This window comes from Anabaena sp. CCY 9910, assembly GCF_963920875.1.
GTDB classification, from domain to species: domain Bacteria; phylum Cyanobacteriota; class Cyanobacteriia; order Cyanobacteriales; family Nostocaceae; genus Trichormus; species Trichormus variabilis.
This window is the reverse complement of record NZ_CAWUDJ010000018.1, coordinates 1-115,343: the sequence shown is the minus strand read 5'-3', so window position 1 is coordinate 115,343 and position 115,343 is coordinate 1. Positions and strand designations below refer to the sequence as shown.

Annotated in this window: 108 protein-coding genes, 2 pseudogenes and 5 CRISPR repeat arrays (1 of these 115 running past the window's edge); of the genes and pseudogenes, 51 read left to right on the top strand and 59 right to left on the bottom strand. The window is 40.6% G+C overall.

The window, feature by feature from the left end:
• Positions 1-572, bottom strand: partial view of a sedoheptulose 7-phosphate cyclase gene (locus ACM5QX_RS15430; RefSeq protein ID WP_414754320.1) — the 5' end (the start) only. It extends 661 nt beyond the left edge of the window; only the first 572 of its 1,233 coding nucleotides appear in the window; its start codon is at positions 570-572; the stop codon falls past the left edge of the window.
• 1,210 nt (positions 573-1,782) lie between these two features.
• Positions 1,783-3,696, bottom strand: coding sequence for a heavy metal translocating P-type ATPase (locus ACM5QX_RS15425; RefSeq protein WP_414754319.1), 1,914 nt, complete (start codon positions 3,694-3,696; stop codon positions 1,783-1,785).
• A 123-nt stretch (positions 3,697-3,819) separates the two neighbouring features.
• Here ACM5QX_RS15425 and ACM5QX_RS15420 point away from each other — a divergent pair, with 123 nt between their 5' ends.
• Positions 3,820-4,962, top strand: coding sequence for a precorrin-8X methylmutase (locus ACM5QX_RS15420; protein ID WP_414754318.1), 1,143 nt, complete (start codon positions 3,820-3,822; stop codon positions 4,960-4,962).
• 23 nt (positions 4,963-4,985) lie between these two features.
• Here ACM5QX_RS15420 and ACM5QX_RS15415 read toward each other — a convergent pair whose 3' ends face one another.
• Complete coding sequence (locus ACM5QX_RS15415; RefSeq protein ID WP_414754317.1) at positions 4,986-5,273, bottom strand: hypothetical protein; 288 nt, start codon at positions 5,271-5,273, stop codon at positions 4,986-4,988.
• 415 nt (positions 5,274-5,688) lie between these two features.
• Between ACM5QX_RS15415 and ACM5QX_RS15410 the strand changes: the two genes are divergently transcribed.
• A complete protein-coding gene (locus ACM5QX_RS15410) occupies positions 5,689-6,066 on the top strand; it encodes a sensory rhodopsin transducer (protein WP_011320559.1) in 378 nt (125 codons plus the stop codon).
• 149 nt (positions 6,067-6,215) lie between these two features.
• Here ACM5QX_RS15410 and ACM5QX_RS15405 read toward each other — a convergent pair whose 3' ends face one another.
• Positions 6,216-7,478, bottom strand: a complete 1,263-nt coding sequence (locus ACM5QX_RS15405; RefSeq protein WP_414754316.1) for a sensor histidine kinase — start codon at positions 7,476-7,478, stop codon at positions 6,216-6,218.
• A gap of 238 nt (positions 7,479-7,716) precedes the next feature.
• On the opposite strand from ACM5QX_RS15405, the gene ACM5QX_RS15400 reads away from it, so the two are divergent.
• A complete protein-coding gene (locus ACM5QX_RS15400; protein ID WP_011320561.1) occupies positions 7,717-8,016 on the top strand; it encodes a 30S ribosomal protein PSRP-3 in 300 nt (99 codons plus the stop codon).
• Between the two features lie 122 nt (positions 8,017-8,138).
• Here the strand turns inward: ACM5QX_RS15400 and ACM5QX_RS15395 are convergent, their stop codons facing one another.
• Positions 8,139-9,821 carry a protein kinase domain-containing protein gene (locus tag ACM5QX_RS15395; protein ID WP_414754328.1) on the bottom strand — a complete coding sequence of 561 codons (1,683 nt, stop codon included), beginning with the start codon at positions 9,819-9,821 and terminating at the stop codon, positions 8,139-8,141.
• A gap of 578 nt (positions 9,822-10,399) precedes the next feature.
• On the opposite strand from ACM5QX_RS15395, the gene ACM5QX_RS15390 reads away from it, so the two are divergent.
• Entirely contained in the window at positions 10,400-13,465 is a 3,066-nt protein-coding gene (locus tag ACM5QX_RS15390; protein ID WP_414754315.1) for an EAL domain-containing protein, read from the top strand.
• A gap of 321 nt (positions 13,466-13,786) precedes the next feature.
• Positions 13,787-16,086: direct repeats of the CRISPR family, unit length 37 nt; unit sequence GTTGCAACACCACATAATCCCTATTAGGGATTGAAAC.
• Between the two features lie 60 nt (positions 16,087-16,146).
• Here the strand turns inward: ACM5QX_RS15390 and ACM5QX_RS15385 are convergent.
• A complete protein-coding gene (locus tag ACM5QX_RS15385) occupies positions 16,147-16,440 on the bottom strand; it encodes a hypothetical protein (protein WP_414754313.1) in 294 nt (97 codons plus the stop codon).
• An 83-nt stretch (positions 16,441-16,523) separates the two neighbouring features.
• Positions 16,524-16,724: a hypothetical protein gene (locus ACM5QX_RS15380; protein WP_414754312.1), complete on the bottom strand. Its 201-nt coding sequence runs from the start codon at positions 16,722-16,724 to the stop codon at positions 16,524-16,526.
• A 144-nt stretch (positions 16,725-16,868) separates the two neighbouring features.
• On the opposite strand from ACM5QX_RS15380, the gene ACM5QX_RS15375 reads away from it, so the two are divergent.
• Positions 16,869-17,093 (top strand): hypothetical protein, encoded by a 225-nt coding sequence (locus ACM5QX_RS15375; RefSeq protein ID WP_414754311.1) that lies wholly within the window; start codon positions 16,869-16,871, stop codon positions 17,091-17,093.
• Between the two features lie 243 nt (positions 17,094-17,336).
• Here ACM5QX_RS15375 and ACM5QX_RS15370 read toward each other — a convergent pair whose 3' ends face one another.
• Entirely contained in the window at positions 17,337-18,248 is a 912-nt protein-coding gene (locus ACM5QX_RS15370) for an AraC family transcriptional regulator (protein ID WP_041456325.1), read from the bottom strand.
• A 188-nt stretch (positions 18,249-18,436) separates the two neighbouring features.
• Between ACM5QX_RS15370 and ACM5QX_RS15365 the strand changes: the two genes are divergently transcribed.
• On the top strand, positions 18,437-18,841 hold the full coding sequence (locus tag ACM5QX_RS15365) for a thiol-disulfide oxidoreductase DCC family protein (protein WP_414754327.1): 405 nt from the start codon (positions 18,437-18,439) through the stop codon (positions 18,839-18,841).
• 137 nt (positions 18,842-18,978) lie between these two features.
• Here ACM5QX_RS15365 and ACM5QX_RS15360 read toward each other — a convergent pair whose 3' ends face one another.
• Together ACM5QX_RS15360 and cobU are read right to left on the bottom strand one after the other, a co-directional pair.
• Positions 18,979-19,410, bottom strand: coding sequence for a hypothetical protein (locus ACM5QX_RS15360; RefSeq protein ID WP_414754310.1), 432 nt, complete (start codon positions 19,408-19,410; stop codon positions 18,979-18,981).
• A gap of 135 nt (positions 19,411-19,545) precedes the next feature.
• Complete coding sequence (gene cobU, locus ACM5QX_RS15355; protein WP_414754309.1) at positions 19,546-20,094, bottom strand: bifunctional adenosylcobinamide kinase/adenosylcobinamide-phosphate guanylyltransferase; 549 nt, start codon at positions 20,092-20,094, stop codon at positions 19,546-19,548.
• Positions 20,095-20,302: 208 nt separating this feature from the next.
• Between cobU and ACM5QX_RS15350 the strand changes: the two genes are divergently transcribed.
• The 4 genes from ACM5QX_RS15350 to hpsU all read left to right on the top strand — a co-directional run bounded on the left by ACM5QX_RS15350 (position 20,303) and on the right by hpsU (position 23,749).
• Positions 20,303-21,097, top strand: a complete 795-nt coding sequence (locus ACM5QX_RS15350; protein WP_414754308.1) for a hypothetical protein — start codon at positions 20,303-20,305, stop codon at positions 21,095-21,097.
• 149 nt (positions 21,098-21,246) lie between these two features.
• On the top strand, positions 21,247-22,188 hold the full coding sequence (locus tag ACM5QX_RS15345; RefSeq protein WP_414754307.1) for a glycosyltransferase: 942 nt from the start codon (positions 21,247-21,249) through the stop codon (positions 22,186-22,188).
• Positions 22,189-22,208: 20 nt separating this feature from the next.
• Entirely contained in the window at positions 22,209-23,150 is a 942-nt protein-coding gene (locus ACM5QX_RS15340; protein WP_414754306.1) for a glycosyltransferase family 2 protein, read from the top strand.
• A 35-nt stretch (positions 23,151-23,185) separates the two neighbouring features.
• Entirely contained in the window at positions 23,186-23,749 is a 564-nt protein-coding gene (hpsU, locus tag ACM5QX_RS15335) for a hormogonium polysaccharide biosynthesis acetyltransferase HpsU (RefSeq protein ID WP_414754305.1), read from the top strand.
• Between the two features lie 142 nt (positions 23,750-23,891).
• On the opposite strand, the gene ACM5QX_RS15330 is transcribed toward hpsU, so the two are convergent.
• The 3 genes from ACM5QX_RS15330 to ACM5QX_RS15320 form a co-directional block, all read right to left on the bottom strand.
• Positions 23,892-24,692, bottom strand: a complete 801-nt coding sequence (locus ACM5QX_RS15330; protein ID WP_414754326.1) for a DUF928 domain-containing protein — start codon at positions 24,690-24,692, stop codon at positions 23,892-23,894.
• Positions 24,693-24,777: 85 nt separating this feature from the next.
• Positions 24,778-27,120 (bottom strand): CHASE2 domain-containing protein, encoded by a 2,343-nt coding sequence (locus ACM5QX_RS15325; protein ID WP_414754304.1) that lies wholly within the window; start codon positions 27,118-27,120, stop codon positions 24,778-24,780.
• Between the two features lie 164 nt (positions 27,121-27,284).
• Entirely contained in the window at positions 27,285-28,253 is a 969-nt protein-coding gene (locus tag ACM5QX_RS15320; RefSeq protein ID WP_414754303.1) for a DUF1822 family protein, read from the bottom strand.
• A 313-nt stretch (positions 28,254-28,566) separates the two neighbouring features.
• On the opposite strand from ACM5QX_RS15320, the gene rsmG reads away from it, so the two are divergent.
• On the top strand, positions 28,567-29,304 hold the full coding sequence (rsmG, locus tag ACM5QX_RS15315) for a 16S rRNA (guanine(527)-N(7))-methyltransferase RsmG (RefSeq protein ID WP_414754302.1): 738 nt from the start codon (positions 28,567-28,569) through the stop codon (positions 29,302-29,304).
• An 88-nt stretch (positions 29,305-29,392) separates the two neighbouring features.
• Positions 29,393-29,854, top strand: coding sequence for a peroxiredoxin (locus tag ACM5QX_RS15310; protein WP_011320576.1), 462 nt, complete (start codon positions 29,393-29,395; stop codon positions 29,852-29,854).
• Between the two features lie 89 nt (positions 29,855-29,943).
• Here ACM5QX_RS15310 and hpf read toward each other — a convergent pair whose 3' ends face one another.
• Positions 29,944-30,585, bottom strand: coding sequence for a ribosome hibernation-promoting factor, HPF/YfiA family (hpf, locus tag ACM5QX_RS15305; protein ID WP_414754301.1), 642 nt, complete (start codon positions 30,583-30,585; stop codon positions 29,944-29,946).
• 586 nt (positions 30,586-31,171) lie between these two features.
• On the opposite strand from hpf, the gene lipB reads away from it, so the two are divergent.
• The gene (gene lipB / locus ACM5QX_RS15300; protein WP_414754300.1) at positions 31,172-31,837 is read left to right on the top strand and encodes a lipoyl(octanoyl) transferase LipB; all 666 of its coding nucleotides are present in this window, start codon (positions 31,172-31,174) and stop codon (positions 31,835-31,837) included.
• A 147-nt stretch (positions 31,838-31,984) separates the two neighbouring features.
• A complete protein-coding gene (locus ACM5QX_RS15295; RefSeq protein ID WP_414754299.1) occupies positions 31,985-32,185 on the top strand; it encodes a hypothetical protein in 201 nt (66 codons plus the stop codon).
• Here the strand turns inward: ACM5QX_RS15295 and ACM5QX_RS15290 are convergent.
• On the bottom strand, positions 32,182-32,661 hold the full coding sequence (locus ACM5QX_RS15290) for a hypothetical protein (RefSeq protein WP_414754298.1): 480 nt from the start codon (positions 32,659-32,661) through the stop codon (positions 32,182-32,184). The genes ACM5QX_RS15295 and ACM5QX_RS15290 overlap by 4 nt on opposite strands.
• A 52-nt stretch (positions 32,662-32,713) precedes the next feature.
• Between ACM5QX_RS15290 and ACM5QX_RS15285 the strand changes: the two genes are divergently transcribed.
• The 3 genes from ACM5QX_RS15285 (at position 32,714) to crtW (ending at position 36,457) form a co-directional block, all read left to right on the top strand.
• A complete protein-coding gene (locus tag ACM5QX_RS15285; protein ID WP_414754297.1) occupies positions 32,714-34,219 on the top strand; it encodes an ABC transporter permease subunit in 1,506 nt (501 codons plus the stop codon).
• A gap of 186 nt (positions 34,220-34,405) precedes the next feature.
• Entirely contained in the window at positions 34,406-35,194 is a 789-nt protein-coding gene (locus ACM5QX_RS15280; RefSeq protein ID WP_414754325.1) for an ADP-ribosylglycohydrolase family protein, read from the top strand.
• A gap of 486 nt (positions 35,195-35,680) precedes the next feature.
• A complete protein-coding gene (gene crtW / locus ACM5QX_RS15275; RefSeq protein WP_414754296.1) occupies positions 35,681-36,457 on the top strand; it encodes a beta-carotene ketolase CrtW in 777 nt (258 codons plus the stop codon).
• Positions 36,458-36,655: 198 nt separating this feature from the next.
• Here crtW and ACM5QX_RS15270 read toward each other — a convergent pair whose 3' ends face one another.
• The 5 genes from ACM5QX_RS15270 to ACM5QX_RS15250 form a co-directional block, all read right to left on the bottom strand.
• The gene (locus tag ACM5QX_RS15270; RefSeq protein WP_414754295.1) at positions 36,656-36,808 is read right to left on the bottom strand and encodes a PsaJ protein; all 153 of its coding nucleotides are present in this window, start codon (positions 36,806-36,808) and stop codon (positions 36,656-36,658) included.
• 588 nt (positions 36,809-37,396) lie between these two features.
• The gene (locus ACM5QX_RS15265; protein ID WP_414754294.1) at positions 37,397-37,921 is read right to left on the bottom strand and encodes a DUF937 domain-containing protein; all 525 of its coding nucleotides are present in this window, start codon (positions 37,919-37,921) and stop codon (positions 37,397-37,399) included.
• Positions 37,922-38,242: 321 nt separating this feature from the next.
• Positions 38,243-38,533 carry an Asp-tRNA(Asn)/Glu-tRNA(Gln) amidotransferase subunit GatC gene (gene gatC / locus ACM5QX_RS15260; protein WP_011320585.1) on the bottom strand — a complete coding sequence of 97 codons (291 nt, stop codon included), beginning with the start codon at positions 38,531-38,533 and terminating at the stop codon, positions 38,243-38,245.
• A 173-nt stretch (positions 38,534-38,706) separates the two neighbouring features.
• On the bottom strand, positions 38,707-39,228 hold the full coding sequence (locus tag ACM5QX_RS15255) for a photosystem I assembly protein Ycf3 (RefSeq protein ID WP_414754292.1): 522 nt from the start codon (positions 39,226-39,228) through the stop codon (positions 38,707-38,709).
• An 83-nt stretch (positions 39,229-39,311) separates the two neighbouring features.
• The gene (locus tag ACM5QX_RS15250; protein WP_011320587.1) at positions 39,312-40,013 is read right to left on the bottom strand and encodes an SOS response-associated peptidase; all 702 of its coding nucleotides are present in this window, start codon (positions 40,011-40,013) and stop codon (positions 39,312-39,314) included.
• 203 nt (positions 40,014-40,216) lie between these two features.
• Here ACM5QX_RS15250 and ACM5QX_RS15245 point away from each other — a divergent pair, with 203 nt between their 5' ends.
• Positions 40,217-40,849: a glutathione S-transferase family protein gene (locus ACM5QX_RS15245; protein ID WP_414754291.1), complete on the top strand. Its 633-nt coding sequence runs from the start codon at positions 40,217-40,219 to the stop codon at positions 40,847-40,849.
• A gap of 135 nt (positions 40,850-40,984) precedes the next feature.
• On the opposite strand, the gene ACM5QX_RS15240 is transcribed toward ACM5QX_RS15245, so the two are convergent.
• The 3 genes from ACM5QX_RS15240 to ACM5QX_RS15230 form a co-directional block, all read right to left on the bottom strand.
• Positions 40,985-41,212: a DUF167 domain-containing protein gene (locus ACM5QX_RS15240; RefSeq protein ID WP_414754290.1), complete on the bottom strand. Its 228-nt coding sequence runs from the start codon at positions 41,210-41,212 to the stop codon at positions 40,985-40,987.
• Between the two features lie 219 nt (positions 41,213-41,431).
• Positions 41,432-41,992, bottom strand: a complete 561-nt coding sequence (locus ACM5QX_RS15235) for a DUF2231 domain-containing protein (RefSeq protein ID WP_011320590.1) — start codon at positions 41,990-41,992, stop codon at positions 41,432-41,434.
• Positions 41,993-42,003: 11 nt separating this feature from the next.
• On the bottom strand, positions 42,004-42,750 hold the full coding sequence (locus ACM5QX_RS15230; protein WP_414754289.1) for a DUF2993 domain-containing protein: 747 nt from the start codon (positions 42,748-42,750) through the stop codon (positions 42,004-42,006).
• A 259-nt stretch (positions 42,751-43,009) separates the two neighbouring features.
• Between ACM5QX_RS15230 and ACM5QX_RS15225 the strand changes: the two genes are divergently transcribed.
• The 6 genes from ACM5QX_RS15225 to ACM5QX_RS15200 all read left to right on the top strand — a co-directional run bounded on the left by ACM5QX_RS15225 (position 43,010) and on the right by ACM5QX_RS15200 (position 47,777).
• On the top strand, positions 43,010-44,065 hold the full coding sequence (locus ACM5QX_RS15225) for a hemerythrin domain-containing protein (protein ID WP_414754288.1): 1,056 nt from the start codon (positions 43,010-43,012) through the stop codon (positions 44,063-44,065).
• 134 nt (positions 44,066-44,199) lie between these two features.
• Positions 44,200-44,805 (top strand): Uma2 family endonuclease, encoded by a 606-nt coding sequence (locus ACM5QX_RS15220; protein WP_414754287.1) that lies wholly within the window; start codon positions 44,200-44,202, stop codon positions 44,803-44,805.
• A gap of 119 nt (positions 44,806-44,924) precedes the next feature.
• Positions 44,925-45,611: a magnesium protoporphyrin IX methyltransferase gene (gene bchM, locus ACM5QX_RS15215; RefSeq protein ID WP_011320594.1), complete on the top strand. Its 687-nt coding sequence runs from the start codon at positions 44,925-44,927 to the stop codon at positions 45,609-45,611.
• Between the two features lie 142 nt (positions 45,612-45,753).
• Positions 45,754-46,680, top strand: coding sequence for a nucleoside hydrolase (locus ACM5QX_RS15210; RefSeq protein WP_414754286.1), 927 nt, complete (start codon positions 45,754-45,756; stop codon positions 46,678-46,680).
• A gap of 216 nt (positions 46,681-46,896) precedes the next feature.
• Entirely contained in the window at positions 46,897-47,385 is a 489-nt protein-coding gene (locus ACM5QX_RS15205; RefSeq protein WP_414754285.1) for a hypothetical protein, read from the top strand.
• 11 nt (positions 47,386-47,396) lie between these two features.
• Positions 47,397-47,777, top strand: a complete 381-nt coding sequence (locus ACM5QX_RS15200; RefSeq protein ID WP_414754284.1) for a DUF423 domain-containing protein — start codon at positions 47,397-47,399, stop codon at positions 47,775-47,777.
• Positions 47,778-47,859: 82 nt separating this feature from the next.
• Here the strand turns inward: ACM5QX_RS15200 and ACM5QX_RS15195 are convergent, their stop codons facing one another.
• The 8 genes and pseudogenes from ACM5QX_RS15195 to ACM5QX_RS15160 all read right to left on the bottom strand — a co-directional run bounded on the left by ACM5QX_RS15195 (position 47,860) and on the right by ACM5QX_RS15160 (position 55,245).
• Complete coding sequence (locus tag ACM5QX_RS15195; RefSeq protein WP_414754282.1) at positions 47,860-49,104, bottom strand: ribulose bisphosphate carboxylase small subunit; 1,245 nt, start codon at positions 49,102-49,104, stop codon at positions 47,860-47,862.
• Between the two features lie 194 nt (positions 49,105-49,298).
• Positions 49,299-49,463 (bottom strand): annotated as a pseudogene (locus tag ACM5QX_RS15190) (Uma2 family endonuclease); the annotation flags it as partial.
• A gap of 63 nt (positions 49,464-49,526) precedes the next feature.
• Entirely contained in the window at positions 49,527-50,147 is a 621-nt protein-coding gene (locus ACM5QX_RS15185; RefSeq protein ID WP_414754281.1) for a GDSL-type esterase/lipase family protein, read from the bottom strand.
• Positions 50,144-50,968: an aminoglycoside N(3)-acetyltransferase gene (locus tag ACM5QX_RS15180; RefSeq protein ID WP_414754280.1), complete on the bottom strand. Its 825-nt coding sequence runs from the start codon at positions 50,966-50,968 to the stop codon at positions 50,144-50,146. Before ACM5QX_RS15180 ends, ACM5QX_RS15185 begins: the two co-directional genes overlap by 4 nt.
• Before the next feature lie 78 nt (positions 50,969-51,046).
• Complete coding sequence (locus ACM5QX_RS15175) at positions 51,047-52,774, bottom strand: hypothetical protein (RefSeq protein ID WP_414754279.1); 1,728 nt, start codon at positions 52,772-52,774, stop codon at positions 51,047-51,049.
• Positions 52,775-52,935: 161 nt separating this feature from the next.
• Positions 52,936-53,265 carry a ribulose bisphosphate carboxylase small subunit gene (locus tag ACM5QX_RS15170; RefSeq protein WP_011320600.1) on the bottom strand — a complete coding sequence of 110 codons (330 nt, stop codon included), beginning with the start codon at positions 53,263-53,265 and terminating at the stop codon, positions 52,936-52,938.
• Between the two features lie 56 nt (positions 53,266-53,321).
• A complete protein-coding gene (rcbX, locus tag ACM5QX_RS15165) occupies positions 53,322-53,720 on the bottom strand; it encodes a RuBisCO chaperone RbcX (RefSeq protein WP_414754278.1) in 399 nt (132 codons plus the stop codon).
• 94 nt (positions 53,721-53,814) lie between these two features.
• Complete coding sequence (locus ACM5QX_RS15160) at positions 53,815-55,245, bottom strand: form I ribulose bisphosphate carboxylase large subunit (RefSeq protein ID WP_011320601.1); 1,431 nt, start codon at positions 55,243-55,245, stop codon at positions 53,815-53,817.
• Positions 55,246-56,073: 828 nt separating this feature from the next.
• Between ACM5QX_RS15160 and ACM5QX_RS15155 the strand changes: the two genes are divergently transcribed.
• Both ACM5QX_RS15155 and panB read left to right on the top strand, forming a co-directional pair.
• Positions 56,074-57,234, top strand: a complete 1,161-nt coding sequence (locus tag ACM5QX_RS15155; protein ID WP_414754277.1) for a two-component regulator propeller domain-containing protein — start codon at positions 56,074-56,076, stop codon at positions 57,232-57,234.
• A gap of 126 nt (positions 57,235-57,360) precedes the next feature.
• The gene (gene panB / locus ACM5QX_RS15150; RefSeq protein ID WP_414754276.1) at positions 57,361-58,134 is read left to right on the top strand and encodes a 3-methyl-2-oxobutanoate hydroxymethyltransferase; all 774 of its coding nucleotides are present in this window, start codon (positions 57,361-57,363) and stop codon (positions 58,132-58,134) included.
• Positions 58,135-58,167: 33 nt separating this feature from the next.
• Here the strand turns inward: panB and ACM5QX_RS15145 are convergent, their stop codons facing one another.
• On the bottom strand, positions 58,168-58,827 hold the full coding sequence (locus ACM5QX_RS15145) for a methyltransferase domain-containing protein (RefSeq protein ID WP_011320604.1): 660 nt from the start codon (positions 58,825-58,827) through the stop codon (positions 58,168-58,170).
• 26 nt (positions 58,828-58,853) lie between these two features.
• Positions 58,854-60,212, bottom strand: coding sequence for an APC family permease (locus tag ACM5QX_RS15140; RefSeq protein WP_414754275.1), 1,359 nt, complete (start codon positions 60,210-60,212; stop codon positions 58,854-58,856).
• Positions 60,213-61,698: 1,486 nt separating this feature from the next.
• Here ACM5QX_RS15140 and nifB point away from each other — a divergent pair.
• Positions 61,699-63,126 carry a nitrogenase cofactor biosynthesis protein NifB gene (gene nifB / locus ACM5QX_RS15135; RefSeq protein WP_190572910.1) on the top strand — a complete coding sequence of 476 codons (1,428 nt, stop codon included), beginning with the start codon at positions 61,699-61,701 and terminating at the stop codon, positions 63,124-63,126.
• 108 nt (positions 63,127-63,234) lie between these two features.
• Positions 63,235-63,534, top strand: coding sequence for a DUF362 domain-containing protein (locus tag ACM5QX_RS15130; protein ID WP_414754274.1), 300 nt, complete (start codon positions 63,235-63,237; stop codon positions 63,532-63,534).
• Positions 63,535-63,740: 206 nt separating this feature from the next.
• Here the strand turns inward: ACM5QX_RS15130 and ACM5QX_RS15125 are convergent, their stop codons facing one another.
• Positions 63,741-64,070, bottom strand: coding sequence for a hypothetical protein (locus ACM5QX_RS15125; RefSeq protein WP_414754273.1), 330 nt, complete (start codon positions 64,068-64,070; stop codon positions 63,741-63,743).
• Between the two features lie 223 nt (positions 64,071-64,293).
• On the opposite strand from ACM5QX_RS15125, the gene ACM5QX_RS15120 reads away from it, so the two are divergent.
• Complete coding sequence (locus tag ACM5QX_RS15120; RefSeq protein ID WP_414754272.1) at positions 64,294-64,779, top strand: hypothetical protein; 486 nt, start codon at positions 64,294-64,296, stop codon at positions 64,777-64,779.
• Positions 64,776-65,165 carry a hypothetical protein gene (locus ACM5QX_RS15115; RefSeq protein WP_414754271.1) on the top strand — a complete coding sequence of 130 codons (390 nt, stop codon included), beginning with the start codon at positions 64,776-64,778 and terminating at the stop codon, positions 65,163-65,165. The genes ACM5QX_RS15120 and ACM5QX_RS15115 overlap by 4 nt, the downstream gene beginning before the upstream one ends.
• A gap of 103 nt (positions 65,166-65,268) precedes the next feature.
• On the opposite strand, the gene ACM5QX_RS15110 is transcribed toward ACM5QX_RS15115, so the two are convergent.
• On the bottom strand, positions 65,269-65,544 hold the full coding sequence (locus ACM5QX_RS15110; protein ID WP_414754270.1) for a hypothetical protein: 276 nt from the start codon (positions 65,542-65,544) through the stop codon (positions 65,269-65,271).
• 13 nt (positions 65,545-65,557) lie between these two features.
• Positions 65,558-66,104: direct repeats of the CRISPR family, unit length 37 nt; unit sequence GTTTCAGTCCCCTTGCGGGGTAATAGGCTTTGGAAAC.
• Positions 66,105-66,332: 228 nt separating this feature from the next.
• The gene (gene cas6 / locus ACM5QX_RS15105; protein ID WP_414754269.1) at positions 66,333-67,517 is read right to left on the bottom strand and encodes a CRISPR-associated endoribonuclease Cas6; all 1,185 of its coding nucleotides are present in this window, start codon (positions 67,515-67,517) and stop codon (positions 66,333-66,335) included.
• A 21-nt stretch (positions 67,518-67,538) separates the two neighbouring features.
• On the opposite strand from cas6, the gene ACM5QX_RS15100 reads away from it, so the two are divergent.
• A complete protein-coding gene (locus ACM5QX_RS15100; RefSeq protein ID WP_414754268.1) occupies positions 67,539-67,691 on the top strand; it encodes a hypothetical protein in 153 nt (50 codons plus the stop codon).
• 237 nt (positions 67,692-67,928) lie between these two features.
• Here ACM5QX_RS15100 and ACM5QX_RS15095 read toward each other — a convergent pair.
• Positions 67,929-68,722 (bottom strand): IS5 family transposase gene (locus tag ACM5QX_RS15095; protein ID WP_414754267.1). Its coding sequence is split into 2 segments (ribosomal slippage): positions 67,929-68,383 and positions 68,383-68,722, totalling 795 coding nucleotides; the frame shifts between segments, so codons are not numbered across the junction.
• Between the two features lie 78 nt (positions 68,723-68,800).
• Positions 68,801-69,121 (bottom strand): hypothetical protein, encoded by a 321-nt coding sequence (locus ACM5QX_RS15090; RefSeq protein ID WP_414754266.1) that lies wholly within the window; start codon positions 69,119-69,121, stop codon positions 68,801-68,803.
• A gap of 363 nt (positions 69,122-69,484) precedes the next feature.
• Here ACM5QX_RS15090 and cas10 point away from each other — a divergent pair, with 363 nt between their 5' ends.
• From cas10 to ACM5QX_RS15045, 9 genes are read left to right on the top strand one after another with little or no spacing between them, the layout of a single operon-like run.
• The gene (gene cas10 / locus ACM5QX_RS15085) at positions 69,485-71,782 is read left to right on the top strand and encodes a type III-B CRISPR-associated protein Cas10/Cmr2 (protein WP_414754264.1); all 2,298 of its coding nucleotides are present in this window, start codon (positions 69,485-69,487) and stop codon (positions 71,780-71,782) included.
• Complete coding sequence (locus ACM5QX_RS15080; RefSeq protein WP_414754263.1) at positions 71,779-72,537, top strand: RAMP superfamily CRISPR-associated protein; 759 nt, start codon at positions 71,779-71,781, stop codon at positions 72,535-72,537. The genes cas10 and ACM5QX_RS15080 overlap by 4 nt, the downstream gene beginning before the upstream one ends.
• Positions 72,534-73,838 (top strand): CRISPR-associated RAMP protein Csx10, encoded by a 1,305-nt coding sequence (csx10, locus tag ACM5QX_RS15075; RefSeq protein WP_414754262.1) that lies wholly within the window; start codon positions 72,534-72,536, stop codon positions 73,836-73,838. Before ACM5QX_RS15080 ends, csx10 begins: the two co-directional genes overlap by 4 nt.
• Entirely contained in the window at positions 73,835-74,320 is a 486-nt protein-coding gene (locus ACM5QX_RS15070; RefSeq protein WP_414754261.1) for a hypothetical protein, read from the top strand. Before csx10 ends, ACM5QX_RS15070 begins: the two co-directional genes overlap by 4 nt.
• A gap of 18 nt (positions 74,321-74,338) precedes the next feature.
• Positions 74,339-75,265 (top strand): CRISPR-associated RAMP protein Csx7, encoded by a 927-nt coding sequence (gene csx7 / locus ACM5QX_RS15065; RefSeq protein ID WP_414754260.1) that lies wholly within the window; start codon positions 74,339-74,341, stop codon positions 75,263-75,265.
• A gap of 4 nt (positions 75,266-75,269) precedes the next feature.
• Positions 75,270-76,283 (top strand): RAMP superfamily CRISPR-associated protein, encoded by a 1,014-nt coding sequence (locus ACM5QX_RS15060; RefSeq protein ID WP_414754259.1) that lies wholly within the window; start codon positions 75,270-75,272, stop codon positions 76,281-76,283.
• Positions 76,271-76,786, top strand: a complete 516-nt coding sequence (locus ACM5QX_RS15055; protein ID WP_414754257.1) for a hypothetical protein — start codon at positions 76,271-76,273, stop codon at positions 76,784-76,786. Before ACM5QX_RS15060 ends, ACM5QX_RS15055 begins: the two co-directional genes overlap by 13 nt.
• Entirely contained in the window at positions 76,779-77,822 is a 1,044-nt protein-coding gene (locus ACM5QX_RS15050; RefSeq protein WP_414754256.1) for an RAMP superfamily CRISPR-associated protein, read from the top strand. The genes ACM5QX_RS15055 and ACM5QX_RS15050 overlap by 8 nt, the downstream gene beginning before the upstream one ends.
• Complete coding sequence (locus tag ACM5QX_RS15045) at positions 77,822-78,529, top strand: hypothetical protein (protein WP_414754255.1); 708 nt, start codon at positions 77,822-77,824, stop codon at positions 78,527-78,529. The genes ACM5QX_RS15050 and ACM5QX_RS15045 overlap by 1 nt, the downstream gene beginning before the upstream one ends.
• 18 nt (positions 78,530-78,547) lie before the next feature.
• On the opposite strand, the gene ACM5QX_RS15040 is transcribed toward ACM5QX_RS15045, so the two are convergent.
• The 9 genes from ACM5QX_RS15040 to cas1 (ACM5QX_RS15000) form a co-directional block, all read right to left on the bottom strand.
• Positions 78,548-79,372: a hypothetical protein gene (locus tag ACM5QX_RS15040; RefSeq protein ID WP_414754254.1), complete on the bottom strand. Its 825-nt coding sequence runs from the start codon at positions 79,370-79,372 to the stop codon at positions 78,548-78,550.
• 112 nt (positions 79,373-79,484) lie between these two features.
• Positions 79,485-79,823, bottom strand: coding sequence for a XisI protein (locus tag ACM5QX_RS15035; RefSeq protein ID WP_414754253.1), 339 nt, complete (start codon positions 79,821-79,823; stop codon positions 79,485-79,487).
• 87 nt (positions 79,824-79,910) lie between these two features.
• Positions 79,911-80,525: direct repeats of the CRISPR family, unit length 35 nt; unit sequence GTTTCCATCCCCGTGAGGGGTAAAGGAATCAAAAC.
• Positions 80,526-81,067: 542 nt separating this feature from the next.
• Positions 81,068-81,334, bottom strand: coding sequence for a hypothetical protein (locus ACM5QX_RS15030; protein WP_414754252.1), 267 nt, complete (start codon positions 81,332-81,334; stop codon positions 81,068-81,070).
• Between the two features lie 131 nt (positions 81,335-81,465).
• Complete coding sequence (locus ACM5QX_RS15025; protein ID WP_414754251.1) at positions 81,466-81,780, bottom strand: hypothetical protein; 315 nt, start codon at positions 81,778-81,780, stop codon at positions 81,466-81,468.
• A gap of 403 nt (positions 81,781-82,183) precedes the next feature.
• Positions 82,184-82,453: a hypothetical protein gene (locus tag ACM5QX_RS15020; RefSeq protein WP_414754250.1), complete on the bottom strand. Its 270-nt coding sequence runs from the start codon at positions 82,451-82,453 to the stop codon at positions 82,184-82,186.
• A 132-nt stretch (positions 82,454-82,585) separates the two neighbouring features.
• The gene (gene cas2, locus ACM5QX_RS15015) at positions 82,586-82,864 is read right to left on the bottom strand and encodes a CRISPR-associated endonuclease Cas2 (protein WP_414754249.1); all 279 of its coding nucleotides are present in this window, start codon (positions 82,862-82,864) and stop codon (positions 82,586-82,588) included.
• Positions 82,864-83,910, bottom strand: a complete 1,047-nt coding sequence (gene cas1, locus ACM5QX_RS15010) for a CRISPR-associated endonuclease Cas1 (protein ID WP_414754248.1) — start codon at positions 83,908-83,910, stop codon at positions 82,864-82,866. The genes cas2 and cas1 (ACM5QX_RS15010) overlap by 1 nt, the downstream gene beginning before the upstream one ends.
• Positions 83,911-84,124: 214 nt before the next feature.
• A complete protein-coding gene (locus ACM5QX_RS15005; RefSeq protein WP_414754246.1) occupies positions 84,125-84,754 on the bottom strand; it encodes a Uma2 family endonuclease in 630 nt (209 codons plus the stop codon).
• Between the two features lie 225 nt (positions 84,755-84,979).
• Positions 84,980-86,026: direct repeats of the CRISPR family, unit length 35 nt; unit sequence GTTTCCATCCCCGTGAGGGGTAAAGGAATTAAAAC.
• A 348-nt stretch (positions 86,027-86,374) separates the two neighbouring features.
• Positions 86,375-88,396, bottom strand: a complete 2,022-nt coding sequence (gene cas1 / locus ACM5QX_RS15000; protein WP_414754245.1) for a CRISPR-associated endonuclease Cas1 — start codon at positions 88,394-88,396, stop codon at positions 86,375-86,377.
• A gap of 97 nt (positions 88,397-88,493) precedes the next feature.
• Here cas1 (ACM5QX_RS15000) and ACM5QX_RS14995 point away from each other — a divergent pair, with 97 nt between their 5' ends.
• The 4 genes from ACM5QX_RS14995 to ACM5QX_RS14980 all read left to right on the top strand — a co-directional run bounded on the left by ACM5QX_RS14995 (position 88,494) and on the right by ACM5QX_RS14980 (position 97,927).
• Positions 88,494-88,943, top strand: a complete 450-nt coding sequence (locus tag ACM5QX_RS14995) for a DUF4384 domain-containing protein (RefSeq protein WP_414754244.1) — start codon at positions 88,494-88,496, stop codon at positions 88,941-88,943.
• Between the two features lie 337 nt (positions 88,944-89,280).
• Positions 89,281-90,495: a CRISPR direct-repeat array (repeat unit 35 nt; unit sequence GTTTTAATTCCTTTACCCCTCACGGGGATGGAAAC).
• A 446-nt stretch (positions 90,496-90,941) separates the two neighbouring features.
• A complete protein-coding gene (locus ACM5QX_RS14990) occupies positions 90,942-94,673 on the top strand; it encodes a tetratricopeptide repeat protein (protein WP_414754243.1) in 3,732 nt (1,243 codons plus the stop codon).
• 160 nt (positions 94,674-94,833) lie between these two features.
• Positions 94,834-95,739, top strand: a complete 906-nt coding sequence (locus ACM5QX_RS14985) for a hypothetical protein (RefSeq protein ID WP_414754242.1) — start codon at positions 94,834-94,836, stop codon at positions 95,737-95,739.
• A gap of 373 nt (positions 95,740-96,112) precedes the next feature.
• Positions 96,113-97,927: a hypothetical protein gene (locus ACM5QX_RS14980; protein WP_414754241.1), complete on the top strand. Its 1,815-nt coding sequence runs from the start codon at positions 96,113-96,115 to the stop codon at positions 97,925-97,927.
• 1,128 nt (positions 97,928-99,055) lie between these two features.
• On the opposite strand, the gene ACM5QX_RS14975 is transcribed toward ACM5QX_RS14980, so the two are convergent.
• Together ACM5QX_RS14975 and xisF are read right to left on the bottom strand one after the other, a co-directional pair.
• On the bottom strand, positions 99,056-99,637 hold the full coding sequence (locus ACM5QX_RS14975; RefSeq protein WP_414754240.1) for a Uma2 family endonuclease: 582 nt from the start codon (positions 99,635-99,637) through the stop codon (positions 99,056-99,058).
• A gap of 278 nt (positions 99,638-99,915) precedes the next feature.
• Entirely contained in the window at positions 99,916-101,460 is a 1,545-nt protein-coding gene (xisF, locus tag ACM5QX_RS14970) for a fdxN element excision recombinase XisF (protein WP_414754239.1), read from the bottom strand.
• Positions 101,461-101,569: 109 nt separating this feature from the next.
• Between xisF and nifS the strand changes: the two genes are divergently transcribed.
• The 4 genes from nifS to nifD all read left to right on the top strand — a co-directional run bounded on the left by nifS (position 101,570) and on the right by nifD (position 106,574).
• The gene (gene nifS / locus ACM5QX_RS14965; RefSeq protein ID WP_414754238.1) at positions 101,570-102,772 is read left to right on the top strand and encodes a cysteine desulfurase NifS; all 1,203 of its coding nucleotides are present in this window, start codon (positions 101,570-101,572) and stop codon (positions 102,770-102,772) included.
• Between the two features lie 182 nt (positions 102,773-102,954).
• On the top strand, positions 102,955-103,857 hold the full coding sequence (nifU, locus tag ACM5QX_RS14960) for a Fe-S cluster assembly protein NifU (protein WP_011320609.1): 903 nt from the start codon (positions 102,955-102,957) through the stop codon (positions 103,855-103,857).
• Between the two features lie 248 nt (positions 103,858-104,105).
• Positions 104,106-104,993: a nitrogenase iron protein gene (gene nifH / locus ACM5QX_RS14955; RefSeq protein ID WP_011320610.1), complete on the top strand. Its 888-nt coding sequence runs from the start codon at positions 104,106-104,108 to the stop codon at positions 104,991-104,993.
• A gap of 138 nt (positions 104,994-105,131) precedes the next feature.
• Complete coding sequence (gene nifD, locus ACM5QX_RS14950) at positions 105,132-106,574, top strand: nitrogenase molybdenum-iron protein alpha chain (protein ID WP_414754237.1); 1,443 nt, start codon at positions 105,132-105,134, stop codon at positions 106,572-106,574.
• 256 nt (positions 106,575-106,830) lie between these two features.
• Here the strand turns inward: nifD and ACM5QX_RS14945 are convergent, their stop codons facing one another.
• The 3 genes from ACM5QX_RS14945 to ACM5QX_RS14935 form a co-directional block, all read right to left on the bottom strand.
• Positions 106,831-107,664: a hypothetical protein gene (locus ACM5QX_RS14945; RefSeq protein ID WP_414754236.1), complete on the bottom strand. Its 834-nt coding sequence runs from the start codon at positions 107,662-107,664 to the stop codon at positions 106,831-106,833.
• A 455-nt stretch (positions 107,665-108,119) separates the two neighbouring features.
• Entirely contained in the window at positions 108,120-108,242 is a 123-nt protein-coding gene (locus ACM5QX_RS14940) for a hypothetical protein (RefSeq protein ID WP_414754235.1), read from the bottom strand.
• 16 nt (positions 108,243-108,258) lie between these two features.
• Positions 108,259-108,468 carry a BrnA antitoxin family protein gene (locus ACM5QX_RS14935; protein ID WP_414754234.1) on the bottom strand — a complete coding sequence of 70 codons (210 nt, stop codon included), beginning with the start codon at positions 108,466-108,468 and terminating at the stop codon, positions 108,259-108,261.
• A gap of 142 nt (positions 108,469-108,610) precedes the next feature.
• Between ACM5QX_RS14935 and ACM5QX_RS14930 the strand changes: the two genes are divergently transcribed.
• Both ACM5QX_RS14930 and ACM5QX_RS14925 read left to right on the top strand, forming a co-directional pair.
• The gene (locus ACM5QX_RS14930; RefSeq protein WP_414754233.1) at positions 108,611-108,850 is read left to right on the top strand and encodes a CopG family transcriptional regulator; all 240 of its coding nucleotides are present in this window, start codon (positions 108,611-108,613) and stop codon (positions 108,848-108,850) included.
• A complete protein-coding gene (locus tag ACM5QX_RS14925) occupies positions 108,850-109,206 on the top strand; it encodes a type II toxin-antitoxin system PemK/MazF family toxin (RefSeq protein WP_414754232.1) in 357 nt (118 codons plus the stop codon). Before ACM5QX_RS14930 ends, ACM5QX_RS14925 begins: the two co-directional genes overlap by 1 nt.
• A 112-nt stretch (positions 109,207-109,318) precedes the next feature.
• Here ACM5QX_RS14925 and ACM5QX_RS14920 read toward each other — a convergent pair whose 3' ends face one another.
• The 6 genes from ACM5QX_RS14920 to ACM5QX_RS14895 form a co-directional block, all read right to left on the bottom strand.
• Complete coding sequence (locus tag ACM5QX_RS14920; protein WP_414754231.1) at positions 109,319-109,531, bottom strand: hypothetical protein; 213 nt, start codon at positions 109,529-109,531, stop codon at positions 109,319-109,321.
• Positions 109,532-109,642: 111 nt separating this feature from the next.
• The gene (locus ACM5QX_RS14915) at positions 109,643-111,022 is read right to left on the bottom strand and encodes a cytochrome P450 (RefSeq protein ID WP_414754230.1); all 1,380 of its coding nucleotides are present in this window, start codon (positions 111,020-111,022) and stop codon (positions 109,643-109,645) included.
• A 28-nt stretch (positions 111,023-111,050) separates the two neighbouring features.
• On the bottom strand, positions 111,051-111,629 hold the full coding sequence (locus ACM5QX_RS14910) for a hypothetical protein (RefSeq protein ID WP_414754229.1): 579 nt from the start codon (positions 111,627-111,629) through the stop codon (positions 111,051-111,053).
• 118 nt (positions 111,630-111,747) lie between these two features.
• The gene (locus ACM5QX_RS14905; protein ID WP_414754228.1) at positions 111,748-111,894 is read right to left on the bottom strand and encodes a hypothetical protein; all 147 of its coding nucleotides are present in this window, start codon (positions 111,892-111,894) and stop codon (positions 111,748-111,750) included.
• A 24-nt stretch (positions 111,895-111,918) separates the two neighbouring features.
• The gene (locus ACM5QX_RS14900) at positions 111,919-113,073 is read right to left on the bottom strand and encodes an alpha/beta hydrolase (RefSeq protein WP_414754227.1); all 1,155 of its coding nucleotides are present in this window, start codon (positions 113,071-113,073) and stop codon (positions 111,919-111,921) included.
• A 263-nt stretch (positions 113,074-113,336) separates the two neighbouring features.
• Positions 113,337-114,002 carry a hypothetical protein gene (locus ACM5QX_RS14895; RefSeq protein ID WP_414754226.1) on the bottom strand — a complete coding sequence of 222 codons (666 nt, stop codon included), beginning with the start codon at positions 114,000-114,002 and terminating at the stop codon, positions 113,337-113,339.
• Between the two features lie 233 nt (positions 114,003-114,235).
• Here ACM5QX_RS14895 and ACM5QX_RS14890 point away from each other — a divergent pair, with 233 nt between their 5' ends.
• On the top strand, positions 114,236-114,802 hold the full coding sequence (locus ACM5QX_RS14890; RefSeq protein ID WP_414754225.1) for a Uma2 family endonuclease: 567 nt from the start codon (positions 114,236-114,238) through the stop codon (positions 114,800-114,802).
• A 27-nt stretch (positions 114,803-114,829) separates the two neighbouring features.
• Here the strand turns inward: ACM5QX_RS14890 and ACM5QX_RS14885 are convergent.
• Positions 114,830-115,198: pseudogene (locus ACM5QX_RS14885) on the bottom strand (Uma2 family endonuclease); the annotation flags it as partial.
• Positions 115,199-115,343: the final 145 nt, after the last annotated feature.

The window sequence follows — 115,343 nt, the reverse complement described above, 5'->3', positions numbered from 1 at the left end:
TGGTCTGTGGGGAGAGTACGCAACAAGGAGAAATCTAAAAATACTTTGCGAGAAGCATGATAAGCACCCAAACGGTTTTTCAGTTTGCGATGATTAACTGCTACCTTAATTGCTACACTGGCATCAATTAATCCAATCAATGTGGTAGGAATGCGGATGTAATTGCTGCTGCGACGATATGTAGAACAAGCAAAGCCGACAACATCTGTAATTAAACCGCCACCCACAACTAATACTGGTTCTTTGCGGACTAATTTGAAATCTGCAAAAACATCTATAACTCTCTCGAAAGTTTGAATAGTCTTATCTGGTTCGGTAATGGTAATAGGAAATAGCCTCAGTTCTATACCGTAATACTGGAAATATGCCTGAATTTGATTACCATACAACCGACTGACGTTAGCATCTACAATCGCCAAGCATCGTCCAAAACCTTGATATACATCTGCTAGTGCAGAATTCTGGATTTCAAAAACACCGTCTACATACACCAAATCATACTCAATCTTTTCGTAACCTTCTACATGGAAAGATGTTTCCTTAGCTTCAAACTTTGCTTGGACGATACTCATAGTTTCTTGTCTCTTAATTGCAGTACATGAATGTCAGGAGTTGAATTGAAGTTGCAAAGGAAATTGAACTTCTATTCAAGGAAAAATGCAGCAAGAATAACTCCAATTCTCTTTGTGAAAATAGAGGTATTACATCGCAAATTTTGTTAACACCAAAGTTTATCTATGGCAAATGAGAGCGCTGAAAATTTTTCAACACACCTATATTTCGGTCATACAAGAGGATTAATTAGCTTTGGTGCAATCTTAGAAATAAAGCAGTTGCCAGCAAGAAAAGGATAATCTTTTCAGACTAGATGACCGATAATTCTAAGTATGTTAATAATTTACAGATTATTTACAGACAGGAATGATGCACAACTAACTAACAGTAGTAATTTGACTTGTTGAAGTTGCTTAGAATTCACTTAACGTTTCTAAACATATCATCATTCATTGATTATTGCACATCTTTTTTACAAGAATTTCCGAAAATTTTTATTAAACACTTCATAATCTTTACTTAAAATAGTCTTATAGTTACTCACGTCAGCACAAAGTTCAGCAGTTGTATTCGCTTACTAAATGAATAGTAATCAAATCTAATTGCTGTCAAATAGGCACAAATTAGGAAAATTCTCAGGACAAAACAGCCTCTAATCTTAATAGAAAATTAGGGCTTGATGGAGAAAGGTAGCCGCTAGGTGTGCTAACAAAATAGCAGTCCAAATTCTTGAACATATCTACTTTTGTCAGGTCAGCAGAAATATTCTTAGTACGCTAATATGCCTCTAAATTGCATAACTAACAATTAGGTGCTGTTAACTGTCAACAGCCCTCACGATGGATTATGCAACTTAAAAAACAGAATAGCTTAGTCACTGAATCTTAAAGTTCTACAAAATCATGTAATAAAGCTTCATACAATAACTCTCATTTTTTATTTAGCGGTATTCAGGTAAATCCGCAAAAAGAACGAATTTACGAGCATTAAGAGCAAATATTGAGCTAGGGCAGCCATTTCCACTCCCCGGATAGCTTAATCTATGCTTTACATTTCTCAATGTAACATCGTTTATAAAATAATGCACTTAGTCAAAAGATACATTTTGCTAAACAAGGGATTAATATAAAAAATTTCCCAGGAAGATCATATTTTTTTAAGCAAAAGTACTTATTGACAAAGTGACTTAATAAGTAGCATTGGAAGTTGAAATTAATTTTTCTTCAATTACTTCAGTAATCGTAAACCACTCAGGGTAACTAACACAGTGGAACCTTCATGGCCAATAACGCCGATGGGTAAGTTAATATTGCCGAGAAAAATGCCAATTAACAATAGACCAATAAAACCCAGAGCTACAACTATATTTTGCTGGATAATGCTATGCGATCGCCTACCCAATTTCATAGCTACATCAATCTTCTCTAATTTATCAGCCATCAATACAATATCTGCCGTTTCCAAAGCCACATCACTCCCAGCCACCCCCATTGCAATCCCTACAGATGCTTGAGCCAAAGCTGGTGCATCATTAATCCCATCCCCCACCATCGCCACTGTTTGATACTTTTGCTGCAAGCTGCGAATGACATCTAATTTATCTTCAGGTAAAAGTTCGGCAAATACTTGATCAATCCCCACCGCTTGAGCTACACTCTCAGCCGTGCGTTGATTATCTCCCGTAATCATCACAATTTGTTCTATACCCAATTTCCGCAACCTGGCAATAGTCCCAGCCGCTTCTGGTCTAATCATATCTGCAATGGCAATTATACCTATTACCTCATACTCATCCCCTTGGGCTACCCAAACCACGGTTTTTCCCTCATCTTCCAACGATGGCGCGACCTCCAGTAATTCCTGTGGTAACTTATTTACATACTTCTGGATAAAAGCCATATTCCCCACAATTACTTGTTGCTCATGAGCAGTACCCACAATTCCTTGCCCTGGTATCGCTTGTACCTCCGTTGCACGTACCCACTCTAAACCGCTAGCTGCTTGGACAATGGCTTGAGCAATGGGATGTTCTGAGGATGACTCTAGGGATGCCGCTACTTTTAAAACACTTGTCTCTGTGTAATTACTAGCGGCAATCACCTGAGACACCTGCACTTGTCCTGTAGTGAGAGTACCAGTTTTATCAAAGGCGATCGCTCTGACTTTACCAATATTCTCCAACTGCGCCCCATTTTTAAACAAAATCCCCTGTCTTGCACCATTGGCAATACCCGATAATAATGTAGGCATAATTGCCGCCATCAATGCACAGGGAGAAGCCACCACCAAAAAAGTTAAGGCGCGATAAATTGTTGTTTCCCAGTCCCAACCCCAAATAAATGGCGGTAAAGTTGCCAATAACATCCCCGCAATCACAATTACCTTTGCATATCCCCTTTCAAACCCCTCAATAAACTGTTGGGAGGGAGGCGCTTCCGTCTGTGCTTGTTCTACCAGACGAATTACCCGTTGAATTAAACTACTAGCGGCTGGTTTGTGTACCTGTAACTTCAACGCCCCATAACCATTAAGTGTCCCCCCAAACACTTCCTCACCTACCGTCTTTTCAACGGGTAAAGACTCCCCCGTAATCGCCGCTTGATTGATGGTGCTGTAACCAGACACAATCACCGCATCGGTAGGAATCAACTCACCCGGCTTGACGACAATCTCATCTCCCACTTGCAATTGACTGATAGCAATAGTTTCTTCCCCAGTTTGATTGACAATCGTAGCGGTATCTGGTGTCAAACTCATCAAACTGCGGATACTCCTCTCCGTGTGGCGCATAGCGTAACCTTCCAATGCACCACTGATGGCAAAAATGAGAATTAAAATAGCCCCATCAATAATTAAATGATATTCCCTCCGCCACAAACCCAAACTTGCTGCACCAAGGGCTGCAACAATCATCAGCAAATCTACATCCAGTTCTTTTTCCTTAATCAGCGTCGTCAGTCCCTCACGGGCGCTTTCATAACCACCAATCACATAAGCCGCAGGTAAAAACAACAACGCGAAACCCAACCAACCCAAATGCAAAGCGAACCATCCGAAAAATAACAGCACTCCACAAAGCAAAGCAGCTAAGGTGTCGGTGTGTTCTTTGGTGAATTGGTGAATACGTTGGGGGTAAAGCATAGAGTTGCATCAGTCAGGAATACCTTTACCCTAAACCTTGACATTGATGTTAATGTCAAGCATATGGGGAATATATGAATCACGCAGAGGCTGAGAAGCGTAGAGAACAAGGTGGCGTAAATTATGAATTCTGGTTGCTTAACAATTAAAGAACTCACCCAAGCCGTAGGCGGTGGGATTACTCCCCGGATGGTGCGACATTACCATGAGCTAGGGTTGTTACCGCAACCTGAGCGATCGCCTAGCAATTACCGCCTCTACACCCAACAAGACGTTATCAGGTTGCAGCGAATTGTCGCTTTGAAACAGCAAGGATTCCAACTTAACCACATCCGCCACATTTTGGAGATGGAACCAGAAGCAGACACCAACGCCAATTTTATGGCACAGTTACAACAACAATATCGCTCAGTCATGCAGCAAATCGCCCAGCTGCGACAAACAGCATCAGCTTTAGAGGGATTATTAGGACGCGATCGCCATTGTCAAATTATGCAGGCGGAAGTATTGGCACAAGTCAAGTTATTAGAGGTGGAAACGCAAGTTGGATTAGGGGGATTGGAAAAACTTTGGCATGGTTTAGACGCAGAGGTACATACCCACCCAGAAGTATTTGCCGAATCTTTGCAACATATCTTACCTGATTTATCCGGGCGATCGGAAATTGAACAACACCTAATTTCTCAGTTAGTTTTGGCTTGTGGTGATGTGAGTTTGGTATCTTTTATCAGGGTAGATAAAGGAGCGATCGCCGCCAGCCGTCAAGCCCTTTCCTCTGCTTGCGAGATTGTCGTCGATATCCCCACCATTGGAGCAGCGATAGATCAAACAAGATTAATTCATTTAGGCTGTAAAGTCACCACCTTAATTGATAATCCCCATATCACCACAGCCATCGAGGCAGAAAAGGAATTTTGGCAGCATCAAGAGTGGCGCGAGAGATTAGCCAAAGCAAGTCAAGGCTGCATATTGGTGATTGGTTACGCACCTTCTGTACTTTTAGAAGCCTGCACCCTGATTAACCAGCAAAAAATTCAACCTTCATTAGTTATTGGAATGCCCATTGGCTTTAGTCATACTCCCGCCGCCAAAAGACAATTAATGCAACAAACATCACCTTTTATCACTATTGAGGGAACCATCGGCGGAGGATTGCTGGCTGCTACTGCCCTCAATGCTTTGGTTGAATCATTAATTGAAAAGCCAAATTGTCATTGTTATTTAAATCTAACTGACGAATTTTCCCAAGGATATCAAGTGAAATAATCATTGTCCTAGTTTCATTTTGTCTATCTCCTATGCTGTTTAGAATTTCGTCTCAAGTAGACTCCTACAAAACCTATAACAGCCGCAATAGTAAGTAAAATCCAAGGATTAAAAACAATCACAAAACTAGTACTCTGTTCATACTGCCAACGCAATAACCATAATGGCTCATTCCCAATATTGAAAGAAGGCACTCTCAAAACAGACAACAATACAAGCAGCAACAATGCCAACGCATTCAAACCCAGGAATGTTGATAAAGTAATTTTGAACCAAAGCCAGAAAAGCTTATATGTTTTTTCTGTTGACATATTTTCCCTAATTGAAAATTAATACAAGATTTATTTATTTACGCCGTTATACTGACAAATATAATGTTTTTAGTTTGCGGTGGAAATGTGAATATAAAATGACAAATTGCTCCGCGATGGTACAAACACCCAGATTCATCTGTAGAGTTAATCCAATATCCAACAGCCAAAATTGTTTGATAGCAAGTTTCATTGGGCTAGATGCGTCACTTTCTAGTCACATTTTTTTATCATGCTAAAAACTAACCATCATAAGGCTATGAACTAGCGACAAAAAACCAATATTTATATCTTGGGAAAACCACTGGCGATCGCTTTGCGGAAAATACTTCACAGTTTATAAAAAAAATTACATTGTTTGCTAACTCAAGACAACCACAATCACGCAGAAGAGTTTGATATTAGGGGGTAATAAATGAGTCTATCAATTGGACGTACTTGCTGGGCGATCGCTGAAGGTTACATTCCACCCTACAGTAACGGGCCAGAACCTCAGTTTATCAGCCATGAGACCGTGTGCATCCTCAATGCTGGCGACGAAGATGCTCATGTAGAAATCACAATTTACTATAGCGACAAAGAGCCAGTAGGAGCTTATCGGTTAACAGTACCTGCACGCCGCACTAAACACGTCCGCTTTAATGACCTGAATGACCCAGCACCGATTCCTCATGACACTGATTTTGCCAGTGTGATTCAATCAAATGTGCCGATTGTTGTTCAACATACTCGCCTAGATTCACGACAGGCGGAAAATGCTCTGCTTAGTACTATTGCTTACGCTAATACTTAATAAGCTGTTACGCATTTAAATTGTATATTTCGCACTCAGGTTGTCAAAAGTCAAAAGTCCAGAGTCCAAGCTAGCCTTTGACTCTGGACTCTTGACTATGGACAGCCCTGACGCAAGAATATTTGATCCGGGTGCGTATCAGTTTAACTCTATTTCAGAGGTAATAAAACTTGAAAAGTTGTACCTTTATTTACTACACTGTGAACATTAATCTTACCGCCATGAGATTGGATAATTTGTTGGGTAATAGCTAATCCCAAACCAAATCCACCAGTCTTACGAGAACGCTTTTTATCTACACGATAAAATCGTTCAAAAATATATGGCACATCATTTTGAGGAATGCCAATACCATTATCTATAACTTGGAGTGCAGCCCAATTTGACTGAGTAAATAGCTGTAACTCAACCTGACCACCTTCAGGAGTATATTTACAAGCATTACTCAGTAAATTAATGACTGCTTGACGGAGTAGATTAGCATCTCCAAGGACGCTGATACGATGATTTGGCAGCGTGAAAAGTAACTTGATATGTTGTGTTTCTGGATGGGTAAGAAAATCATCTTTGATTTGCAAAAGTAAAATTTTTAGGTCAACGGTTTGCAAAGATTCGATGGGTATACGCCCTTGATAACGTGCTAAAAATAACAAATCATTGACTAGGACACTCATTGATTGGGCAATATCAAAAATCTTTTGTAGGCGCTGACGTTGGGTTTCTGGGTCAGTAGATTTTGTTAGTAAGCCATACTGGGCATTACTGACAATAGCAGATAGAGGCGATCGCAATTCATGGGAAGCATCAGCCGTAAACCGTTGGAGATAATCGTAACTTTGGCGAATTGGCTGCATCGCCACTCCCCCCAGCCACCAACCAGTCAAAGCGATAATTCCTAAGGTAATGGGGACTGAAATAGCCAAAACCAGCCGAAACTCAGCTAAAGCACCTTCCGTATCTGTCAATGGCATTGCAGCCTGCATATAGCCAATTAATAAACCATCCTGGTAAACAGGCAAAGTTACCTGACGCAACCATAACTCCCTATTAATTTTGATAGTATTAAATCCACTAGCAACTAACAGGCGATCGCTCGGAGTCTCACCAAAAAACTGCACTAGTCGCTTCTGCTCATCATACCAACCTGCATACACTAATTGACTATCTGGCAGTGGTTCTACCTTCGTTCCCAACAGAGGTACTTTGTCCAAATCTACCCTGCGCTGACGATTGTGCAGTTCTGACTTCACACTTGCCGCCATTACGGTGGTTTTTTTATACAGTAATTGGTCTAGTTCCTCTAACTCATCTACAACCTTCACATAATAGACCGCAGCCGCAAACACAACTAAAATACCCCCCATTGCGAGGGTGAACCAACTGGCAAGATTGCGACGACTGCGATGAAACATAATTGGTCAGTTGTTAGTTGTCAGTTGTCATTGGTTACTCTCCCCCGAAGTTCGCCCGGTTCGCGTAAGCGTCTCGTAAGAGAGGGAAACCCTCCTTACGACTTCTCTTCCTGCTCCCCCTCGCCTAGCAATTTTGGGTTGGTGAGCTACTAGTTTGGTCAACTGGTAAGGTATTGAGTTAAAATAAGCGATCGCAAACTTAATTAATTTAGTACCCGGATATTGGCCGGAGGTGTGATTGTCCAAGTTTATTTTAAAAATTCTTTGGCTAGACGAGAACGTAGCTCTGGCTGTTGATCAGGTGGTAGGCAAAGGTACTAGTCCTCTGACGAAGTATTTCTTCTGGCCTCGTAATGATGCTTGGGAAGAGTTGAAAAAAGAACTCGAATCCAAACACTGGATCAGTGATTTAGATCGCGTCGAATTGCTCAATAAGGCAACAGAAGTGATTAACTACTGGCAAGAGGAAGGCAGAAACCGTCCAATGGCAGAGGCTCAGTTAAAATTTCCTGAAGTTACCTTTACAGGTAGCGCTTGATTTAATGATGCTAGTGCAGGAAGGCGTTAAGCCTTCATACACTAACTATCATAAAAAACTTTAGGGTAAAGGGTAGTATTGTTACTGAGTACTTAGTACTCAGCACTCCTTACTCTTGCGATTCAATGTTGCTGTATTACGAGTTGCCACAATTTGATGGTCTTGTCCCTGCTGCTACTAGCAATCATTTGGGCAACAGGGTTAACAGCAATAGCACACACTGAGTCTAAATGACTGGCAAGAGTCACAATTTCTTCTGTTGTGCTTACCTTCCACAACTTGATGGTTTTATCCCAACTGGCACTAATTAGTGTTTTGTTATCGGCGGTGAAAGTCACTGCAACTACAGACCAGGAATGGCCTAAAAGAGTGTCGATTAGCTGACCAGTGTTGATATCCCACAATTTTATAGTATTGTCATCGCTGCCTGTTGCCAAAATTTTGCCATCTGGACTAAAAGCGATCGCCAAAACCGCCCTTGTATGACCTGAAAGTGTTTTGAGTAAGGTATATCTTGGGTGGTTTTGTGTTATCTGCCATAGGCGAATTGTTCTGTCAAAACTGGCGCTGGCTAAAATCTCTCCCTGGGGACTAAATGCTACTGCACTCACTTGTAATTGGTGTGCTTTGAAGGCATAAATTTCTTTACCAGTGGTGACATCCCACAGTTTGACTTGCTTGTCCCAACTCCCACTGGCGAGAATTTGCCCATTAGGACTAAAACTTACAGATTTGACAGGGTTTGTATGTCCCTTTAAGGTGAAAACTTCACTAGATGTTGGCAGATGCCACAATTTGATGGTTTTATCGTCGCTAGCCGTGGCTAAAATTTCTCCCAGGGGGCTAAAAGTTACTGAGGTGACAGCTTGAGAATGTCCTGAAAAACAGGTGACTAACTTTTGTGTGTTTAATTCCCACAATCTGATGATTTTGTCATCACCACCACTAGCCAGTATATTGCCGTCAGGGCTAATGGCTAGAGAGTTAGTACAATTATCTCCTGTGAGGGTATTTAGGCATTGCCACGGGGATAGTGGGGGTAGGTAATGTATTATTTTACCTTCTATACCCATTACCTGCATCACTGCATCTGCTGATTGAAAGCGTTGATGAACTGATTTTTGGATAAGTTTGTTGAGTATTTTAGTTAGGCGATCGCTTATCTTAGTTGTCAGATATTGTTGCCACACCCAACAATCGTTAGGAATATCGAATAAATCAAAGGGCGACACCAGGGTAAGTAAGTGGATGCAGGTCACCCCCAAACTATAAAGGTCGCTGGCGAATACTGCTTTACCTTTGATTTGTTCTGGTGCAGCATACTCAGCACTACCAACACCCTGTAAATCACTTACTTGGTCAGTCCTTGAGACAATCTGCATATGACCAAAATCCACCAATACCAAATTTGTAGAAGTTGGTGTCAGTCGTCGGATAATATTGGCTGGTTTCACATCACCGTGGATCAATTGGCGATCGCTCATCCATTTCAGGATTGGCAATAAATTAGTTAAAAGTTGCCAAATTTGAGTTTCATGGAAAGTGCCTTCTTCCTGAACCACCTGCGCTAAACTAGCACCAGCAATAAATTCCTGTACTAAATAATAGTTATCTTGATCCTGAAAATAAGCTAATAAAGTTGGTAGCTGTGGATTTTGACCCAATTTTTTAATATATTTAGCTTTTTGCCCAAAAATGTCAGATATTTTTCCATTATCAGAGAATTTCTGCACAACACAATAAACTGGTGGAGATATACCTTCATCCACAGCAAAATAGGTTTGGCAAAATCCCCCTCGACTCATTAAATTTATTAAACGATAACGATTTTGTAAGAGATTTAAAATAGTCAATTCCTATTCCCTATGACTTTGTTAGTTTTGAGGTTGTGTAGTTAGCACTTCAGTGCTGAGGAAATTATGACTCAAGTCCTGACGACGAAATAGCTTACCCATCCAGTAATGTACTGCTTGGGAAAAATCCCACCCTGGGTTTTTAGCTCATATCTTTAAAGAAATGTTACAGTTATATATGAAGTTTCAGTAAAAAATATGACTGCATCTATCAAAAGGAGTAACATTAACAATAGTTTAATAATTTGCTTTGACAATTAAAAATTTAGTGTTCAGCAATCACTGTATAGTTAGCACCAAATAACTATGTAGCTTTTAGTTTCGCATAGATTATCAAAGATTATTTCTCAGTAAAAACATTTAATCGTTTGCAGAAATAATTGTATTTTATACAAAAATGAATAAGCAATTACCGCTATTCTAGATCGCTGGCGTACAAGCGTACAAACACTATCAAATAAAGCGTCAGAGCCTTTTACAGAAGTGGCATTTTTAATTAAACTTCCTCAGCAATTTACAAAAATCTGACAATGGTTTTTACGCGTGGCAAAGTGTACAAAAATCATCTGGATCTTCAGAAAAACAAAGGTTTTCCAACGCCAACAAAAGATTCTATCAGTGAATGCGAGGCTGGAAATTCAGACTTTACACCAGAATTTCAGTCTTATGAAAAGTCCATATTAGACTTGCAAGAAATAATTAATTTATTAGCTGAAATCAACCCATTTCCCGTAGCAATTATTGGTTTAGAAAGCCATCAAATTTTATTTAAAAATAAGCTGGTTGATAACCCGGTATTGCAGCAACTAATTCCCGATTTTTTAGCTGATTCAGATTTATGGACTCAGTTAAATAGCAAGTTAGCAAATGACAATTTCATTAGTAAATTGGCGCTAGAAATCAAAAGCAGCAATGAAACCCGTTTTTCAGCTATAATTTCTGGAAAATTGGTTAATTATGAGCATAAACGGGCAGCATTCTTGGTATTTACAGATGTAAATACCGTTATGGGAGCTAGCGAGGAACAACAAAAAGATACATTAGAAAAACTAGAACTTAGCAATTTAATCACTGATACGAGTGATAGCCAGCGATTACCTACGATAAAACATAGTCCGTGGCCTGCTCCCTCACATTTGATGGAACAGGCGTTAGCTGCTATCAGTAATGGCATTGTGTTGACAGATGCCAATCAACCAGATAATCCAATTATCTATGTAAATCAAGCCTTTGAAGCCATGACTGGCTACTCGGCTGGTGAAGTTATTGGGCAAAACTGCCGATTTTTACAAGCTAATGAAACAGACCAGCTAAGCCTTAGTGAGTTACGTTCTGCCCTCCAAGAAAAAAAAGAATGCCATGTTGTCATCAAAAATTTCCGTAAAGATGGCACCGAATTTTGGAATGAACTTTATATTGCACCTGTATTTGACAGTTGTGGGCAGTTAACTCATTTTATCGGCGTTCAAAATGATATAACTCATCACCTACAGGCATTAGAGACATTACAAGAGCAAAAAGAACAGTATCGTCGCATTGTAGAAACGGCCAGTGAAGGAATTTGGCTACTCAATGAAAATAACGAAACTACCTTCGTCAATCAACAGATGGCGAGTATGTTGGGTTACACCATTGAAGAAATGCTCGGTGCCAGCTTGTTTTCCTTTATGGATGCCGAAGGTTTAGATATAGCTCAAGACTTACTATTAGGCCGTCAGCAAGACATTCAGGAGAAACACAACTTTAAATTCCGTTGCAAAGATGGCTCAGACTTATGGGCAATTCTTTCCTGTACGCCATTCTTAGATGAGCAAGGAAACTATACTGGCGCGTTGGGAATGTTAACTAATATTAGCGATGTCTACGACGAGCTGCGCTTACGCAAACAAGCAGAAGCTTCATTGCAAGAAAGCAAAGAACGTTTAGACGGAATTTTAAATTCCCTGGAAGTTGTAATCTGGTCAATTGCCGCCGATACTTTTGAGATGCTTTATCTCAATTCTGCCGTAGTTCAAGTTTACGGCCGTTCCGTTGATGAATTTTACGATAATTCAAAGCTGTGGTTTGAGTTAATTCACCCAGAAGACCAGCAAAGGGTGAGTCAATCAATCAAACCATTATTGGCGAATGGTAGCCACGAATTAGAATACAGAATCCTGCGGCAAGATGGACAGGTACGCTGGCTTTATAACCACAGTCATGTGATTTATGACGCTGTTGGTCAGCCAATTCGTATTGAAGGTGTTGCTACGGATATTACTGAGCGGAAAAACATGGAAGAGCGACTAGTCTACCATGCTTTTTACGATGATCTGACTGGATTGCCCAACCGAGTTTTATTTATGGATCGGTTAGCGCAAACCATCAACCAAGCCAAAGAATCCCCCAATGATCTATTTGCCGTACTATTTTTGGATCTTGACCGTTTTAAAGTTGTGAATGATAGTTTGAGTCACTTGGTGGGTGATCAGCTACTAGTGAGTTTTGCCCAACGCTTACAAAGTTGCTTACAGCCAGAAGATACTCTGGCTCGTTTGGGTGGAGATGAGTTCACAATTTTACTATCTCACATTCAATCTATCGATGATGCCACCCGTATAGCCGAAAAGATTCATCAGGCACTCAAGTTACCATTTAACTTGAGCGGATATGAAGTATTTACAACTGTCAGCATTGGCATTGCTTTCAGCACAAATGATTATGTCCAAGCCGCAGATTTGCTGCGAGACGCTGATACTGCGCTTTACTGCGCTAAGGAGCAAGGTAAAGCTTGGCACATAGTATTTGATTCTACTATGTATGACCGAGCCGTAGCTCTGTTGCAGTTAGAAACTGATTTGCGTTGGGCGATCGCCAGACAAGAGTTGTATGTTGTCTACCAACCCATTGTCTCAGTAGCCACAGGTAAAATTACCGGATTTGAAGCATTAGTTCGCTGGGAACACCCAGAAAGAGGACTTATTTCACCAGTCGAGTTTATTCCTGTAGCCGAAGAAACAGGATTGATTATTCAGATTGGCCAGTTTGTTTTGCGGGAATCTTGCCAACAATTAAAACAATGGCATTTAGAGTTTCCTGAGTTCCAGCATTTGAGTATCAACGTCAATCTTTCCGGTAAACAGTTTTCCCAACCATATTTAGTCGAAGAGATTGAGCAACTGTTACAAGAATTTGAGCTAGACCCTAACAGCATCAAGTTAGAAATTACAGAAAGCGCCATTATGGCTAGTCCTGAACAAGCTGCTACCATTCTTCAACAACTAAAAACTTTAGGGATTCAGTTGTGTATTGATGACTTTGGTACGGGTTATTCATCTTTAGCTTATTTACATTGTTTTCCTATTGATGTTTTAAAGATTGACCGTTCTTTTACGAGGCGAATTGATAGCGATAGTGAGCAATTGGCAATTATCCGTGCTATTGTCACACTTGCCCGTAACTTGGAAATGAGTGTAGTGGCTGAAGGTGTAGAAACAGTAAACCAGTTGGTACAATTACAGTTATTAAAATGTGACCAAGCCCAAGGGTATTTGTTCTCAAAACCTTTAAGTAGCGACAAAGTTAGCTTGTTATTAGCTGCAAAAACACAATATTAGAACACAAAATCTTGGCTTATCCGCCATATTCAGTTTGGAATCAGAAAATTTTACGGAAACAACGAGCGATCGCGTCAACCTATAGGTGTTTTCCCGTTAACCTCAATTTTTATGGCTGAATGCCTTATCCTCTATAGCTTTGAATGCAGTTGACCTCTTGCAAAGGTTGACGCAAATCCTGAAAACCTTGCTATGACTAATTTCCAGAATTTCTTCCTATTCTTCCTCTTGACAACCCAAGGTCTGAAAAGCTATCTTTGCCACAGGTTAACGCAACTGAACCTTGAAAACCAAATACAGCAATACTTTCGCAACTAGCCGGTTGCAACACCACATAATCCCTATTAGGGATTGAAACGTAAGTACCTTCTGATAGTTTTGCATTGATTTCAGAGTTGCAACACCACATAATCCCTATTAGGGATTGAAACATACTCCCTTTGTATCTTGTAAATGGTACTAGAGTAGGGTTGCAACACCACATAATCCCTATTAGGGATTGAAACAGGTGCTGACTCTATTGAAACAGTTGTTAGTAACGCAGTTGCAACACCACATAATCCCTATTAGGGATTGAAACATCGTAACGCCAGTGGTGCAAGTGTAAAACAAGTTCCGTTGCAACACCACATAATCCCTATTAGGGATTGAAACAGGTAGAGAACAGGTAGAAAAATAGTATGCCAGCAGTTGCAACACCACATAATCCCTATTAGGGATTGAAACTTCAGCGTGGCATTAATGACCAGCAAAACTCTTTTCAAAGTTGCAACACCACATAATCCCTATTAGGGATTGAAACAGCATAGCGCCCATAGGAAGCAATGCGACAGTTGTTGCAACACCACATAATCCCTATTAGGGATTGAAACTGCTACTAACCGTCCTCCAGCAACTTCTTCCGCCAATCGTTGCAACACCACATAATCCCTATTAGGGATTGAAACGATAACCTGCAAAACTACGGAGGGCTGCATCTAAGTGTTGCAACACCACATAATCCCTATTAGGGATTGAAACAGCGCTTAGGATTTTATCTTCTCCCGCCCAAGAGTTGCAACACCACATAATCCCTATTAGGGATTGAAACAGTTAATAGATTCTCTTGAAAAACGCAAAGATTTGAGTTGCAACACCACATAATCCCTATTAGGGATTGAAACAAGTAATGCCCAATTAATAAACCTAAAAACCCTAAGTTGCAACACCACATAATCCCTATTAGGGATTGAAACTCTATTGTGAGTTTTTCATCATCCGTAAGCTCTTTGTTGCAACACCACATAATCCCTATTAGGGATTGAAACGAGAGAAAACCTACTTCTACTGTGGTACCAGCTAAGGTTGCAACACCACATAATCCCTATTAGGGATTGAAACGCAACTCACCCTCACCCTCACCCTCACCCTCACCCTCAGGTTGCAACACCACATAATCCCTATTAGGGATTGAAACTTAAAGCTGGTATTGGTATTGTTGGAAGTCAGGTTGCAACACCACATAATCCCTATTAGGGATTGAAACATGAAAAAACTTTTCAAAAATTGTTTTTTAGTTGCAACACCACATAATCCCTATTAGGGATTGAAACTTTTTCGATGATTTGGGCTGCTAAAGCGTCAATGTTGTTGCAACACCACATAATCCCTATTAGGGATTGAAACAGACCACACATTCCCGATTCAGCTTGGCTAACTATTCAGTTGCAACACCACATAATCCCTATTAGGGATTGAAACATTATGGCAGTGGTTGCATACTGGGAATGTTGAGTTGCAACACCACATAATCCCTATTAGGGATTGAAACTACGGTCTTCCTGGTAAAGGTAAAACTCAATTCTGTTGCAACACCACATAATCCCTATTAGGGATTGAAACCGGCGGCAGTCGAGAAAAGACCACGCCTTGGTCTTTTTTGTTGCAACACCACATAATCCCTATTAGGGATTGAAACATAGCCTAGCTGAGTTATCTGATTCCCGATCTTGTTGCAACACCACATAATCCCTATTAGGGATTGAAACAGACTGGAAGTATTCTGATAGGTCTATGACGGACTGGTTGCAACACCACATAATCCCTATTAGGGATTGAAACTATATTTCTGTTGTCGCTTGGGGTTGAGGCGAGAGGGGGAGGGGTTGCAACACCACATAATCCCTATTAGGGATTGAAACTTGTCATTCGTAGTTGGTTTAACTGATTCTGCAATTGCTCAAGTTGCAACACCACATAATCCCTATTAGGGATTGAAACAAAACATACGAAAATTTAATCAAAGAAAACGCTGTGTTGCAACACCACATAATCCCTATTAGGGATTGAAACTAGAACCTCCGATTTCACATAGATGGACTGCTTTAGGTTGCAACACCACATAATCCCTATTAGGGATTGAAACCCTAAATATAAAGCGGCCCTAGAAGACGGGAACTTTATGTTGCAACACCACATAATCCCTATTAGGGATTGAAACATGAAGTTGCGCGAGGAAACCGAACAATCTTTCGTTGCAACACCACATAATCCCTATTAGGGATTGAAACTAGTTCCAGAGGACTGTTTGCCCGTAATCTAGCAGGTTGCAACACCACATAATCCCTATTAGGGATTGAAACTTTCATTAATAAGTTTTTCTTTTGCGATCGCCGAAGGGGATGCGGCGAAGAAACGGGCGGTTAATCTTTTGAGTCTATAAGTGATAGCATCTTATCCTTAACTGAACACGCGTCTGCACCACAATAGTAAAATTGTTGGTGCCTCAAATCTCCAATGTAATAACCTGCTTGTCCACCACCGACGCGAAACAATTCAGTTGCTATTTTTTCGCGGGAAATTTCGTATTTACGGATAGCAAATTCCAGATCAGGTGGTTCACCAGTAGGGTTGTAGAAAGATTCTCCTCTAATGTGTTGCCATTGCCCGTCTTCGTTGCAGAAAACTCTGAGATAATCAGGAATACAAATATCCATACACTAACCTACAGTGTTAACCTAGATTAAAAGGAGGCTGGCAGCCCCTAGTGGGGCTAGAGGCTGCACTAGCTAGACGCTAGTTACGGGTCAAGAGAGTCCGAGCCTTCGGAATCCGATTCATCAGATTCGGATTCCTCTATCTCTTCCTGAACATCTTTGGAGTACATCACGTCCTCACGTTCGCCCGTTTCCGGGTTGACGCGGTAGTAAACATCTTCCGCAACGTGTTCAAACTCGACTTTGGGTTTGTAGTCCCCGTATCCGTTGCCGGATTGCGTCATTAGACCTCCTTTAGTTGTCTAGGTACTGTGTAGAGATTTTATTCTCTACTTTTTTAGTATATCCCGGTTAACCGGGAATATCAATGATTGACCAAGGTTTTTTCCAGAGTTAAAATGAAGTAGAAGCCCGGTTAACTAGGCAAAATGAGTAACCCCAATCCGATACAGAGTGAAAGCTTCAAAGAACAGCAATTTAAAGGATACACAGAAGAATTAACAGAGCCACTGGCGAAGAAGGTAACGGGAGTCAAATTACCTCAAAGTGTTCATGATGCGCTTGCTGGGCTGCCTTCTGAAGAAAGGGTTAAATATTTACGGCGTGTTATTTCTGAAGCTGTCAAACGGGATTTGATTGTTCCTCCTGTTTAAATGGGAAAATTTCACTCTCCACTATCTTGAATCTTTTTGCTTAGTCTAGCCGCGATTCGCATCCGCTAAATATTCTTCCGACTCCTTGTCAACCGCCACCGCGTGAATTTTGATTTCATCTAGTTGCAACACCACATAATCCCTAATAGGGATTGAAACAATATGAAATTTCCAACTCTTTATCCTCTCTGCGTCTGTGCGTGATAGAAATCATGCCGCATTGATGCAACGCCCAAGCCCCGATTAAGTCTTGACTTGTTCCCTGTATACCCTGGGTGTAATACCCATGAGTTTACGAAATACATTTGTGAAGTGGCTTTGGCTTTGAAAGCCGACTTGGGTACATATTTGCTCTATGGTTTTGTTAGTGCTACCCAGTAACTTTTTTGCGCGTTCAATTCGGCAGTTCATGACATATTGATGTGGTGCGAAACCAGTTGATTGCTTAAATTGGCGCGAAAAGTAATACATACTCATTCCTACTGCTGTGGAAATATCAACCAAAGTCAGATCTTGATCAAGATTTTCATGAATGTAGGAAATTGCTTGTCTGAGTTTCCAGTGCGAAAGTCCTTTATGATGATGGTCGTCAAGGATGGTTCCACCTGTTACACAATAGTGTTTGAGTAGGTGAATACAAAGCGTAGTCGTCAGAGATTCAATGTAAATGCTACTTCCTTTATGCTCAGATTCTAGTTCTGTTTGAAGTGCTAGCCCAATTTGTTGAATTAAAGGATCTGGTGCAGCAAAACGAGGTTTGATTTCAATTTTCTGTAAGTCTCCAGCTTCTATGACCATACGTGTAAAAAAAGCTGGTTCCATGCTGAGGACGAGAAATTTTGCTTCTGATTGCCAGCGTGATATGTGACGAGTTTGGGCAGGAATGATTGCCACATCGCCCTTAGCTATGTTCTCATACTGCAAACGCCCATCAAGTATGCGCTCTGAACGGACTATTTGCTGCTCTAAACTAACAGTGAGGACGTGTTGCTGTGGGCTGTGTTCTGGAGTTTCATGACCGGGCTGTTGGTGAACATCTAACCGTAGACCTTGCCATTGGGCATGATAACTAGAAACCAGGGGCGATCGCGGTAGAATTTCTGTATAGGCATCTTCTTGAGTAAAATCAACGCTTAAGATTTTCTCTTCCGACATCATTCTCACCCCAAGGTTTTTGGGTTTTGGTGTAACAGTATATTCAGTATTTCAGACTGACTAAATGCGCCAAAAATCAAGTTAGTAAAAGCAATTGGCAATTTAACTGAAATTTACTGAATAAATACTATATTAAAATACTTTGTGTACTTAATACTTAAATCAATACAGAAATAGTTATGAGTTCAATAAATTACTACGTTGTCTATGATGGCAATTGTAATCTCTGCGTTACTTTAGTCAGATTGCTAGAAACCTTAGACCAAGGCAAGATTTTCCATTATATCCCCATGCAGGATGAGCAGGCGATCGCTCATTGGGATATTACGCCCCAAGGTTGTGAACTAGGAGTGATTTTAATTGATGCTAAGGAGCCGCAACGACGCTGGCAAGGAAGCGACGCTGCTGAAGAGATTGGTCGTTTATTGCCCCTTGGGAGTATTTTTGTTGATGCTTATCGAGCTTTACCGGGGGTGAAATGGGTGGGCGATCGCGTTTATGCCCAAGTCCGCGATCACCGTTATACTTTGTTTGGTCAGCGTTCTTGTACTTACCATTCACCATATAAAACGGCTCAGGGGACTTCCAGATAAAAAGATATCCCAAATGTAGGGTGCGTCAGCGGGAGAAAACCTAGCTGTATCAAGAAAATATTCATACTGACGCGCCCCACTAACTACTTAAAGGGTAATAAGTAATTGCTTACCCATCACCCATTACCATTATTAATTCATTGCCTAGCAGTAGACAAATTCCCTAAAAGCCGATTCCGAATTACTTTTAATTGCTCTTGGTTACTGATGGGGGATCGTGGTGTGGGTAGTTCAGTATTCGGCCAGCCCGGTAAACTGCCACAAGGACAGGATAAGGGAGGCATACCGAGATTCCGCATCGGTACTGGCATGGCACAACGACCGCAAGCTATCATCTCCCATCCGGGGGTTAGCAGATCGGCAATAGTTTCTTCAGTTCCTTCTAGATAACAGTCACCAGTTGAGGGTGAGAGAATCTTTTGCCAACAGTCTTCAAATTCTTGACTATAGCGATCGCCTTGGAATATAGGTTGAGGCAACAAGTGTGTCCCCTCATGACCGACCACTACTTTCTTACCCAACTGAAACCAGTAGGCAAGATATGTTCTTACTTCTTCTTTGGTTGCCATACCACGATCTTACAATCGGTATTAGGGAATTTTGCAGACTAACTACTTAATTTTCTATTAAGAAAGTGTCTGACTTTGCACAACAAAATAATAATCAAGTTCTCTTAATAATTTTTAATTAATTCTTAATCATTCTTAGTCTGTTGAGTCTGGTAATCGTGTACCCAAAGCGGTGAGATTGAGTGCATAACCGCCAGTCACTAAGTAAACGCTGTCGCACATCCCACCTAATTGGCGGACTAAAGCACCAAGGCGATCGCGGAATTTCCTGCCTAAAGGGTATGCTGGCACTATACCCCAACCAGTTTCTTCCGCCACAAACACCATATCAGCCGCAACTAGCTGTACTGTTACCAAAAATTCGGCTACGGTACTTGCCCAACTGACTTCATCTTGTTCTAAAAGATTCGCTACCCAAGTTCCCAGAGAATCCACCAAAACACAACTGTTAGCCTTGGTATCTGCCAGAGTTATAGATAATGTAGTCGGAACTTCTAGGGTTACCCAATCTTGAGGACGACGGTTTTGATGCTGTTGAATACGTTCTTGCCATTCTGCATCATCTGGGTTATTGGTTGCCGTAGCCACGTAAATAACTGTTTTCCCGGACTCCCTTGCCCAAGTCTCCGCCCATTCACTTTTTCCAGACCTAGCAGGCCCCGTAATTAAGATCACTTGTCCCAAAGTTGTTTCCTCAATTGATTTGTCGCCCTACACCCCTACACCCCTACACCCCTTACTTGAAAAAATTTAGTGTAAATAAATAACTTTTAAGAGATAAAATTATCACCAGCATTATTTATGCCAAAATTGGCACAAGCTAAAAAATCTTAACACCCCCATTTTCAAATATTAAATAGCTTTGGGGAACGTAGATTTGAGGAATAGGTATATGAAAGCAGGCATAAAACGCATTGAAGCAACTTTACATGATTTGGGGACAAAGGACACTGCTGCGACAGAAGTAAGTGATTCTACAAAACGTCCACTATCTTTTAGGATTAGTGTTGCAGGTAAAGACACAGCCGAAAGTGAAGGTAATAGCCCAGAACAGACACAAAATCTGGACATAGATACCCCGGTTGAGTATGCGCCTGAACAGAATTTATTTCCCCACCATAGTTCTGTGCAGACTTTTCCGGCACAGGAGGGGCTAGGCAAAACACCAAGCTTGCCAAAATTTAAGACACCTACCTTCAGTAGTCATCGCCACGGCGCAAACCCGGCGTTGGCGATGAATATGTTGCAAGAAATTCAAGAAATAGTTGCTGGTTGGCAGCAAGAACTACACCATATATTACAACAAATTCAAGATATTTACTTAGAAGGGCCAATTGTTAATGGTTGGTTAGAATCCAATCCTAGCGAACCTGAAGCTGCTGGTACTGCTACGTTACGCCATGCAGAAGTCGATCGCCTGATGAATTACGTAGAAGAAATTTGTGCTAATGATGGGAAAGTACCTCATCAAGCACCGCGTACTGGTTATCATCTTTGTGGGTTGGATAATTCTGGTAGAGTTTGGTCACGCCCATGTCCAGCAGATCAGTTGGCTAGTGTGAGTATGGCGATCGCTCGTTACCAAAAATTACGGCAATTTTTGGGACGTAAGCAATATCTGGAAACTCGTCTCAGTCAACTAGCTGAAACCCTCGTAGTTTTACATAGTCACATTCAACAGACATGAAATTCTCACATTATTTCCGCAAAAACGCGGTTGGTAAGGAGGAAAGCTAAGTATAGATTAAGTTTCAGTAGTTAAAGGCAAAACTGACTGACTTCGAGTTAAATTAATTACGAATGACGCAGCGAACGTAAAATCCACCATCAATAACCATGCCAGATCCGCAAATCTCTGCCATTATCTGTACACACAATCGAGATACCTATCTAGGTGCAGCGATTGATAGCTTGTTGGTGCAAGATTTTGCTGGTGAGTTTGAAGTTGTGGTTATAGACAACGGATCTAGCGATCGCACCCGTGAAGTAGTCGAGCAAAGAACCGGTGATCCTCGTTTAAAATATGTCTTTGAACCCACCATTGGTTTATCTGTAGCCAGAAACACTGGTGCTAAATTTGCTAGCGCCGAAATTCTGGCTTACTTGGATGATGATGCAGTTGCTAGTACTCGCTGGTTACAGGTATTGTACACTGCCTATCAAAACTATCCTCAACTAGCGATCGCTGGTGGTAAAGTCACTCTCCTATGGCCTCCAGATACCCAGCCACCAAGGTGGTTATCTCCTGGGTTAGCAGGAAACTTGGGAGCCTATGACTTAGGAGACAAAGTGATTTACATTCAACAACCAGGCTTAACACCAAGGGGATTGAATTACTCCATCCGCCGGACTTTTCTCGAAGAAATTGGAGGTTTTGACCCTCAACTTGGTCGCATCGGCAAAAACCTCCTATCCAATGAGGAACTACAAATGACAGAACTAGCCCTCACAGGGGGTTGGCAAGTTGCTTACCTTCCAGAAGCTTTGGTTGCTCACAACGTTGCCCCAGAACGCCTCAATCGCTCCTGGTTTTTAAATCGGGGTTGGTGGCAAGGAATTAGTGAGTGTTATCGAGAACAACTATCAGGGAAAGCCGGTGTTGGACAGTTATCAAGGGGTGGCGAACGGTTAGCGCGTGGCTTGTATAAAGCATTCCGCTATTTTTCTAATCCAGCAGAACGTTTTGATAACTTAGTATATGCTTATGGTCAAATAGGTTACTTAAATGCTGTCCTTCAAGGTTTGCTGTTTACAGCTAATAATAAAAGTAGTCAATAGTCCCTTAAACTAAATTATATATGTCTGCCAAAGTTCCCGTTTCTGTACTCATTCCCGCCAAAAATGAACAGGCAAATCTGCCAGCTTGTCTTGATAGCCTACAAAGAGCAGATGAGATATTTATTGTAGATTCTCAAAGTACTGATAAGAGTATTGAAATTGCCAAAAACTATGGTGCAAATCTAGTACAGTTCTACTTTAATGGACGCTGGCCGAAAAAGAAGAATTGGTCTTTAGATAATCTGCCATTTCGCAACGAGTGGGTATTAATTGTAGATTGTGATGAACGTATTCCCAATGAATTGTGGGATGAAATCGCCCAAGTAATCAAAACAGAAGAATATACAGGTTACTATCTCAATCGGCGTGTATTTTTCTTAGGTAAATGGATTCGCTATGGTGGCAAGTATCCTGATTGGAATTTGCGGTTATTTAAGCATAAATTAGGTCGCTACGAAAATCTGCATACCGAAGATGTACCAAATACTGGTGATAACGAAGTTCATGAACACGTTGTTATGCAGGGTAAAGTTGGTTATCTCAAAGAAGATATGCTCCATGAAGATTTCCGCGACATTTACCACTGGTTAGAAAGACACAATCGTTATTCCAACTGGGAAGCTCGCGTTTATTACAACCTGATTACAGGTCAAGATGATAGGGATACGATTGGAGCCAATTTATTTGGTGAAGCCGTACAACGCAAGCGCTTTCTCAAGAGAGTCTGGGTACGTCTGCCATTTAAGCCACTCTTAAGGTTTATTTTGTTCTACGTTATTCGCTTAGGTTTTTTAGATGGTCGAGCCGGATATATTTATGGCAGGCTACTCAGTCAATATGAATATCAAATTGGCGTTAAACTCTACGAATTACGCAATTGTGGTGGTACATTAAATACTGCAAATAATTCTAATTCTATCCCGCCATCTCTCACCCAAGAAATCGAGAAATCTACAACTTAGAAGATTTGGGAGATATGACTAATGACTAATGACTAATGACTAACGACAAACCCTTTGTAGATTTACGCCAGTACGACCAATCTTGGTTTGATCGGGGGCGTTCAGCTTGGTATGTTTTGTTATGGTGGTTGGTGCAGGCGATCGCATTTCCTCTGACTCCCCATCCTTCTAGTAACATACGTTGTTGGCTCTTACGTCTGTTTGGTGCGCGGATTGGTAAAGGTGTGGTAGTTCGTCCCACTGCACGTTTCACCTTCCCCTGGAAAGTTACCATCGGGGATTACAGTTGGGTTGGCGATGATGTAGTTTTCTACAGTCTAGATGAAATTCACATCGGGCAACACTGCGTAATTTCACAGAAAAGTTACTTATGTACAGGTAGCCATGATATCCAAGACCCTACATTTAGATTAAAGGTAGCAGGGATTACTATTGGTAACGGTGCTTGGGTCGCTACAGATTGTTTCATCGCGCCAGGGGTGGAAATAGGAGCTAACGCCGTGATTGGCGCTCGCAGCAGTGTTTTTACTAATATGCCGGCTGGGCAGGTTTGCTGGGGTAGCCCTTGCCGTCCTCAGCATCCCAGGTTGAAGGAGTGAGGGCAGAGGGAGCAGGGGAGCAGAGGGAGCAGAGGGGGCAGGGGGACAACTTACTTCAAGATTTTCGCCCAGTCCCCAATCCCCAATCCTCATTCCCCAGTCCCCAATCCTCAGTCCCCAGTCCCCAGTCCCCAATCCCCAACTAAAGTTTATGGGAAACCATAGGTTTGGTTACAATGTCACCCAAGCTAATGCTGGTGAGTAATTGCCGCCAATTTTCTTGGATGGCTGGGTCTTGAGGATTTGTTTGCAGCATCTGAAACAGTGTGTTGGCTGCCTCGAACCAAATGCCATTTTCCCCATAGATGGCTACTTGTTGTAACGGTGATGCTGTTTCCAGTTGCTTGGTAGTTTCGGGTGTAAGCTGGACTCTTTGAACGACTCCTTCAACATAAATTGGGGGTGCTGGCTTTTGTTGGTCGCATTCTACGGTGAAAAACCAACGATATTGCTTATCTACAGCTAAACCGGCAACATCCGCAGGCAGAGAAACGCTAATAATTCCTGGTTTTTCAGGTAGAGCGATCGCCTTTTGGTAAATAATATTTGTATCCTGGTCTTGCAAAACAAATTCTGTCGGATAGCCAGAATCTTTGGCATACGGCACATAAAACAAAAATGTCGGATGCGCCTTTGTGGTCAATCCCCAAACATTGGTGATTGTAGGAGCATCTTGAGTGAATGGTACTAAAGCGGTGAGTTGAGGTTCAACAGATGGGCAAGTACCCCGTTTAGCACCACCACGAACACGCCCACCAGGACGACGTTCTGAATTAGGTAGAGGTGGTTGAACAAAGGTATTTTTTTTGTGAGCAGTACTTATATTGTTATTGTTACGTGGGTTAACAGGTGTCGTTGCTAATACCCCAGAATTTGCGCCTAATAAACTGGTGTAGCCAACAGTTAAGGCTAATAATAGTTGGATCGGTTTTAAAGTAGACATAGTAAGTAAAACCAAATTAGTCAATAGTCAATAGTCAGTTGTCAGTTGTCAGTTGTCTTCCCCTGCTTCCCCTGCTCCCTGCCCCCTATCCCCCCTCTTCCTCTAGAAACTTGGAATTTTGAATTGTAACTAGCGTAACAGTTGATACCAGGGATAAAGCTGATGGGACAAAGGGAACCCAAAAGCCCCAAACTAGCAGGCTCAGACATAATAAGTACAAAACGCTAGAACTAATACCAACTGCTAATGCTAAATGAGGGAGCAAACGCCATCTCCAAGCTAGGAATCCTCCTAATCCAGCCCAAATTCCAATCCAGATTATTTCTAACCCAGGCAACCAAACCCTCAACAGAGAGCGTCCATCTAAAACAGCACTAATAATCTGGCTAACCATGTGAGCTTGTACCATGACTCCGGGCATTTGCTCATCTAGAAGATGGCCGTATGGTGTAGCCCAATAGTCGGGAAAGTCGCCTTTGGCTACCACGCCAATGAGTATAATCCGGTCTTTAATGGCGTTGGGATTGATAGGACTAGATAAAAGTTGGGTAAGTGTCACCTGTTCGGCGATTTTCTTGGCGGCGCGATAGTTTAGTAAGATTTGACCACCATTGGCATCAATATTTTGATAGGCTCCCATGCGAGACGAAAGGCGATGCAGTACGGTATCACCGAGCTTTAAATTTTTGGTGAATTGTCCAGAGGTAAATTTTGCTTGAATGCCTAAGGAGGATAGATAGCGGAATGCCAATTGAGAACTGAAAGCATAGGACGCAGAACATAATGAGGCTGTTTCTTGACTCATAAACAGGAGATGTCGCCGTACTACACCATCATCATCGTGAACAAAGTCACTAAATCCCAGCCGTTCTTGCGGAATTTCTGGTGGTGATTCAATGCCTTTGATATTTTCGCTGGTATCACTTCCTTTGCATATACCAATTAAATTCTCAGTTTGTCGTAGTCGAGAGATTAACTCTGGTTGTTCGGCATGGAAATCACGATAAATATCTAAGCCAATAGCTTTTGGTTGATACTGGGATATTTTTGCTAGGAGTAAATTAAGTGATTTTTCTGATATGGAGGTACCTTTTAGGTACTCGTTGTTACGTCGCTGATGGGCTAAATCTTCATCGTCAATAGTGACGATTAATATCCGGGGATCGGGGCCTTCGTCGGGGCGCGATCGCATCATCTGATCAAATGCTTGCAGTTCCCCAGTTTGTAAAGCGCCCAAAAACCTTAATCCATAAACTGCGGCGGTCACTAGCAAACTCGAAAATACAGTCCTTTTTAATCCGCGTTTTTTAGAGACTGGTGGGACATCATTAAATATTGGTTGGGTTGGTGGTTCTGTGAGTTCCTCCCAAGTGAGTGGCTTTTGAGCAGGATTTTGACAAATTACTGGTAGCCAAGTCGCACAGGGAAATCTATCTTCTAATCCTTGCAATCGCTCCCGTGCGTGCCGGACTGCTTGGTATAAAGATTCACCATTAGCAAAGCTGAGGAGAAAATATTTTAAAAACTCTTGGGCTACCTGATCGGGAACAGGTTCGCGCATGACAATGATCTGGGGAATGTTTAAATCAGCTAGTTCTTTCGCCAGTCCCAATCCATCGCAAGAGTTGAAAATTGCTAGTTGTAAACCCCTTGCTATCGCTTGTTTAAGGGCATATTTTAATTCACCAATACTGAGGCTATCAGTTTGATTGAGGTAGATTCTGCCAATCCCATCGTCTCCTTGACTAGAACTGTGTCCAGCAAAAAATAAAATATCCCAGCTTTTTCCCCACAAATGATCTGTTAATTCTTTGCGTTGTGGTTCTACTAAAAAGCTAACGTCCGCATTGGGACAATTTTGCAGCATTGCTTGGTCTGCTTGGGTATCAATGCCCTGACTATTACCGACAATCGCCAAAATATTTACAGTTGGACTGGAAGTTCTGCGTTTATGAATTAGCTCATAGCTTGGTGAGGAGAGGGCGATTTCTGCCTTGGGATAGCGTTCGAGTAAATCCCAGATATGCCAAGGTAATCTTTGTAAGTAGCTATTTTCTGATTGTAAAATTACTCTGATTTCATCGGTGGGCTGTAATTTCTCCAGCCATTTTTCCCGTAAGGGTCGAAATTCTTGTGCTTGTAGCCAAGTATTAAAGCGAGCGCGGACAATTAAGGCTAACTCATGACAATCTTGAGTTACTGACACATTTGTAACTTGGATTTTGTCAGCATCTAAACGATAACCATTACCAAGCTGTAGATAGGTGGACTGCCAACGACAGTAGTAAAGTAATATTTCGGGACATGGTGGGAGCTTACCTGTGATTTCCGTCGATGGGCGATCGCTTTCTTCACCAATCTGAAGAGTTACGGTAAACCCCTGCTCAAAACTACCATCTCCAAATTTCAGTACTACTAACTTTGCCATGACCGTCGCTTTGCTCCGATTCCCAACCACTGGAGTTCTGATTTACTCAATTTTTGACAAATCAGCAATTCCCGCCCAGTTTACCTGAAGTTCCTACATATCAATAATTTAGTTACTTATTGGTATTTACCTATTACCAACTACATAGTAAAAATCTGGTTGCTTTAAATTACAAAGCTCTCTGTAATACTCATATCATCTAATGCGACCTGAACGCTGAACTGTTCCTGAATTTCCCCACGAAATTGTAGTTGTAGGTAGTTGTCAGCACTCCTGGCTTGAGCCTCTAGAAATACTGCGCCGGAAGTGTCTATTACTGTCAGTTTTACTCCTGTGGGTAGATGTATTTGATTACCTGTGGAGTGTAATTGCAAACGAACACCGATTTGTCCGTTAGCTTCAGGTGCAATTTCCACAATCAACATCACTGGTTGGTCAACTATTTTGATCCCCAAGTCAATGAGTTTTGCTCGTCTGGTAACGGCTTCTGCTTGACTCAAAGTTGTATCTGGAGTGCTTACAGGGCTACGAAAGCCATAAGCAGGTCTAGCTTCCAGGGAATTCCACAAAGTTTCTACTGTTTGCCAGCCAGATTCAAATTGCCCGACAAACCACTGACTCAAATTCACCAAAGCATCCACAGGAGAAGTTTTGAGTTGTTCTAGGCGATCGATCAATGCTTCTATAGGTTGTAGTTGATTTAGAGGTAATGTTTCTTGATTAACTTTTTTAGTAAAACCTATTAATTTAGCTTCTGTATTAGTTTCATCAACTTGTACAATTACATAACCAATTCTTTCTTCCCAAGTTTCTGGGGGAACAGAACATACTTGCTCATGCAGCTGAACAGGACGGCATTCTAAACGACCAACTGAAGGAACTTCTAGGTCAGCTACATCTCCACATAGCTGCATTAATGGGTTCCAACTGTCACTAGCTGTCAAATTAGTTGCAACTTCCATCATTTGCAAATAATCATTCACCACTGACACAGCCAAAGTATTGAGCCTAACTTGCTCGGCCTTTTGAGAATTAGGCTGTCTGTTGGCGAACTGCTGGGCAGCAATACGAGCTGCTTGAGTAATTGGTAGTGTGATGGCGAAATCGTCTAGCTGGTTGGTAGTTTTAGTCATGGTTCAATCCCCACTGAATCAATGCTGCTGTATACATATCGCCCGCATTCACTAAATTTATGCCACAAAATGTAAAAAAATCAGCGAAATTTTCAGGACTGGTGATCAGTTAGTTGGTATTTATTTTCTTGCAGCAGTTGAGGGGACTGGGGATTGGGGACTGGGGACTGGGGACTGGGGGCAGGGGGCAGGGGGCAGGGGGCAGGGGGCAGGGGAAGACAACTGACAACTGACAACTGACTATTGACTGTTGACTATTGACCATTGACCATTGACCATTGACTATTGACTATTGACCACTGACTATTGACTAATGACTAACTTATTGCCAGAAATGGCTGAAATTTGGCAGCAAACTCTTAATTGGCAACCAACAGACTCTCAACAGGCGCGATTTCAGCAGCTTTATGAGTTAATTCTGGAAGGTAATCGTCAGTTAAATTTAACTCGCATCACTGAACCGCAGGAATTTTGGGAAAAACATCTTTGGGATTCACTGCGAGGAGTCGCACCACAGCAACAATTAATCTCGTTTCTGCCAGTGGGTGCATCTGTCATTGATATTGGTACTGGCGCTGGGTTTCCTGGTGTTCCTGTGGCAATTATCGCCCCTAATTCTACAATTACGCTGGTGGATTCAACGCGCAAAAAGATTACTTTTATCGAATCAATCTTGAAGGAACTTGGCCTGACTAATGCCAAAACTCTGGTTAGTAGGGCGGAAGAAATTGGTCAACAACCACAGCATCGAGAACAATATGATGTTGCCTTGATTCGTGCGGTTGGCACTGCTTCGGCCTGTGCAGAATATACTTTACCTTTACTAAAGTTAGGTGGTTTGGCTGTAATTTATCGTGGTACTTGGACTGAAGAAGAAACTACATCTTTGGAAAATGCAGTGCGGCAGTTAGGTGGCACAGTTGAATTAATAGACAACTTTACTACCCCCTTAACTAACAGCGTTCGGCACTGTCTTTACTTACGGAAGGTAGCTAAAACACCAGCTAATTTTCCTCGTGCTGTTGGTGTACCGACTCAAAAGCCTATTTAGGAAAGGCGAACTGACAAGTCGGCGCTGGCGCTATCGCTTTCACAAATAGTCATACAATATAAAGAAATGTATAGTTTATTAATTTTATATGCCAGTTAAAGTTGGAGACTCTGCACCTGATTTTACTTTACCTGCACAAAATGGCTCATCGGTGAGCCTGAGTGATTTTCGCGGTAAAAAGGCTGTGGTGCTGTACTTTTACCCCAAAGATGATACACCAGGATGTACAGCAGAATCTTGTGCTTTCCGCGATCGCTATGAAGTTTTTCAAACTGCTGGGGCGGAAATTATTGGTGTCAGTGGTGACTCTAACGAATCTCACCAAAAATTTGCTTCTAAATACAATTTACCTTTTACTCTGTTGAGCGACAAAGGCGACCAAGTACGCAAACTATACGGCGCAACAGCTGCTTTTGGTTTGTTTCCCGGTCGCGTCACTTACGTCATCGACCAACAGGGAGTTATCAAATACGTTTTTGATTCCATGTTCAACTTCCAAGGACACGTCGAGGAAGCGTTGAAAACTCTGCAACAGTTGGCGAATAAATAGGGTATCGGGGATTGGGTATTGGGTATTGGGTATTGGGTATTGGGCATAAATTTTACCACCTGATCCCCCAGTCCCCAGTCCCCAGTCCCTTACCTACTATGAGACTTTTCCGCCATCACGACATGATGAGTTTTACCATTTTTTCCGTTGGTGTGTCCGTTATTATTTCGGGGTTGAATCACACCATAGCCGCCGTGGTTGCGTTCATAAATAACGTTAATTTCTCCTGTTTCGGCGTTATGGAACATATAAAAGTCATGCCCCACTAGTTGCAACTGCTCTAAGGCTTCGGTAACGGTCATGGGGGGCATGGAAAAGTATTTGGTGCGGACGACTTCTTCAGGGAGTTCGGGAGTGCGATCGCCTATTAAATCTGCAACTACTGTTTCTGGTACGACGGTTTCGGTAGTTGGTAGAGCTTGTGTTTTCTGGTCTTGTTTTCTTTCTTTATATTTACGCAGTTGTCGGGAAATCTTGTCTGCTACTAAATCAATGCTTGCGTATAAATTTTCGCTGCTTTCCTCCGCGCGGATGACGCTACCATTTGCATAGATGGTAACTTCAGCTGCTTGCCTGGTATTAATTCGGGGATTGCGAGCCACGCTTAAATGGACATCCACTTCATTGGTGATGTTCTGAAAGTGATTAACCGCCTTTTCAATTTTCTGATGCACATATTCTCGAATCGCATCGGTAATTTCTATATTTTTGCCGTGGATGACAAGCTTCATGTAAACTCTCCCGCTCAATAGCACAATATTTGATGTGATGGTGTTTTTGTATGAAAAGAGACTGCGGTAAGTTCTATTTATTGCACCAATACCAAATGTGAACTTTCTTATATACGGCTAGCTTGTTCTAAAGTTTTCTGCATCTTCCACCTGATTTCTGAGTTACCAATTGTTCGCTAGACAATGGCATAAGCAGATATTTTTCTCAAATAAGGTAATATGAGAAATGGCTGTTTTGACTTCCTGCTTCATGGAAACAAACTTTACATAACTTGATAGTAGTTACTTCTGGCTTGTTAAAAGAAGTTTGCTTACTTGATGATGGATTACACAACGACTGTAGATGCAAATAACTCATTTTAGATTCATCAGCCAGTGTATTTGTTCTTTATGAACTTGGCATGATGCTTATTGTAGAGAATTCCTCCCAACACCTGATGTGGTTATATATTCAAACTAGCACTTTGTATTTGCGATGGCTGATTCCCTTGATGTTCCTTTAAAATCCTTTGCAAAGCTTGACAATTGTTGACTCAAAAGCTGTGAGTTGAAATATATTTAGTTGTAAAACCTGTTGATTTTTGGCATGATCCGTAGTAATAAACCCCCAGAGAACAGTTGTTTGTTATATGACAAGGGATTGATGCCATACTTGGAAGCTCACGCATGGCAGCGATCGCTCTTGCACCAACGCATCGATTACCCTAATCTAGAGGATGTACTGATATTGCTGGAACATCCGCCGGTTTACACTTTGGGGCAAGGCAGTAGTCTAGAATTTCTCAAATTTGACCCTAATCAAAGTGAGTTTGAGATACATCGAATTGAACGGGGTGGAGAAGTTACTTACCACTGTCCAGGTCAATTAGTGGGGTATCCGATTTTAAATCTGCGCCGCCATCGCCAAGACTTGCACTGGTATTTGCGACAATTAGAAGAAGTTATCATCCGTGTACTAGCAGTTTACGGCTTAAAAGGCGATCGCCTGCCATCTTTAACTGGGGTTTGGTTAGAAGGGAGGAAAGTTGCAGCCATCGGGATTAAAGTTAGTCGTTGGATTACCATGCACGGTTTTGCTTTAAATGTCTGTCCTGATATGACAGGGTTTGGCCGAATCGTCCCTTGTGGCATTACTGATAAGCCTGTTGGCAGTTTAGCCCAATGGATACCAGGAATTACTTGTGAGGAAGTACGAGTTCATGTTGTCCAGGCTTTTGCAGAAGTGTTTGGTCTAGTATTAGTTGACAGTTGACAGTTAACTGTTGACTGCTTCATGATGTAATAGGTGCGATCTACTACGAAAATTTGCATATATGAGAATATCCTGGTTCAAGCTAGAATATGAATGCTTACCAGTCTTCAAATCTATTCTTTGCACCCTTCAACTCCGATTTTGTTTGTGAATTATCCAATCAATCCTCAGATTTACGCTCCAGTATTTACTTCTCTGAAGGAACGCGACTGGAAGGCTTTATTAGAAATGTTTGATAGAGATGATATAGATGAAGTGGAAGCTGATATCAATGTTAATTTGCAGTTGATGATACCCGAACCTTGCTGGGAAGATGATCCCTTCGATTTCTTGCGCGAATATCTTTAACCAATTATGTACTGCATGAGTTCCACAGAAGTTTTACCTGTTTTAACGGTGATGTAATCATAACCCATACCACCAGCATATAGGTGCCATTGTGCGATCGCCATATTTGGGTTGTTACATAAATCCAGCAAAAAAGCTGTTTCAATACTGTGGTAAACACTGTCTGGGTAGCCGCCATATCCACATTCAATCTTGATGATATGACTATGAATTTCTATGGAGTGGTAAATCCAGATATTTACCGGGTTTTTCCCTTCTAAGTTCGCCTTAAATGCTTCGGCATGAGATTCATTTACAAACAGGTGATAACAGTCATGGTCATGCACCGGAATATATGTAAATGATGGTAGGGATAATTGAGAAATTACAGCCTCAAGTTGTGGTATGCTTTGCGGGGTCACTTCTACTACACACAGCCAATCAGGGCCGCGTCCTGATGCTGCTAATTCCCAACACCAATTTCTGTTAACTAACATATCTCATCAAAATATCTGATAATCACCATTGTTATAACAGGGGAGAAGTTGGATGAGTAAGCAGATTTTTGGACGCTGGTGTCTGGTGTTGAGCTTAATTTGTTTGTTACTTACTGGTTGTAGTGGCAATTTAAGTCAGGAAAAAACTCTAAGGATAGCAACAGAACCAGCCTTTCCACCTTTTGAGTTTACAGGGCAAGGGGGAAATTTACAGGGTTTTTCTATAGATTTGATGAATGCGATCGCCTCTGCTGCTAACTTGAGAGTAAGTTTCCAAAGTCTGCCTTTTGACGGGATTATCCCTGCCTTGCAAAGCAGAACTGTAGACGCGGCGATTAGTTCCATCACCATCACTGCCGAACGGGCAAAAACCGTTGCGTTCTCTCGTCCTTATTTTAAAGCAGGGTTAGCGATCGCTATTCGCTCCAGCGATGAAGATATTACAGGTTTTGACAGTCTCAAAAATAAAAAAATCGCCGTGCAGATTGGCACAACCGGCGCAGAAAAAGCCAAAAGTATTCCAGGGGCGCAAATTCGTAGCTTTGATTCTGCACCCCTAGCCCTACAAGAATTACTGAATAGCAATGTAGATGCAGTCATCAATGATGCACCTGTGACTTTATATGCTATTAATACAGGCAATTTACAAGGAATTAAAGTTGTCGAAAAGTTGCTGACAGAAGAATATTATGGGATTGCTACAGCCCAAAATTCCCCTTATTTGGCACTAATTAATGATGGCTTAAATCGGGTGTTAGCAAATGGTGCTTATTCCCAAATTTACCAGAAATGGTTCAAAGCAGAACCACCATCGTTACCAGATAAATCACTCTATGAAAATCAAAATAATACTCGTAAATCTAGCTCAATTAAACTGATTTTACAGTTTCTCCCGACTTTATTACAAGGTGCATTAGTCACCATACAACTGACAATTTTGTCTACATTATTGGGGTTAATATGTGGTACTTTAATTGCGTTGATTCGTCTTTCTCAATTTACTCCTGCACGTTTATTAGCCAGAGCTTATGTAGATTTCTTCCGGGGAACACCTCTGCTAGTACAAATTTTTATGATTTACTTTGGAATACCAGCACTTGCTCAACAACTTGGTTTTACATTTAACTTTGACCGTTGGGTAGCGGGAGTTATTGCCTTAAGTGTAAATGCAGCCGCCTACATCGCTGAAATTGTCCGTGCTGGTATTCAATCAATAGAAACTGGACAAACAGAAGCGGCTAAATCATTAGGTTTAAATCCTTGGTTGACAATGCGTCTGGTAATTTTTCCCCAAGCTTTCCGGCGAATGTTACCACCTTTGGGTAATGAGTTTATCAGTTTGTTAAAGGATACGAGTTTAGTTGCCGTGATTGGATTTGAAGAGTTATTCCGCAAAGGGCAATTGATTGTTGCAGACAACTATCGTGCCTTTGAAATTTATGCGGCTGTCGCCATAGTATATTTATGTTTAACACTTTTAGCTTCTCAAGTTCTGAGCCGTTTAGAAATGTGGATGAATCCGACCATGAAAGCTCAACAACGAAAAGCCAAAAGATGAATCAATTCAAAATACCCCACGGGTAGGCTGCGCCAACAAAATTCAAATTCAGTAATTTGTAAGTACATTGGCCTCAAAGAAATGTACTATTTAGAGGAAAGCAAGCGATCGCTTGGAGGTGTACCTGAGCATAACGCAATACTACACCTAGAAAAACCAGCCTAAGATGACTAAGTGAAAGATAATATGTTGGGTGCGATCGCAGGTGACATAATTGGTTCAGTTTATGAGGGAAACAGTATCAAAACGAAAGATTTTCCCTTGTTTAGCAGGCAGAGTCGCTTCACTGATGATACGGTGCTAACTGTGGCAGTGGCAGATGTGATCCTCAACACTGATCAATTTCCTCAAAGCAGTAAATACATTGACCAATTCAAGTGGTACTATCGTCGCTACCTATATGCAGGTTATGGACGTAACTTTAGTAACTGGGCTAAATCTAACAGCACTCAACCATACAATAGTTTTGGTAATGGTGCAGCTATGCGCGTCAGTCCTATTGCCTTTGCCTTTCCAGATTTAAACACTGTCTTGCAACAAGCTAAAGGTAGTGCAGAAGTTACTCATAACCACCCAGAAGGGATCAAAGGCGCACAAGCTACAGCATCCGCCATCTTCCTCGCCAGGACAGGCTGGGATAAAGCAGAGATTAAATCCTACATTCAAAATAACTTTGGTTACAACCTAGACCAAACCCTAGAACAAATCAGACCGACTTACCAATATGATGCTACCTGTCCAGGTTCCGTCCCCCAAGCAATTATTGCCTTTTTAGAATCCTCAGACTTTGAAGATGCAATTCGCAATGCCGTTTCCCTTGGTGGTGATAGCGATACCATCGCCTGTATTACTGGTGCGATCGCTCAAGCATACTATGGAGGTGTACCCAGAGCGATCGCTGAACAAACCTTGTCTCATTTAAATGAACATTTATGTACCACTACAGAAAAATTTATGTATAAATACTGTCTTTAGTCCATCCCTACCCTACATAACACTACATCTTCAGGTCGAATGGCACTAAGATAAGCGCAAATCTTTAAGATATAAGCCTTTCGGGGTGTAAGGGTGTAGGTGGGTAAGGGAAACATCTAAATAACAATTTGAATGCTTGTAATAGCTGTGGGATTAGTAATGGGAAAATAATTCTCTCTTAGCGATTACCCCCAACTAGAGTAAGCAGATGGAAAACAATTAGCCAAACTTTATATAAGACTCCATATAGAGAATTTTCCCAGAAAAATTTTCCACCCTCAGAATGTAACAAATTGTTAATATTGTGTAATACTAGGAAATGCAAGATAAATAAATACTTTTTTGGTAACTGTTAATTTTGCCAAAAAGTAGGTAAAAACTAGATTTTAAACTTTAAGCTAAACGAAGTTAAAAGTAAAATCATTACCTTTATTACTTGCAAAATTTCACTGATTAATTCATTAAAAAGTATAACGGGGTAAGAGCATGGTTCAGTGTCAACCATCATCTCTACGTGCAGAAAAACTAGTGTTACTGTCATCGACAATCAGGGATGATAAAAATACTAATAAGGGTATATTTGTTGCCTGTTTTATCTTATTTTTATGGGCAATTAGTTTAATCTTATTACTCTCAATAGATACATCCATAATTAATCAGGGCTTATTAATCATAGCCATGCTTTGGCAGACATTCTTATATACAGGTTTATTTATTACTGCTCATGATGCCATGCACGGCGTAGTTTATCCCAAAAATCCTAAAATAAATAATTTTATAGGTAAGCTCACTCTCATCCTGTATGGATTATTACCTTATAAAGATTTATTGAAAAAACATTGGCTACACCACGGACATCCTGGTACTGACTTAGACCCTGATTATTACAATGGTCATCCCCAAAACTTCTTTCTTTGGTATCTACATTTTATGAAGTCTTATTGGCGATGGACACAAATTTTCGGATTAGTGATGATTTTTCACGGACTTAAAAGTCTTGTACATATACCAGAAAATAATTTAATTATATTTTGGATGATACCTTCTATTTTAAGTTCAGTACAACTATTTTATTTTGGTACATTTTTACCGCATAAAAAGCTAGAAGGTGGTTATACTAACCCCCATTGTGCGCGCAGTATCCCATTACCTCTTTTTTGGTCTTTCGTCACTTGCTATCACTTCGGCTACCACAAAGAGCATCACGAATATCCTCAACTTCCCTGGTGGAAATTACCCGAAGCTCACAAAATATCTTTATAAGGTGAAGATTGAATGATTGAGAAGTTAGGTTACAGGGACAACAGTGAGAAAAACTAAAATTTTCTCAGATAATAAAATCAATCTCTGCTGAAAGCTGTCATTTTTACGACTATGCAGATTTGAATGCTGATGAGCATCAGAAAACTTTCGGGAAGACAGATAAAAGATTTATTAGGGAAGGTCTTTTCCTAAAACTCCTTATGGTAGAGGATGGAAAAGAAGATCAGGAAAAATATGGTTAAAAATTGCCCACGTAGAAAAGGCAACTGATATGGCTATAACAGCAATAACTGGTGCAAGAGAAAGATATTCGAGGAAATATTTTTTCTCTTTATCTTGTGATTTAGTCATATCATAAATTGTCAATTAACACTTAAAATAGTACTGACTAATTTTTAACGAAAGCTCTATCAAAAGAATAGTCAATACTATCAAAAATAGGAAAATTATATAAAAGACTTTTATCAAAGCAGAATTCAGGAGTCAGTCGTCAGCATTCTCCAATTGAATTCTGTGCGAGTGGTGAGTCCAGTCTTGAATGAAGGAGGGTTTCCCTCCGTAGGGAACTGGCGTTAGCGTAGCGGTAGCGACGTAAGGAGCGTCACCCGAAGGGCGAATGTAGCTTGCTTCTCCGTAGGAGTATAAACGGCGTTTTTGCACCCCCGCTAAATTTTTAATTTAGCGGTCTACAATTACTGGCGGGTTTGAATCCCTCACGAATTGATTCTGATTCCTGAATTCTGACTTCTGGATTCTTCTTCAATGGTCAGATATTTTCGCCAGGGGATTTTCGATTCTCATGAATCGAAAATTAGGTAGAGGGTAGAGAACATGGTTGTATCTTTCCACCCCAAAAACTTTAACAATTATCTCTACATAAAGATGAGCCGGGCTTATTAGCTATCAGGCTTTACTTATTACAAATCACCACTGATGTTACTATCTACCAACATATTGGCTCATTAACTGCATAGCATCAGCGATATCTACATCACCATCTTTGTCTGCATCCAAGAAAGAATTCAAAACAGAATTTCCAGCACCTTGAGGATTTTGAGCATTAGCGCCGGATTGTAAAAAGTTCAATACTAAAGGTACGATAACTGGCAATAGTTGCTGAATTGTACCAGCATCTAAACCTGTGTGTTGGGATACTACCTGTGCTACCTGCTGTTGTATGTTAGGAGAAAATAGAGAATTAACTGCCTGAGGATTATAAGAAGTGCCGGCATATTCATTAACTAATGCTTGGGTCGCTTCATTACCCTCTGTGGCTTGTTTTTGTTGTAAAGCGGAACGTACATAGTTACCTACTACACCTATGACAGATTGCATTGTCGAAGGATTTGTGCCAGTTTGATTACTTAGTTGATCTACAGTGTTAATGATGTTTCCTAGTTGACCTAAACTGCCTTGTTGATTGGGATTGCTAACAGCACCGAGAATTTGGTCAAACAGCCCCATAATTATTTTCCTCCCTTGCTTCTCATGCCATAAAGGCGAAAGTGTTGTTGTTATTATGAAGAAATTAACTCCGCAATACTAGAAACTTAAGGATGAAAAATTTGTAATTCTTTTGGCGAGCAGGGTTATGAATTATTTTGCAGAGATTAAGTAAATTGGGAATCTCCCGAACTTGCAGCCAATAAGTCTGAAATTTCCAGATTATTACCTTGTAGTTTGAGAGTTCCCAAAAAGTGAATTACTACTACTGCTAGTAAGCAAAATAACCCTTACTAGATGCGCTGACTTCTAACTAAAGTAAGAACTTTTTTTAACTGTGGATTACTCGGCATTGAGGATTTTTGGTACTTTAAAAAATTCCCCTTCTTGTTCAGGCGCGCTGCTGAGGATAGCTTCTCTGTCAGCATAGGGTTGCAGGTTATCTTCTCTGGTAATGTTGCTGACATCAATTGCCCGCGCTGTGGGTGGTACATTACTCACATCTAGTTCATTTAGCTGCTCGACGTAATCTAAAATACTTCCTAGCTGAGTGGTAAATTGCTCTTCTTCTTGGGGAGTCAATTCTAAACGGGCAAGTAGAGCTACTTTGCGGACTTGTTCGCGGTCGATCATATTTTGTTAGTTGTTAGTGGTCAGTTGTGAGCCAGTGACGGGTACGTAGGGGGTTTCCCGCAAGGGTGCAACTGGCGTTAGCGCAGCGTTAGCGTTCGCGCAGCGTCTCATAGAGAGGAACGAGCGTCACCCAAAGGGTCAGTTGTCAGTTGTCAAGAACTAATGACTAACGACTAAAAGAATACGTCTATTTGCATCCGTCCGGTGGTTTTTAGCCAGTTTTGGGCTTCTATATAGTTATTGGGAGCCATGCGAATGGCACGAATCCAGTAATCTGCGGCTTGGTCAAACAGTGCTTCACCACCGTCGTGATCTCCAGCTTCTTTGGCTTTTTCGCCTTTGTAATGGTAAATTACGGCGATGTTGTTCAAGGCTTGGGGTAGGCGGGGATTAAGTTCGATCGCCTGGTGATATAGTTCTAGAGCTTTATCATGGTCGCCGTTGCTGGCATAAATTAGCCCCATGTTGTAAAGAATATAACCGCGATCGTTGGTGTCTTCTTCCAATGTGAGGGCTTCTTCGTAATATTCTAGTGCTTCGGCATATTCGCCTTCTGCTTGGGCTGACATCCCATCTCGGTAATAAACAAAGGCTTCTTTGGCTTTTTTATTGGTTGGCAGTATCTTGAGAATTATATCCGCCATCACAGTAAAGGATTTGTCAACAAAGTTATCGTTTTTTTGTGTTCTTGGCATATTTTTTTCTATGGTTGTACCGCTATGTGGGGATTCCTGAGTCCGGACTTCTTCCTGTGGTTCCCCCAATTCCCTACCTAAAGCTAATTTAACTGATTTGGGGAACTATTCTGCCCTGGGATGGGGATAATACATTCTGGGTTGTTGTGTTTTGGGCTATTGACTAAGGTACTAACTGGGTAGGCGGTCATTTCTGAGGCTGGATAGGGAGATAATAAGTGTTGTAATGCTTGGGGCCTTTGCTCTTGGGGATCTAACCACAAATCGTAATCTTGGGGAGCGAGGATGACCGGCATTCGGTCATGAATTGGTTGCAGCAGTTCGTTGGCTGCTGTTGTGACGATTGTACAAGAGGTGATTTCTTCACCAGCCGGTGTTTGCCATTTTTCCCATAATCCCGCAAAGCCAAAGGGTTGACTGTCTTGGAGGCGGAAATAAAAGGGTTGTTTTTTACCTTGCTGTCTTTGCCATTCAAAAAAACCATCAGCTACTACTAAACAGCGTCGCTGCTTGAATGCTGAACGAAAAGAGGGTTTTTCGGCAACAGTTTCGGCTCTGGCGTTGATGAGCTTCGAGGCGATCGCTGGATCTTTAGCCCATGAAGGTATCAAACCCCAGCGTAACCTTTGAAATTCACGTTTATTACTTTCAGGGTTGTGTAAAACTGTCACCACGGTTTGCGTAGGTGCAATGTTATATTGAGCCTCTAAATCCAGGAGTGGCTGGATATGAAAAAACTCAGCTAATGCTTCTGCTGACTGGTTTAAAGTAAATCTTCCACACATATTTAAATTTTATCTCACTGCATCAAATAAAACATCTAAATTCAGAATTAATTAATACTATTATTTTTATTTTTTCGGATAATTAATAACTAAATATGTGAAAATTATAAATCAGAGAATCATCCTGTTCTTTGAAAATAATTTTGTAAGATATTGTATTTTAGACCCTGAATTTGCTATATATTCTGCATCCTAATCTCTACATGGAAAACTTACATTTGTACGATTTTTTACCCTCAGGCAACGGCTATAAAGTCAGGCTTCTATTAACACAAATGGGCATACCATTTGAACGAATAGAAGTCAATATTTTAAAGGGAGAGAGTCGCACACCAGAATTTTTAAGTAAAAATCCTAACGGGAGAATACCAGTTTTAGAAGTTGCACCAGGTAAGTATTTAGCAGAATCAAACGCTATCTTGCTTTACCTGAGCGAATACACAGAATTTTTACCGTACGATCGCTATTTAAAAGCCCAGGTAATGCAGTGGTTATTTTTTGAACAATATAGCCATGAACCATATATTGCTACATCACGTTTTTGGGTTTCTATTTTAGGTAAAGCGGAAGAATATCGTACAGCTTTAGAAGAAAAACGCGAACCTGGTTATGCAGCTCTCAAGGTGATGGAAAATCATTTGAAATACCATAATTTTTTCGTAGATGAGCGTTACACAATTGCTGATATTGCTTTATTTGCTTATACCCATGTGGCGGATGAAGGTGGTTTTGATTTAACACAATTTCCAGCTATTCAAGCTTGGATAGAAAGAGTCAAAGCCCAGCCTGGATATATTAGTATTACTCATGAGCCGATGTTATGCTACGATTGGTGACCGGCTAAAGTAATTCGTAATTAAGAACACTAGATGTATTTTGGATTGCTGAGTTAGTATTCGTTATCTTATTGGGGAAAATCGATACTAACTCATAACTAAATTCTATATATCTTTTATCTAGACCTATTTACACTAAATATTTGTGTCAATCTCAATCAGTTTTTGTCTAGAAGATAAACCAGATTTAATGGTGATGTGAGATTTCGGCACAGCAAATTTTTCAGCTAGAAGTTTGATCAACTCTTCATTAGCTTTACCATCTACTGGTGGAGATTTTAAGTGTACAGTTAGACTCCCATCATCTTGCTCGGCAATTTTTTGTTGTTTGGAATTAGGTTTAACCTTAACCTTTTTTTGCATAACCTATGTTTTTTAGTACCAATTGTGTCAGTTGTTTTGGATCTAGTTTAATACCCCATCTTAAGAGTGGGTGTTTTTTAGGTGTCTTCTTGAAAAGTTCTTCCTTTTAGGTAGAACCCAAGACACACTTTTCGCTTTGCTACTGACTATTAACTATTAACCACTGACAAAACTCCACCCATAAAGGGATGGAGTTTTTATTTTGGATTTTGAATTGATTTACGGGTATCTTCTACTACCTGCACCAACTACGCCAATTTTGTGGCGATAGGAGAGTTCTGCACCAAACCAACCGGAAATGCTTGTTAGAGTACCGACAATTAAGGAAATTAATAATCCCCAAGGAAGGATTCTGGCTTCAGCGTCGCCTAAGCGGAGGATGAAGTTTACTAGTGACAGAACAAGAAGAGAGACATTGAGAATCAGGTGCGCCCAACCCGCGTTGCGTTTGCGGACACGTTCAATTTTCAAGAAGTCACTTAAACCTATGGCGGCGGCGATCGCACCTCCACCTAAACCCAGTCCAATTAACCACACAGAAGCCCTCGCCCAGAAGTAATCGCGGGTTAACCAATAGCCGAAATCGCTACCCAGGGCGGCGGCGAGGAAAGCTATGGGGAAAATCACACTAAGGGGATGTAGGGGATGTCCGGCGATCGCTACTGTACTGGGGACACCCGTATCACGATATTCGCGATCGTCCGTTTCAATCACTGGGGGAATATTTGGAAATGGTGATGAAGCGGAGGAAGCAGAGGAAGTTGTTTCTGTCGTTTCCATAAATAAGTATCCTAGTTTTCAGCTGTGGGTATTTGTTCTACATAAGCTTCGGCTTGCAAGGTGAGTTTGCCTGTTTCTGCTGCTAATTGCTGCACTCGCAAGCTCATTCCTTCTAAATCGAAGTTGCTTAAGTTTAAAATTTCGCTAGTTTGTGCTACTAAAGCTTGTGTCAACTCTGGTGATATTTCTTCGCTGTTACCATAGGCGACATTTTCCAGAATTACTGTTGTGCCATTAGCACTAATACGAGGTTCGGCTGTAAAGGCAACTTGCTGCGGTTCGCTATTTTCTTCTAACAGGATGCTGGCATTTAGTGAAACTTTTCCCTCACCGGGTAGGCGAAAGTTTATTTGTTGAGGTGTGACTGTTTTTAGTTGCCCATTAATATGGATTTTCTGACTTTGAATTTTGGAGATAATAAACTCAGAATTGAAGGCACGGTTGATATCTGATTCTGTTAAAACAACCCGCGCACTACCAACTGTAGGTTTAGTAAGTTCAATCTTACCAAATGCGGCACTTAAAGGATTAATAGCAACACTATTGACCTGCATTTTCATTTCCTCCACGCGGAGGTCTTTCTGCATAACCAAACCTTCACCATTAATCTCGACTGCATCCACCTGTCCTTGAACTAATTTCAGTGGATCAGTTTTGATGCTCACATCTAAGTTATCTACTTCATCTAATTGGCTAGACAACCCAATTTCTGCCGCTTTATTCAGCGCTTGTTCTCCTAGTCCGGGGGAATCCGGCATTATTATTTGATCTCCCAAAATTTAAATATCCTTGAGTCAATTTAGACAACTAAAATAAATTTTTTATCTATCTAGAGATGGAGTGAATATTAAATTGTTGTCCGCCTAAAAGTAGAAGTGTATTTTTCTGTAAAAAAATATTTGTTTTCTATCTTGGGTTACGTAGCTAATCGTTCAAAAGAAGGAGGAAAGTCTACAAAGAACTATGTCACTCTGAAAGAAGTTAAGAATCCGACTATTTTTCTGAGGAGAACCTAGAATGGTATCAACTTTAGATGATACAAAGCGTAATGCTATTGCTGAGAAATTAGCAGATGCCAAGCTTCTTCAAGAGTTACTAATTGAAAATGAGGAAAGATTTTTAAGAGAATCAACTGATAATGAAATCTCTAATCGCATTCGTGATTTCCTAGAAGATGACCGGAAAAACTTAGGCATTATAGAGACTGTCATTGTTCAATATGGTATACAAAAAGAACCAAGACAAACAGTCCGCGAAATGGTTGACCAAGTTCGCCAATTAATGCAGGGTTCCCAACTAAATTTCTTTGAAAAAGTAGCTCAACATGAGTTGCTGAAACACAAACAAGTTATGAGCGGTTTACTGGTTCACAAAGCAGCCCAAAGAGTTGGTGCTGATGTGCTGGCTGCTATTGGCCCCTTAAACACAGTTAACTTTGAAAACCGCGCTCACCAAGAACAACTCAAAGGTATTTTAGAAATTTTGGGTGTTCGTGAACTTACTGGACAAGACGCAGATCAAGGTATTTGGGGACGAGTTCAAGATGCGATCGCTGCTTTTAGTGGTGCAGTTGGTAGCGCAGTTACCCAAGGTTCTGATAAGCAAGATATGAATATCCAAGATGTGATCCGTATGGATCACAACAAGGTAAATATTTTGTTCACAGAACTACAACAAAGCAACGATCCTCAAAAAATCCAAGAGTATTTTGGTCAAATCTACAAAGATTTAACTGCTCACGCTGAAGCGGAAGAAGAAGTAGTTTATCCCAGAGTCCGTTCTTTCTACGGTGAAGGTGACACCCAAGAATTGTATGATGAACAAGCCGAGATGAAGCGCTTGTTAGACCAAATCAAGGCTATCAGCCCCTCTGCTCCTGAATTCAAAGATAGAGTCAGACAGTTGGCTGATATCGTCATGGATCACGTCCGCCAAGAAGAAAGCACCTTGTTTGCTGCTATTCGCAACAACCTCAGTTCTGAACAAACTGAGCAATGGGCTACCGAATTCAAAGCCGCTAAGAGCAAAATTCAACAAAGATTAGGTGGTCAAGCTACCGGCGCAGGTGTTTAGAACTCAGCACTAGCCACCGCTAACATAATTGTTTTTGTTGCCCGCCCACTCCTTGCTTTATGGAGTGGGCGGGCTGTTTTGATGATTGCTTCTAACTTATAATTAGGAGAACTTGGTCTCAGGAGATTGACATCATGACACATATCTCCCCAAAAATACTGACTTGTGAAGATTTTCTCTGTCAATACCGAGACAATCCCCGTTATGAATTAGCAGATGGAGAATTAATTGATATGGAACCCACTGGCCCCCACGAAACGGTGAGTGGCAAGTTGGCAACCCAAATTGGGATTTACCTCGTCTCGGAACACCTCCCCTGGTTTATTCCTCGCACTTGTTTAATTTATCCCTTTGCAGATACAGCTACAGCTCGTCGCCCTGATATTGTAGTCCTCGATGAAACTGTTCTCGACCGTGAACCCCTTTGGACAAGGGAACCTGTAATTACAACGGGACGCTCAATTAAACTGGTGGTGGAAGTTGTTAGTACCAACTGGGAAACCGACTACGCTCGGAAGGTTGAGGAATATGCTCTGTTAGGAATTCCTGAATATTGGATTGTCGATTATCGAGGGTTGGGCGGTGTGACATTTATTGGTAAACCTAAACAACCTACGTTTACTGTTTGTCAACTGGTTGAAGATACTTATACTCAGCAACAATACCGACTAAATCAAACAATTAACTCACCGCTTTTGCCTGGACTGCAACTTCGCTTAGATGACGTTTTGCCTCGTTAAATGCAATTTTTCCAGTGCTATTCTAGTCAACATTGCAAAAAATCTGTGAAGGCGATCGCTCTTGGCGGTTCCTATGAATGATAATTTTAAGCATTGGGAACCCTTAACAATCGAAGTTTATGAACGCAGCCGACGATAAAACCATTGTTCGTGAGTATTTCAATTCCACGGGGTTTGACCGATGGAAACGCATTTATGGCGATGGCGAAGTTAACAAAGTCCAACTCGACATCCGCAACGGTCATCAGCAAACGGTGGATAGTGTCATCGGCTGGCTAAAAAATGACGGCAATTTAGCAGAGTTATCAATTTGTGACGCTGGCTGTGGCGTGGGTAGTCTCAGCATTCCCCTAGCGACAGAGGGGGCTAAAGTCTACGCCAGCGACATTTCCGAGAAAATGGTAGAAGAAGGTAAGCAACGAGCCTTAGAAACCTTGGGAAATGCTGAAAATCCCACCTTTGCTGTGCAGGATCTAGAATCATTGAGTGGCAGTTATCACACTGTGATTTGCTTGGATGTACTAATTCACTACCCCCAAGAAAAAGCTGATGAAATGATTTCTCACCTTTGTTCTTTGGCACAGTCTAGAATCATTCTCAGTTTTGCACCCAAAACCTGCGCCTTGACTTTACTTAAGAAAATTGGCAGTTTCTTCCCTGGCCCAAGCAAAACCACCCGCGCCTACCTACACCGTGAAGCCGATGTCATCAAAATTTTAGAAAGCAACGGCTTTGCTATTCAAAGAAAAGAGTTTACTAAAACTCGCTTCTATTTCTCCCGCATATTAGAAGCAACACGTCCTTGAATTAGAGATTGGGGGCAGGGAGGAGGGAGGCAGGGAGCAGGGGGCAGGGGAGGCAGGGGGAGAAATGACTGCAAGATTTGCGCCCAGTCCCTAATCCCCAGTCCCCAGTCCCCAGTCCCCAGTCCCCAGTCCCCATTCCCCAATGCGTAAATTTATCATCGATACAGATACCGCCTCAGATGATGCTGTCGCGCTGATTATGGCGCATCACTGGACAGATGTGGAAATTGTGGCGGTAACAATTGTCAATGGTAACGTCCCTGTTGAGCAGGGAGTCAAGAACGCTTTATACACAATTGAAGTATGCAACGCCTCTACACCTGTATATGTCGGCTGCACCAAGCCAATGCTACGGGAATCTCGTTATGCTGATTGGTTTCACGGCAAAGATGGTATGGGTAATATGTACTACCCAGAAGCAAAAAGTAAGCCTGAATCAGCACACGCCACTGATGCAATTATTGACATTATCAAACAATACCCTGGTGAAATTACCCTGGTGACGCTGGGGCCGTTGACAAATATTGCTGCTGCACTACTCAAAGCGCCGGATATTGCCCAATTAGTTCAGCGTTGCGTGATTATGGGTGGTGCAGCGAATACAGTGGGCAATGTCACACCTGCGGCTGAATATAACATTTGGGTAGACCCGGAAGCCGCCAAGATAGTCTTTCATAGTGGAATGCCGATGGAAATGGTCGGTTGGGAGTTGAGCCGTCACGATGCGGCGTTAACTTTTGCGGAAGTAGAAACCGTGATGAATTTCGGTACGGAAAGGGCGCGTTTGGCGATGGAGTGTAACAAGACAGCTTTGGATGTTGCCATGAAAAGGCAAGGTGCTGTTGGTCTCACCTTAGCTGATCCTGTAGCGATCGCAGTTGCGCTTGCTCCAGATATTATTACACGTCAAGGAAAATACTTTGTAGATGTGGAAATTACGAGCGAACTAACTAGAGGCGCTACAGTCGTTGATGAGCTAGGAGTCCTAGATAAAAAGCCAAATATGAATGTAATTTGGGCAATAAATGTGATGCGATGGAAGGAAATTTTGTATTTTTGTTTACACTAGTCTGAATTGTAGTAGGGAAAGATTACACCAACTCTCTTTAATTTTGTGGTGCTTACGCTTCCTGTAGGATATTTTGAATTTTGCGGAAAGTTGCGGTGCGGGGGTTCCCCCCGTTGAGCAAACTTTCCAAGACGAATTTTGAATTTTGAATAGTTACTGGAACCTTTGGCAAAGTGAGGTTAAAATCACAAGCAAGGTGTAAATCTGGAGTGGAACATGAAGACTGCTGAAAAGTTAGCTACAGGTTGGCTATTAACACTCGGATTCATGTTTTTGACGGTATCTGTCTCTGCGGTAATTCAAAGAAATACGATGCTCAAGCCCATAGCCACGGGTGAAAATGAAGAGTTGGTACAGGAGTATGTGAACAGAGATGCTCTTAATGCCCTGGATAATACTGCTACCCAAGGTGTAATTTTCGGTGTACCCACGATGATTTTGGGGGTATGGTTGGGTGTGGGAATGTATTTACAAAACAAAAACTCTAAAAAGGCTCTTCAACAACAATTAAGCGATCGCCTACAATCGGTTTTTTATCAGATGATTCAAGAAAATCAAGGACGCATCACAGTTTTAGGTTTTGCGATGCAGTCACAACTACCTGCAACCGTTGCTAGAGAATATTTAGACTATAAAGCTAAAGAATTCAACGCTAATTTTAAAGTCAATGAGGAAGGCTCGGTATCATATCATTTTGATGTCTAATTCCCCATCTAATGACGCAGATTTTTGTTAGCATAGCTGCCATTTTAGGCGGTTTGTCCGTTGCCGCCGGGGCTTTCGCTTCCCATGCCCTGCGAGAAAAAATTAGTGAGCGATCGCTAGAAATCTTCGACACTGGCGCTCGCTACCAAATGTATCATGCCCTCGCGCTTTTGTTCGTAGCTGTCCTCATCAGTCGCACCCCAACCCCACCCACCACCTTGTTAGCTAGTGGATGGTTATTCATCATCGGTGTGGCAATTTTTTCTGGCAGCCTGTATGCCCTCAGTTTAACTGGAGTTAAAATCTTAGGGGCAATCACTCCCCTTGGTGGTGTTGCCTTTTTGCTTGGCTGGGGCGCGTTAGCTGTTGCCGCTTTTAGTTTAAAGTTTTAACTGTGCAGTCTCTCAAATATGAATAGTGCTGAGTAGTTTTACCTCACTCAGGGCGGAGTGAGGTAAAACATCACTCTACAGCTTAATTTTTGCCATTTGGTCGTTGAATAATTGTCTCCACAACCCGCCGCTTACCTTTCGGGTCTATCCCTACCAAGCGCACATACTCACCTTCATAATCAACTAAGCAAGCCTCTAGTGTTGAAATAGCATCTGACTCTGCATCAATATGCAGTGTACCGCAACTTTGCCAAGAACCCGTGCGGAAGCGGCGTGCATCTACGTGTTCAAAAGTAATTTTGTGACCTTGAGACAAGATTTGCCGGATTTGTTCTTGGGTTTCTAAACTCAAATGAGTATTAGATGTCTCTCGCTTGTGAGAACTATTATTGACTGGCTGAATCACTTGTACTTCAGGCGGTGGCGCTGTTTGATAACCCCTCCCACGATTTAATCGATTATATTCATCCACTAACTGAGAATTGTCTACTCGTTGTTGTTCACCCAACACCAAGTTACCAGACTCGATCAAATGAGCAAGGCTGAAATCTGGCTTTTTAAATTCTGGCGGCGCTTCTACGCTGTTCACAACACGTAGAGATATACGTTCAAACCCAACTTGATGGATAAAGTCGCGGATTTGTTCGTCGTAAATTCGAGAACGTAAAGCGCTAAAAAAGTCAATCGATTGCTTGGGGAAAGTATCAACTAATTGTTCAATTTCTCGTTTTGAGAGTCCATCCTCAGCAAAAATCCCCCCGACAATTCCCACCTTATCATCGCGGTTGGGTTCCCAATAGAATTTCTCCATCCGTCCATCCCGAATCAATGGTGCGTAGAGAGTAGAAAAATCATTACCTGTCACGATAATGGGGACACGCCGTATCGGGTTGGAATCATAACTACCGGGTAACTGTACATCTGTGGGATTATCGGCAATATTCATCAGTGTGGCATTTACCAACTGAGTATTTACAGTATATTGCGTACCTTCATCAAAGCGTCCTGCACCTGCATCTAAATCGTTAATCATCAGCACGCACATTTTACCGCGCACTTTGATCAGTTCTGCTGTTTCCCGATAGCGCAGCCGAATCAACCGGGCTGGGTCTCCCGCATCGGGACTTTCCAATTCACCGCCGGAGATGAGTGTGACTTCAATACCCATCTTCTCAAAAGCTAACTCACACTGAAAGGTTTTCCCTTCTCCTTTACGTCCATGAATCCCTAAAATTAAGGGAACTCGCACACCAGGAATATTTAAAAAGTTTTTGGTGATGTGAACAGCAAGTTTATCCAGAAAGCGCGGAGCGATATAATAACTCATAAAATTTATGACTGGTGATGCTTTATTAATTAATGCTAAGTTTTTTTGGTATCTATTGTTTATTAATCTTTTGGTAGATATCCATAATCACTACCACAAACGCTGTATAGCTTAAATCACATCAGGTAAGTGTTGAGATGCTTCGGCCAAAGTAATTTGTGTCATGATTTTTACAGACTATATCTACATAGATGTTAACAAAAACGCTTTGATAGTTGTTGTACAAATATCTCATGTTCTGGAAAGTTTAAGCCTTGTTGTAGCACAGCTAAAACTTGTGTCATTTCTCCAGTTAATAATGCAGCAGTATCTAACCATAACCCAGGAAAAACAAAACTTTTGATGATACCGTTTGTATCTGAAGTTGTCATGGACACAGGCATCAAAGGAGTGTTACTGCATTTAGTATATATCAAGGATTTTTATCTAAACCAATTTAACCAAGCTTCCCAATTCTCTACAATTCTGGCAAATTCTCCATAACCTCCAGCTTGGGGATGCACACCATCATTAGCCTTAGCTTCATGTAGCCAAACACTTGGTTTTTCTAATAGTGGAAAAACATCTAAATAAGGCACATCCAAATCTTGACAAACTAAAGCTAGCTGTTGAGATAAATCAATAGTTCTTCGTCTTCTTCCTGGGTCTTGCTGTTCTATATATGGTGCTGGACTAATCATTAAAACAGGATATAACTTTTTCGCCTGAGTTAAAATTTCTCGTGTATTTTTGATAGATTCAGCAATACTCACACGAGGTTTACCATTTTCTAGAGTTGTATCGTTTAATCCAAAAGAGAATACAACTCTTCCATCATATTCTTTCGGTAATCGTAGCGATACTTCTTGTAACCAACGCTTGGCTATATCACTGCTGGTATCTCGTCTAATACCTAAATTATAGTAGGTAATATCGTAACCTTTTTTATGAGCATTAACGCATACTCTACCTGTCCAACCAAGACACTCAGGGTCACCAGTACCGTTAACGAAAGAGTCGCCAACAAAACAAATTCTGATTTGGGGTTTAGATAGTTTCGTCACAATACCTCCTCTTGATGTCTCGGATTATCTCTCAACCACGTAACAGCAAAATCAACAGCGTTTCTCATATTAAATAACTTGATTTGCGCTGAACCGACTGTGGATATTTGCACACGACCAGTTTCTTCAAAAGCCTCACCTATTTCCTCAAAACAGCCATTATCAATATCAATATCTGTGAACCATTGCCAAACTCGTTGTCCAGCTTCTAAAATCGGCGCACCTTTTTTAACTTCCTGTCCTCCACCAACCCGGTACTCGGCTAAATGAAAACTAGTACAATTCTCATATCCAACCCCCAATAACAGTACCCAAGCGTTCAAGTCATAGAGACGCGCTAATGGTGAATTTTCACCTAAAGAGTAGTCCAAAGAATGATTTGCCAGTATTTTTTCAGCGTCCTTTCCCCAAGCGGCAAAAGAAAGTTGTGGGTGAGAACTTCGCAACGCGTTTTCCCAAGTGCGGAAGGTTTCCACAATTTGACCCATCCCTCGTGTCGGAGTCACTTTAGGGTCAAAAGCTGGCATGGTTTCACGGATAATAGTCCACCATTCTCTCGGAACTGGTGGTTCTTGCCATATAGCAGGGTCAGACAAATCGCCAGAATGGGTAGGCATTACCAAATTGCCGGCTGGTGTAATCACATCCATGAGTGCTTGAACTACTGCAACGGAACCGCCACACACCCAACCTAGTGAACTAAGAGAGGAATGAACTATCACCGTCATACTTGAGTTAAGTCCAGCATGGAATAAATCTGTGGCTAAACTTTGGCGAGTTCGAGGTGATGATGTGTTGACAATTACTTTTGCTTCACTCATAGAACTTACAGATGAAAACGAAAATTTGAGGGTTTAGGGGTGTAGTAAATCTTAAGTCGGGTATTTTATGACTTTAGCCTAACGCAAAGATATTAAAGGATAAAAAAGGTTTTGTTCCGCATCAAACGCATATGCTTGAATCTGAGATTTATGAAAATTAGTCAATTTATTTTTTAAATCTATATTGCCTGACCAACCTGAATTTTTATACTTTGAACCATATATTTGGGAAATATCAGGTCTGGTCTGTCCTATAGATAAGATATCAAGCACTATCAAATCATTAGATTCATTTGTGTAAGCCAATATTACTGCATCTGCTACTCTCGTGGGTATTTTAGCCCATCCACTAATTTTTAAAAGATTATTTTGATCTTCTTGTATGGAATCAATATAACCCCATTCACCTTGATTATTTATTTTTATATTTTTAACCATTCCAGGGCGTAAGACATTTAATTCACTCAAATTTTTAAATCTTGTAATAATTAAATCTAGATTCCAAGGATATATGGGTTCAACAAAGGGAAATAGTATTTTAATACAATCATTTTTTGGATAAAAATTGACTAATTGAATACAACTCTTAGCATAGTTATACTGATATTGCCATCCCTGCAACTCATTTAAGAGTTTAGTTGGATCATTCTTAGAAATATAAAATGCAGTTATCATACCTAAAAAATAGAAAACAAAATTTTTTAAAACTTGATTATTTTTATTTTGATGTTCTAGTAAATAAAAAATAATTACGATGATGGATAATGGTAAATAGACTAAGTGAATAATATAATCAACTCTTACTGCATGGCTCATTGTTGGGCTAGACATTGGCGCTCTAGTAATAGCGTTTAATATTCCGAGTGCAAGTGTGTAAAAACCAAGAACAAACCACACGATTAGTTCTTCTTTTAGGGGATTTAAATTTAATATTAGTAACAACGTAAAGGTAAGCAAAAAAGTTACCCCTATAAATGTATCTAATTCATAGAATTCTCCTAAAATATTGCCTAAAAATGCCAAAAAATAAATTATGATGTCCTGCCAAGAATGTTTCAATATTTCGCTTGGTTCTGTATGATAATATGGATGAGTATAATTGCTAAAATAAAAGCTAGTTGATACAGCAAACAAGCTTATAAATAAACATATAGATTGCAATTTTTTCTTCAAGTTTACTTGATTATCAAAAGTAATAAATATCAGCGTGATAGCCCATGTAACAATACCTCCAGAAAAAGAATACTGCGATATCACACAAAACAATGAATATAGCCCTACTTTGAGATTTCGATTTATCTTTAATCTAAAAATTAAGGCATTTACAATTAAACACGCATCAGGGATAAGCCTATGAATAGTTATACCTCGCACCCATCTACTAAAAGAAGATGGTGAAAGTAATAAAAAATCATAAAATATTAGAATCAATATGTTTTTGTAAAAGCTTTTATTGGTTAATAACAACAATAAGTAAATCAATAGTGACATCATAACAGCAAAAAATAATCCTATGATCATTTCTGCTTTTACGTTCCATTGGCCCAAAATTCCCGCAAGAATAATAAATATCAAGTTTGGAATTAACTTCCTGCTTTCATTATGTTGTTTATAAAGTGTTTCAATATGTAATTGATTTAAAAAAAAACTCTCTATTTGTTCACCAGGTGCTAGCCATTGATCTAGTATCGGAATATTGACACCATATAAAGAAATAATTAATATCCATGTTGCATATATTATGAATGGTACTAAAAAGAGTAAGTTATGTTTTTGGAAAACTAAGTTTTTAATAGAATTATTCATATAAACGAATACCTGTATTGTTTAAATTATTTAATACCATAGAATTAAACTGGATTTCATGAGTATGAAAAATGCTATATCCCAAACACTGTAAAAACAAAAAAGAGAGGTAAAGTCATCTACCTCTCCTAAATGGATAAATTATTAAACCAAATCAGCTTTTAGTATCTGCTGGGTTTGTGAACGATGAAGCTGAGGACTTGGCACTGCTTGATGTTGTCAAATCCTACAACACGGATGTAGTGACCAGGATATTGAGAACGGCAAGCTTGAACTTCACCCAAAACTTCACGAGATGTTTTAGCGCCGAACAAAGGTAGCTTCCACAGTGTCCAGTAAAATTCTGTAGGTTCAGAAGCTTCGTTGAACTCAACGGCTGGAATGTAGCCTTGGCTCAAAATGTACTGGACTTGCTTTTCGATTTGAACGTCGGTGAGGGGGGGTAAGTAAGAAAGGGTTTCGTAACGACGCTCTTTTGGTAAGGTTTGCATAGCTGGTGATAATTGGTTGCTATTGGAAAATAAGTACTTATGCTGGCCTAACTGGATTAATGATCCCAGTCAGTATCGGAAATTGTCTGCTGTTCTGATTCAGAACTGGGGTTGGATAAACTCAGATGCGTCATGCGTTCTAGATGCTGGCGGCGTTGTTCCATATTTGCTTGCTGAATACCGCTACGAACCATTTCGGGTAAGAATTCGGCTACTTCTTCAGCTATATGTTCTCTCACAGTCATAATCCGCAAGGCTAAATCTGGCTGTTCTCGGAAAAGTTCTTTAACATAAGCTTCTCCGTCCTGAACTTTGCCGACAGAAAAAGTATGCAGCCATAATGCTAACGGTGGATTCGTTTCGCCTAGCTGTGCCAACACAGTCATTAGCGCCTGATAAGTCAGGTAGCTTTGGAGAGTTTTGGCTGTATCTTTCGCTATTTGCTTGAGATTCATGCTTGACCCAGCCCTTTAAAAGGATGAAGTTTAAAGAATGTAAGGATGAAAGGTATTTTTCATTTAACCTTCATCCTTGCACCTTCAGCCTTTATCAGACGGTATCCATTGCCTCAAACTCGAACTTGATTTCTTTCCACAGTTCGCAAGCGACAGCCAATTCAGGAGACCACTTAGCAGCTTCACGGATAACGTCGTTACCTTCACGAGCCAAGTTACGACCTTCGTTACGCGCTTGGACGCAAGCTTCCAAAGCTACACGGTTAGCGGTTGCACCAGGAGCGTTACCCCAGGGGTGTCCGAGTGTACCACCACCAAATTGTAGTACGGAGTCATCACCGAAGATTTCTACCAATGCGGGCATATGCCATACGTGGATACCACCGGAAGCAACTGCCATTACACCAGGTAAAGAAGCCCAGTCTTGGGTAAAGTAGATACCGCGAGACTTGTCTTGTTCAACGTAGTTTTCACGCAATAGGTCAACGAAGCCCATTGTGATACCGCGTTCACCTTCCAACTTACCTACTACGGTACCGGTGTGGATGTGGTCACCACCAGATAGACGTAGGGCTTTAGCTAATACACGGAAGTGGATACCGTGGTTCTTTTGACGGTCGATTACTGCGTGCATCGCGCGGTGGATGTGCAGTAGAACGCCGTTGTCACGACACCAACGAGCCAAGGTGGTGTTAGCGGTGAAACCTGCGGTTAGGTAGTCGTGCATGATGATGGGCTGATTGAGTTCTTTAGCGTACTCAGCCCGCTTCAGCATTTCTTCACAGGTAGGAGCGGTCACGTTGAGGTAGTGACCTTTGATTTCGCCTGTTTCTGCTTGTGCTTTGCTGATAGCATCAGACACAAACAAGAAGCGATCGCGCCATCTTTGGAATGGTGCAGAGTTGATGTTTTCGTCGTCTTTGGTGAAGTCCAAACCACCGCGCAAACACTCGTATACAGCGCGTCCGTAGTTCTTCGCAGACAAACCTAATTTTGGTTTGATGGTACAACCCAACAAAGGACGACCATATTTGTTTAATTTGTCTCTCTCAACTTGGATACCGTGAGGAGGGCCTTGGAAAGTCTTGATGTAAGCAACAGGAAAGCGAATGTCTTCCAAACGCAATGCGCGTAATGCTTTAAAACCAAATACGTTACCTACAATTGAGGTTAAAACGTTGGTGATGGAGCCTTCTTCAAACAGATCCAAAGGATAAGCGATGTAGGCAATGAATTGGTTGTCTTCGCCAGGTACTGGTTCGATATCGTAGCAACGACCTTTGTAACGATCTAGATCGGTTAACAGGTCTGTCCATACGGTCGTCCAAGTACCAGTAGAAGACTCAGCCGCTACAGCCGCAGCCGCTTCCTCAAAGGGAACTCCGGGCTGGGGTGTAACACGGAACGCCGCCAGAATATCTGTATCTTTAGGTGTGTAATCAGGTGTGTAATAAGTTAGTCTGTAATCTTGAACCCCGGCTTTATACCCAGATTTTGTCTGAGTCTTCGTTTGAGCGTAAGACATATCTATCCTTCCAAGATGTCACTCTTTTTACTTATCAAATCACGTTTTGGTACAATTTAATCTCATAATTGCTCTACCTCCCCATCAGCTAGGAGAAAAACAGGAACAATCTTTTGGTAGAGGTCAGCGACTTTTCTGCAATTAACACTTAGCTTTAGTGGTAATCCTCTTCACCAGTGTCTTACTCATCTAGGAGTGCATAAATTAACGCTTTTATTTTTTCCTCTTGCCATAGTTAAAAAATTCTTTTTTTATCTGTTCTTCTCACCCACTAAATTGCTTTTATCCCTTCATGACCTTCGCGGTTTACGGAAAGTATGAGATGATTCCCCTATATTTCGGGGTATTTAACGAATTGGGTTAGTTTTCACACATTCCCGCTTCTGCGCTCTTGCAGACCTCCTTTATTGACGGGAGACGAGCTAAGAGCCAATTTATTTGAGGGATATTTAGTAGAGTAATCAGCGCAAGATGAAAAAATCGCACACCACGTAATTTGTAACTTGTCTCACAATATATCAAGAAATGGCATAAGTTATTCTTTGAAACTTCTTAACTTACATATTTAAATTTGTTATTACATAAAGTTTTAAACGTTTTGTTAATAATGGGTTACAAAATGTATCAATGACTGTATATGAGTCAGTTGTCATTGGTCAATAGTCCATAGTCAATAGTCCATAGTCATTACTCATTAGTATTCTTCTTTGCTTCCCCTGCTCCTCTGCTTCCTCTGCCCCCTCTGCCTTTTCCCAATCCCCAATCCCTATCTGTTTAAAAAATGCTAACTAAGGGAAGACTGAGATTAACCTTTGGTCAGTTTCCCTAATGACTGGAGGTGCTGTCTCTAAAGGAAATGTCATCGTGGGATTATTTCGCAAGCGTACTAGTTTACTGATTACTTCTATATTGTTGGGGTCGATAAGTCTGCCGAGTATGACCGTTGTTGGTATTGGTAGTTTGGCGAGGGCAGAAAAAGCTGCGACTAATGCACCATCACCAACAACTCCTGATATTAAACCATCCGAATTAAAGCCGGCTTATCCTGCATCTGCACCACCCCGACGGGTAGATCCCTTGCCTGATGAACGGGATATACAGGAACGCGCAGTAGAAATTGATTATCGTGTGAGTAACTTACTGGGAGATTTCGCTGGTAATCTGTGGGTGGGTTCTTGGCGGGGGTTATCGCGGATTGACCCGAAAACAGGTAAAATTTTAGCCCGTGTTAGTTTACCCAACGTCGCTATTGGTGCTTTAGCTCAAGATAAAGTCGGTCGTTTGTGGGTGGGAACTTATGAAGGGCTGATGAGAGTAGAACCCCGTACTAATGAAATTTCAGCGCAGAATTTGTTTTTGCCTTCCAAGCGGGTGCTATCGCTGTTAACTGATAAGCGGGGTTATCTGTGGGTGGGAACTGACAATGGTTTAGCCTTAGTTAGTCCTGACCAAGGTTTAATTATGACGACCGTCAAAAATTTGCCTGGTGTAAGCGGCAATACCTTAACTTTAGATGCTGATGGTCAACTCTGGGCAGGAACTCTAGATGGAGTCGTGAGGATTAATACAGCCAGTGCTTTGATTATGAAGCGAATCAACGATTTACCCGGTACCACAGTGCAAGCTTTAGCTATTAGTCCAGAAGGTTTAATTTGGGCAGGAATGCCGAATAATTTGTTGGTAATTAACCCGAAAACTGGCATAGTACTGCGATCTGTAGCTCGTTTGCGGGGTAAAAACGTGACAGCAGTGCGCTTTGCTAAAGATGGTAGTGTTTGGGTAGGTACTCACAATGGTTTGCTAAGATTAAATCCCAATACAGGTGCTGTACTAGATGAAGTTGCCGGACTTCCTTCTAGTCGAGTTTTGTCCCTTGTGCCTGATGTCGCCAACAAATTATGGATTGGGACTAGTGAAGGTCTGGCTTGGTTAATGCCCAAAATGGACAAAGCAACAGCTCATTTGGCTTTTAGTCGCCTTGTGAAATGAGGGATTGGGGAAGGTGGGGTCCCCTCTGGGGATAAGGGGTAATGGGGATTGAGAACCAGAAATTGGTAATGTTAATGTAGCCTCTAAGCTTTAAATTTAGCTTCTACTCCCCACTCCCTAGAAAAAATGCCAGTCACTACCCAGCAATTAATCCAGTGGAAACAACAAGGACGCTCAATTGTGGCGTTGACGGCTTGGGATTATACGATCGCCCAAATTCTCGATGCTGCTGGTGTAGACTTAATTCTCGTGGGTGACTCGATGGCGGTAATGTTGGGTTATAAAACCACGCTGCCAATTACATTAGAGGAGATGTTACACCACGCTAAAGCAGTTTGTCGTGGTGTGCAACGGGCTTTAGTTGTGGTTGATTTACCATTTTTGACTTATCAAGAAAGTATCCCACAGGCAATCAACTCGGCTGGGCGCATATTAAAGGAAACAGGCGCTCAGGCAGTTAAATTAGAAGGTGGCTATCCGGCAATGGTAGAAACTATTACCCGTTTGGTACAAGCTGGGATACCAGTGATGGGTCATGTAGGTTTGACACCCCAATCAGTTCATCAATTGGGTTTGCGTCAACAGGGTAAGACCCAGGAAACAGCTCAGAGAATTTTAAACGAAGCGATCGCTCTGGAACAAGCGGGTGTATTTTCTCTAGTGTTAGAGCATATCCCCGCAGATTTGGCAATGCAAATTACACAAAAAGTTAGTATTCCCACCATTGGTATTGGTGCGGGTTCCCATTGCGACGGTCAAGTTTTAGTGACTTCTGATGTATTGGGTTTATCAGACAAACAACCACCATTCGCCAAGGTTTATACGAATTTACGCGCAACCATTACCAAAGCTGTACAAGATTACGCTGCGGAAGTACGCGATCGCCAGTTCCCAGAATAGAAAACAGCGATCGCTTCATGGGCAAGTTCTACCTTATTGACGTAAATTAGCTGGGACTTGTTCTGGAACAACCCAATAGTAGATAGTTCTGCCATCTACTTGTAATGTCTTCTCTGGCTTCCATTCACCCATATCAAAAGCGTGGGAGACAATGCGAGTACCAGGTTTAAGTTGTTTAAGAAGGATGGGACGCAATTTGAGATTGATATCGGGTAGAAGGTAGAGAGTAACTACAGTAGCGTCACTAAAATCGGTCTTAAATAAGTCTTGCTGAACAAATTTTACGCGATCGCTGACTCCTGCTTTCTGAGCATTTTCGTTAGCTTCTTGAATCCGTTCGGGATTAATATCTATACCAGTACCCCGTGTGCCAAATTTTTGGGCGGCTGTATTGACAATGCGTCCATCACCACTACCTAAGTCGTAAAGTACGTCATTTTTACCTACCTGTGCCACTTGCAACATGGCATCTACTACAACCTGTGGTGTCGGCACATAAGGCACATCCGCAGGGCGTTCTTGCGGTTGGGTTGTTGGAGCTTGTGCTTGAGTTTCAGTTTGACCTGTTAAAGTAGGTGCATTAGTTTCTGTCTGTGCTTCCAAATCGGTTTGTTGTGGCGTACAGCCAGCTAATCCCAGGCTCACAACACTAACACCTGTAACAACCGATAGTAAAATCTTTTGCAACTTCATAATTTCTCCTAGTTAATTGTGAATTTCTAAGCCTTACCTTGGCGGTAGCGATTCCAGAACAATATGGGGACACCTGCTATCACCACCAAAACACCGACTACAGCACCCACGTTTGTATAAACCACACTGGAATATAGTAGGTAGCCACAAACAGCACAAAAGAGTAGTGGGGTAACAGGATAAAAAGGCACACGGAATGGGCGCAGTATATGTGGTTCCTTCCGGCGCAATATTAGTAGTGATATGCCAGAAAGTAGAAAGAAAAACCAAAACACGGGTGCGGTATAGTCCACCATTGTTTCAAACCCTTTACGGGTGAATGTACCTAATAGCACTAAGGCGAGAGCGATCGCCCCTTGGACTAATAAGGCAGTCCCAGGAGTACTGGGGAGTTGTCGCCAGCTACCCATGAAGCCAAACAGAGTGAAATCTTGTCCTAAGGCATAGTTAGTACGTGCGCCAGTAAAAATAGTGGCGTTGATTGCCCCTAGAGTACAAATGGCAATCAAGACGCTAATAAATAAAGCTCCTGGTGTACCCCAAATAGTACGCATTAAATCTGCCGCGACTGCCGATGATTCCGCCATGTTAGCTAATCCCAAACCTCGTAGGTAAGCTAGATTGATTAGCAGGTAAATTGCGGTGATAATGCCAATACTCCACACTAGCGATCGCACTATATTCCGTTGTCTATTTTGTATCTCTGCGGAAATATACGCCGCCTCATTCCAACCACCATAGGAAAGTAGCACAAACACCATTGCTAGTCCCCAGCTCCCTGGAGGAGTAGATTCTATCGGAGCTACAGAATTGGCAGTGGCACCCAATCCGAATACTACCACTAGCAGCAAACCCAGGACTTTGGCTACCGTTAGTAAGTTTTGCGTCCACTTTCCCTGTTGCAAACCCACTATATTCAAGATTGTTAACAGCACAATCACCACTGTGGCATACACAGATGATGAAAATGTGCCGAGCCGCAAAATTTCCGAGGCGTAATCACCAAAGACAAATGCAAGCAGGGCAATAGAACCAGTTTGAATCACTGTCAGTCTTGCCCAGGCAAATAGAAAGGCAATTTTTTGTCCAAATGCTCGCTTTAAGTAATAGTAGACTCCACCAACATTAGGGTAAGTCGTCGCCAACTCTGCGTAACACAATGCACCGACGATAGATACTAGACCACCAGCTAGCCACAATAACAGTACAGCAATATCACTGCCTGCTTGGCTAGCTACCAGCGCAGGGGTTTGAAAAATACCTGCACCAATGACAATCCCGACAATGAGAGCAACCGCGTCTGATAGTGTTAATAATGGCTTGGGTGCAGCTGCACCAGTCGTCTGTATTTGCTCTAGCGAACTGTAATCTGTATGTCTACTCACATTGCTTCCTCATAGTTGTTTGCACTGAATCCAAAGGAAATTTAGGACGCAAATGGGATTACACTCTTTAGTTGGCCATGAAAGATATTGGGTAGTTATTTATATGGGCATAAAAAAATGACTGCTTTTGAGTCACAGATTCAGATTGTCATCAATAAATGTGAAGAAAAAGTGACAAATATGACGCTAACTCTGATTAATCACATTAAGCGATACCAAATGCTTGATAATTTTTATGTGTTAGCACTATATAAAAACTCCATAAAATGATGGATAAGCAGTTAGGTTTGAGGATTATAAACTGACTAAATTAATATGATTTACTAGTTATTTATTGAAGTAATCTATAGGAATATAATTTGACCATTAAAAATCTCTAAGTATCCGTAGAGCAATGCCCACCTACTTGTATTTCAAAAATCAAATCAGATTCTTATAGTCATATAGGAATCTGAAATTGATTTCTAAACAACTCTCAGGATCTGTAGGCAATGCCCACCGGCTCATGGTCATGGTAGTCCTATAGGTCATGGGTAAGTACTTATTCTCAATAACCAATGACCAATGACCCATTACCACATCCGCAGAATATATTTCCAGAATTAACAATTTTGATTATAAGAGTATTTTAACCTAGAAAAAAAAGATAATAAATATTAAATTTATTGAAAACAATCTGCATTAATGATGCCTAAAATAAGAGCTTGTATAGCTTATCTATTAAGCCTTACAACCTTAATTGAATATCATTTCAAATAAAACATTAAAAAAATATGAATTACATTTTTACCTGAAAAAAAATGATATGTTGGATACAGAATTGAATTTCGCACGTATCTGGAGTAGTACAACGTAATCTACTCCAGTTTTTCCCTCCCAAATCCCTTGCAAATAATGACTTTCAGCAAGATTTCAGGAGAGAATGAGTACAAAATTGTATAGTTAACAATTAGCCCAAACAGCCCTTGAATACTTGCTGTAGTTGGGTTACAAATGAGTACAATCAGATCCTGAACCCCTTTCCATAAATACTCGTACCCCAACTAGAAAATACTAGAACCCCTACCTGGAAAAAATTTTAAAAATTCTCAAAACGTCCTTGAAATCATCATTTGAGATTTTGAGTATAACTGTAATAAATCCAATAAATTCTATTCCAGAGATACAAACTGTAATAGTCGAAGACGACTGCTATAAATCTTATATCGCCAATCACTTAACGCTTCTACATAAAACGCAAGCAAAAAGTGAGTGGAGGGATGAGATAGCACTATGCCTTTGTGAATAGAGGTCGCGGCTGCATCCACATTCTACCAAGACACCCAGTTGACACACACCAGCCAAAACCAAGGACTTCATAGCCTGCCCTACTCAGCGAAGCCGCTACAGGCAATGTGGCAGACGCGACTTCAATTCTTCGGGCAAACACAATCAGCAACGGCATCTCCCACAGTGGCAGCTAGTCCACCGACATTTGCGAAATTCAATGACACCACCAGTTACAGGCTCTTCCGTTACTGAATCGACACCTACAAAAGCAAAATCAGGTGGTTGCGGATGCGACACCAGCACCACCGTGGAAATGGACGAAAAGCTCCAAGAACGTATTGCTAAACATCCCTGCTACAGCGAAGAAGCTCACCACCATTACGCGAGAATGCACGTTGCTGTTGCACCTGCTTGCAACATTCAATGCAACTACTGCAACCGAAAATATGACTGCGCGAACGAAAGCCGTCCAGGCGTAGTTAGTGAATTACTCACACCAGAAGAAGCAGCACACAAAGTCTTAGTAATTGCAGGGAAAATTCCCCAAATGACAGTTTTGGGAATTGCTGGCCCTGGCGATCCTCTGGCGAACCCAGAAAAGACTTTCCGCACCTTTGAATTGATTGCAGACAAAGCGCCAGATATTAAGCTGTGTCTATCAACCAACGGTTTGATGCTGCCGGAATATGTCGATCGCATTAAACAACTAAATATTGACCACGTTACTATTACCCTAAATACTATTGACCCAGAAATCGGCGCACAGATTTATTCTTGGGTTCACTACAAGCGCAGACGTTATAGAGGTGCGGAAGGCGCGAGAATTCTCTTGGAAAAGCAGATGGAAGGCTTACAAGCTCTCAGAGAAGCTGATATCTTGTGCAAAGTTAATTCTGTGATGATTCCCGGCATTAACGACCAGCATCTGGTTGAAGTCAACAAGATGATTCGGGAACAAGGTGCATTCCTGCACAACATTATGCCTTTGATTTCTGCACCAGAACACGGCACACACTTTGGCTTAACTGGTCAACGGGGACCTTCACAAAAAGAACTGAAGTCAGTGCAAGACCAATGTTCTGGCAACATGAAAATGATGCGCCATTGCCGCCAGTGCCGTGCTGACGCTGTAGGCTTGTTAGGAGAAGACCGCAGCCAGGAATTTACCAAAGATAAATTCTTAGAAATGGCTCCAGAATACGACTTCGACAAACGTCAAGAAGTCCACGAAGGTATTGAGAAATTTAGAGTAGAACTAAAAGCAGCCAAAGAAAAAGTACTAGCTGGCAAAGAAAAAACAGCTAGCAATCCTAAAATCTTAGTTGCAATAGCAACCAAAGGCGGCGGATTAGTTAACCAACACTTCGGCCATGCCAAGGAATTTCAGGTTTACGAAGTAGATGGTAGTGAAGTTCGCTTTGTCAGTCACCGCAAGGTTGATCATTATTGTCAAGGTGGATACGGCGAAGAAGCCACATTTGACAATATTGTTAAAACTATCGCAGATTGTAAAGCAGTTTTGGTTTCCAAGATTGGCGAATCTCCCAAAGAAAAACTGCTCCAAGCCGGTATACAGACTGTTGAAGCTTACGACGTGATTGAGAAGGTTGCTTTAGAGTTTTACGAGCAATGGAATAAGGGCTAGGGACTAGGGACTGGGGACTGGGGACTAGGTAAATTACCCAATACCCAATACCCAATACCCAATACCCAATCTCCAATCTCCAATCCCCAATCAACAAGGAGAATAATCATGGCTTACACCATCACCAGCCAATGTATTTCCTGCAAGCTCTGTTCGTCTGTATGCCCCACTGGTGCAATTAAGATCGCTGAAAACGGACAGCACTGGATTGACCAAGAACTGTGTACAAATTGCGTTGATAGCGTCCACACCGTACCTCAATGTAAAGCTGGTTGTCCCACTTGCGATGGTTGCGTTAAAGTACCTAGCGATTATTGGGAAGGCTGGTTTGCTAACTACAACCGAGTTATAGCGAAATTGACAAAAAAACAAGACTATTGGGAACGTTGGTTTAATTGTTATTCTTAGAAGTTTACACTATCAAACTATAAAAAATGCTGATTCTTGCAGAGGAGAGGGTTTTTTTCAATTCGTCGAACTCACATACCCTTTAGAAGGTAAGCGATCGCTTATGAAAAAATCACCCCTGCTTCTGGGTAAAAAGAAGTGGGGGTTAAATAGTTGATACTTTTTGCCCTGTGTGGGTGCTATGAGAAATTTTCCCCTTTTATCAACTAGCTATTGTCCCCTGCTTTATACTCTAATCCTTCACTCTCACCAGGAGTAATTTTTTGAGCAGTGCCATTAAGAATTTGCTCCCACATCTCATCAAAGCTGATACCTCGTTTCTTAGCTAAATACTCCACCCTCTGCCTAATCAATGTGTCTCGCTCCTGAAGTTGGCTACATAAAAGAGACTGTGCCTGGACAACCTTAGTACGACCACTCACCCACGCATCCACAGTGAGTAAGTCATTGTCATACTCGCCAAGCGAGGGAATAGCTAACCTTTCATCCTTTCTGGGCATTTCATCCTTTCTGGGGTTTAATTCTACTGCATTCATATTGCTACTTTAAGTGCTGCTATTTTTCCAAATCTGCCCCAGAATTGGCACAAAAAAGGATTACCCCTATAATTTATCCCAATATTGACCCATGAATGGTACAAATATGCCCACTTTTGTTAGGATGCAGAAGTACTCAAGAAAAACTAGAGGGAAATACATAAACCAAAGCTCTAAATCTGGTCGTTTTTTACTGCAACTTAATGATCAAAACTATTAAAGTATGCTGACATCCAAGTCAAAAATAACTTCTCGCCAAATTGTGGCCATAGGAACAAGCATGGTTCTGTCTACGACTGTTTTACCACCGCGTCCAGTGAGTGCAAATCCTGCGGTACTTGCACCCGCAGCTTTTTGTGCAGGCACGGCTGGGGTAGGATGTGTACTGATTGGGGTTGCTATCGTAGGTAGTACTGCTTACTATATTTGGCGATCTACCAGAAACGGGAAGTATTATGCAGCAAATGCCAATGGACAAATTAACAATTCTGCTAGATTGGTGGGTACAGCGAAGCCTTTGCAGAGTAGAGCTATTTCTGGAATAGAGGCAGCAAAATTAGGGGATGCTCACTGGGCTAATAGTGTTGCTGATTGTTACAAGATTGCTAAAAGGATAGGTAAAACACTCAAGAGAAGTAATCTTGCAGTTGGTGGTGGATACTGGTGTATTTTTCCTGGAGAAACAACAAATTTTGGAGATCACAGATGAACCTACAAGAATTAGAAGCATTTAAAGAACTAAGAGGCTACACACTTTTAACATCCATCCAGACTTTTCCTAGCTTTAATGCACCAGGATATGAACTGACGGGGGGAATGGAGGTTTGCGTCGGAGTCGATGATGCCATTACTGAGATTGAGCCTATAGTGTGGACTGCTGGTTACAAAAACCACCCCGAACACGAATGGAAGTTAGTTAGCTATGAGGTGTTTGTACCTCAAAAGATGGTTTTAGTTGGAAATGGTAATATGCAGTCATATGAAACTGCACCAGTGCATAATGCCGTTATTTTCTGCTATTACAGTCCGGTAAAACCAGAGGTAATTAACCAGTTGATTCAACAAAATCAACCTTGGGTTATGGCTAATGAATAATACTTAAACGCCAAGTTTACTCTTATTAGAAAGCGACACGCTACGCACTAAGCGTTCGCGTAGCGTTGTGCTGTCAGGATAAAACTGTAAAGCGTAGGCTGCACTACTCACAGTAAGTGCATGGAACGTGGAATACTAGCTGGTAGCGGTGAAAAGTTACCTCTCTCTCTGTAGACATCAATTTACTAAGACAAAAGATACTTCTGTTCCTCTTCTTCAACTTTTTCTGCTGCTCATCTTTACTTTTTGAAGATTGTCTTGCTTGAGAGCTTTTCGAGCTAATTTTACATAAGCTTTTAACAGTCAACGGTGGCATATTTAAATCATTAGCGATCGCTTGAGTGATTCTCCCATTTTCCATAACACTGATAAGTGGCATGAGATATTGAAGCGTTTTAGTCCCCTTACGGGGTAATAGGCTTTGGAAACATAGAGGAACAAGAGGTGATGTATGACACCATTGTGTTTCAGTCCCCTTGCGGGGTAATAGGCTTTGGAAACTCCTTCCGCCAGCATTGACACATCGCCAAAGTTGGAGTTTCAGTCCCCTTGCGGGGTAATAGGCTTTGGAAACGGCGCGACAACTCCTATGACTATGGCTTTAAGGAATGTTTCAGTCCCCTTGCGGGGTAATAGGCTTTGGAAACTGTGCCGGGACTCAGGTAGCTAACCAACAAGTAGCACGTTTCAGTCCCCTTGCGGGGTAATAGGCTTTGGAAACTTGTTCTATTTTGGCTAGGCTATGCGATCGCTAAGAGTTTCAGTCCCCTTGCGGGGTAATAGGCTTTGGAAACATATTCTTGTGACTCTCTTGGGGCTTACTTTTTCTGTTTCAGTCCCCTTGCGGGGTAATAGGCTTTGGAAACGGTTTCGCCAGATCCTCAAAATGGCAGAAGCAGTTGGTTTCAGTCCCCTTGCGGGGTAATAGGCTTTGGAAACTGCCCGGTGCTGAAACTGTTACGGGGCAAACTTCCTGGGAAGCATTTTGACGAGTCTCAAAATCAGGTCATTTTCAGACGGTCTTATTGCTAGTAATTTGCAACTTTCCCACACATTGAAACACTGTAATTATTGTATTGTCTAGGTTCTGGCAATTTTGGCGAGTCCTCAGGGTTTTTGACCCCGCTTTGATTCGTCAATCATCAAGCTAATACTCTCATTATACGATTATTTCTTTCTCTTGTCGATAGCTTGATTTGCTGATGTGCTTACTTCATTTGGCTTTAAGGCTTTCCGTGCTAATTTTACATAAGTTTTGACAGTAGATTCACGCATCTCTAAATCATCAGCGATCGCCTGGAGTGATTCTCCCATTTCTCGACGAGCCAAAACAGTGGCCCAGGTAGCGGCGATTTTATCAGTGCGATCGCCACCCTTGCGTTTACGTTGTGCTGTGAATATTTCTGTCAGTTCCTCGATCCTTTCTGCCAATATATTCTCCAACAACTGAGCGGATGTAGTTGGCTTCTGCTCTACCCAGTCTAAACGTGTTTGCCCTAAACCAAATGTCGTTTTATGTCCTGTGCCGCAATAGGGCGCTAACTGCACCAAAGCATAAAATAATTTGGTAAAGTCTGCATTAGCTAACCCTGCCCGGCTCAAACCTAAAGATATTGCACCTGTAAAACCTGTGACTGACCCCCGCTTCCCTGCTGCTACTTTCTCTGACTGCAAACGATGTTGATGAATGATCACGTTTTCGTCTATCCATTCCAAAAAATTCTCTTGATTTACTGGCATATTGGAAAAGTCATTCCATCGCCGCAAGTAACTATGAAACAGATTTTCTGGTACTGGTAGAGGGAAATGATGACCTTTGCGCCGAAAACTGGTAGGTGAGACAAAGCTCAGATTGACTAATGATGGTTGCGTTGATGGTTGCAATAACTGTGCATAAGTTGTTGGTGCATGAGCGATACTCACTTGTTTTATCTGTAGAGGTGTGCCACTTAACTCAATAGTTTTCGGTAAGTTCGTCAACCATTCTTTGAGGAACAATGCCACTCTTTGAGACAGTGCATTGATATGCCAGTGATATGTTTGCTTTGCTTCTAACCTTAATTGCTTACCACTAGGTAGCAGTTGTCCCTCTAATGCTGAGATATTGAAGGGTTTTTCCGATTCTCCATCATGAAGATAAGCCGAAAGGTCTGGGTCAACTTGCTGCACTTGATGCAGAAACCAAGCATGAAGTCCGATGGTGTACTGTGAGTAGAGAGAAGCTGAGTCTGTTGCCTCTAAGTCAAACACCAAGCCTACCAATTCTGTCTCATCTGCCCAAGTGGGGACTGGAGATGTTGGCGCTGATTTAGCTCTAGGCTTGCGTTTGGTTGTTGTGGCTGCTCGTGGCATCGCTTGGTTTGACTCAATATTATGTTGAATATTTTAGGCGATTTCATCCCCCTATGGGGAAAGTTTTTTGGTGCGGGCGATCGCTTGTTTCCGTTCTTGAGCAGAGTCAGCCAAATATGTGAAATTAATACTAATGCTGTTACTGTTGACGTAACATCTTATCTATCTTCATAGATAAAAGTAGAGAGAATAGTGAAAATGTCAGAAATTAGTCGAATAGGAGTGTTACAAACAGAGTACCACTGATATCTATTTAACAAGTCCCAATGTTTGCTTTCTAATGCTCTACTATCACCATAAGTATAAATAATTATAGGTATTTTATATTGTGTTGCTTTAAGATATACAGATTCAAAGTAACTAAAATCAGAGCCATACCCGATAATAAGAGACTATTTATAAAGTAAATCTTTAGACAACAAGACGGCGTAACATAATACGAGTCATAACAGCGTATATGGCAGTTTCACTCATTTCTGGCAGATGCTCATAATCCTTACTGAGACGATGGTACTGGTTTAACCAACCGAATGTTCTTTCTACTACCCAACGTTTCGGCAAAACTTTCCATTCTTGTTCAGTACGCCGTATTACCTCAACATGAGCTTGAATCATTAACCAGACACAAAGCGCAAATTTATCACCGTCATAACCGGAATCGACCCATAAAACTTCCACTTTTTCCAGTAATTCTGGGCGTTCTTCTAGTAACTCCATCAAAGCATAGGCAGCAAGTACTCTTTCTGGGGCATTTCCTTCACTAACAATGACTTTCAACAACAATCCCTGGCTATCAACTATGGTTTGTCGCTTTCTTCCTTTTACCTTTTTAGCTCCATCAAAGCCGTACACATCCCCCTTTTTTCAGCCGTTTTTACCGACTGACTATCTGCGGCGATCGCCGTAGGTTGTGTTGATTTACCTAGTTTTAAGCGAACTTGACCACGCAATGTATGGTTTAATTTTTCCCAAACTCCCTTGCGCTGCCACTTGCGATAATAGCTGTATACCGTCGAACTTGGCGGGAAGTCACCCGGAAGCATATTCCATTGGCATCCCGTTTTCAAATGATAATAGATGGCATTGCATATTTCACGCATATCTGTTGTGCGTGGATGCCCTCCCTCTTTAGCTGGTGGAATCAAGGGAGACAGGATTTCCCACTCCATATCAGTTAAGTCTGTAGGGTAAGACTTTCGCGCCATGAGCAACTATGTAAATACACTGTCTATGAGGTATCTTATACTTGTCGTCACTCATTTATCCTCTCTTTTAGATTTACTTTATAAATAGCCTCTAACAAGGCTTTTTGCATCTATATTATTAATTTTACGAATATCACACGTCTTAAAATCTGCATTAAATAAACGATTGTTTTTAATTTCTTCAAATTCAACCTCCATCTCTTTCTTGTTTTCATAAGGCGGATAAAATACTTTAATTTTTCTTTGTAAGTTATTAAAGAAGATTTTTTCTCTTTTTAAAAGAATATTTAGGACTTTATAAGTTGTGAATGCTCCAATAGCCATTGACAAAAGTATGGTCAAAATACCAATTAATAAATCAAGGTTACTTAAGTACTGATAAATTGTTTGTCCATTCATACTATTTACTCCAATAGAATTTATTTTCGTGACATGATAATCATCAAAACAATTATTTAATTCAACCATAAAAACTTTATTAGCATGGTTTAAAAATATTAATTTTTGCCTTGTATATAGCAATATTAGATATAAATAAAATACACAACTTAATATTTAAGTTTATAAGTTGATTAAATTTATTCCTAAAGGCAATTATTTAACAATCTCTCACAAAAGAATATTTTTGTTTTGACGGGAGCCTTAGTATAAGTTAGTCTAAACAGTTAGAAGATAAAAATATCACTTAGTAACACAGTCTGTTATGTCAGCAAAGCAGTACTGACACGTAGCCAATAACCCCTCCATGCCTCATTTAATAACATGAATGACGATTCTCGCACGCGCATAATTACTGCGATCGCCTGGTGTCTCACTTGGGACAAAAGTCACAATCTCAATCAGGATGAAACCAGTACGTTGCATCAAATACGACAGGCAATTAAAGATGAGCAGGACGTACCGGAGAGTATCAAATCTGTTGTTAAACAAGCACAGCGACTCTATGATATTCCTAATGACTATGAACCAGAAACACTGGAAGACTTAAAGAAAGATTATCCAGACCTTTGGGATGAAAGCCGGCGCATTGGTTTGGTATACGGGGGAGCTACGAAAATCAGACAATACGTGTTTGAAGCTGCTAAACTTAACGATATTCGTGGTGCATCGGCGTTACTGGATCGCATAAATCTTGATGATATCCCTGGTTTTTTTGGAGAGGGTGGGCGATCGCACAGACTAAAAAACTGGCTTAATAAAAATGGATTTTCTGACTTAAGACAAGCCTTAATTCCCGAATTGATTATCTACTCTACAGGTGGTAGTGTTCTTGCTTTCTGTCCTGCTGTATTGACTGACAAACTCGCCAATGCAATTGAAAAACGCTACACTCATGAAACTCTAACCGCTAATTCCTGTGCTGTTGGTGATACTTTCAGGCTTTTAGAATTACGCTTTGGGTTACTACAAGACCCAATTGAAAATACACTTTGGCTTGAGGAATACAAACAAAAACAAGAAAATAATCTTATTATTCAAGCTTATTTTAACCAATCAAATGAATCAGACTTAAACAAGAAATTTTGGCTACGCAAGAATTTTAACGAACTTGTGGGAAAACTTGCTAACCAATTTACCCACCGTCGTAACGGAAACGCATCACCAACAAAACGTCTGACTCGTTCTTACCCGCCGATGTTTGAAACTCATCCCTACTTACAACGAGATGGAGCTGACAATCGCGCAGCTGTAGCAAAAACAGATTTACCAGGAACGCCTAGTTTTTCCGACGCTTTAGCACGCAAGGTCATTGTTGGACAGCGTAGCAAACGCGATCGCCAGCAACGACGGCGATGGTACAAAAATTTTCGATTCCGCAGACAGTCAGGGAAGGAAGAACTATGGAGTCCTGGTTATTTTCCTAGTTGGGTGACAAGATTTCACGAATTTTTACAACAATCAGGAAGCGATCGCCAATATTATCAAATCACAGAACGTGAACAAGTAACAGAGGCTTTTTCTTTGCGTGAAATAGGTAATGTCAGTAAACTTCGTGGTTTTGTTGGCTATATCTATGCGGATGGTAACAATATGGGTGGCTACCTCCGCCAGCACATCCGCACACCAGAAAAATACCGCGAGTTTAGTGAACAAGTTTTAAATGCAACGCTAAATGCTGTTTACATCGCGCTAGAAAAACATCTTAAACCGCGCGAACTCAAGAATCTCATTGACCCAGATAACGCCCACCGAAATGGTGATTGGATTTATCCTTTTGAAATTATTACGATTGGTGGCGATGATGTTTTATTAATTGTCCCTGCGGATAAAGCCTTAGATGTTGCTAAAACTATTGGTGAAGAATTTGAGCGAGAAATATTAAAATCACCAGGATTTAGAATTAACATACCCTACGACCCTGAAAAAGTCCACCGCTATCAAGGAGAAAAACCATCTGAGTATACATTTCAATGTGAATTAAGTATGTCGGCAGGTGTTTTAATAACTGCTGACAATACACCGATTTATTACGCACAAGAACTCACCGAGCAACTTCTAAAATCATCGAAGAAACTTGCCAAAGAACTCAAAAGCTATGACTATTATGGTGGAACGGTTGACTTTTTAGTATTAAAAGCCGTAACAATGATTGCTTCAGATGTCAAAGAGTTCCGCGAGCAAGGATTAACAAAAGGCAATCTTAAACTATATGCTTCACCTTATACCCTTCATGAATTGGGAGGGTTATTACAGACTGTGGAAGCACTTAAAAAAGCCAAATTTCCTAAATCACAACTATATCAAATTCGCAGCTTGTTAGAGCGAGGTAAACATACTGCTATCCTCAACTATCGTTACTTCCGAGTCAGACTACAACAAGGACAGCCTGAACTAGAAAAGCACTTTGAGCAGGCATGGTGTCAACCAAAAGATGAAAATAATCACGGTAATCTTGCTCCTTGGATGTCTAGAAAGCCAAAAGAAACTGATGCAGAATCAGAAAAAACTATCTATGAAACTCTTTGGCGTGACTTAGTAGATTTATACCCATTTTTAGTAGAAGATGAGCCAACACCAGCGAACCAAGGAGAACAACTAGAACAAGGAGTCAAGCAATGATTGACCTGAGTACACTTTCCCAAGGAGAATCGAAATACTGGGAAATAAATGCAATTATTGATACAGCTTTGTGTGTTGGTGCTGGTGGTTCATCTGGTTCACTTGCAGATAAACCCATTGTCCGCAACGCCCAAGGACAACTTTTAATTCCGGGTTCTCAAATTAAAGGTAGGCTGCGTCACGAATGCGAAAAACTGGCAAGGGCTTTAGGTTGGCAGATTTTTTATGCACCTGTAGCCACAGAACTTTGTCCAAATAAAAGCCAAGTGTGGAGTCAATTTCAAGAAATATATCAAGTTACAGGCTACAAAGGCTACCACTGCGTTGTATCGCAAATCTTTGGCGACCCAATCTTACCATCCCGTGTGATGGTGGATGATTTTATCTGTACAACACCAGTTGAGGAACTAGCAGAAGTTTTTCGTCCTGGTGTGACTATCAACCGTCGTCGTCGCACGGCTGAAGAAAACAAACTCTATTTATTAGAAACGTCGCCTGCAAATGCCCAGTTAGAGTTTAAGGGTAAGATTTACCTACAGCCCCGCTTTCCTTCTGACAGTCCAGACTTAGCAAAGCCTTTGATTTTTGCTGCTTTACGACGCATCTACGCTTTAGGAGGCAGTAAATCAACAGGTTTGGGATGGTTGCATTGGCAGAATTTACCGACATTATCTAATGATGATCCGATATGGTCAAATTTGGATGCTAAGGAGTATCTAGCAAATCGTCAAGTTTCAGTTGGTGGTGCTGCATGAAGCGAATTGAACTGACCATCAAAGCATTGTCACCCTTGGCAATTGGTAAACAAAAACCCGGCGGTTCTATCAATGAAGTGGAAAGATATATTCCAGGTTCAGTGTTGCGTGGTGCGATCGCTAAACATATCCTACAACGTGCTGGTAGGGAACTCGAAAATCTGGCAACTAACGGCGGTGACTTCGCAGATTTATTTTTAGCAGAAAATCCAGCTATTTTCCAAAATGCCTACCCCGCAGTTGCTAAAGTGGAGAGCAAGCATCAAGTAGTAGATAACACTATCAAAGTTTTACCTGCAACTGCTGTTAGTTCCAAAGCCAATCCTGGCTTCTTACCCAAAGGACATGGTGTATTTGATACATTAATTGACTCGTTTTGTGCCGAACAATTCCAGCATTCTTATGACCCCAGTAGTTTGAAAGCAGTCAAACAAGGGGTAGACCCGCGAGTTGAAACCTACAATTCTTTATATAGCAAACATCAGGGGCAATACTGTACTCATACGGCTACAAGTCGTTTGTTAACGCGGGTGGGCATTAATCGTTATCGTGCTACATCTAGTGATGATATTTTATACAGTATCGAAGTTCTCAACGAAGCATTTATAGCTGCAAATGAGGGTAAAAATAAGCAATGGGCTAATTACGTTTATCGCAGTTATGTTAACGTTCCTAATGACTCTTTAGCTGAAAAACTCAAGTATTTTATCAACAATAACTCTGAAGTTTTTCGGGTCGGTGGTTCAGTATCGCGTGGGCTAGGTAAAGTAAAAATTAATGCTGAAAATAATCAAATTGCTGATGATATTTCTAGTCGCATAGATCAATTTAATCAAGCATTACATAAACGCTGGCAAGATTGGTCTGAAGCGTTTGGCGATGGGCTACGCCCCGCTAGAAGCGATCGCACACCTAACCCAACTAGTAAACGCACTTTCTTTACACTTAACTTGCATTCTGATGCAATTTTAACTGAAGATTGGCAGCGTACTACAGTAATTTCGCCAGAAATGCTTAAGAATTTTGCAGATGTGGAAGATCCTAGCTTACAACTCCACACAGCTTACAGTAGTTATAGTTACACTTCTGGTTGGAATAGTGCTTGGGGTTTGATGAAAGATGTTGAACTTGTCACGAATAAAGGGTCAGTTTATTTATTTAGCACTGAAAATCGACAGTTGTGGAAGGATGCACTCTCTAGTTTAGAGTTGCGGGGTGTAGGCGATCGCACCTGTGAAGGATTTGGACAAGTGGAAGTTTGCAACGAGTTTCATCAAATATTTCGGGAGAATGCAGTATGACAGATTTGACTGAACAGCAACAAAAATTCCAGCAGCAAAGAGAAAAACAACATAAAGAACTCAAAATTCAAAAAGAAATTCGTCAAGTTGAAGATGATTTAGTTATAGCCATCGAGAAAATTTTAAAGGATGAAAATTCATGTAAAAATTTAGAAAAATCACAATATCGAAATTTAATGCACGTTGCTGATACAACTGATAGCACAGAAGTTATCAAAAATTTTTTGCGCTACCAATTAGGGCGAGATAATAAGTGGGGTGAAGGCAAAAATTCACTTGCTCTACAAATTATTGATGATATTGATAATTTACTAAAAAATAAAGCACAAGAAATAGTCGAGAAAGTAAAGTATAGCGATAAATTTAAAATAGTTTGGCTGGAATTAACCCGCCGTTATCTTGGTTACGGTTCACGTCGCCTTAAATATCTTAAACCTGACAAAGATAATTCTTATCGCAATACAAATCAAAAAGTCAATTAGCAATAAAGTTAGAATAAAATGTTTGAAATCTTTAAAAATCGTCTAGAAATTATCGGTATTATCGAAACGGTTACAGCTTTAAAAATCAGTGCTGGACGTTCAGCTGAACCAATTGGCTCGGATTTACCAGTTATCAAAGATGCTTTAGGTAGACCATTAATCCCTGGTTCGAGTTTAAAAGGTGCATTACGTTCGCGCCTGGAAAGCTTTCTGCGGGGAATTCATCATGATTTTGCTGCTAACCCAGCCCAGGAAACAGAATGGTCAATTCCTCCCGATGAAATGGCTAATGTTAAAGAGCGTATCAAAAATTTAACGCCACAAGAAAAAGAAGCTCAATTACACGAATATATTATCAACAATACTGACTTAGTATCTTCATTATTTGGTTCACCTTGGCTGGCTAGTAAATTTCAAATTCGTGATTTAACAGTCAGTGAACCTGAAGAAAATTGGTTTGGTCAGTATCAAGAACGTGATGGTGTTGCGATTGATAGAGATACAGAAACTGCTGGTGATGGCAAACTTTATGACTTTCAAGTTGTACCAGCCGGGACTCCTTTTATATTTCATGCAGTAATTGAAAATGCCGAAGAATGGGAATTGGGAATGTTAATGATTGGCTTGCACCAATTTCAAACAGAACAAATTCCCCTTGGTGGCGGACGTTCTCGCGGCTTAGGAGTTGTCAAGCTGATAATTGAAGAAATGAAATGGGTTGATGTTCGAGATGAGAATTATAAACGAGATAAAACTTACAAACCACAAACAGACCCAAAGAAAGTACAAGATTATCTCAAATCTTTGATTAATAATAGTTCTAATCCTACTTCTCCTGATATTGATACTCAATCTTTAAAACAAGCTTGGGCTGACGCTTTTATTAATCATCTTTCTAGCGAACTTCAAAAACGCACCAACACTACAGCAACTTCTTCTCAATAGAATTATGCACAAGCAATTTGTTAACCACTGCACAATTGACCTAACAATTATTCCAGATGGCCCTATTTTGATTAAATCTGGTCGGGAAGGTGCAGACCCCACTAAACCCCAGATGGAATTTGTCGAAACTTTTCACAATGGTAAATCCATAATTTATTTACCTGGTAGTTCCCTTAAAGGTGCAATTCGCGCCCATGCTGAACGTATTGTGAGAACGGTAGGTCATCCTGAATATGAAAAACCATCTAATACAAAACTGGTTTGGGCGAACAATCCTTTGGATACTGATAAATATGATTATTTATATGAAAATCCTCAAGCTGAACAAGGAGTAAAAAAGAAATTATCTGCACCGAGAATCTACAAAGAATCATCCTTCACAGATCAGATATTTGGTAATATTGCGATCGCCAGCCGTTTCCGCATTGAAGATGCCTATCCTGATACTTCAGTACCACTCAAAATTGAAGAACGTAACGGTGTCGCCATTGATAGAGTCTTTGGTTCAGTAGCACACGGGCCTTTTGATTATCAAGTCTGCACTGCTGGCGCGTTTAACACCAAAATTCACCTAAAAAACTTTTCCCTCGCCCAGTTGGGCTTAATTGCATTGGTGTTGCGTGACTTAAATGCTGGCTGGTTTGGTATTGGATTTGCCAAATCGCGGGGCTTGGGTATAGTGCGTGTAGAGTACAACAGTGCTGTTGTCCAGTATCCTGGCTGCATATTAGGCGATAACAACAAAATTTACTCCTTTGGTAGTTCAACGCCTTGGGATAAAATTTATCTTTTAGGGGCTGGAAAGTTTCTACGAGGTGATAATGCTAATCCCTATAATTTCCCAACTAACGACACAGAAAAACAAGAAGTAAAAAATGTTGTCTTAACAGCAATGGATTTTAAATTCGGTGTAGAACTGCGTTGGGATAGTGAGAATGGTGTCCGAGATTTATTTACTAAAGCTGTTGGGGCTTGGAGTCACTTGCTGCAAAATGGGGGTGCGCTATGTGCTTCGTAGGGGTAAATCAGCAACCGCTATCGGCGGAAGAATTAGTTAAATTACTTGAAAGACTCTCAAATCCGCCCAAGTATGACATCCCCAGTTATTACTTTTTGCGTTGGGCGCATCGGGTTGGAGGGTTTTGGCAGCGACGAAGCGACAAGTTTGCCAACTTAGAAGATGATATACGCGATCGCCTACAACAAAATCTTAACGAAACTTTCCCCAGCCCACAAGGACAGCTATTTAATTCCAGATTAGAAGTACGTTGGCAACAAAAACAAGGAAAATATCAGATATTACTTCTCAGTTCCCAAGAAATAGTACCCGGTTTTAAACCTATCAAACGCGATTGGGAAATAATGGAACAAAGTGTACTTCTACACTCTCAAGATGAAACTCGCTTTCCTAAAGGGTTGGAGTCGGATGTAGTGAATAATATTGCTCAACGCTATTTTCGAGACAAGAACACAGCCACGGTTCACTTTGTCGCCTTAACGCTGAAAAATTGCCATGACTAACAGTTCTTATCGCTCTAATAATAATGACAGTTCAGATGAACGCGCACCCGCACCATACGAACTTGTTCGATTTCCCGATAAACCACCCAGTGCTTGCACCCCTCCTGGACACGACAAATACTTAAGCAATTGCTTGCACGGTACTTTGTTTCTCAAGCTACAAGTACAGACAGCGCTGCACGTTTCTACTGGAGTAGCTGTGATGGGTAGTGATGTTGATAAAAATGGTATACCTCTCATTAAAACGATGGAGCAGGGAGTAGATAAAACACTGTTGATTCCAGGAAGTTCTTTAAAGGGTTGTCTCCGCGCTATTTATGAAGCAATTACTAATAGCCGCTTAGGCGTAAAACCAAAAACAAATAAACCATCTGATCGCTTACCTGCTCGCAAACGAAATGAAATTTGTCCGGCGGGAGTTGTTTTTGGCGCATCAGGAGATAATTGGGGTTGGCAAGGATTAATTAACATCAGAGATGCACACTGTAACACAAATGGTTTTGGTGTTGGTTATATGCCTGCTTTATGGTCGCCAAAACCTCAAGGAAGCAAATATTATCATGAAGGTAATGTTACTGGACGTAAGTTTTATTATCATATGGTTCGTGCCTTAGATAAAGGTGAAAGGCATGGAATTCGCGTCCAACAAGCAAGTCGGAACTATACTTTTTCTACACAGTTACACTTTAAAAATCTTCAATCTAAAGAATTAGGAGCATTATTAATTGCTCTGGGACAAGACTCTAATTATCCTTTTGCACTCAAACTAGGAGCAGGAAAACCCATTGGTATGGGAACAATGATAGCGAAAATCACGGAAGTTCAGGCAGTACAAAATCAAAATGATTTATGTAAGCATTATAAGTCTTTCTCTAATCCGGATGAGGAAAAATTACAAGGTGAATTATTGCAGCAATTTATTATTAGACATATACAAACAGCACATAATGAAAAGTTGATTGAAAAGCCGCAGTTAGAACAATTAAGCCAAATTCTAAGTTATCCTACTACTCGTCAACCTTCAGAAAATTACTAATGACAACTTATCTCGAAGAAAGCACTTATTCACTAACTGAATATGAATCACAAATCGCGCATAATATAGCGCGGATTCTGGCTGAAGAACAAATAAATCTCAATCGTCAATCCAAATCTAATTCTGATGGTATTAAGACTGAGCTAGAAAAGACTATTGCTTATCTTTATGCAAAAATTCATCAAGATGAAAGTAAAAGTAACAACAATTTATTAGCTAGTTTATTTATCTATTTAGATTGTCTAATCAAATACGGTAAACAAGTTGGGCATACAGGTAATATTCCTAAATATTATGAGAGTATTCACTCTGCCTGTGAACAATACTTTGACATCAAACAAGACGATGCTACTAGAGTGTTAACAATACTTGGCTGGTCGGCACGCTTGATTCGCTTTTATAAGCAGAAAATTGAAAGTGGCGAAGTTTTACCTGCAATTACACCTGTAGTAAAATCAACTCCAGAAACCAAAAGCCAGACTATTACAAATCCATCCCAAAAATTTGAAATTGACCAAATACTTAATGCTATAGTAGTCAAAATTAATGGCAATAAAGTTTCCTATCAAGTAGAAAATATTTTAATTCCCAATGAGAAGGAACCTAAACAAGTCAAAAATTTACGAGAAAAACAAACAATCAAAGTCAAAGTGACAGCAATTAAAGAAGATGGTAGTATCAAACACGTTAAATACTATAGTAGTTAACTGTCTTCTTATCAATAGCTATGAACTATGTTGACCATGTGCTACATAAGCCGAATCTGCAACAATTCCCAGCAAACTTATCGGTGCGTTTACAGGAATATAATAGTAATCAACTTGTGCAGCTAAATTATCAATTTCTCTAAACCTTCCTTTCACATAAATTACTAGAACCGTGGTTTTTTCCATCAAAGGCAAAATAGAATCAATTTGGGTTTTTACCTTTTCTTCCCGCTTGTTTTCAGCTTCTTTATCTGATAATCCAACAAAGTCCTGCCCTTCCAATAGCTTGGAGTTAATCAAATCTAAAACTAAAATATCTCCTACTGGCTTCTTAGGCTTGCGCTTTTGATTGTAAAATCTGACTTTAGCAAAGCCTCTGGTTCTCAATAGCTTACAATCATCAGGTTCTGTCGTATCATCACTCGGTAAATAATAATCAACAACTGTTGAACCAATTACTCTTTCGCGCTGCAAAGAACGCTTGACACTCTCAATCTCAGCCTGGACTAAATCTGTAATTTTATTTTCTACTTCTCGGTTAATTAATTGACTAGCTAATTTTTTTGCATCATCTAAATTTTTACCTACAACAAATGCCAAAAATCCACCTAAAAATGCAAATACAACTAAAGTAAATTGCATTGCTGCAACAAATCTGTTAAAGCTTTCACCTAGTTGACCATTTGTAGCCTTGAGAAATTCTAACTGGCTTTTGAGTAGTTCAATATCATTGATATTTTTCGCCGGACTTACCACTGGTGAAGGTGTGACTGTAGGTGTTGGAGTTTGGGCAATAACTAAATCCCAAAGGTGGGATAAATCAATTGTAGGTAGCCAATTCATAAGTATTTTGTTGATGGCGATTAATTCTCTATTTAATCATGTGCGATCGCACACATTATTGTATTCCAACTTTAACTTAAGCGATCGCACTTCCCTGAACACTGTAACTATATTAAACTACTACTCCATATCCTGTGTACGGCCGTTTATATGGTGGCTGCAAACCTAAAACAATATCCTCTTTTGGTACTCCCATCTCTAATAGTTCTTGTGCTAAGTCCACATCTGTCATATTCTGCTGAATCCAGATTTTTTCATTTTTAATATCAAAATGAATAACAGCGTGATACACACGACTTAAGCCATTCCAACCTATACGCATCAATTGATAGTGGTCGTGCATTGTATCGAATATTAATTGATTTTCAATTTCTTCACAGTGCGGTTTATACTGACCGTGTTTAGTTAAAATATTTTGGATATATTGGCGATATTGCTCTAGTTTGTCCATTTTACAATTCTATCCAATACAGTTGCAATAGTGGTTTTGCTGTGCGATCGCATTACATCACCGCTACTAAATCCCGCTATTGATTATGTTTCCGTCCCCGTGAGGGGTAAAGGAATCAAAACCAATTGTGCAAATGCAGCCCACTCTAAGATAGTTGAAATGTTTCCATCCCCGTGAGGGGTAAAGGAATCAAAACCACAATGGGTAGGTTCGTCAAATACGAACCAACAAGGTTTCCATCCCCGTGAGGGGTAAAGGAATCAAAACGGTACAGTACTCGCAAGAGACTGTGCTATAGGCGAAGAGTTTCCATCCCCGTGAGGGGTAAAGGAATCAAAACGGGTTATCGGAGTTCTTTCAAATGGAACAAAAACGTCAAATGTTTCCATCCCCGTGAGGGGTAAAGGAATCAAAACAAGGTCGAAGGTGATCAATTGAGATTTGGTTTTGGAAGTTTCCATCCCCGTGAAGGGTAAAGGAATCAAAACCTCAGCCTGATGAAAATTTGAGGAAGTCAAATAATTGTTTCCATCCCCGTGAGGGGTAAAGGAATCAAAACAGCGGCGGCAACATCCACCGTTAACGGGGGTAACCGTTTCCATCCCCGTGAGGGGTAAAGGAATCAAAACTCCACTTCCGGCGGCGGGAGCGCCACGGCAAATCCCACGTTTCCATCCCCGTGAGGGGTAAAGGAATCAAAACCCTACCCTTGTAGAAGCCTTATGCAGAGAGAGTTACAGATACCCATTTTCGCGGGGGGTGCAATTTACTTGTCAATAATCTCAACTTATTGAGAATCAAAGACTATTAGATCCTGTTCAAATGCTTACTGGGTAAGCTTTTCGCGGGGGTCAACGAAAAAATTAAGGTTTTGGCGATCGCCTGACCCCCGCGAAAAATTTGCGTATTATTCGTCACAAATAATACTTTTTACTTCATTTGGAAACTTAATATTAACTTTTCAAGGTGCTGTTTTTATGAGCGAAATAATATCAAATCATGCTTTACTCTTCAAGCGACTTGGCGAATTTAAGTATAAATCTTAACAATGTCAACATAGCCATATCAAACCCCCCATCATAAAAAATCTCCAGAGAACCTAAAGCTCTACTGGAGATAAAAAATATATGTAATACCACTTCATCAGATATCGCTCGATATATCACCCAATATTGGAGAAATCTAGTTATTACCAAGCATAAATGTCAGTGGCATTAATTAAAACGTAGGTGATAGGAAATCAGTCAACTCAAAGCATCCTTTTTAGATAAATTTTGCACTCCTTGCACATCAAAAATGATCGCAAAATTGATATCTTTGATTGAATTATTCAGCACTTGTAAATAAGCAACTGCATCATTGCGGCGACGAAATCGTGCAACAACAATTGCTTTTTGGTTCTTTTTAACCAGGTTATCAACTGGCGATGAGACACCCGTGTTATCCAATTGCTGCTGATTAGATAAAACACCAATAATGCACCACGGATGTAATTGCTCATAATAGTTCATAAAACTACCTCACAAAAGCTGGTAATTAATTCATCTAAAAATCAGCTTTTAAGTTGACTTTCATCACAGTAGGTAAAAAATATGAGACAAGACAGAGCAAGGTGATATTGACAAGATGAATATTTTGTGGATTACTTCAAATCAAGTTGCGTATTGTCAAAATCCAACCAATGCAAAACCTGTTCAGGAATCTCCTCAAAATGTTCCAGAAAGAAATCCATCAAAGCCAGATGGAGTAAATCGTTATGCGTAGGATAGCGTCTATTAGAGCCATTTCTAAACCAGCCTCGAACGGTTGAATCAGAACGGGAACAAATTAAAGCAATTAGCTCATAACTTACACCCCATTTAGCATAAAATTTTGCTGGTGTCATGCTCAATTCCCAACTGCTATAGAGTAAAATCAGATGTCGTTCGCGTGTAGTGATTCGACGAAGATTAGACATGATAAATAAGTCAAAAGTCAAAAGTAAAAAAGCAAAAGAAAGAACCAAGCTTAGAAGTTGTAAAAAATAGTAGGTTGGGTGTAACGAAGTGAAACCCAACATTATTAAGACTTATGCAACTGGCAATTTTTCCTGTAGGGTGTGTGACGCAGCGAGAAGACTTGAATGTAGTCATGAGACTTATAGCGTCACGCACCAACCACCAATTATGACACTTGCGTAAGTCCTGATTATTTAACGTGAGTTGGACAGAACCTAACCCCTTCTTGTAGGTAAGGCTACTCAACATCTATAACTGAGTACCAAAGAATCAGGTTTTTAAGCCTCTCCCCGCGTCGGGGAGAGGTACCCTGCGGGAAGCAAGCTATGGAGAGGGGTTCTGCCAAATTTATTTATTACTTGATTAATGCGAATCCAAATGTGTGATGATGATGCTTTGTTCCTCCGTATAATGCCAGTAAAACCGTTTCGCCATTGATGCAGAAGAACTCCAGATATCACCATCTTTACAACGATAGCGATGAGTTCTTAAACTAGGATATGCAGCCCCATTATTAGCGAAACATTCAAAAGCTTTATCGTATTGCTTGCGGTCTTTTCGGGATAAAGAATCAAGTTGTTTTTGGGCTTTTGCAGCGAAAATCAAACGGAATTTGACAGCTTGAATGTGCATTCAAAAATTTCCGAATGTCCTTTCCTTGACCGAAAGCGCAGAGATTTTTGCACAGGTGGAGCGCGTGCTTTTTTTTCAGCGTTCATTTTGCGATAATTTATGTGGGTAATACTTTGTTTGCGGTTGCGTGAGCTAAACTATAAACGCCGCGTCATCTACTACAAACTCAGGTTGCGTTCCCAATACTGCGACCTTGCAACGATTGTGTGCAGACATAGGGTAAAATCTCACTTGGTCTTCCCGTTTGTTAACGAGTCGGAAGAGGTATTTGGATAGCTTTTCATACTGCTTTTCATCCAAAACGCATTCAAAAACCGACTTCTGCACCCGCAAACCGTAAGACTCTAAAAGTTTTGCGACTTTGTTGCGACGGGTATCACTAACAATGTCGTAACAAACTAAATAAAACATTATTGTTTCACCAGCTTTAGGGGAACAGTTGGCGGTTTGATAGTGTTGATGAAATCAGAATTTGCAGGATGAAACTTTAACGCTAGGGGACGATAAAATTCCACGTCTCCCAGTAAAGATGCAAGATATTCCCGCACCTGTAAATCAAGACATTGACGATAACTTACTTCTCCAGCGTAAGGGTGCAATACGAAAGTCCGCAGTTTTCCTTCCCAATATTGGAGAAATTTTTGTATGAGTTTCTGTGAGTGGCTTTTACCATTCCCATTACGGTTACCATTGGTATTAGTTGAATTGCGGACAAAATTTAACACTAAGTCATCAACGATAGGGGCGCGAAACTCGGCGGTAAAGTCCCATCCTAAGGGCAGTTCTTGATGAATATCGCGGTGTAAAATTGCGTAATTGGGGTCAAGTCCTACCGTGTTCAAGAGTGTGTAAATATATTGATGTAGGAGTTGATTTCCCAGATTCATTAGTCCGCTAATTCGCTTCCCAGTTGTAGGCGGACATTGATTGTAGAAACTAATTAAGGAAGCAACAGCACAGTAATAAATATTATCAGCTTCCTGGCTATATTCATGCAGTTCATCTATTCCTGATGCTATTGGTAAATTATCCATCAACAGCATCAAGTAGTTTAATGCTCGTTGAGTTGTATGATTAGCATAGTAGCGAGTCCAGTTTTGCAGAAAAGTGTGTTGGTTGTGCAGTTTTGCCCAGATAATACTTTCTGCTGTGGCGCGGTTAAATTCAGTATCGCGCGCGCGCCTACGCTGATAGCTGAGATATTTTGCTTGCCGTTGGGATAGATTTTCTAATCTTCCTAAATATTCACCAGTTTGGGTTAAATATAACACAGAAATCTGATGTGAAGTAACAAATTTAATTACTTCTTTTGGTAATCTGATATTACCAAAAATGATGAACTGGCTGACATTGCGAATAGGAACACAAATGCGTTGGTTTTGTTGATGAAACACCTTTAAATATTGGTGTTGAATTTGGAATGATACGTCTTGTTCTGTGATGTAAATGGTAGACATAAATTGAAATCAACTAGGTTTAGTTGTAGGTGAGAAAGTTTTCTTTCCTTACCTATATTTCAATTTTGTCAGGTTGATATATGAGTTCGTATTTGCGTAAATGCTATTTTTATATGAGTTCGTATATGAGTTATATGACAACTTGTAGAGACTAAAAAGATCCCCGACTTCTTTAAGAAGTCGGGGATCTGAGCCTCGCTATATATGAAACTTTCTATATCTGTGGATTGGCTGAGTTAAAAATCTGTTCAGCAGTCAGAACTAACTCTGGAAAAGCTAACGATTCTATAAAATCGCCATTTCGGAACTGCTTAACTTGGTATTCTCCTTCAAATAACGAGTAAATTGAGATAGTCGGTTGTTTAGGATTGCCAATAAATTTTCTACCACCCAAAGCCGCATAATCTACAATCCAGTATTCGGGAATACCAATAGCCTCATACTGACCAAGTTTGGTAAAGTAATCATCACGCCAGTTTGTACTAACTACTTCTATAACTAATGGAATTGATGACGCTTGACTAACTGTTGATTTACTTCTCCATAAAGGCTCATTGACTAAATTGAGGCGATTCAACAACAGTAAGTCGGGTAAAAAAACAGATTCACTTTCAGATGATTGAACAAACCCCATTTTAGGAATGTCATAGGGTTTTGAAAGACGGGCGCACTCCAGTAAAATTTGCTTGATCAAGAATGCAATAAGCAATTCATGATCTCCTGTTGGTGGTGGCATTTGCTTGATAAATCCATTATGCAGTTCGTAATGGAACTGCGTTGAATTAGCAGGATACCAGTCTAGAAACTGGTCAACATTAATAGTAATTGGTAGTGATTGAACCATTTATCTACCTCCATTTTTCAATGAAAGTGAGTTGTTCTGTTAATTATAAGGAATTAAAACACCAAATTGAATGGTTAAAAACTACTCAATATTTTATACTCACATCTTGCACCTGGGTTAAAAACCGGGTTTCTTGCAAATCCCTCAGCTTAGAAACTTTAACCTTTCGTTCAGAAACCTGTTTTTTTAGGGCTTGTTGAGAATGGTGCAAGATATAAGTATACAGTTTCCATCCCCGTGAGGGGTAAAGGAATTAAAACCAGTAGCTTCGCTCGTTTCCTCACCGGAATTTCCCTGGTGTTTCAATCCCCGTGAGGGGTAAAGGAATTAAAACTAGTGGTTGTGGCAGGAATTATGACAACAGCAGCAAGGTTTCCATCCCCGTGAGGGGTAAAGGAATTAAAACCTCTTACGAGCCAACTCGTGAATCGTATAGTTCTATGTTTCCATACCCGTGAGGGGTAAAGGAATTAAAACATTTGAAGATGTCGGAAATTAACGAAGGATATGCCTGTTTCCATCCCCGTGAGGGGTAAAGGAATTAAAACTCTTTACCCATTATGGTTGCCCCGCAACCAGCAATGGCAAGTTTCCATCCCCGTGAGGGGTAAAGGAATTAAAACGAAGGCGAAATCATCGCTTTCGAGAGCGTCAATAGGGGAATAAGTTTCCATCCCCGTGAGGGGTAAAGGAATTAAAACCAAAAACTATAATTTTATTATCTTGCACCACCTTGTTTCCATCCCCGTGAGGGGTAAAGGAATTAAAACACGGAGTTTGGAATATAGACCCTGAGGCGAATCGAGGTGTTTCCATCCCCGTGAGGGGTAAAGGAATTAAAACGATTGTGTCTTTGTTGACACAATCAATGTCTAAGGGTTTCCATCCCCGTGAGGGGTAAAGGAATTAAAACTTTTCGCTGCGCGTAAGCGCTGTATCGTAGCTGCCAAGGTTTCCATCCCCGTGAGGGGTAAAGGAATTAAAACGTTCACCTGAGGAGTTTATTGCAAAATATCAAGATGTTTCCATCCCCGTGAGGGGTAAAGGAATTAAAACAAATTCATCACAATGATAATGCTAGCAATGGCTGGCATGTTTCCATCCCCGTGAGGGGTAAAGGAATTAAAACAGTTGGAGTTGATTGAGAAGGCGGATCAATGCTTCTAGTTTCCATCCCCGTGAGGGGTAAAGGAATTAAAACCTCGCGTCATCGCTCTACACGCAAACTCCCTTTACCGTTTCCATCCCCGTGAGGGGTAAAGGAATTAAAACCCTACCCTTGTAGAAGCATTACTACGCAAGGGTTTGAAGGGGTCATTTTAGCGGGGGGTACATTTTACCTGTCAACAAGCACAACTTATTGAGAATTGAGGACTAATGCACCCTATTGGAACCCTTGTACAGTAAGCGATTAGCGGGGGTCAACGAAAGAATCAAGGTTTTGGCGATCGCTCTACCCCCGCTAAAAACTTACGTGTGTAAAGTTCAAACAAATACTTTTGCTTTCACTTGGAAACGTAAAATTAAGTTTTCAAGGTTCTGTGAATGCCTTCAAAAGTATAACAAATCACCTTGGATTTTTCACAACGCCAACCGCAAACTTAACATAACTTTGCTTGACTATCTCTCCCAAATCATTGGACGATAAACTTCCACCTCCCCTTTCAAACACGAAATATACTCTCGCACTTGCAACTCAAGAGCGCGACGATATGCTACTTTTTGTCCAGTGTGAGGATGAGTCACTTCTGATTGCAATTTTTCTTCCCAATGCTTCAGAAACTTCTTGAGTGCGTGAGGCTGAAAGTACACTCCTTCTCGTTCATCGGGTAATGTGAAATCATCAATTGTAAAAACTTCTGAATTGACTAAATAAACCACCAAAGAATCAACCAAGCCAGCCCGCCATTCTTCCATCAAATCAGAAACCAAAGCTGGATGGTTATCACGAGGAACGTGTAAATTGCCAAAATGAGTATGTAAGCCTACAGATTGAATAAAAGAATAGACATTTTGGCTTAATAAAGTGTATCCCAAACTGAGCATACTATTAATAGGGTCAGTGGGTGGACGCTTAGTGCGCTTTTCAAATTTAAACGCACCAGAGAATAAACTTCCTAATGCTTGAAAATAAATTGTCGCGGCTTTTCCTTCGTATCCTCGCAGCATATCCATATTTTCTGCAAAGGGTAATTTGCTCATCAAAATATCCAAGTCGCTAGATGCTTTTTTGATAATTGTTTCATCAACATTTTTAGATTTTTGACGACGATTTAACCTCATTAATAGTATTCGAGAGTTATGAATTTTAGCTGTGACTATCGCTTCAGCTTGCTTTCTGGTAAATTCAGGATTTTGACAACGCTCAACCTGCAACATCAAATATTCAACTTTTGCATCGCCTTCTGTTTGCAACCTACCAAAATATCTGCCTTTCTGTGATAAATACATAATGGGAATCCGTCGCCGCAACGCCATACTCACCGCACCATGTGAGACATTACAACAACCAAACAACACCACATTACTCACCCGCATCACTGGAACTTTAATCCGCAATTCTCCCTGATAATAAACTTGAAATTGTTGATTTTTTACACTTAAATATGCGCCTTGGTCGGTTATATATAAAGTAGTCATGGTTTCTTGCCAATAATGAGAAAGAGATGCTTTAGGAAAATTAATTGGTTTGTCAATACTGCAAGCTTTGGGAGGATGGGAAACTGGTTTTCTCGGCTTAGGTTTCAGGCGGAAATAAGGTGTACCCGAATCATTAATTACCCACTCCCCAGGGCGTACAGGTTCGGGTGGTGGTGGTGCATAAACTTCGCCGCCAGCAAAGCGATAACCCAAAAAGGTAAACTCATCGTTAGGGGTGAAAATCTGTGTCTTCTCTGGTTGGAGAGTTAAATAAACTTCCCCTAACCAGCCAGTAATTTTGTCAAGGATGCGGTTTGCTTCTAGCCAACTATTACAAGCGATAACAAAATCATCACCATACCTAACTAAGTTAATCCCTTGACTGAGACATTTTCTATCAAAACTCGTGAGATATAAATTAGCTAAAGCCCCAGAAAGTATTCCACCTTGTAAAACTCCCTTGCCAAAATTGCGATATTGTCCAGCAATGATAATTCCTGATTTCAACTGTTGTTCTAGCAACTCTAATACACTCGATTCGAGGGATAATTCCTCCAAGAGAGTTAACAACAATGCCCAAGAAAGATTATCGAAAAAATCAGCAACATCAGCTTTGATAATCCATTTCGGTTGATATTGATAGTATCCATATAAATGCTGTACTGCTTGTTGAATACTATGCCCAGGACGATAAGCATAGCTGCAATCTAGAAACGTATCTTCTAAAGGAAAATACAATTCATCAAGTAGTAGCCGTTGGATAATTCTATCCCGTACAGTATGGATACCAATTAACCGTTTACTGCCATTCTTTTTAGGTATATAAAACCCTTTAGCAGGATTTGGTGTATAAGTTTCGTGGTTAAGTTGATAGGCGATATTCTGTAATTGTTCCGTCGCCATCGACTCAAACAAATCAACAGAAATGCCATCAACACCCGCGTTTTTACTTCCCGCCCGTACTTGTAACCATGCGAAATTAAGGTGTTCAATAGTGAACATGATGTCAAGTTAAAAGTAAAAAGCCGAACCCGAAGAACTCACACCCCTCGATAAGCTTTGGCAACAACTACAATTATTAAGTTCTCCTACTGAACAAATGGGGCTAGTTTTAGTAAAGGAGGAAACACTAGGTTGGGGTCAGAAAATACCGAGTCGTTACGAAAAATCAGTGCAGGTGGGCAGTTATATTCGTTTTGAAGTCAACTTAGAGACTCCCGGATATTTAATCCTGTTGCAAAAAGATACATCAGGACAACTATGGTGTTTTTGTCCTTCGTGTTTTGCTCCCCAGGCGCACTTGAATACAGGTAAGACAACTTTGCCTCAAGAAGGTTCGCCCATAACGTCTTTCCCAATAGAAGGAAATCCAGGTAAGGAGGAAATTATCGCAGTTTTTACTAAGGAAGTACCTGCATTAGACTGGCTACCGCAAGGAGATAATGACCCTTTGGAATTACAACCCAGTCATCTGGCGGCGTTACTAGAATATGTGACTGGACGCGGAGAATATCAACTTTGGTACACAGATTACATGATTACTGCATGATAGAAAAGTTAATAGTTTAGGTGTTTAAAATTTTAAGTAGTTTGTTATACTACTGCTCATATAGCAACAGAACCTTGAAAACTTAATATCAGGTTTCAAAATAAACGCAAAAGTGCTTAGTTTTACTTTCCATACGTAAGTTTTTAGCGGGGGTAGAGCGATCTCTGAAACCCTTATGATTTCGTTGACCCCCGCTAATCGCTTGCTGTACAAGGGTTCCAATAGGGTGTATGAGTCTTATATTCTCAATAAGTTGTGCTTATTGACAGGTAAAATGTACCCCCCGCTAAAATGACCCCTTCAAACCCTTTCGTAGTAATGCTTCTACAAGGGTAGGGTTTTAATTCCTTTACCCCTCACGGGGATGGAAACTGATAGAGAGAGGAAGCAGTGCGGCACTGTTCCATAGCATTGTTTTAATTCCTTTACCCCTCACGGGGATGGAAACTGTGGGATGCGGTAATATTTCATACCATCTGGATTGCAGTGTTTTAATTCCTTTACCCCTCACGGGGATGGAAACCCAATTGAACTCCAATTAGTTGGAACCTGGAAACAATTGTTTTAATTCCTTTACCCCTCACGGGGATGGAAACATCAATTCATATTGGTTGAAATCTGAAGTAATCCGAAAAAGTTTTAATTCCTTTACCCCTCACGGGGATGGAAACTTTAATTTTGTGATTTTCATTTTTCTCACTTTATACGAACGGTTTTAATTCCTTTACCCCTCACGGGGATGGAAACTTTTTAGCTCATCTCCAGACTTGAATGCTGTGCCAAAAGGTTTTAATTCCTTTACCCCTCACGGGGATGGAAACTAATTCCTGAAAGTTTAGGCAATTGGGGCGGCATCCTGGTTTTAATTCCTTTACCCCTCACGGGGATGGAAACTATAGATCGTTATATTAACGGTTTCACCTATTAAGTTTTAATTCCTTTACCCCTCACGGGGATGGAAACAAAAGCTGCATAGCTAAGCCGATGGCTGTTGCCAAAGTTTTAATTCCTTTACCCCTCACGGGGATGGAAACTCCTTCAGGGCTGAACCTACCTTCATTTGTTTTGACGAGTTTTAATTCCTTTACCCCTCACGGGGATGGAAACATTTCCTCAATGCGACCCAGTGCCTCTTTGATCTCAGCAGGTTTTAATTCCTTTACCCCTCACGGGGATGGAAACTACAGTTAGAAGAAACTTTCCGTTCCTGAAATTAATAGTTTTAATTCCTTTACCCCTCACGGGGATGGAAACTAAATTCCGGTGATGAAAACAAGAACGGCTTTTCCTATTGTGTTTTAATTCCTTTACCCCTCACGGGGATGGAAACCGTTACTGTCGGTTTGATAAACCTTAAAACCTGTGAATTGTTTTAATTCCTTTACCCCTCACGGGGATGGAAACAATTTCTGAGGAGCCAACAAAGAACAACAACAAGATGCCGATTTTAATTCCTTTACCCCTCACGGGGATGGAAACATAGTTGCGAGTGGCACGCTGTTCGTCGGCACCATTTAGTTTTAATTCCTTTACCCCTCACGGGGATAGAAATTGATGATGAATAATTTTAGATAAAATAAATATAGGACTTACGCAAGTGTCACCGAACAAGGCAAAAGTAAAAAGTAAAAAGTAAAAAGGCAAAAGAAAGAAAGGGAAAAATGGTCTGAAGCCCCTAAATTTATTTATGGAACGAAGTAAAAACATTTATTACTCTCCGAGAAGCCTTGTGGCTACGAGACGCATAGCGCGAGAAATAATACATCCTTATCAAATCTCCTAAATTTATTTATGGATATTATCTTTTTACTTTTTACTTTTATCTTTTTACTTTTTAAAATCGATAGTTGGTGCGTGACGCTATATATCTCATAACTACGTTCAAATACTTTCGCTGCGTCACACACCCTACATGAAAAATATGCCAGTTGCGTCAGTCATAAAATAATTGATTGAAAAATCAAACCTAAAAAATATACAAACATCTGGAACTAGCAGATGAAAAAACTCTTAAAAAAATTAAATCAACTTAACTTACAGGTTGTGCAACTTGCTGGACAAGGAGACTTCAAGCAAGCAATAATTATTGCCCAACAAGCTGTCAACTTAGGAGAAAGCCAGCAGCTAACAGAGCATTCAGAATATTGTGATAGCTTGAATAACTTAGCAGAATTATATCGCATACAAGGATGTTATTTAGAAGCTAATCCCTTGTATTTACAAGCCTTAACTATTAGAAAAAATATTTTAGGTTCAGAACATCCTGATGTTGCACAATCTTTAAATAATCTAGCAGCACTATACTATTCACAAGGGAATTACTCAGAAGCTGAAAAGTATTTTTTAGAATCTCTGGAAATTTGGGAAAGCATTTTTGGAGCAGAACATTTTCAAATTGCGACTAATTTAAATAATCTGGCAGAAATTTATCGAGAACAAGGAAAATATCTCAAAGCTGAACAGGTGCATTTAGAAGTGTTAGGAATGCGAAAACATCTGTTTGGCGATGAACATCCTGATATTGCTCAAACCTTGACTAATCTAGCATCAATATACACATCCCTTGGGCGTTATCAAGAAGCAGAAAAAATGCACTTAGAAACCTTGGCGATGAAAAGACGCTTGTTGGAAGAGTTACACCCTGATATTACTATTAGCCTGAATAATTTGGCTAGATTATATGATGTTCAAGGACGTTATCAAGAAGCGGAACAACTGCATTTAGATGTTTTAGACAGATGGAAAGAAATATTAGGAGACGAACATCCATATATTGCATCTACCTTCAGTAATCTGGGAGGAACTTATCAAGAACAGGGATGTTACCTAGAATCCGAGCAAAAATATCTAGAAGCATTGGCAATGAGAAAACGCTTACTAGGTGATGAACATCCTGATATTGCTAGTGGCTTGGATAATTTAGCAGAACTTTATCTGATTCAAGGACGTTATTTATTAGCTGAACAAAAGGCTCTAGAAGCTTATTCTTTAAGAAAAAAGCTGTTCAGTTCTGAGCAATTCGATATTGTTGATAGCTTAAAAATCCTGGCAGTGATTTACACTTACCAAGGGCGATATTTAGAAGCGGAAAAATTATATTTAGAAGTATTCCCAATGCTGGAAAGCTCATTAGGGAAAGAGCATCCTATAATTGCCGATGCTTTAAATAATCTGGCGGGACTTTATGAAGAAATAGGAAATTATTCTCAAGCCGAACAAAAGTATTTATCAGCTTTAGAAATTCAAAAAAATCTTTTAGGTGACGAGCATCCTGATATTGCCTTGACCTTCAACCAGATAGCAGTTATTTATCGGTTACAAGGGCGATATTCCGAATCGGAACAACTGCATCTCGAATCTTTGAAGATGACGACAAATCTTTTAGGAGAACGACATCCATTTATAGCAACAATTCTGAATAATTTAGCAGCATTATATCATGCTCAATTTAAATATCCAGAAGCGGAATCATTACTTTTATCAGCCTTAGATATTGTTAAAACTGCCTTTGGTGAGGAACATCCACAAGTAGCAAGTACGATGAATAACTTAGCGGTTATTTATGATTTTCAAGGGCGTTATCAACAAGCTGAGGAACTACATTTAGCAACATTGAGCCTGAGAAAGTCATTAATAGGAGAATCACACCCACAAATCGCTAATAGCCTGAGTAATTTGGGAGAATTATATTTTTCTCTGGGACGCTATGAAGAAGCACATCAGAAATATGTAGAAACTTTGGCGATGAGAAAACGCCTGTTGGGAGATGAGCATCCTGATGTTGCGTTTAGCTTAAATAATCTGGCAACGGTGTTAGCTGCAACTAATCGCCCAGATGAAGCTTTATCTTATCGCATCGAGGCGAGTAACATTCATGATCAGATTATACGGAATATATTTGCTTTTAGTTCAGAGAGCGATCGCCTCTCCTTTCTTGATAAAATTAGAAATAACTTTGACTTATTTCTTTCCCTAGTCTGCAACCATCTGGCTGACTCAGATAAAGCAAAACTAGCAGCCCTAGATTTTATCCTTAAACGTAAAGCCTTGACTGCATCGGCTCTAGCGGCTCAAAATCAAGCATTCTATAACGGCCGTTACCCCCAACTCACAGAAAAATTTCGTCAACTGCGCGATTTAAGCAATCAAATTATCCATCTCACTTTTGCAGTTCCCGAAACAGATGACTTAGCTACATACCAAGATAATTTAAGACAACTGCAAAGCAGACATAACAACTTACAAAAACAATTAGCTGCACAAGTTCCAGAAATTCAGCTATCTGAGCAAGTTTTTGATTGTCAGGCTATTGTTGCAGCGTTACCACATAACTCCATTTTGGTCGAGTTTGTGCGCTTTGACGTATTCGATTTTCAGGCAGTTTCAGCGAATGGAGAAACACAATGGCATCCATCTCGGTATTTAGCATTTATTTTAACAGCCGGAAAAGCAGATGCCGCGCAGATGATAGATTTAGGCGCATCTGATACCATCGATAGATTGATTCAGGCATTTCGTTTACAAGCATCTGATTATACCCTGCCTACACTCGCTTGGGGTAAAGCACCAAAGCTGCACATCAAATCATATAATCCCACACCTGCAATAGAACTGAGTCAAGCACTGTTTGAGCCTATTCGTGACTTAGTGAAAGATTGCAGACATCTGATTATTGCACCCGATGGTAATTTAAACTTAGTGCCATTTCAGATATTGCCCATTGATGCCACAGGCTCACGTCTATTAATGGATGATTACACTATCAGTTATCTAGGTGTCGGGCGAGAAATTCTCCGTAGCAAAATTCAGCCATCAACAGGTTCTATCTCTGCACCATTAATTATTGCAGATCCTGATTTCGATTTATCGGGGACTGGGGATTGGGAAAACAATACTCGGCTCGATTTGCGAAGTTTTCAGCTAAATGATCAGTTTACAAACACAGGTTTACTCCCTGCGCCTGGGACAAGATTTTTAGGGGAAAGTGTGGCGAAAAAACTGCCTGATGCCAAATTATACTTAGGTGCTGAGGCACTAGAAACCCGCTTAACAAATAGCAATTGTCCCAAAATCATGCTAATTGCTACTCATGGCTTATTCCAAAGCGATTCCCAGGCGCAACCAGTGACGAAAAGACGCAATCTATTAAGTATGGAACGTCAGCGCACAACTAAGGTAGAAAATCCCATGTTGCGTTCTGGACTGGCTCTAGCCGGTGCTAATACTTGGCTGGCTGGTGGAACACTACCATTAGCCGCAGGTAAAGGCTTTGTTTTTGCCCAAGATATTGCCAATTTAGATTTGTCGGCGAATGAATTGACGGTTCTTTCTGCCTGCGATACTGCCAGGGGAGATATTAAAATTGGCGAAGGTGTGTTTGGGTTACGTCGCGCTTTTGCAGTGGCGGGTACAAAAACTCTGGTGATGAGCCTCTGGTCTGTTCCTGACAAAGTGACGGCTCTACTGATGGAGCGTTTTTTTGATAATTTCCAATCTGGAATGAGTCGCTCTGAGGCTTTAGATTCTGCTCAGAATTATATACGTAAAATTACAGTTAAACAATTGCGTGCATCAGCTTTGGGTTTAGAAGTTTTGAAAGAACTTTTGGCGGTCAAAGAGTTATCCGTAAATAGTAAAATTGATTGTCAAGAAGATGACACACCATTAGAGCATCCCTTTTACTGGGGAGCTTGGATTTGTCAGGGAAATACAAATCCATTGGTGAATTAGAGTTCAAACCTACCAAGCGGCTAAGAAGTTAAATCAGCCACAATCTTAGGTTGTCAGCCTCTTAATGAATGCCTAGATGTTAGCTTCAGTAAAAATGCGGGAATAATGATTTACACTGAACCGTATTTATTCTTTTGAAACATCTAGAACTATATAAAAAATGAGTATTGAAAATATTATATGTATTCCACCTGTTCCGGTGGATAACATTCCATCTCCTTGGAGAGAAACATTTCAACAACTAAACCAAGTTCCACCACCGTTACCTGTTTGTAGCTTTCCAGACCAGACAAATGAACGGATGCCAGATACAGCAGGAAAACAGATAATTTACTGGAGATATATTGATAAATCGAGTTTGAAACCTCGGATGTCTATCCTACCCACACTTGTGGAAGTATGTTTTTCTGATGGTGAGTTGCCAAACTATACACTGAAACTTTCATTCCTGGATCAACCAGCCCTTCAGTGCCATGCAGATATGTTAGACGCAGATTGGCGAATTGCCCTTTATTGGATTGTTAAGAAACAGTGGAATTCTGACCTCATCATTCCTACATCAACTGAACTTGCTCAACTATATGAACCTTGGGCTGAATTACTTAATCAAGTACTTAAACTCTGTACTATCTGCTTTGATAGCCAAAATTATTTAAGCCAACACTATCTACACGCCGCCGATTGGTTTTTAAAAATTATTCACGAAGCGAAGCAAATAGATACTGAAATCATTATGGAAAATGAAGCATCTGGCAAAAATTCCATAATTAAGGAGAAACGCAAGATAATCGCTGATTTTCGATGTCTGAAAAATCCTCTTATACAAGAAACATCTCCTCACTTCCATAAATTAATTGAGGTAGCCCTATTACTAGAAAAAAATGACGAGTTTGAAAAAAACTATTGGAAGCCTTTTTTAAGTGCAAGTTGTAAATATATTCAAGCAATGGAGCGAAAGACTAGCCAAGAAAGCTTCGTGGTCGATGACAAAATTGTGTACCGAGTACCAAGACAAGGCAAAGGAATTTATACCCTGACTAACCTAAATCACGCTAAATTTAGGTAAAGCCTTTGTGCTGCAAGGCTTAGAGACTTTAATCTGAAAGATCAGAATTTACTGCATCCTGTGCCACATTACTAAGTGTAGATGTTGATCAGGTTGCTATAGAGCTATTTCGAGAAAACTCTGATGCCAAAACTCATGCTGGTTTTGGTATAAATTCTCATGGTTCGTAAATAGTAAAAACTAAATATATTGCATATATTGCTAGATATTTATTGCAGATAGAACATCTCGAAACATCACAACCTTATTTAATCAATATTTTTGGGTTAAATCCAGGTTCAAATGTTAGCTAATTAACTAATGGTTTCGTTCTCAAATCACGAGTAAAACGCAATAATTATTGTTTATACTCTTTAGACACAAGGAATCAAATATGCCAAAATTAGACGTTCTAATTATTACAGCTTCAGAAGAGTCACGGGTTAGTCAACCTGAAAATGCTTATGAATTGCTAAAAGAATTTGAAAAACACCTAAATCAAGAACACCCTAATCAAAGCTACAGCATATTCAATCAATCTGAAACTTCTGTCTATCGCTATACTTTGCCTGGATGGGGAAGTCCTTCTATACAAGGTAAAAAAATCACACAAGCAGAAAAAATCGCTGCTCAGGAATTCGCCAAGAAAATATCTTTAAAAGAGTTCCAAAATGCCTTAAAAATTCAGCAAAAAGTATTTGATGACTTAAAAATTCCCAAAAGTATTCAACGAAATTACCGAGCTATTCTCAACAGAATTATCCAGTTTTCTCAAAAATATGTTGTTCTGCAAAATGAGTCAGCTACACAATCTCAGACATCAACTGCTCACCATCCACTTTGGCGAAAAGGCCGTAATGCAGATAAGGTGAAAACTACTAACAAACAATGGCAACCAAGATTTGGACTCGGCTGTATCCCAGGAGATATGGTTTCTGATGTTTTGGAGAAACAACTACTTGACTTGGAAGACTTTGGCATAGATATATTGGGCATGAGAGCTACAACTGCTAAGCTGAATACCAGCAGAATTAAACAAATTTTAGGTGCCGAACCTTGTCGTCAGTGCGTTGCTTCTACAGTAAAACTCAATATCAACACACTAATTCCCTTTGTTCCCATCCGCACGGGTCTACGAACACTACCTATTGATAGTTCACTAGCTCAACGATTAATTCAACAAGAGGAATTAAAAGAACAAGCAAGGCAGGCAGCAATTAAATGTCAGAGCGATATCAAACGATTACTGCGCTGGTATCGCGAAGAGCGGAAAGTTTCACCTGGTATGGAGCAGGGAGTTATACTTGTCTACATTTTCGTTGCTAAATTCTTATATCGTAATGAAACTGACAAGCTTCAAGCAGAGGACTATGAAGATATCCCTGTGATCATCATGTTACGTCAACTCTTAAGGGAGGTGATAAAGCGGGTAGATACAGCTACTCCTGCCATTGATGTCGAAAAGAAATGGTTAGACTGGCCAGAGTGGTTAAGTTTAGTAGAGACCTTGCGTCAGGAAGCTACCGTAGTAGTCTATGTACGCCCAGGCAGAGAACAGCCTTCCGGATTACGTGTGCTTCGTGGCATAGGGCAAAGTCTTCAGATTTTCTTGTTATGTAGTTTTTGGGCTTTCTTGCCACCAGACCGTCAAAGAACTGTGCGAGAGCTAGAGGAAGGGAAAAGTTTAGTTTGGAAAGATGATAAATGGCAAATTCACCTGACCTCTGGTGCTACGAAGATTGACAATGAAGAGGAATGGATTCCTATACCCAATGTCAAGTTTCAGGATGGTACTTGTTTGTATCAATATTTCCAGGCATGGTTGCATGATTACAAAGCTTTACCTAGTTATGCCAACTTGCCCTGGGAAGGGGGATTACGAGCAGTGTTTGCTCCAGAGCATAGTTTCTGTTTCACAATGGTTGACAGTGGTAAACCTCTAACAGCAAATGCCGTTCGTGATTATGTCAAGCGCAGAGCTTATCGATTGACTAAAAAAGCAATTACGCCACATCTAACTCGTTCCATGTACATTACATACTTAGAAGAAAATGGTGTGCCAGAAAACTTAATGGTCTCTACTGCTAAATCTATGCACCACAGTCGGGCTACTCAACGTAAGCATTACGATAAGCGTCAGCAGTCTAAGAAAATGCAGCCAGGACTTGATTTGGCTGTCCAAGTTGCACAGTCTATTCTGCACAAGTAAGTGTTTATAGCGTTTCTCAATCTAGTGAAATACATTTTTAAAGCTACTGGTTTTTATATAGAAGGTTGAGGGTACTTCAGTTGCCTGGGAAACGCCATAAATGATGAATGAAATGAAGTAAATTTTTGAGTCAGGATTTTTACAAAGTTTTTAGGTCTAGTCAAGCAAAAAATGGGTGAATTGCGTTTTTTGAGCTTGCAGGAGTTAGAAAACCTCCAATTTTCTGATACTTTGGCTGAAACACTTGAATAATTAAATATGTAATAGTATGATTTGATACGGATGAATTAAATCTGCTGCATACACTTAATTCTCCAACAGATTTTCATAGCTTGGGAAATTTATTGCAACACGATTTCTTTTCCTAACGTAAAGTTACCACATTCATCTATCTCAAATTATTCAGTAGATTTATTTGTCAGCCCTTCATTTATCGCATCTCAAATACTTTCAACATTTTGTTCTCTCAGAGCTGATTCGTAAAAAAATCTGAAGGAGATTCAACTAATTACCAGTTTTAAGTTTCAGCGAACAATCGCTGTATTAGCTCAAATTCCTGAAACACTTACGAGGTAAGTATTTGACTTTAGTTCAAAAATTAACTCTCCAACAATTATTATTTCACGCGAATAGCTTGCAATGAACAAAAAAGATTTCAACTTTCGCTATTCTCAAATTAACTAACAACGATACTTATGATTTATGAATCTTGGTCACAAGTTGTAATTCGCACAGTTCTTGAATGGGAAAAACGTAAAGCAGAGTTAAATTCTACCCCGGCTATTCCAGAACAAAAAACAAAGTCCAAAAACAAGACTGCCTAGTAATGATACTCAATGGCTTTTACAAGGTTATCATCTACACATATTGTTTTAATGTAGCCGTTGAGTATCCATCTATTATATGGAGAATTTACTCATTACCAGGAACGGCGATATTCATCTAATTTAGCCATTGCACTATTTCCTCCGTTTCAAGTTTTGTGGGGTGCGTCAGTATGAATAGTTTTTTGTCTGGTTAGGTTTTTTCGCACTGATGCACCCTACAGCTACTACAGCTACAATACCTGATGAAATTTATCATGGTTGCAATGTAACAGCGCGATCGCAATCTGGTTTTGAGGTCATACTATTCTGCTTCTGTTCCCAAGATAACCCCTTCGTATAGTAGGGCGATCGCCAATTCAAATTCGATGCTGGATAGGGTAATTATATCTCCCTCTGTGTAGGGGTAGTAAAGCCACATTCTGCCTTCTCCCCGACAGTAGCGTTCTACGGAGATTGTTTCTGAATCTATGAGTAAATATTCTTGCAAAGAAGGGATTTTCAGGTAATTGGTGAATTTTTCGCCCCTATCTTTACTGCTTGTCCCAGGGGAGAGAACTTCGGCAATTATTTTGGGGTTTTGAATAAATCTACGCGCATTGATGTCTTGAGGGTCGCAGCTGACAATAACATCAGGATAATAGTAAGGACTTTGAGGTGTAACTTGCACTTTCACATCTGACACATTCACTCGACAACCCCTAGCACGTAAGTGTGGGTATAAGGCTCTGTAAAAATTAAGTGCAATGTCATTGTGGGGAATTGTACCACCCGTCATTGCAAAAACTTCGCCGTTAACATATTCGTAGCGGATGTCTTGTTGAGGTTCCCATGCGAGATATTCCTCAATTGTCATTTTTGGCAATGGTTGAGAGATAGCTACCATAGCAAGATGTTTCCAGTTTGTTTTGATTCTAGCGAATAAGGTATTCGGCGTTGCTGATTAGTGGGATGATTTTTGTCTCACGCATACCGCTAACGCGGAACCCGAAGGGTAGGCACAAAGACGCATTCGCTGAAAGCGTTCCCGAAGGGTAGAATCAATATTCTGCTTTGTACAAAAGTCTAAATTCATCCCGCATTTATGCAACGCCAGGTATTCTTGTGTAGGCGTTAGCGTAGGTTACCGTAGGTATCGCTCTTTTCTCGCGCGCGCAACTTTGGCTAGTAACGATACTCAATGGCTGTAACAAAGTTACCATCTACGGAGATTTTTTTCACGCAACCATTAAGGATTGCTCGTTTATCTTGAGCATTGAGTCCTTGCCAGTAACTTTTATGAGCAAAAGCCTGTATAATTCTTTCCTTGGCAATTAGAGATTGTTTAGAAGCATTATTGGTTGCTCCTAGTGCGATCGCAATCTGTTCTTTGAGATCATTTTTAATTTGTTCAATTGCTGAACTTGCTGGCAATGTTTCCAGGCTATTCAGGGACGCGCGCAGCGTTTTGACTTCTGGAGGTTCTTCTACAATAAGCGGCTCATCTGTTTCCACCAAGTTGGCTAACCGTTCGGCTTCTTGTGCCAATAAATCCATTACTTGGATGTCTAATATTTTGGATGAAATCATATTTTTATTGCTACAGTTGCCAGCTTTATACAAACGGCACTGATAATAATAAATAGCTTGTCCACTCTTATCTACCCGTTTGGCGTGGCGTGTCATTGAGCCGCCGCAATGGGTACATTTAAGTAAATTAGAAAATGGGTTGACTTCGTTGTCTTCTCTTGCAGCCCATCGATTATTGCGATTTGCTCTAATCATCTGTTTGATGCGTTCGTGTTCCTCACAGGTAATGATTGCCTCATCGTCGTGGGTTCCCCATTTTACTTTCCATTCGTCAAAATGCTTGCGTTTGCCTTTTGATTTAACGTAAGTATCAAAAGGCAAACCCCCGGCATAAACAGGGTTGACTAATAAAGCTTTTAAGCCAGGGATTGACCATCTCAGCCCAGACCAAGGATAACGTAAGGGGTGATTAGTTTTATTTGGTGTAAATGCAATTTTATCTAAGTCGTCGTCGCCGACAATCCGGGAAGATTTTTCTAGTTTATTCCAATTGAGAACTTTTGTTTCTATACCAAAATCTGAGTGCAGCTTACGCACAGTAGCCGCAACGGAACCGCACTCAAAAAAAGTGTGAAAAATATACTGGGCTAAGTCAGATACAGTTAATTCTCTTCGTCCTTCTAGTAAGCAAACGCATGGTGAGCGATCGCGTATATATTTATCTTTATCTATGCGGTATCCTAACGGGGCGACTCGGTGACTTTTTCCCTGGTTCACCCTATGACGACGTTCGCTTTTCAATCTCTCCGTCACCATTCTTACCTCAAATTTGGCAGCCGCCAGTAACATATCAATTGTTAGTTCCCCGCCAAGGCTGTCTGGGTCAACGCCTTGATCTAAGGCTATCAGTTTAATTCCCTTAGATCGTAATACTTCCAACAAGGAATAAAACAACCGCGATGATGAGCCGATGCGATCAATGCGGGTAAATTGCAGTGATTTTACCTTACCTGTTGGAGATGTCTGCAAATCATGAATTAATTGTTGTAGTCCTTCCCTGACTTCGGTTGTCCGCGATTGAATATCCCAGTACACTTTTGCACAGCCAGCATTCTGCAAGCGTTCTATTTGCTTCCGCAACGCACCTTTATCTGTTTGCTGTTCCTCGCCGCTAACTCTCGCGTAACCCCAATTTTCCATAACAACCTATAGACACGACTTTCATTATATTTGATAGTGAATACTTCTATTCTCAGAAATTTTCCGAACAAATTCAAAAGCATCAGGGTGAAATCTTAGGGGTATAAAGATGAGTGTTATTTATCTCGATAATAATGCTACCACTAAGGTAGATCCAGAGGTTGTAGAGGCAATCATGCCCTACCTGACTGATTATTACGGCAATCCTTCTAGTATGCACACCTTTGGTGGACAACTGGGAAAGGCAGTGAGAACAGCGAGAGAACAAGTTGCTGCCCTTTTGGGTGCGGATGAATCAGAAATTGTTTTTACTAGTTGCGGAACTGAGGGTGATAATGCTGCCATTCGTGCCGCATTGTTAGCCCAACCAGAGAAGCGCCACATCATAACCACTCAGGTAGAACACCCCGCAGTCTTAAATGTCTGCAAACAATTAGAAACCCAAGGCTACACTGTTACCTATCTTTCGGTAAATGGTCACGGGCAATTAGATCTAGATGAGCTAGAAGCCTCCCTGACAGGTAACACCGCCTTGGTGACAATTATGTATGCGAACAACGAAACCGGAACTATTTTCCCCATTGAAGAAATTGGAAAACGAGTTAAGGAACGTGGCGCAATCTTCCATGTAGATGCGGTGCAAGCAGTAGGTAAGATACCTCTGAATATGAAGACCAGCACCATCGATATGTTAACCATATCTGGTCACAAAATCCACGCACCCAAGGGTATTGGCGCTTTGTATGTGCGTCGCGGTGTGAGATTCCGTCCCTTGTTAATTGGTGGACATCAAGAACGTGGTCGCCGTGCAGGGACAGAGAATGTACCCGGAATTGTCGGATTAGGTAAAGCCGCAGAGTTAGAATTAATTCATATCGAAACAGCGATTAAGAAAGAAACAAGGCTGCGCGATCGCCTAGAACAAACCTTACTCGCTAAAATCCCTGACTGTGAAGTTAACGGCGATATTACGCAGAGATTGCCCAACACTACCAACATCGGCTTCAAATACATCGAAGGCGAAGCGATTCTGCTCTCCTTAAACAAATATGGCATCTGTGCGTCGTCTGGTTCGGCTTGTACCTCTGGGTCGCTGGAACCATCCCACGTCCTCCGGGCAATGGGTTTACCATACACCACCCTCCACGGTTCGATTCGCTTCAGTCTTTGTCGCTACACTACAGAAGCTCAAATCGATCGCGTCATCGAAGTCATGCCCGAAATTGTCGAACGTCTCCGCGCCCTTTCCCCCTTCAAAAATGATGAAGCGGGTTGGCTGCAAGCCCAAGAACAGACATTGGCACATCGTTAATTAGGGAATAGGAAGAAGCTGAGGGGCAGGGGGCAGGAAGAGAAGTCGCAAGGAGGGTTTCCCTCCGGGCGAACTTCGGGAGCAGGGGGAGAAAAAATTTAGGCAATTCCCAATTCCCAGTCCCCAGTCCCCAGTAACCAATCCCTCACTCAGCACTTAAAACTCAGCACTCGGAACTAAATATGTGGGACTACACAGATAAAGTATTAGAACTGTTTTACGATCCCAAGAATCAGGGAGTCATTGAAGATAACGGCGAACCTGGCGTGAAGGTTGCTACCGGTGAAGTTGGGAGTATTGCTTGCGGTGATGCGCTGAGACTGCACATCAAGGTGGAAGTAGAATCTGATAAGATTGTTGACTCCCGCTTCCAGACCTTTGGTTGTACCAGTGCGATCGCTTCTTCTAGCGCATTAACTGAAATGATTAAGGGTCTGACTTTAGATGAAGCTCTGAAAGTTTCTAATAAAGACATTGCTGATTACCTCGGTGGCTTGCCAGAAGCCAAAATGCACTGCTCTGTTATGGGGCAAGAAGCTCTGGAAGCTGCTATTTATAACTATCGTGGCATTCCTCTCGCTACTCACGATGACGAAGATGAAGGTGCATTAGTTTGTACTTGCTTCGGTGTGAGTGAAAATAAGGTACGTCGCATAGTTATCGAAAATGACCTTACTAGTGCGGAACAGGTAACAAATTACATTAAAGCTGGTGGCGGTTGCGGTTCCTGTTTAGCTAAAATTGATGATATCATTAAAGATGTAAAGGAAAACAAAGCCGCAACAAACCTCAACAATAAAGGCGGAAGTAAACCTACAAATATTCCTAATTCTGGGCAAAAACGACCCCTCACCAACGTGCAGAAGATTGCCCTCATTCAAAAAGTATTAGACGAAGAAGTAAGACCCGTATTGATTGCCGACGGCGGAGATGTAGAACTCTACGATGTAGACGGCGATATTGTCAAAGTAGTACTGCAAGGCGCGTGTGGCTCCTGTTCTAGTAGTACAGCCACCTTGAAAATAGCGATTGAATCCAGATTACGCGATCGCATTAATCCCAGCCTAGTAGTAGAAGCAGTTTAGTCATTAGTCAATGGTCATTAGTCAACAGTGAAAAATCAATGCTATGGACTATGGACTATGGACTCAGCACTCATCACTTAATTACATAACGAACCCATCATGAACACTAATTCTACCGGTTTTTCTGTAGAGCGATCGCCCCCTCTTCGGCGACGTTCTACAAACCCCTCACAGCCATAGCTCAACAGGCGTGAGATCCAAACACAAAGACCGACCAACTAACCAACCAATTGCAGGAAAAGAGAACAATGACTGACGAAAACATTAGACAGATAGCTTTCTACGGTAAAGGCGGTATCGGTAAATCTACCACCTCCCAAAACACCCTTGCAGCTATGGCAGAAATGGGTCAACGCATCATGATCGTAGGTTGCGACCCTAAAGCTGACTCTACCCGTTTGATGCTCCACGCCAAAGCTCAAACCACCGTACTTCACTTGGCTGCTGAACGCGGTGCAGTAGAAGACTTAGAACTACACGAAGTAATGTTGACCGGTTTCCGTGGCGTTCGTTGCGTAGAATCTGGTGGTCCAGAACCCGGTGTAGGTTGCGCTGGTCGTGGTATCATCACCGCCATTAACTTCTTAGAAGAAAACGGTGCTTACCAAGACCTAGACTTCGTATCCTACGACGTATTGGGTGACGTTGTATGTGGTGGTTTCGCTATGCCTATCCGTGAAGGTAAAGCACAAGAAATCTACATCGTTACCTCTGGTGAAATGATGGCGATGTATGCTGCTAACAACATCGCTCGCGGTATTTTGAAATATGCTCACTCCGGTGGTGTACGCTTGGGTGGTTTGATTTGTAACAGCCGTAAAACTGACCGGGAAGCCGAATTGATCGAAAACTTGGCTGAACGTTTGAACACTCAAATGATTCACTTCGTACCTCGTGACAACATCGTTCAACACGCTGAATTGCGTCGGATGACTGTTAACGAGTACGCACCAGACAGCAACCAAGGTCAAGAGTACCGTGCATTAGCCAAGAAAATCATCAACAACGACAAGCTCACCATTCCTACACCAATTGAAATGGATGAACTCGAAGCCCTGTTGATCGAATACGGTATTCTTGATGATGATTCTAAGCACGCAGAAATCATCGGTAAGCCCGCAGAAGCTACCAAATAGATAATGCCGTAATTAGGAGACACGGAGAAAGGAAGATGCGGAAGTAATTTTCCTTCCCACTCTCCCTTCCCCACTTCTCCCTCTCTCCTCCCCCTAATCCTTCTATTTCCCCATTCGTAAGAGTCATCGAGGCAGACTATGACACCTCCAGAAAACAAGAATCTTGTAGATGAAAATAAAGAACTTATTAAAGAAGTTCTGAAAGCTTATCCCGAAAAATCTCGCAAAAAACGCGAAAAGCACCTCAACGTCCACGAAGAAAACAAGTCTGATTGCGGCGTTAAGTCTAACATCAAATCCGTTCCTGGTGTAATGACCGCCCGTGGTTGTGCTTATGCAGGTTCTAAGGGTGTGGTTTGGGGTCCTATTAAGGACATGATCCACATCAGCCACGGCCCTGTAGGTTGCGGTTACTGGTCTTGGTCTGGTCGTCGTAACTACTACGTTGGTGTAACTGGTATCAACTCTTTCGGTACCATGCACTTTACATCAGACTTCCAAGAACGCGACATCGTGTTCGGTGGTGACAAAAAACTCGTTAAACTCATTGAAGAACTTGACGTTCTGTTCCCTCTAAACCGTGGTGTTTCCATTCAATCTGAATGTCCCATCGGTCTAATTGGGGATGACATCGAAGCTGTAGCTAAGAAAACTTCTAAGCAAATTGGTAAGCCTGTTGTACCCTTACGTTGCGAAGGTTTCCGTGGTGTATCTCAGTCTTTAGGACACCACATCGCTAACGACGCTATCCGTGACTGGATTTTCCCAGAATACGACAAGCTGAAGAAAGAAAACAAACTCGACTTCGAGCCAAGCCCCTATGATGTAGCCCTAATCGGTGACTACAACATCGGTGGTGACGCTTGGGCTAGCCGGATGCTGTTGGAAGAAATGGGCTTACGTGTTGTAGCTCAGTGGTCTGGTGATGGTACACTCAACGAGTTGATCCAAGGCCCTGCTGCTAAGTTAGTCCTCATCCACTGCTACCGTTCTATGAACTACATCTGCCGTAGTTTGGAAGAACAATATGGTATGCCTTGGATGGAGTTCAACTTCTTCGGCCCCACCAAGATTGCTGCATCTTTACGTGAAATCGCAGCTAAATTTGATTCCAAGATTCAAGAAAACGCTGAGAAGGTAATTGCTAAGTACACACCAGTAATGAATGCTGTACTTGATAAGTACCGTCCTCGTTTGGAAGGTAACACCGTAATGTTGTACGTAGGTGGTCTACGTCCTCGCCACGTTGTACCCGCTTTTGAAGATTTGGGTATCAAAGTTATCGGTACAGGTTACGAGTTCGCCCACAACGACGACTACAAACGTACTACCCACTACATCGATAACGCCACCATCATTTATGATGACGTTACCGCCTACGAATTTGAAGAGTTCGTTAAAGCTAAGAAGCCTGATTTAATCGCTTCTGGTATTAAAGAGAAGTACGTCTTCCAAAAGATGGCTCTTCCCTTCCGTCAAATGCACTCTTGGGATTACTCCGAACCTAGCGATGGGGTGCAGATGTCAGATGGGGTAAGGTTTTTTGGTGAGGGGAGAAAAATAAGTCTATTTTTAGCCTAAATGCAGGTTGTAGAGTTATCGGAGAACAATATATTTTTGCAGCTTTAGATAATATAACTCTTATCGGGTCTGGTTTTTGGGTTTTGCTTAGATTTTGCTTAAATAAAAACTGTAAAATGAAAGACTATTTTAATTGATATTATTTTAGATTAACCATCTTATGTGATGTCACTCTGGGAAAATAAAAATAAGAGCCAAATAGTAATTGGTTAGGCTATAATAGTAGCCCTCTGAATCTAAAAATTCAAAAAAAGTTCTATCGAAGACTTATTTTGTAAATTTTAATCTTACCAGATGGCCCTTGTCCAGCTCCATCATAATTAAGTTCTAGTATAGAGAAGTTGTTAATCTGTTTTGGAATTTCTTCAAACGTAATAGAGCCTTTTATCGGGATATTTGTAACTAATGTATCTCCAGAACTAGAGTCACTACTGATGCCGACCTGAACTTCTTTAGGACTAAACACATCACCAGAGTCTGAAATCATCCTACTTCCACCAATCCATAAGCGAAAATATCTGTCTTTGTTTGCTAGATTGGTAATCAGCAAATCACATTTAACCTTTTCATTACTTCTTTTACAGCCTTGTAATTGAACTCTATAGTCATTGTCTTCAACTTTTTGAGTTTCTGAAAGATATTGGGGAGTTGTGGATACGATTGTAGACATTGGGGGTGAAATACTAGGATTCGACTGACTTTCTAAGTTGATTTCTTTCAGTTGAAAAATTCGTGTTCTGTCATCATAAGAATTTTCTACATTAACTACTTGATTCAACGTTTCAAATCCATCCTTAATTAGAGTTATTTCTATATCTTTTCTTTCAGGAATTTGGATTGCTGAAAATCCATTGGAATCAGTATATTTTACATCAGGTGCTCCTTGTGACAGAAAACGCACTTCTACATTTTGAATTGGTTGATATTTCTTGTTTCGTACAACTAATTTAACTTCGACAAAACCTGACAAACAAATTTGACCTGAATCTAGTTTAAAGAAACATCGTAGTTTTTGGTTAGTAATTGCAGTAATAATTGCAGTGATAAGAATCAAAAAACTTACAATTACAAAAATTATTCTATAATTCATATTACTACTATCAACACACTGAAAGTTTCATCTCTAATGAGAAAAAGCCTAACTAGTTATTAGATTGAAGTATTTCTTCTAATTACCTAATTTATGGTAGTTGTCTTAAATTTTTCTATTTAATACTTAGACTATAATATATAGTATACAGAAAATTTTCTGTTTAATTACCTAATTTGGAGTAGTTATGCAGAATTTTTCCGTCTAATGGTCAAATCATACATATTAAAGCGAAATTGTCCATATTATATTTACCCTAATTGAGTTTGTATTAGCTATTTTTATCTATCTCCTCTGTGGATAGCGAAAATTGTTTAGCTATTATCCCAGTCACTGGCACATCTGTTCCCATATAGAAATTCAGTGTAAGGCACGAGCACACTAAATCATCCTCGGTTTTGCACAGCAAGCTTAACTGCTATCGCCTTCACTCGACAATAAACTAGGCGATTGCCTTAAACTGTTACCACCTCAATTAACAATCTGGGTATCTTGTTGAAATGCCGATGATTGGGTGTTAATAAAACTAATTTGCGGGATAGTGCAATGCCTAAGTCTGGCTCCACTGATGCTGCCATACGGTTATAACCTAAACTATACCCAATCTAGAGAATGTCTACGCTTAGACTTGGCACAATCCTGTAAGTAGAGATTAATCAAAGTTTGATATGGAATACCTGTTTCTTCTGCCAGAGTCTTGAAATACTCAATCACATCTTCTTCTAAACGAATTGTAATCTGCTTTTTCAGATTTTTCTCATAGGGATTACGAACAGACTCTGAAAAATCATATTCTTCTCTCATGGCAAGAAATCCTCATATTGCTGACGTTCGCGCCTTGTAGCTAGAAGATCAGAGCGAATTAAGCGATGGTTAATTATTCAAGTCTGTCTTAATGTTAAGATGAATTAGTAAGATATCATAGTAAGACCAAGGAGGAATATTCTTGGCTAAGAAAGTTACTATTACCCTTGATGATGAGATTCTGGCTTTTATTGACCGACAGGCTGCGTTAGCTGGAGATACCCCCAACCGGAGTGGCTATGTCAATGCTGTTTTAGCAGAACATCGTCGCGCGGTTTTAAAAGCAGAAATAATTGCAGCACTCAAAGAAGATAATGAAAACCCTGAATATCAGGCAGAAATAGCAGATTGGGATGCCGTTGTGGGAGATGGGATTGAATAATGCCTAATGGTGTTTTAACTTATCGACGAGGGGAAATTCGTTGGGTATCACTCGATCCAACCGTGGGTGCAGAAATCCAAAAAACGCGTTCTTGCCTAATAGTGCAGAATGATGTGATGAATCAATATGGTTCTTTAACTATAGTGATGCCATTTCGACCAGGAACGAAGAAAGCTCCTTATGTAGTGAATATCAAAGCTACAACAAACAATGGTTTAGACCAAGACCGCTATATTGATGTTGCACAAATTCGTAGTGTTGATCATAGTCGAATATTAGGGTTAATAGGTATTTTGGAAGATGAATATTGGGAGAAAATCCGTGCTGCGCTAAATATAGTTTTGAATTTTGAATAAAACATCCAAATTAAAATTAACTGAGGCGATACTTGCGGTAAGCTACGCTAACGCACCCCACAAATATGATTGAATTGGCTGGATGGGCTGATGATAGCAGAAATGGCTAAAGTTAGCGATCGCAATTGGATTGCTTGAGTGCATCCATCAAAATTGCACCAGCCCCAAAGCTATTATATGGAGTTGCCAGGTCATAAGTTTTGAAAGGTTCTAATGGTGAGATATCCTCAGCTACCTCCAAATCTTCTGCTAGAATCCGAATCAATTTGAGTTTTTCTGTTGCGGAAAGTCTCCGAACAGCAGGGAGTATCTCAGATAGAGTCATAAGTTGCTTTACCTCTATGCTCAATAATTTAGTATTCTAAAGCTTAATCAATACTAACTTAATTCGCCTCAAAGCTTCTGAATACGCTCAATATTAAATACTGTCAAATCTTCAGTTAAAAATCTTGCTTCTTGGCTCAAATTTCAATGATTTCTTACCAGTCATGATCATCCTAACTCCACCCTCTGGAGCAAGTGTAAACCCACGTCGTTGCACTTTAATAGGTTTATCTTTGGCTAGAGCAAGTTGATAATTTGATAAAACTGTTGCAATAACCAATTTTATTTCTAATAGAGCTAGAGTATATCCCAAACAGCGACGACTTCCACCACCAAATGGAATGTATTCTGAAGGGGAATATTGCCGTTCTATAAAACGTTCTGGTCGAAATTGTTGAGGATGAGGATACAAGTCTTCTCGGTAATGTATGAGATAGATACTTGCCATTAAGGTTGTGTTGGGTTCTAACTGGTATCCGGCAATATTTATAGATGATTTGGTAATGCGTGGGAAAAGGGTTGGTAAGACTGGATACATCCGCAGGGTTTCTTGACAAACTGCTGTTAAGTAAGGAAGCTGGGCAATTTCCATTGGGTTAGGATTTTCTCCCAAGCTGTCGAGTTCTTGCTGTAATTTTTCCTGGACATTTACATTGCGGAAAATTTGATAGAAAGCCCAGGCTATTGTTGTTGCAGTAGTTTCATGTCCAGCGAATAAAATGGTTAGCAATTCATCTTTTAGTTCTTCGTCAGTCATGGCTTGCCCATTTTCATCTCGTGCTGCCATCATCAAACTCAGAACATCACCCCACCTCTCGTTTTCCTTTGTTCTTTTCTCTTCTATTTCTGCTTGGAGTAAATCATAAATACAACGTTGTTTGTATTTCATTTGTCCCCAAGGAGTCCAGTTTCCCCAATCTTGTTGGAGGGATTTTAAAAATAGCATACTGGAGCGTAAGGGAGAATCAGTCATATTCAGCCAATCTGTGAATAGAGGCTTTATTTGTTGATAGCGTTCTCCGTTAGCTAAACCAAAGACGATTTGTATAATCACCTCTAGACTCAGTTTCTGCATGGCAGACCTAGCTACAAAAGGTTGCCCAATTTGCCATTCGCTGGCGATTTGGTGGGTAATTAAGCAGATTTGTTGAGCATAAGCTTGTAGCTTTTCTCCATGAAAGGGGGGCATTAATAATTTTCGTTCTCGTCGGTGGCGATCGCCATCCATTAACATGAGAGAAGTTCGTCCAATAAGAGGCTCTGCAAGTTTATTTCCCCGACCGATATCAAATCTAGAATCTTGGGTGAAGATTTCTTGAATAGCTTGAGGCTCGCCTAAAATTACGAAAGAGCCGATTCCAGCCAGCTGCATGGAAAAAATGTCGCCATACTTTTGACTATATTTTTTTTGAAATCCAATCGGATCAGCAATCCAATTGATCAGTTGCCACCATGAAGGGACACTAATAGGATTTGGTAATTGAGTCAACATAATATTTACCCTGATTATTAACTGTCGCTCAGTCGGGGAAAGCCAAGCCAGTGCTTGGGTCACGGATATACAGACCTAGTGTAAGACTACGCATGACTTCATCCCAAACAGGTGTCATTTGCTCTGCTTGATCTGCCCAAAACTCGAATGTAATCAAGCATTGCACATTTGAACCTAAACCAATACAAATCCGCGAAAAAGCTTCCCGTGGTTCTTCTTGGGTGTCGATGAATTTTAGTTCTGTCCAGACAATTTTGGCGGTTTGGCGCTTGAGGCTAATGATTTCGCCTTTCTCAATCACATCACGGCTGTCGTCTTCTACTACTTTCCTCAAGGTGGATTTGAGGGGAAATAGACTCCAATCGTTGGGAGGGAGTTGATTAAAAGATACTTCTAAACCACAATCATCATTAGGTGGTTTTTTATCGCTGAATTTGAAGGATTTTTCTTTTGGTTCAAAAAACCAGTCTTGGGGGACATTGAAGCGAACAGCGCCGCGATTAGCTACAAATATTCTGTAGCCATCTGGCGCTTCCCAGCGATGGTCTGGTTTTAGCTCTAGGGTTTCTTTAATCCACTGGAGATTGCTTTTCTTGCGCTTTGCCATAGTGTTTTTGCAAATCTGCTATTCTGGCGATGGTCTCCGATCAGAGTTTATTGCCTAGTTTGGATTGTAGGCAATTCTCGATTTTTTTAATAGTAGCAAATTGGATCTTTAGGGTTAGCTAAGTTTCTTGATGTGTTGGAAATAGGCAGTAGATGAAGGCGATCGCTAATTTGGCGGCGGCGATGAACACCGGAACCATGTTTTCATGAGCTTTTAAGTGATGTATGCAGACATGATTAACTATCTCTGATGTGATAATCCCCAATGGCCTCAGTTGTCTTCTCAAATTTTATTCGACTAGAGGGCGATCGCCTGACTCAGAAAAACGCCAGGGAAGCTCAGGAATGCGACTAGTATTTGCTTCAGCGATGATACTGGCAATTTGGTCTATGATGGCGGGAGCATCGAAATAGTCTCCGTGGTCGATTTGTCGATTAGTCAATACAGTTGCATTATGACTGTAGACATTATTAGGGGCTAAAGCTGGTAAGGGGTTGAGGCCAAGGCTACTCTCCCAACGTTTTTGCAAGTCTGGGCCAGCAAATAACTCGAATCCTTTCTGCAATGACTCACGGATTGCGTCTTTTTCAACTACTGAGGCTTTGAGTGCATTATCGTAGCGGGAATAGAATACATGACTTTCTTGAACTAAATGTTCTAAACCAGAGTAAAACGGGCCTGTATATTCAGATCCTCCTAAATCACACTTGGTCACTTCCCGACGTTCCACATCAGGAGCTAGCATGAAATAGCGATCAACAAAGAAGGTATTTTCTCCACCTTTATCTTTTCGTTTCAATCTGTTTTTAATCTCCTCATTCAATTCAGTCGGCTCGAAGGCTTGGTTAACTAGCTGTTCCAACATATGGCAAACAAGGTAATTGCCCATGCTATGAGCGATGATATAAATTTTAATTTCCGGTTTTTGGGTGCGAATATAACTGATCAGGTTAGCTAAAGCCGGTGCAGATTGTACACACTCAGTACGATCCGAATTGTAATCTAAAACTTTGCCATTGGAAGGCCAGGAAAATCCGACAAAAGCAATCAGGTTTTGGTTAGCATCATCCAGGTTTACCTTTTCTTCTGGATCAGCAATCAAAGTAAAATTATGCTTTTTTAAGGTTCCCTTAAGTGTATCTGCCAAAATCGAAAAAGAAGTTAATGCCCCATGAAAAGGAACATTATAACCATGAGTGCCAATGATAATGTGTTTTACTGCTTCTTTTTTGAGAAACTTTTTAAATACAGTCTCCTCAGAATTTTCGATAATGACTCCCGGTGGCATACTGGAAGGATCAGTAGTCGCCAAATAGTGAGCCATATATTTTTTCATATCAACCCAGTGATAACCAAGTTTGAGTAATTTAATACGTGTATCACGATCAACATTGAGACCTAGATTTTGGCGATCGCGGTTGGTAGCAAAGAAGCGTATTTGCATATTGTTAAATAAAAGACGTTTTTGTCAATATAAATGCTTGGAACTGTAACAAATAATAAATTTTGCAAGTAATTATTACTATAATTACATCACATTAGTGGTTTTTCTGATACTTGTGTAAGCATCAAGACTACCAAAATTCCTAAAGATACGAGTTAGGTAATGACATCTGGTTGGTTGTAGGCGATCGCGCTATGAACCGTACCACTGACAAAACTCCACCCACAAGGGAATAGAGTTTTTATTTTGTATTTTGAATTGATTCATTTCTTGATCTCTCCAAATTTAATATTTTTAAGATACTCATACCTATTCTGCAATTCCCGAAAGTTACTTTCAATCATGGGAAAAAGCTTATCAGGAAAAGGCTCATTTAAATCAACCGGATTAATTTTTTGTAGTTCTTTGACAGAACGAATTGTTTTGTACACCGCGACGTGTTTGATATATTTCAATAGTTCATTAATCAAGTCTTTGCTGTTATTAGCATTTTCCGCTAAATGAATTTTGGATTCTATAATGTCAACCATCTCTTGATGATTTTTCAGGATAAATTCTTTCTCTATAGCGTCACTCGCCGCTTCCGGTAAAACATTGTGTTCAGGACTTAAAGACTTGATGCGCTTCCACATGACATTATCTTTTTCTAGCCTCAAGAATATAGGCCAGTAAAATTCAGATATTTGTCTTTCTATAAACTCAATCTCTGCGTTATACCGAGCAATAGCAATCTGATTTTCTAGCTCGGAAACTTGTTGCTTCTGTTGATTTTCCAGTTCAGCAATTAGCTGCCTTTGGTAATACTTCTCATTAGTTTCATTTTTAAATATCTCAAACCTTTTGTTAAGCCAGTAGCCTGCTACTAAAACAATGCCACCAAGTAAAATTTTATCAAGCACTAATTCAATAATTTTTTCCGTAAGAGCCATTTAACGGTTTTCTCCCTTGTCCAATATGAAAAGATAAATAATTTCACAATTGTAATCAGGAGAACGGAAAACGCACCTACGTAATATCACAGTATTCTTAATATTGAGAGGAATGTAATGGCTATAGCTACTTTCTTTTGTACTGCCACATTTTATTCTCAGCGTAAAATAGCAACTCAATTTGTGACAAAATGTTATTGTTGTCCTAAAACCGACGTGATGGGATACGAGCTATGGTTTCTACTAAGCGCCGCTACAGTTTAGATGAATATCGCGCTCTTGAAGAAAAAGCAGAAGGACGCAACGAATATCGAGATGGAGAAATTGTACCCATAACCGGAGGAACACTTAAACACAGTCGCATCAGTGGAAATATTTTGACCTATTTTACCTCTGTGCTGCGCGAGACTCAATTCGAGCCAATTAACAGCAATTTGCGACTGTGGATTCCTGAATATAGGCGGGGAGTATATCCTGATGTGATGGTTTTTGCAGGCGAACCACAACTGAATGAGGCTCGTCTGGATGAAGTATTAAATCCTATTTTAATTGTTGAAGTCTTATCTCCATCTACCGCAGATTACGATCGCCAAAGCAAGTTTCGGATATATCGTACAATTCAGAGTGTTAGAGAATATTTATTAATCGAGCAGGATGAGCCGTTTGTGGAACGTTACAGCAAGCAGACTCAAGGCTGGTTACTAAGTGAATTTGACGGGTTCGAGGGTTCTATTTTTTTAGAGTCAGTTGGTAAAGAGTTGGCGATCGCCGACATTTATCGCAGTGTAGTTTTCGATTAAAATAGCTTGAGAAAGTGATAACTTTCACTAGAGCAACCAACTAAACAAGTCTTGAATAGTCAATTGAAGTTCACTCGCAAATGATGGTACAGATATGAGTGCATCTGGCGCATCAAATACTTCAGTTTGTTGTTGAGGACGGTAAACAAATACAGTTTGCTCATCGGGGTCAATTAACCAACCCATTTGAGTACCATGTTTCAAACAGTGAAGAATATTTTTAGTTACTTTCGTCTGACTTTGGTCAGGTGATAAAATTTCAATTGTCCAGTCGGGAGCAATAGGAAAAGTATTAGCAATTTCCCCATTTTCTTCACGGGGAATGCGACTCCAAATAAAAACTGAGATATCAGGTACAGTTGAACGACCGCCAAATGTACAGCGTAGTTCAAGAAAGGGTAGTGGTAAATATGTAGTGAAGCTAGATAATTTCTAACTCAAATTATTCTTTTTTAGCTGTTGTAATTTTAATTACATTTAATTGGCGGTAGTGGTAAATATGTAGTGATAATAAAATTAGACGCTACAACAAGAATTATAA

Excerpts from the sequence above, each read along its gene's own strand:
- ACM5QX_RS15220 (WP_414754287.1), top strand. The coding sequence starts at position 44,200 with ATGACACATATCTCCCCAAAAATACTGACTTGTGAAGATTTTCTCTGT.
- ACM5QX_RS14910 (WP_414754229.1), bottom strand. The coding sequence starts at position 111,629 with ATGGCAAAGCGCAAGAAAAGCAATCTCCAGTGGATTAAAGAAACCCTA.
- ACM5QX_RS15055 (WP_414754257.1), top strand. The coding sequence starts at position 76,271 with ATGTGCTTCGTAGGGGTAAATCAGCAACCGCTATCGGCGGAAGAATTA.
- ACM5QX_RS15290 (WP_414754298.1), bottom strand. The coding sequence starts at position 32,661 with ATGTTAGTTAACAGAAATTGGTGTTGGGAATTAGCAGCATCAGGACGC.
- ACM5QX_RS14990 (WP_414754243.1), top strand. The coding sequence starts at position 90,942 with ATGAAAAAACTCTTAAAAAAATTAAATCAACTTAACTTACAGGTTGTG.
- ACM5QX_RS15005 (WP_414754246.1), bottom strand. The coding sequence starts at position 84,754 with ATGGTTCAATCACTACCAATTACTATTAATGTTGACCAGTTTCTAGAC.
- ACM5QX_RS14920 (WP_414754231.1), bottom strand. The coding sequence starts at position 109,531 with ATGACTCTATCTGAGATACTCCCTGCTGTTCGGAGACTTTCCGCAACA.
- ACM5QX_RS14900 (WP_414754227.1), bottom strand. The coding sequence starts at position 113,073 with ATGCAAATACGCTTCTTTGCTACCAACCGCGATCGCCAAAATCTAGGT.
- ACM5QX_RS14985 (WP_414754242.1), top strand. The coding sequence starts at position 94,834 with ATGAGTATTGAAAATATTATATGTATTCCACCTGTTCCGGTGGATAAC.
- ACM5QX_RS15115 (WP_414754271.1), top strand. The coding sequence starts at position 64,776 with ATGAACCTACAAGAATTAGAAGCATTTAAAGAACTAAGAGGCTACACA.
- ACM5QX_RS14945 (WP_414754236.1), bottom strand. The coding sequence starts at position 107,664 with ATGAATTATAGAATAATTTTTGTAATTGTAAGTTTTTTGATTCTTATC.
- ACM5QX_RS14940 (WP_414754235.1), bottom strand. The coding sequence starts at position 108,242 with ATGGCAGCATCAGTGGAGCCAGACTTAGGCATTGCACTATCCCGCAAA.
- ACM5QX_RS14890 (WP_414754225.1), top strand. The coding sequence starts at position 114,236 with ATGGTTTCTACTAAGCGCCGCTACAGTTTAGATGAATATCGCGCTCTT.
- nifS (WP_414754238.1), top strand. The coding sequence starts at position 101,570 with ATGAGTGTTATTTATCTCGATAATAATGCTACCACTAAGGTAGATCCA.
- xisF (WP_414754239.1), bottom strand. The coding sequence starts at position 101,460 with ATGGAAAATTGGGGTTACGCGAGAGTTAGCGGCGAGGAACAGCAAACA.
- ACM5QX_RS15285 (WP_414754297.1), top strand. The coding sequence starts at position 32,714 with ATGAGTAAGCAGATTTTTGGACGCTGGTGTCTGGTGTTGAGCTTAATT.
- ACM5QX_RS15370 (WP_041456325.1), bottom strand. The coding sequence starts at position 18,248 with ATGTCGGAAGAGAAAATCTTAAGCGTTGATTTTACTCAAGAAGATGCC.
- ACM5QX_RS15310 (WP_011320576.1), top strand. The coding sequence starts at position 29,393 with ATGCCAGTTAAAGTTGGAGACTCTGCACCTGATTTTACTTTACCTGCA.
- ACM5QX_RS15020 (WP_414754250.1), bottom strand. The coding sequence starts at position 82,453 with ATGCACATTCAAGCTGTCAAATTCCGTTTGATTTTCGCTGCAAAAGCC.
- hpsU (WP_414754305.1), top strand. The coding sequence starts at position 23,186 with ATGACTAACGACAAACCCTTTGTAGATTTACGCCAGTACGACCAATCT.
- ACM5QX_RS15180 (WP_414754280.1), bottom strand. The coding sequence starts at position 50,968 with ATGAGTGAAGCAAAAGTAATTGTCAACACATCATCACCTCGAACTCGC.
- rsmG (WP_414754302.1), top strand. The coding sequence starts at position 28,567 with ATGACTAACTTATTGCCAGAAATGGCTGAAATTTGGCAGCAAACTCTT.
- panB (WP_414754276.1), top strand. The coding sequence starts at position 57,361 with ATGCCAGTCACTACCCAGCAATTAATCCAGTGGAAACAACAAGGACGC.
- ACM5QX_RS15200 (WP_414754284.1), top strand. The coding sequence starts at position 47,397 with ATGACGCAGATTTTTGTTAGCATAGCTGCCATTTTAGGCGGTTTGTCC.
- crtW (WP_414754296.1), top strand. The coding sequence starts at position 35,681 with ATGGTTCAGTGTCAACCATCATCTCTACGTGCAGAAAAACTAGTGTTA.
- ACM5QX_RS15375 (WP_414754311.1), top strand. The coding sequence starts at position 16,869 with ATGAGTAACCCCAATCCGATACAGAGTGAAAGCTTCAAAGAACAGCAA.
- ACM5QX_RS15270 (WP_414754295.1), bottom strand. The coding sequence starts at position 36,808 with ATGACTAAATCACAAGATAAAGAGAAAAAATATTTCCTCGAATATCTT.
- ACM5QX_RS14915 (WP_414754230.1), bottom strand. The coding sequence starts at position 111,022 with ATGTTGACTCAATTACCAAATCCTATTAGTGTCCCTTCATGGTGGCAA.
- cas1 (WP_414754248.1), bottom strand. The coding sequence starts at position 83,910 with ATGTCTACCATTTACATCACAGAACAAGACGTATCATTCCAAATTCAA.
- nifU (WP_011320609.1), top strand. The coding sequence starts at position 102,955 with ATGTGGGACTACACAGATAAAGTATTAGAACTGTTTTACGATCCCAAG.
- ACM5QX_RS15320 (WP_414754303.1), bottom strand. The coding sequence starts at position 28,253 with ATGACTAAAACTACCAACCAGCTAGACGATTTCGCCATCACACTACCA.
- rcbX (WP_414754278.1), bottom strand. The coding sequence starts at position 53,720 with ATGAATCTCAAGCAAATAGCGAAAGATACAGCCAAAACTCTCCAAAGC.
- cas2 (WP_414754249.1), bottom strand. The coding sequence starts at position 82,864 with ATGTTTTATTTAGTTTGTTACGACATTGTTAGTGATACCCGTCGCAAC.
- ACM5QX_RS15240 (WP_414754290.1), bottom strand. The coding sequence starts at position 41,212 with ATGCAAAAAAAGGTTAAGGTTAAACCTAATTCCAAACAACAAAAAATT.
- ACM5QX_RS15390 (WP_414754315.1), top strand. The coding sequence starts at position 10,400 with ATGGTTTTTACGCGTGGCAAAGTGTACAAAAATCATCTGGATCTTCAG.
- bchM (WP_011320594.1), top strand. The coding sequence starts at position 44,925 with ATGAACGCAGCCGACGATAAAACCATTGTTCGTGAGTATTTCAATTCC.
- hpf (WP_414754301.1), bottom strand. The coding sequence starts at position 30,585 with ATGAAGCTTGTCATCCACGGCAAAAATATAGAAATTACCGATGCGATT.
- ACM5QX_RS15245 (WP_414754291.1), top strand. The coding sequence starts at position 40,217 with ATGGAAAACTTACATTTGTACGATTTTTTACCCTCAGGCAACGGCTAT.
- ACM5QX_RS15195 (WP_414754282.1), bottom strand. The coding sequence starts at position 49,104 with ATGAGTTATTATATCGCTCCGCGCTTTCTGGATAAACTTGCTGTTCAC.
- ACM5QX_RS15425 (WP_414754319.1), bottom strand. The coding sequence starts at position 3,696 with ATGCTTTACCCCCAACGTATTCACCAATTCACCAAAGAACACACCGAC.
- ACM5QX_RS15205 (WP_414754285.1), top strand. The coding sequence starts at position 46,897 with ATGAAGACTGCTGAAAAGTTAGCTACAGGTTGGCTATTAACACTCGGA.
- ACM5QX_RS15360 (WP_414754310.1), bottom strand. The coding sequence starts at position 19,410 with ATGGCAACCAAAGAAGAAGTAAGAACATATCTTGCCTACTGGTTTCAG.
- ACM5QX_RS14980 (WP_414754241.1), top strand. The coding sequence starts at position 96,113 with ATGCCAAAATTAGACGTTCTAATTATTACAGCTTCAGAAGAGTCACGG.
- ACM5QX_RS15255 (WP_414754292.1), bottom strand. The coding sequence starts at position 39,228 with ATGCCAAGAACACAAAAAAACGATAACTTTGTTGACAAATCCTTTACT.
- ACM5QX_RS15330 (WP_414754326.1), bottom strand. The coding sequence starts at position 24,692 with ATGTCTACTTTAAAACCGATCCAACTATTATTAGCCTTAACTGTTGGC.
- ACM5QX_RS15035 (WP_414754253.1), bottom strand. The coding sequence starts at position 79,823 with ATGGACAAACTAGAGCAATATCGCCAATATATCCAAAATATTTTAACT.
- nifH (WP_011320610.1), top strand. The coding sequence starts at position 104,106 with ATGACTGACGAAAACATTAGACAGATAGCTTTCTACGGTAAAGGCGGT.
- ACM5QX_RS15420 (WP_414754318.1), top strand. The coding sequence starts at position 3,820 with ATGAATTCTGGTTGCTTAACAATTAAAGAACTCACCCAAGCCGTAGGC.
- ACM5QX_RS15225 (WP_414754288.1), top strand. The coding sequence starts at position 43,010 with ATGGTATCAACTTTAGATGATACAAAGCGTAATGCTATTGCTGAGAAA.
- ACM5QX_RS15155 (WP_414754277.1), top strand. The coding sequence starts at position 56,074 with ATGACTGGAGGTGCTGTCTCTAAAGGAAATGTCATCGTGGGATTATTT.
- ACM5QX_RS15250 (WP_011320587.1), bottom strand. The coding sequence starts at position 40,013 with ATGTGTGGAAGATTTACTTTAAACCAGTCAGCAGAAGCATTAGCTGAG.
- ACM5QX_RS15170 (WP_011320600.1), bottom strand. The coding sequence starts at position 53,265 with ATGCAAACCTTACCAAAAGAGCGTCGTTACGAAACCCTTTCTTACTTA.
- ACM5QX_RS15050 (WP_414754256.1), top strand. The coding sequence starts at position 76,779 with ATGACTAACAGTTCTTATCGCTCTAATAATAATGACAGTTCAGATGAA.
- ACM5QX_RS15110 (WP_414754270.1), bottom strand. The coding sequence starts at position 65,544 with ATGCCACTTATCAGTGTTATGGAAAATGGGAGAATCACTCAAGCGATC.
- ACM5QX_RS14925 (WP_414754232.1), top strand. The coding sequence starts at position 108,850 with ATGCCTAATGGTGTTTTAACTTATCGACGAGGGGAAATTCGTTGGGTA.
- ACM5QX_RS15030 (WP_414754252.1), bottom strand. The coding sequence starts at position 81,334 with ATGAACTATTATGAGCAATTACATCCGTGGTGCATTATTGGTGTTTTA.
- ACM5QX_RS15025 (WP_414754251.1), bottom strand. The coding sequence starts at position 81,780 with ATGTCTAATCTTCGTCGAATCACTACACGCGAACGACATCTGATTTTA.
- ACM5QX_RS15175 (WP_414754279.1), bottom strand. The coding sequence starts at position 52,774 with ATGAATAATTCTATTAAAAACTTAGTTTTCCAAAAACATAACTTACTC.
- nifB (WP_190572910.1), top strand. The coding sequence starts at position 61,699 with ATGACACCACCAGTTACAGGCTCTTCCGTTACTGAATCGACACCTACA.
- ACM5QX_RS15230 (WP_414754289.1), bottom strand. The coding sequence starts at position 42,750 with ATGCCGGATTCCCCCGGACTAGGAGAACAAGCGCTGAATAAAGCGGCA.
- ACM5QX_RS15090 (WP_414754266.1), bottom strand. The coding sequence starts at position 69,121 with ATGAATGGACAAACAATTTATCAGTACTTAAGTAACCTTGATTTATTA.
- cas1 (WP_414754245.1), bottom strand. The coding sequence starts at position 88,396 with ATGTTCACTATTGAACACCTTAATTTCGCATGGTTACAAGTACGGGCG.
- ACM5QX_RS15145 (WP_011320604.1), bottom strand. The coding sequence starts at position 58,827 with ATGAAGTTGCAAAAGATTTTACTATCGGTTGTTACAGGTGTTAGTGTT.
- ACM5QX_RS14895 (WP_414754226.1), bottom strand. The coding sequence starts at position 114,002 with ATGGCTCTTACGGAAAAAATTATTGAATTAGTGCTTGATAAAATTTTA.
- ACM5QX_RS15280 (WP_414754325.1), top strand. The coding sequence starts at position 34,406 with ATGTTGGGTGCGATCGCAGGTGACATAATTGGTTCAGTTTATGAGGGA.
- ACM5QX_RS14975 (WP_414754240.1), bottom strand. The coding sequence starts at position 99,637 with ATGGTAGCTATCTCTCAACCATTGCCAAAAATGACAATTGAGGAATAT.
- ACM5QX_RS15060 (WP_414754259.1), top strand. The coding sequence starts at position 75,270 with ATGCACAAGCAATTTGTTAACCACTGCACAATTGACCTAACAATTATT.
- nifD (WP_414754237.1), top strand. The coding sequence starts at position 105,132 with ATGACACCTCCAGAAAACAAGAATCTTGTAGATGAAAATAAAGAACTT.
- ACM5QX_RS15080 (WP_414754263.1), top strand. The coding sequence starts at position 71,779 with ATGATTGACCTGAGTACACTTTCCCAAGGAGAATCGAAATACTGGGAA.
- ACM5QX_RS15100 (WP_414754268.1), top strand. The coding sequence starts at position 67,539 with ATGTTGAATATTTTAGGCGATTTCATCCCCCTATGGGGAAAGTTTTTT.
- ACM5QX_RS15070 (WP_414754261.1), top strand. The coding sequence starts at position 73,835 with ATGACAGATTTGACTGAACAGCAACAAAAATTCCAGCAGCAAAGAGAA.
- ACM5QX_RS15265 (WP_414754294.1), bottom strand. The coding sequence starts at position 37,921 with ATGGGGCTGTTTGACCAAATTCTCGGTGCTGTTAGCAATCCCAATCAA.
- ACM5QX_RS15235 (WP_011320590.1), bottom strand. The coding sequence starts at position 41,992 with ATGGAAACGACAGAAACAACTTCCTCTGCTTCCTCCGCTTCATCACCA.
- ACM5QX_RS15410 (WP_011320559.1), top strand. The coding sequence starts at position 5,689 with ATGAGTCTATCAATTGGACGTACTTGCTGGGCGATCGCTGAAGGTTAC.
- csx7 (WP_414754260.1), top strand. The coding sequence starts at position 74,339 with ATGTTTGAAATCTTTAAAAATCGTCTAGAAATTATCGGTATTATCGAA.
- ACM5QX_RS15040 (WP_414754254.1), bottom strand. The coding sequence starts at position 79,372 with ATGAATTGGCTACCTACAATTGATTTATCCCACCTTTGGGATTTAGTT.
- ACM5QX_RS15045 (WP_414754255.1), top strand. The coding sequence starts at position 77,822 with ATGACAACTTATCTCGAAGAAAGCACTTATTCACTAACTGAATATGAA.
- gatC (WP_011320585.1), bottom strand. The coding sequence starts at position 38,533 with ATGATCGACCGCGAACAAGTCCGCAAAGTAGCTCTACTTGCCCGTTTA.
- ACM5QX_RS15415 (WP_414754317.1), bottom strand. The coding sequence starts at position 5,273 with ATGTCAACAGAAAAAACATATAAGCTTTTCTGGCTTTGGTTCAAAATT.
- ACM5QX_RS14935 (WP_414754234.1), bottom strand. The coding sequence starts at position 108,468 with ATGAGAGAAGAATATGATTTTTCAGAGTCTGTTCGTAATCCCTATGAG.
- ACM5QX_RS15380 (WP_414754312.1), bottom strand. The coding sequence starts at position 16,724 with ATGACGCAATCCGGCAACGGATACGGGGACTACAAACCCAAAGTCGAG.
- ACM5QX_RS15395 (WP_414754328.1), bottom strand. The coding sequence starts at position 9,821 with ATGAGTCGAGGGGGATTTTGCCAAACCTATTTTGCTGTGGATGAAGGT.
- ACM5QX_RS15345 (WP_414754307.1), top strand. The coding sequence starts at position 21,247 with ATGCCAGATCCGCAAATCTCTGCCATTATCTGTACACACAATCGAGAT.
- ACM5QX_RS15120 (WP_414754272.1), top strand. The coding sequence starts at position 64,294 with ATGCTGACATCCAAGTCAAAAATAACTTCTCGCCAAATTGTGGCCATA.
- lipB (WP_414754300.1), top strand. The coding sequence starts at position 31,172 with ATGATCCGTAGTAATAAACCCCCAGAGAACAGTTGTTTGTTATATGAC.
- cas6 (WP_414754269.1), bottom strand. The coding sequence starts at position 67,517 with ATGCCACGAGCAGCCACAACAACCAAACGCAAGCCTAGAGCTAAATCA.
- ACM5QX_RS15325 (WP_414754304.1), bottom strand. The coding sequence starts at position 27,120 with ATGGCAAAGTTAGTAGTACTGAAATTTGGAGATGGTAGTTTTGAGCAG.
- ACM5QX_RS15160 (WP_011320601.1), bottom strand. The coding sequence starts at position 55,245 with ATGTCTTACGCTCAAACGAAGACTCAGACAAAATCTGGGTATAAAGCC.
- ACM5QX_RS15130 (WP_414754274.1), top strand. The coding sequence starts at position 63,235 with ATGGCTTACACCATCACCAGCCAATGTATTTCCTGCAAGCTCTGTTCG.
- ACM5QX_RS15340 (WP_414754306.1), top strand. The coding sequence starts at position 22,209 with ATGTCTGCCAAAGTTCCCGTTTCTGTACTCATTCCCGCCAAAAATGAA.
- csx10 (WP_414754262.1), top strand. The coding sequence starts at position 72,534 with ATGAAGCGAATTGAACTGACCATCAAAGCATTGTCACCCTTGGCAATT.
- ACM5QX_RS15350 (WP_414754308.1), top strand. The coding sequence starts at position 20,303 with ATGAAAGCAGGCATAAAACGCATTGAAGCAACTTTACATGATTTGGGG.
- ACM5QX_RS15125 (WP_414754273.1), bottom strand. The coding sequence starts at position 64,070 with ATGAATGCAGTAGAATTAAACCCCAGAAAGGATGAAATGCCCAGAAAG.
- ACM5QX_RS15385 (WP_414754313.1), bottom strand. The coding sequence starts at position 16,440 with ATGGATATTTGTATTCCTGATTATCTCAGAGTTTTCTGCAACGAAGAC.
- cas10 (WP_414754264.1), top strand. The coding sequence starts at position 69,485 with ATGAATGACGATTCTCGCACGCGCATAATTACTGCGATCGCCTGGTGT.
- ACM5QX_RS15405 (WP_414754316.1), bottom strand. The coding sequence starts at position 7,478 with ATGTTTCATCGCAGTCGTCGCAATCTTGCCAGTTGGTTCACCCTCGCA.
- ACM5QX_RS14995 (WP_414754244.1), top strand. The coding sequence starts at position 88,494 with ATGGGGCTAGTTTTAGTAAAGGAGGAAACACTAGGTTGGGGTCAGAAA.
- ACM5QX_RS15210 (WP_414754286.1), top strand. The coding sequence starts at position 45,754 with ATGCGTAAATTTATCATCGATACAGATACCGCCTCAGATGATGCTGTC.